Source organism: Sulfitobacter donghicola DSW-25 = KCTC 12864 = JCM 14565, assembly GCF_000622405.1.
Lineage (GTDB): Bacteria > Pseudomonadota > Alphaproteobacteria > Rhodobacterales > Rhodobacteraceae > Sulfitobacter > Sulfitobacter donghicola.
In genome coordinates this window covers 1-92,402 of record NZ_JASF01000003.1, presented here as the reverse complement: position 1 = coordinate 92,402, position 92,402 = coordinate 1, and the positions used below count along the sequence as shown (strand labels likewise).

Annotated in this window: 66 protein-coding genes; 37 read left to right on the top strand and 29 right to left on the bottom strand. The window is 55.8% G+C overall.

The window, feature by feature from the left end; translation table 11 throughout:
• Window positions 1–185 precede the first annotated feature (185 nt).
• The 10 genes from Z948_RS0100795 (at window position 186) to Z948_RS0100750 (ending at window position 11,491) form a co-directional block, all read left to right on the top strand.
• The gene (locus Z948_RS0100795; protein ID WP_025057680.1) at window positions 186–1,214 is read left to right on the top strand and encodes a phosphotransferase family protein; all 1,029 of its coding nucleotides are present in this window, start codon (window positions 186–188) and stop codon (window positions 1,212–1,214) included.
• Between the two features lie 2 nt (window positions 1,215–1,216).
• The gene (locus Z948_RS0100790) at window positions 1,217–2,002 is read left to right on the top strand and encodes an IclR family transcriptional regulator (RefSeq protein WP_037952497.1); all 786 of its coding nucleotides are present in this window, start codon (window positions 1,217–1,219) and stop codon (window positions 2,000–2,002) included.
• Window positions 2,003–2,429: 427 nt separating this feature from the next.
• Entirely contained in the window at window positions 2,430–3,674 is a 1,245-nt protein-coding gene (locus tag Z948_RS0100785; RefSeq protein ID WP_025057678.1) for a branched-chain amino acid ABC transporter substrate-binding protein, read from the top strand.
• Window positions 3,675–3,751: 77 nt separating this feature from the next.
• On the top strand, window positions 3,752–4,708 hold the full coding sequence (locus Z948_RS0100780) for a branched-chain amino acid ABC transporter permease (protein ID WP_025057677.1): 957 nt from the start codon (window positions 3,752–3,754) through the stop codon (window positions 4,706–4,708).
• Entirely contained in the window at window positions 4,705–6,000 is a 1,296-nt protein-coding gene (locus Z948_RS0100775) for a branched-chain amino acid ABC transporter permease (RefSeq protein WP_025057676.1), read from the top strand. Before Z948_RS0100780 ends, Z948_RS0100775 begins: the two co-directional genes overlap by 4 nt.
• The gene (locus tag Z948_RS0100770) at window positions 5,997–6,758 is read left to right on the top strand and encodes an ABC transporter ATP-binding protein (protein WP_025057675.1); all 762 of its coding nucleotides are present in this window, start codon (window positions 5,997–5,999) and stop codon (window positions 6,756–6,758) included. The genes Z948_RS0100775 and Z948_RS0100770 overlap by 4 nt, the downstream gene beginning before the upstream one ends.
• A gap of 14 nt (window positions 6,759–6,772) precedes the next feature.
• A complete protein-coding gene (locus Z948_RS0100765) occupies window positions 6,773–7,456 on the top strand; it encodes an ATP-binding cassette domain-containing protein (protein WP_081784012.1) in 684 nt (227 codons plus the stop codon).
• Window positions 7,456–8,661, top strand: a complete 1,206-nt coding sequence (locus Z948_RS0100760) for a serine hydrolase domain-containing protein (RefSeq protein WP_025057673.1) — start codon at window positions 7,456–7,458, stop codon at window positions 8,659–8,661. Before Z948_RS0100765 ends, Z948_RS0100760 begins: the two co-directional genes overlap by 1 nt.
• Window positions 8,658–10,610, top strand: a complete 1,953-nt coding sequence (locus Z948_RS0100755) for an acetoacetate--CoA ligase (protein ID WP_025057672.1) — start codon at window positions 8,658–8,660, stop codon at window positions 10,608–10,610. Before Z948_RS0100760 ends, Z948_RS0100755 begins: the two co-directional genes overlap by 4 nt.
• 11 nt (window positions 10,611–10,621) lie before the next feature.
• Entirely contained in the window at window positions 10,622–11,491 is an 870-nt protein-coding gene (locus tag Z948_RS0100750) for an acyl-CoA thioesterase (RefSeq protein ID WP_025057671.1), read from the top strand.
• 12 nt (window positions 11,492–11,503) lie between these two features.
• Here the strand turns inward: Z948_RS0100750 and Z948_RS0100745 are convergent, their stop codons facing one another.
• The 10 genes from Z948_RS0100745 to Z948_RS0100700 form a co-directional block, all read right to left on the bottom strand.
• Entirely contained in the window at window positions 11,504–11,875 is a 372-nt protein-coding gene (locus Z948_RS0100745; protein WP_025057670.1) for a VOC family protein, read from the bottom strand.
• Window positions 11,876–11,884: 9 nt separating this feature from the next.
• Complete coding sequence (locus tag Z948_RS0100740; protein WP_025057669.1) at window positions 11,885–12,658, bottom strand: SDR family oxidoreductase; 774 nt, start codon at window positions 12,656–12,658, stop codon at window positions 11,885–11,887.
• 3 nt (window positions 12,659–12,661) lie between these two features.
• Window positions 12,662–13,432: an SDR family NAD(P)-dependent oxidoreductase gene (locus tag Z948_RS0100735; RefSeq protein ID WP_025057668.1), complete on the bottom strand. Its 771-nt coding sequence runs from the start codon at window positions 13,430–13,432 to the stop codon at window positions 12,662–12,664.
• A complete protein-coding gene (locus Z948_RS0100730) occupies window positions 13,429–14,715 on the bottom strand; it encodes an acyl-CoA dehydrogenase family protein (protein WP_037952507.1) in 1,287 nt (428 codons plus the stop codon). Before Z948_RS0100730 ends, Z948_RS0100735 begins: the two co-directional genes overlap by 4 nt.
• Window positions 14,716–14,795: 80 nt before the next feature.
• Entirely contained in the window at window positions 14,796–15,578 is a 783-nt protein-coding gene (locus Z948_RS0100725) for an enoyl-CoA hydratase-related protein (RefSeq protein WP_025057666.1), read from the bottom strand.
• Window positions 15,575–16,864, bottom strand: coding sequence for a 3-hydroxyacyl-CoA dehydrogenase (locus Z948_RS0100720; RefSeq protein WP_025057665.1), 1,290 nt, complete (start codon window positions 16,862–16,864; stop codon window positions 15,575–15,577). Before Z948_RS0100720 ends, Z948_RS0100725 begins: the two co-directional genes overlap by 4 nt.
• The gene (locus Z948_RS0100715; protein WP_037952493.1) at window positions 16,861–18,564 is read right to left on the bottom strand and encodes a class I adenylate-forming enzyme family protein; all 1,704 of its coding nucleotides are present in this window, start codon (window positions 18,562–18,564) and stop codon (window positions 16,861–16,863) included. The genes Z948_RS0100720 and Z948_RS0100715 overlap by 4 nt, the downstream gene beginning before the upstream one ends.
• 267 nt (window positions 18,565–18,831) lie before the next feature.
• Entirely contained in the window at window positions 18,832–19,632 is an 801-nt protein-coding gene (locus tag Z948_RS0100710) for a 3-deoxy-manno-octulosonate cytidylyltransferase (protein WP_025057663.1), read from the bottom strand.
• Window positions 19,632–20,600, bottom strand: a complete 969-nt coding sequence (locus tag Z948_RS0100705) for a KpsF/GutQ family sugar-phosphate isomerase (protein ID WP_025057662.1) — start codon at window positions 20,598–20,600, stop codon at window positions 19,632–19,634. The genes Z948_RS0100710 and Z948_RS0100705 overlap by 1 nt, the downstream gene beginning before the upstream one ends.
• An 87-nt stretch (window positions 20,601–20,687) precedes the next feature.
• Window positions 20,688–21,527: a fumarylacetoacetate hydrolase family protein gene (locus tag Z948_RS0100700; RefSeq protein WP_025057661.1), complete on the bottom strand. Its 840-nt coding sequence runs from the start codon at window positions 21,525–21,527 to the stop codon at window positions 20,688–20,690.
• Between the two features lie 143 nt (window positions 21,528–21,670).
• On the opposite strand from Z948_RS0100700, the gene Z948_RS0100695 reads away from it, so the two are divergent.
• Window positions 21,671–22,681 carry a GDP-mannose 4,6-dehydratase gene (locus Z948_RS0100695; protein ID WP_025057660.1) on the top strand — a complete coding sequence of 337 codons (1,011 nt, stop codon included), beginning with the start codon at window positions 21,671–21,673 and terminating at the stop codon, window positions 22,679–22,681.
• Here Z948_RS0100695 and Z948_RS0100690 read toward each other — a convergent pair.
• From Z948_RS0100690 to Z948_RS0100675, 4 genes are all read right to left on the bottom strand, one after another.
• Window positions 22,678–23,355 (bottom strand): nitroreductase, encoded by a 678-nt coding sequence (locus Z948_RS0100690; RefSeq protein ID WP_025057659.1) that lies wholly within the window; start codon window positions 23,353–23,355, stop codon window positions 22,678–22,680. The two genes, Z948_RS0100695 and Z948_RS0100690, sit on opposite strands and share 4 nt — an antisense overlap.
• Before the next feature lie 15 nt (window positions 23,356–23,370).
• Window positions 23,371–24,132, bottom strand: coding sequence for a MipA/OmpV family protein (locus Z948_RS0100685; protein WP_025057658.1), 762 nt, complete (start codon window positions 24,130–24,132; stop codon window positions 23,371–23,373).
• A 299-nt stretch (window positions 24,133–24,431) separates the two neighbouring features.
• Window positions 24,432–25,469 (bottom strand): alcohol dehydrogenase catalytic domain-containing protein, encoded by a 1,038-nt coding sequence (locus tag Z948_RS0100680; protein ID WP_025057657.1) that lies wholly within the window; start codon window positions 25,467–25,469, stop codon window positions 24,432–24,434.
• A gap of 231 nt (window positions 25,470–25,700) precedes the next feature.
• Window positions 25,701–28,493, bottom strand: coding sequence for a bifunctional aconitate hydratase 2/2-methylisocitrate dehydratase (locus tag Z948_RS0100675; protein ID WP_025057656.1), 2,793 nt, complete (start codon window positions 28,491–28,493; stop codon window positions 25,701–25,703).
• Between the two features lie 359 nt (window positions 28,494–28,852).
• Here Z948_RS0100675 and Z948_RS0100670 point away from each other — a divergent pair, with 359 nt between their 5' ends.
• From Z948_RS0100670 to Z948_RS0100655, 4 genes are read left to right on the top strand one after another with little or no spacing between them, the layout of a single operon-like run.
• Window positions 28,853–30,103, top strand: coding sequence for a sarcosine oxidase subunit beta family protein (locus Z948_RS0100670; RefSeq protein ID WP_025057655.1), 1,251 nt, complete (start codon window positions 28,853–28,855; stop codon window positions 30,101–30,103).
• A gap of 36 nt (window positions 30,104–30,139) precedes the next feature.
• Complete coding sequence (locus Z948_RS0100665; protein WP_025057654.1) at window positions 30,140–30,424, top strand: sarcosine oxidase subunit delta; 285 nt, start codon at window positions 30,140–30,142, stop codon at window positions 30,422–30,424.
• On the top strand, window positions 30,421–33,360 hold the full coding sequence (locus Z948_RS0100660; protein WP_025057653.1) for a sarcosine oxidase subunit alpha family protein: 2,940 nt from the start codon (window positions 30,421–30,423) through the stop codon (window positions 33,358–33,360). Before Z948_RS0100665 ends, Z948_RS0100660 begins: the two co-directional genes overlap by 4 nt.
• Window positions 33,353–33,919 (top strand): sarcosine oxidase subunit gamma, encoded by a 567-nt coding sequence (locus Z948_RS0100655; RefSeq protein WP_025057652.1) that lies wholly within the window; start codon window positions 33,353–33,355, stop codon window positions 33,917–33,919. The genes Z948_RS0100660 and Z948_RS0100655 overlap by 8 nt, the downstream gene beginning before the upstream one ends.
• A gap of 3 nt (window positions 33,920–33,922) precedes the next feature.
• Here Z948_RS0100655 and Z948_RS0100650 read toward each other — a convergent pair whose 3' ends face one another.
• Complete coding sequence (locus Z948_RS0100650; RefSeq protein ID WP_025057651.1) at window positions 33,923–34,921, bottom strand: GlxA family transcriptional regulator; 999 nt, start codon at window positions 34,919–34,921, stop codon at window positions 33,923–33,925.
• A 125-nt stretch (window positions 34,922–35,046) separates the two neighbouring features.
• Here Z948_RS0100650 and Z948_RS0100645 point away from each other — a divergent pair, with 125 nt between their 5' ends.
• The 5 genes from Z948_RS0100645 (at window position 35,047) to glnT (ending at window position 40,327) form a co-directional block, all read left to right on the top strand.
• Entirely contained in the window at window positions 35,047–35,676 is a 630-nt protein-coding gene (locus tag Z948_RS0100645; protein ID WP_025057650.1) for a helix-turn-helix domain-containing protein, read from the top strand.
• 266 nt (window positions 35,677–35,942) lie between these two features.
• Entirely contained in the window at window positions 35,943–36,872 is a 930-nt protein-coding gene (locus Z948_RS0100640; RefSeq protein WP_025057649.1) for a class II glutamine amidotransferase, read from the top strand.
• Window positions 36,872–37,555 carry a GltB/FmdC/FwdC-like GXGXG domain-containing protein gene (locus Z948_RS0100635; protein WP_025057648.1) on the top strand — a complete coding sequence of 228 codons (684 nt, stop codon included), beginning with the start codon at window positions 36,872–36,874 and terminating at the stop codon, window positions 37,553–37,555. Before Z948_RS0100640 ends, Z948_RS0100635 begins: the two co-directional genes overlap by 1 nt.
• A gap of 12 nt (window positions 37,556–37,567) precedes the next feature.
• Window positions 37,568–38,905, top strand: coding sequence for an FMN-binding glutamate synthase family protein (locus Z948_RS0100630; RefSeq protein WP_025057647.1), 1,338 nt, complete (start codon window positions 37,568–37,570; stop codon window positions 38,903–38,905).
• A gap of 93 nt (window positions 38,906–38,998) precedes the next feature.
• Window positions 38,999–40,327 (top strand): type III glutamate--ammonia ligase, encoded by a 1,329-nt coding sequence (gene glnT, locus Z948_RS0100625; RefSeq protein ID WP_025057646.1) that lies wholly within the window; start codon window positions 38,999–39,001, stop codon window positions 40,325–40,327.
• A 66-nt stretch (window positions 40,328–40,393) separates the two neighbouring features.
• On the opposite strand, the gene pcaG is transcribed toward glnT, so the two are convergent.
• From pcaG to pobA, 4 genes are read right to left on the bottom strand one after another with little or no spacing between them, the layout of a single operon-like run.
• Window positions 40,394–41,008: a protocatechuate 3,4-dioxygenase subunit alpha gene (gene pcaG / locus Z948_RS0100620; protein WP_025057645.1), complete on the bottom strand. Its 615-nt coding sequence runs from the start codon at window positions 41,006–41,008 to the stop codon at window positions 40,394–40,396.
• Between the two features lie 3 nt (window positions 41,009–41,011).
• A complete protein-coding gene (pcaH, locus tag Z948_RS0100615; RefSeq protein ID WP_025057644.1) occupies window positions 41,012–41,749 on the bottom strand; it encodes a protocatechuate 3,4-dioxygenase subunit beta in 738 nt (245 codons plus the stop codon).
• Window positions 41,746–42,126: a 4-carboxymuconolactone decarboxylase gene (gene pcaC / locus Z948_RS0100610; RefSeq protein WP_025057643.1), complete on the bottom strand. Its 381-nt coding sequence runs from the start codon at window positions 42,124–42,126 to the stop codon at window positions 41,746–41,748. The genes pcaH and pcaC overlap by 4 nt, the downstream gene beginning before the upstream one ends.
• A gap of 36 nt (window positions 42,127–42,162) precedes the next feature.
• On the bottom strand, window positions 42,163–43,332 hold the full coding sequence (pobA, locus tag Z948_RS0100605; protein WP_025057642.1) for a 4-hydroxybenzoate 3-monooxygenase: 1,170 nt from the start codon (window positions 43,330–43,332) through the stop codon (window positions 42,163–42,165).
• Between the two features lie 84 nt (window positions 43,333–43,416).
• Between pobA and pcaQ the strand changes: the two genes are divergently transcribed.
• A complete protein-coding gene (gene pcaQ, locus Z948_RS0100600; RefSeq protein WP_037952489.1) occupies window positions 43,417–44,337 on the top strand; it encodes a pca operon transcription factor PcaQ in 921 nt (306 codons plus the stop codon).
• Between the two features lie 17 nt (window positions 44,338–44,354).
• On the opposite strand, the gene Z948_RS0100595 is transcribed toward pcaQ, so the two are convergent.
• Both Z948_RS0100595 and Z948_RS18850 read right to left on the bottom strand, forming a co-directional pair.
• Window positions 44,355–47,807 carry a TonB-dependent receptor gene (locus Z948_RS0100595; RefSeq protein WP_052033230.1) on the bottom strand — a complete coding sequence of 1,151 codons (3,453 nt, stop codon included), beginning with the start codon at window positions 47,805–47,807 and terminating at the stop codon, window positions 44,355–44,357.
• Between the two features lie 2 nt (window positions 47,808–47,809).
• Window positions 47,810–67,285, bottom strand: a complete 19,476-nt coding sequence (locus tag Z948_RS18850) for a DUF7507 domain-containing protein (RefSeq protein WP_025057639.1) — start codon at window positions 67,283–67,285, stop codon at window positions 47,810–47,812.
• Between the two features lie 343 nt (window positions 67,286–67,628).
• On the opposite strand from Z948_RS18850, the gene Z948_RS0100585 reads away from it, so the two are divergent.
• Together Z948_RS0100585 and Z948_RS0100580 are read left to right on the top strand one after the other, a co-directional pair.
• Window positions 67,629–69,362 carry a bifunctional helix-turn-helix transcriptional regulator/alpha/beta hydrolase gene (locus tag Z948_RS0100585; protein ID WP_025057638.1) on the top strand — a complete coding sequence of 578 codons (1,734 nt, stop codon included), beginning with the start codon at window positions 67,629–67,631 and terminating at the stop codon, window positions 69,360–69,362.
• 88 nt (window positions 69,363–69,450) lie between these two features.
• The gene (locus tag Z948_RS0100580; protein ID WP_025057637.1) at window positions 69,451–70,110 is read left to right on the top strand and encodes a GntR family transcriptional regulator; all 660 of its coding nucleotides are present in this window, start codon (window positions 69,451–69,453) and stop codon (window positions 70,108–70,110) included.
• 3 nt (window positions 70,111–70,113) lie between these two features.
• Here Z948_RS0100580 and Z948_RS0100575 read toward each other — a convergent pair whose 3' ends face one another.
• Entirely contained in the window at window positions 70,114–71,097 is a 984-nt protein-coding gene (locus Z948_RS0100575; protein WP_025057636.1) for a class 1 fructose-bisphosphatase, read from the bottom strand.
• Window positions 71,098–71,136: 39 nt separating this feature from the next.
• A complete protein-coding gene (hemC, locus tag Z948_RS0100570; protein ID WP_025057635.1) occupies window positions 71,137–72,081 on the bottom strand; it encodes a hydroxymethylbilane synthase in 945 nt (314 codons plus the stop codon).
• A gap of 101 nt (window positions 72,082–72,182) precedes the next feature.
• Between hemC and hemE the strand changes: the two genes are divergently transcribed.
• Window positions 72,183–73,217 (top strand): uroporphyrinogen decarboxylase, encoded by a 1,035-nt coding sequence (gene hemE, locus Z948_RS0100565; RefSeq protein ID WP_025057634.1) that lies wholly within the window; start codon window positions 72,183–72,185, stop codon window positions 73,215–73,217.
• Between the two features lie 50 nt (window positions 73,218–73,267).
• On the opposite strand, the gene Z948_RS0100560 is transcribed toward hemE, so the two are convergent.
• Entirely contained in the window at window positions 73,268–74,272 is a 1,005-nt protein-coding gene (locus Z948_RS0100560; RefSeq protein ID WP_025057633.1) for a replication initiation protein, read from the bottom strand.
• Between the two features lie 614 nt (window positions 74,273–74,886).
• On the opposite strand from Z948_RS0100560, the gene Z948_RS0100555 reads away from it, so the two are divergent.
• A complete protein-coding gene (locus Z948_RS0100555) occupies window positions 74,887–76,089 on the top strand; it encodes an AAA family ATPase (protein ID WP_025057632.1) in 1,203 nt (400 codons plus the stop codon).
• Entirely contained in the window at window positions 76,086–77,084 is a 999-nt protein-coding gene (locus Z948_RS0100550; protein WP_025057631.1) for a ParB/RepB/Spo0J family partition protein, read from the top strand. The genes Z948_RS0100555 and Z948_RS0100550 overlap by 4 nt, the downstream gene beginning before the upstream one ends.
• Before the next feature lie 80 nt (window positions 77,085–77,164).
• On the opposite strand, the gene idi is transcribed toward Z948_RS0100550, so the two are convergent.
• Window positions 77,165–77,686: an isopentenyl-diphosphate Delta-isomerase gene (gene idi / locus Z948_RS17710; RefSeq protein WP_037952486.1), complete on the bottom strand. Its 522-nt coding sequence runs from the start codon at window positions 77,684–77,686 to the stop codon at window positions 77,165–77,167.
• A 301-nt stretch (window positions 77,687–77,987) separates the two neighbouring features.
• Here idi and Z948_RS0100540 point away from each other — a divergent pair, with 301 nt between their 5' ends.
• The 3 genes from Z948_RS0100540 (at window position 77,988) to Z948_RS0100530 (ending at window position 80,295) form a co-directional block, all read left to right on the top strand.
• The gene (locus tag Z948_RS0100540) at window positions 77,988–78,458 is read left to right on the top strand and encodes a c-type cytochrome (RefSeq protein ID WP_025057630.1); all 471 of its coding nucleotides are present in this window, start codon (window positions 77,988–77,990) and stop codon (window positions 78,456–78,458) included.
• 174 nt (window positions 78,459–78,632) lie between these two features.
• Window positions 78,633–79,244, top strand: a complete 612-nt coding sequence (locus tag Z948_RS0100535; RefSeq protein WP_245604534.1) for a 3'-5' exonuclease — start codon at window positions 78,633–78,635, stop codon at window positions 79,242–79,244.
• A gap of 475 nt (window positions 79,245–79,719) precedes the next feature.
• Entirely contained in the window at window positions 79,720–80,295 is a 576-nt protein-coding gene (locus Z948_RS0100530) for a hypothetical protein (RefSeq protein WP_025057628.1), read from the top strand.
• A 6-nt stretch (window positions 80,296–80,301) separates the two neighbouring features.
• On the opposite strand, the gene Z948_RS0100525 is transcribed toward Z948_RS0100530, so the two are convergent.
• The 3 genes from Z948_RS0100525 to Z948_RS0100515 all read right to left on the bottom strand — a co-directional run bounded on the left by Z948_RS0100525 (window position 80,302) and on the right by Z948_RS0100515 (window position 83,605).
• Window positions 80,302–81,489 carry an acetate/propionate family kinase gene (locus Z948_RS0100525; RefSeq protein ID WP_025057627.1) on the bottom strand — a complete coding sequence of 396 codons (1,188 nt, stop codon included), beginning with the start codon at window positions 81,487–81,489 and terminating at the stop codon, window positions 80,302–80,304.
• A complete protein-coding gene (locus Z948_RS0100520) occupies window positions 81,486–82,883 on the bottom strand; it encodes a bifunctional enoyl-CoA hydratase/phosphate acetyltransferase (protein WP_025057626.1) in 1,398 nt (465 codons plus the stop codon). Before Z948_RS0100520 ends, Z948_RS0100525 begins: the two co-directional genes overlap by 4 nt.
• A 251-nt stretch (window positions 82,884–83,134) precedes the next feature.
• Window positions 83,135–83,605 (bottom strand): MaoC family dehydratase, encoded by a 471-nt coding sequence (locus tag Z948_RS0100515; protein ID WP_025057625.1) that lies wholly within the window; start codon window positions 83,603–83,605, stop codon window positions 83,135–83,137.
• A 159-nt stretch (window positions 83,606–83,764) separates the two neighbouring features.
• Here Z948_RS0100515 and Z948_RS17705 point away from each other — a divergent pair, with 159 nt between their 5' ends.
• Window positions 83,765–84,418, top strand: a complete 654-nt coding sequence (locus Z948_RS17705) for a histidine phosphatase family protein (RefSeq protein WP_081784008.1) — start codon at window positions 83,765–83,767, stop codon at window positions 84,416–84,418.
• 42 nt (window positions 84,419–84,460) lie between these two features.
• Here the strand turns inward: Z948_RS17705 and Z948_RS0100500 are convergent, their stop codons facing one another.
• Entirely contained in the window at window positions 84,461–85,459 is a 999-nt protein-coding gene (locus tag Z948_RS0100500) for an NADPH:quinone oxidoreductase family protein (protein ID WP_025057624.1), read from the bottom strand.
• A gap of 138 nt (window positions 85,460–85,597) precedes the next feature.
• Between Z948_RS0100500 and Z948_RS0100495 the strand changes: the two genes are divergently transcribed.
• From Z948_RS0100495 to Z948_RS0100465, 7 genes are all read left to right on the top strand, one after another.
• Window positions 85,598–86,767, top strand: coding sequence for an acyl-CoA dehydrogenase family protein (locus Z948_RS0100495; RefSeq protein WP_025057623.1), 1,170 nt, complete (start codon window positions 85,598–85,600; stop codon window positions 86,765–86,767).
• Window positions 86,764–87,879 carry an acyl-CoA dehydrogenase family protein gene (locus Z948_RS0100490; protein WP_025057622.1) on the top strand — a complete coding sequence of 372 codons (1,116 nt, stop codon included), beginning with the start codon at window positions 86,764–86,766 and terminating at the stop codon, window positions 87,877–87,879. Before Z948_RS0100495 ends, Z948_RS0100490 begins: the two co-directional genes overlap by 4 nt.
• Window positions 87,880–87,881: 2 nt before the next feature.
• Window positions 87,882–88,703 carry an SDR family oxidoreductase gene (locus Z948_RS0100485; RefSeq protein WP_025057621.1) on the top strand — a complete coding sequence of 274 codons (822 nt, stop codon included), beginning with the start codon at window positions 87,882–87,884 and terminating at the stop codon, window positions 88,701–88,703.
• Entirely contained in the window at window positions 88,703–89,629 is a 927-nt protein-coding gene (locus Z948_RS0100480) for an SDR family NAD(P)-dependent oxidoreductase (protein ID WP_025057620.1), read from the top strand. The genes Z948_RS0100485 and Z948_RS0100480 overlap by 1 nt, the downstream gene beginning before the upstream one ends.
• Before the next feature lie 15 nt (window positions 89,630–89,644).
• Window positions 89,645–90,841, top strand: a complete 1,197-nt coding sequence (locus tag Z948_RS0100475) for an acetyl-CoA C-acyltransferase (RefSeq protein ID WP_025057619.1) — start codon at window positions 89,645–89,647, stop codon at window positions 90,839–90,841.
• Window positions 90,842–90,913: 72 nt separating this feature from the next.
• Entirely contained in the window at window positions 90,914–91,906 is a 993-nt protein-coding gene (locus Z948_RS0100470; RefSeq protein WP_025057618.1) for an NAD(P)H-dependent flavin oxidoreductase, read from the top strand.
• 20 nt (window positions 91,907–91,926) lie between these two features.
• Window positions 91,927–92,402, top strand: a 476-nt coding sequence (locus Z948_RS0100465; RefSeq protein ID WP_025057617.1) for a histidine phosphatase family protein, incomplete at its 3' end; no start/stop codon positions are given.

The following is a 92,402-nucleotide window of genomic DNA, read 5'->3' as shown; positions in this document are numbered from 1 at the left end:
TGCTGCCGCTTCGTTGCAGGCGCCTGCCGAACACATGATGAACCTGAATCTGCAAATCAAAAATGCGTCTATGACGCGGTTTGTGTTTTCAGGTAGCCTCTTTTCGTTGAGCGAGTTCAACGCCACGCCACATTATGCAACGCCAGATGGCGCCAAATTGATGAGTTACAGTTAAGGATCACCTCATGGCCGATACACAAACATTAGACGAAGCGGCGGTTCATGCCTATCTGTCAGAAAACCTTGCGGGGTTTGAGGGGCCGATGGAGGTCACCAAGTTTCAGGGGGGGCAATCGAACCCGACGTTTATGCTCAAAACGCCAAAGCATTCCTATGTGCTGCGCCGCAAACCGCCAGGGGTTTTGTTGAAATCGGCCCATGCGGTTGATCGGGAATTCCGCGTTCAAAAGGCGCTGGAGGGTTCTGACGTTCCTGTCTCGAAAATGCATTTGCTGTGTGAGGATGATAGCGTCATTGGGTCGATGTTCTATGTTATGGATCATGTTCCGGGCCGGAACTTTAACGAACCTGCAATGCCGGATGTTTCGAATGGGGACCGTAGCAAGATCATCGATGAGATGAACCGCGTTTTGGCGGCGCTTCATTCCGTTGATATTGATGCGGTTGGCCTGTCTGACTATGGCCCTGAGGGGAATTATTTTGAACGGCAGGTCGGGCGCTGGTCTAAACAATACCACGCGTCAGAGACGACCAAGATTCCTGCGATGGACCAGCTGATGGAAGCGCTGGTTAGCGAGCGCCCTGAGGATGACGGGCAGCGGACCTTGGTGCATGGTGACTATCGCATCGACAATATGATTTTTGATGCGACTGGCACGGATTGCCGTGCCGTGTTGGATTGGGAGCTATCCACCATCGGCCACCCGTTTGCGGATTTGGCGGCTGTTATCATGCAATGGCAACTTCCCGCAGGTCACGAAGGGCGCGGCATGGCAGGGCTGGATCGCGCGGCGCTAGGGCTGCCGAGCGACGCCGAGTTTATCGCCGCTTACTGCCAGCGGCGCGGACTAAAGGGGATTGACCATTTTGGGTATTATCTGGGGTTTAACTTTTTCCGAATGGCGGCGATCATTCAAGGTGTGTTAAAGCGCGCCCTTGATGGCAATGCCTCCAATCCTGAACGTGCGATGAAGGTTGGTGCGTTTGTGCCAGTTTTTGCCCAACATGGGCTTGATGCATTAAAGCGGGGTTGAGTATGGACCAATCGGACAGCGAAAACAAAGACCGTAACTTTGTCACCGCGCTTGCGCGGGGGCTGGAGCTTTTGCGGTGTTTTCGCAAGAACGATCATACGTTGACCAACAGCGACTTTTCCGAACGGACGGGCCTGCCCAAGGCGACGATCTCGCGGTTGACGCATACGTTGTGCGAATTGGATTATCTGGTCGCGGATACGCGGGTGGGAACCTATCGGCTAAGCGCGGGTGTCTTGCGGCTGGGGTTCAGCCGTCTGGCTGCGATGGATATGCGGGACCGTGCCAAACACGAGATGCATGCGTTGCGGGTGAATGGCCCGAACCCGTTTGTGACCGTTGCACTGGGTGAACAACACCGGACCGAGGTGATTTACCTTGCGACGGATGCCTCGACCGAAGAAGTTACGTTGATGGTGCGGGTTGGTACGCGCATGCCCTTGTTTGACTCGGCTATTGGGCGGGCCATTTTGGTATTCACGCCCGAAGAACGCTGTGAACAGATTTTCGGTTTTGCGCGAAGCGAAGGTGAAGACGTGGAAATTGCTGCGCGTGCGGCGTATAAGGAGGCTGTCGCTGAGTATGAGGCGAATGGCTATTGTACCGGAATTGGGACATGGCGATCTGATGTAAATGGCATTGCTGTTCCAGTTCATTCGCTGAGCGACGGTCGCGTCTATGGGTTGAATGTTGGTGGCCCATCTTACAGAGTGAAGCGTAAGCAGCTTGAGAATGTATATGCGCCGCGGTTGATCAAAATCGCAGATGCGCTCAGTCTGAAGCAATAGGATTGTAGCATTCAGATTCGTTAACAAGGGGCATAGCCTTGCGGACTAACGTTCCGCTGTGCGGAACAAATTGCTGCATCTGCATTGTAAATTCTCGGAAAAACCGCAAAATTCCAATGCAACTATGCGTGAATATTTGGCCAAATTACGGAACTTGGGAGAAGACATCTTTGCTAAGCGAGGCGCCGCTCGCAAAGAGTGAGATCGGGTGAAGTCTATTAAAAACAACGTATTAACACGGGTTCTTTAAGGCACAGGAGCTTGCCCTTAAAGAGGGGGTTAAAAATTCCGCAGCGTCACGCCTAAAAAAACCGCGCCTTTGCCACCCCCACAGTGCTTGACTTAATACGGTGGTGTGCAACTCTCTTTTACATAGCCCATTTATAAAGATCGCAAACAGCGGCGGGCTGTCCTAGGGAGGAACAACATGAAGAAATTGACTAAACTTGGTGCGGTCTCTGCACTGTCATTGATTGTCGGCGCAAGCGCGGCTTTTGCCGAAAATATTAAAATTGCATTTATCGATCCACTATCGGGACCTTTTGCAAGCACGGGTACAAACGGCTTGCACCAATTCGAATTTGCAGCCGACCACATGATCAACGCCAATGGCGGGGTTCTTGAGGGGCAGGAATTTGAAATTGTTGCGTTTGATAACAAGATCAGCCCGAAAGAGTCGCTGATCCAGTTGCAGGTCGCGATTGACCAAGGCATCCGCTACATCGCGCAGGGTAACTCATCTGGTGTTGCAAACGCGCTGACCGAAGCAATCGACAAGCACAACCGCCGCAACCCTGACAGCCGTGTGTTGTTTCTGAACTATGCCGCTGTTGATCCGGCGCTGACGAACGACAAATGTAACTTTTGGCACTTCCGTTTTGATGCGAACGCAGACATCAAGATGGACGCATTGACGGATGTGATTGTTGGAAATGAAGACATCAAAAAGGTCTATGTGATCGGTCAGGACTATTCGTTTGGTAAAGCTGTTGCTGCTGCCGCGAACCGGTTCTTGGGTGAAAAGAAGCCGGATCTGGAAATCGTTGGTGACGAGCTGCACCCAATCGGTAAGGTTAAAGACTTTACGCCATATGCGCGCAAAATCGTATCTTCGGGTGCGGATGCGGTGATTACGGGTAACTGGGGCGCAGACATGCTGGGTCTTGGTAAATCGGTTATCGAGAACGGTTTTGAAGGTCCGATTTACACCTATTATGCTGCGGGCTCTGGTATCACGGGCGCCTTTGGTGAAAGCGGTAAAGACCGTATTCGCCTGATCTCTCAGGGGAGCGTTAACCCGATTGCCTCGGATGAGGCGCGCGCGGCCTATGATGGCTATAAGGCGAAATACCCAGACGGTAACATCGACCAAAGCCGTATCTTCAACGTGATTGGTATGTTGGGCGAGGCGATCACTGCTGCTGGTACAGCGGATGATGTTGTTGCCGTTGCTTCCGCCTTGGAAGGGATGGAGTATGACAGCATGTGGGGTGGCAAGATCTTTATGCGCCCACAGGATCACCAAGCGATCCAGGATATGCATGTTGGCGTCCACACCAATGATGGCCTTGACTATGATTACGATAACTCCGGTTACGGCGTTAAAACGGAATCTACGGTTGAGATGGCATCCATGGACAGCCCGACAACTTGTAAGATGAAGCGCCCATAAAAGGCGGTTCTCTGGTTCGCCCGCGATAGCGTGGGCGAACCATTTCGACACAATCTTCATTTTTCCGGAGGGGCCCAATGGACCTCATTCTCGTCAATCTCATCGACGGGCTGGTTACCGGACTGCTGTTATTTATGCTGTCCGCCGGTCTGACACTAATTTTTTCGATGATGGGTGTTCTTAACTTTGCCCACGCTAGTTTTTACATGTTGGGTGCCTATTTCGCCTATCAGATCAGCATCGCGCTGGGGTTTTGGATGGGCCTGCTCATTGCGCCTCTGATCGTTGGGGTCATGGGGGCCGGTGTTGAACGATACGGCCTGCGACGGGTCCACCAATATGGCCACGTCCCCGAGCTGATCTTTACCTTTGGGTTGGCGTTGTTGATTGAAGAGATGGTGCAATTCGTCTGGGGTAAAAACCAGATGCCCTATGACGTGCCAGAGATCCTGAACTTTACCGCCTTTGCGATCTCGGGGAATTCGATCCCTGCCTATAAGATCTTTATGATCTTCACGTCGGTCGCGATTTTTATCGGGTTGCTTTATGTTCTGACAAAGACGCGCGTTGGGATGATTATTCAGGCGGCTCTTAGCTATCCGCGCACGGTTGAGGCCTTGGGCCATAACGTGCCGCTTATCTTTATGGGCGTGTTTGGTGTGGGGACAGCATTGGCTGGTGTGGCTGGTGTGATTGCGGGGCCGGTATTGGGCACCTTCCCTGGTATGGCCTTTGTTCTTGGCTCGATCGTGTTTGTGACGATTGTGATCGGGGGGCTTGGATCGCTTTGGGGGGCGCTTGCCGCCTCGCTGTTGATCGGCTGGATCACGACATTTGCAAAATCCTACAACATCGAAATGGAGAACGTGCTGAACGCTATCGGCATCAGCACGCCAGAGAATTTGGACGACAGCATTTTCCGCGATTTCTGGAGCCTAACCAGCCCGCAGATTGCTGACATCCTTCCATACATCCTGATGGTGTTGATCCTTATCTTCCGCCCTGCAGGCCTCTTCGGAAAGCGCAGCACATGACCGATCAGATTACAACCGACCCGTCAAAACCCGCACAGCGTATGCGTGCCGGTTCGATGACCCTCACGCTGGCGCCGTGGATTATTGCCGCTGTTGCAATGGCGATTCTGCCGATGGTGTTTACGAACAACTCGGCGTTGACGATTATGAACCAGATGTCGATCACGATCATCTTTGCGCTGGCCTATAACATGCTGCTGGGGCAGGGGGGCATGTTGTCCTTTGGTCATGCGGTTTACGGTGGTGTGGGTGGTTTTGCCTGTATGCACATCATGAACATGTCCGATTTCTTTGCCTCTTTCCCATTGGTGATCTTGCCGCTGTTTGGTGGTTTGTTCGGCATGGGGCTGGCGATGATTGTGGGCGCGTTTTCGACCCGCGGTGCTGGCACAGTTTTCGCCATGATCTCGCTGGGGGTTGGTGAGCTGATTGCCGCCTGTTCGGTGATCATCGTTGCCTTTTTCGGGGGCGAGGAAGGCATCAGCGGGGACCGCACCTATGCGCAGCCGTTCTTTGGTGTCGAATTCTTGCAGCAGATCGAGGTCTACTATCTGACAGCCGCATGGGTGATTATCTCGGCCGCGTTGATGTATCTGTGGAGCCGCACACCCGTTGGCCGTATGGCGAATGCCGTGCGCGACAACCCAGAGCGCGCCGAGTTCTTGGGCTATTCCGCGCGCTGGGTCCGGTTCTATAGCTTTGTCGCTTCGGGCTTTTTCGCGGGTGTTTCTGGTGGCTTGTTCGCGATCAACTATGAAATCCTGACCGAAGAAAACCTGAACACGGCGTCTTCTGGTGTGATCTTGTTGGTCACATTCCTTGGTGGCGTTGGTTTCTTCTTTGGGCCGATCATCGGGGCGATTGCATTTACCTTGCTGCAAACCGTGCTAAGCCTATCAACCGAACTGTGGGCGTTTTATGCAGGCGCCTTGTTCTTGGCCACGGTGATGTTCTTTCCGGGTGGTTTGGCAGGTCTGATGATGATGCATGTGCCTGTGTTCAGACTGGGCAAAGCCAAGAGCCTTATCATGCCCTATGTCAAAACCCTGCTTCCCGGAGCGATTGGTATTCTGGGCCTCGCGGCGTTGATTGAAATGACGTTCCACTATCGCCATGCGGCGCAAGGTGACAATGAAATGACCCTTTTCTGGACGACCTTTAACAGCCACGACATCTTGCCGTGGATCATAGCGGGGGCGATCACTTTGGTGGGCCTTGGCATTGCACGGGCCACCGCGCCTGCGCTGAAGGAAGCTTGGAACGAAGCCACCACAGTAGGAGGTGCATCATGAGCACACCCGCCCTAGAACTCTCTGGCTTGAAAAAGAGCTTTGGCAAGGCCGAGATCATTCGCGGCATTGACCTGTCTATCGGCAAGGCCGAGCGGCACGCGATTATTGGCCCTAACGGTGCTGGTAAATCGACGCTGTTCAACCTGATCACCGCGCGGTTTGCGGCGACGGCTGGCACGGTCAAGCTGCATGGTGAAAATCTGGCGGGGCTTGAGCCTTTTCAGATCAACCGCAAAGGCCTTAGCCGCTCGTTCCAGATCACCAATATCTTTCCGGCGATGACGGTATTTGAAAATGTCCGCTGTGCGCTGTTGTGGTCGCAGGGGTACAAATACAGCTTTTGGAACCTCGTGAACCGCAAAAAGGATCTGACCGAAGGCGCCGAGGCGATCCTAGAGCAGATCAACCTGACCGAACGGCGCAACCTGCCTGCGGGCACGCTCAGCTATGCCGAGCAGCGCGCGCTAGAGATCGGGATCACCATTGCAGGGGGCGCGGATGTAATCATGCTGGACGAACCGACAGCGGGGATGTCCAACACCGAAACCGATTACATCACCGATCTGATTATGCGGGTGACCGAAGGCAAAACCCTGATCATGGTTGAACATGACATGGGCGTTGTATTCGGCCTTGCTGATCGTATCAGCGTTTTGGTTTACGGTGAAATCATCGCAACAGGTCGCCCCGAAGACGTACGCGGCGACCCCAGAGTTCAAGAAGCCTATCTAGGCGCAGCATTGGAGGCAGAACATTGATCGAAGTCACCGACATGCACGCCTATTACGGCAAATCCCACATCCTTCAGGGGGTATCCCTGAACGTGCAAGAGGGCGAAATTGTTGCCCTTCTGGGTCGTAATGGCGTTGGCCGTTCCACCACCTGCAAGGCCATTATGGGTGAGGTCGAACCGAAAGGGTCGGTCAAATTCAAGGGCAAAGAGATTGCAGGCAAAAAGGCCTATGAGGTCGCAAACCTTGGCATTGGTTATGTGCCCGAAAACCGCGATATCTTTCCGGGTTTGACGACACGCCAGAACCTTACTTTGGGGTTGAAGCCTGGGCAAAAAGACGGCGCTGGCCGTTGGTCGATGCAAATGATGTTCGACATGTTCGAAAACCTTGATCGGCGCGCGGATGTTGAGGCATCTGTTTTATCTGGTGGTGAGCAGCAGATGCTAACTATGTGCCGCACATTGATGGGTGACCCTGATTTTGTGATGATCGACGAACCGACCGAGGGGCTTTCCCCTCAGATGGTTCAAAAGGTTGCCGAGGTGTTGCAAGAGATTGCAAAGCGGGGGATCTCGACCCTACTGGTTGAGCAAAAGCTATCCATCGCGATGGATATTGCCGACCGCGTCTATGTCATGGGGCATGGGCAGGTTGTGTTTGAGGGCACCCCCGCCGAGCTGAAAGAGCGCGATGATGTGCGCAAGGAGTGGCTAGAGGTCTGATGCCTGGTTTCAACGCAACCCGCCTAGAGCGTATCGGCGGTTGGATGCAATCCTATGTGGATCGCAAGCGGTTTGCGGGGGCGTCTGTTCTGATCGCCCAAGGCGGCAAAGAGGTCTATTACCACGATTGCGGTCTGCGCGATGTCGCGCAGGCGGCGCCATGGCAGCGCGACACGGTGGCGCGCATCTATTCAATGACCAAACCAGTCACCTCGGTTGCGTTAATGATGCTGGCCGAAAAGGGGCTGTTTCATCTGGACGCCCCTGTTTCCGATTTTATCCCCTCGTTTGGCGAGATGACCTGCCTTGTCGAAGGGGCGACAGCATTGGATCAGGTGGTGCCATGTGAAACGCCCACCCTCCATCAGCTTTTGACCCATACCTCTGGCCTAAGCTATGCCTTCAACCCCGGTGTTTTGGGGCAGGCGATGACGGATCAAAAGATCGAATTTCATGGTGATCGCGAAACGCTGGCGCAGGCCTGTGATCGCGCGGCGGCGCTGCCGCTGGCCTTTGCGCCGGGTGCGCGGTGGAATTACTCTATTGGCATTGATGTTATCGGGCGAGTGATCGAGGTTGCCTCGGGCAAGGCATTGGAACAGTTCCTTGTTGACGAAATTTTTGACCCGCTCGGCATGGATGAGACGCGGTTTTCCGTACCCGCCCAAGCGCGGGATCGTTTCGCCGCCTGCTACACGCCGCTGGCTGGGAATGCGTTTTCAACGGGCAAGGTCGAAAAGGCAGAGGACAGTCTGCGCCTGATCGACGGCTCGGACAAATCTCCGTTCCTAAAGACCGAGCTTCATTCAGGTGGAGGGGGATTGGTTGGCACAATCGACGACTACCTCAAATTCACCGAGATGATGCGCACGGGCGGTGCGGGGGTGATTGGGCCCAAGACGCTGGCGTTTATGATGCGCAATCATCTGGGCAGTGATATCGCGTCAATGGGGCCTGACAGCTTTGCCGAACAAGCCATGGAAGGCACTGGTTTTGGCATTGGCGGCGCTGTTTTGCTGGACCCAGCACGCGCGCGCGCCTTGGGGAGTGTGGGAGATTTCAGTTGGGGGGGCATGGCGTCGACCTGTTTCTGGATTGATCCGGTTTTTGATCTATCTGTCATCTTTTTCACCCAGCTGATCCCCAGCAGCTCCTATCCTGCGCGGCCCCAGCTGAGGGCATTGGTGCATGGGGCGATGACATGAGCAAAGAATTATGGTCGCCGAGTAAAGAGCGCGCAGAGGGCTCGACAATGGCGGCGTTTGAACGGTTTCTTGGCGAAACGCGCGGCCTGACATTCGACGATTACAATGCGATGTGGCGCTGGAGCGTTTCCGACCTAGAAGGGTTCTGGGCCGCCATCTGGGATTATTTTGATATCCGCGCCGCGCAGCCTTATTCGCGCATTCTGGCAGATCGCAGCATGCCAGGGGCCAAATGGTGCCCTGATGCAATGTTAAACATGTCGGACAACATCTTGCGCCATGCTGATGGCCGCGAGAATACCCCCGCCATCATCGGCTTTTCCGAGACACTGGGCCGAACGGATCTGTCGTGGGGCAAGCTGCGCGATAAAGTTGCGTCAGTGGCGCAGCATTTGCGGGGCATGGGCGTAGAGCAAGGTGACCGTGTGGTCGCTGTTTTGCCAAATGGAGAAGCCGCGCTTGTCGCCTTTTTGGCGACTGCCAGCCTTGGGGCTGCTTGGTCTCTTTGTGCGCCGGATATGGGGCATGTTGCGATCCTTGACCGCTTTAAGCAGATCGCGCCAAAAGTGTTTATCGCCCAAGACGGCTATGTTTTTGCAGGGGCCACTGTTGATCGTCGCGATGTGCTGAAGCAGATCACTGACGGATTGCCAAGCGTGGCACAGTTTGTGACCCTACCCGTTGTGGGGGATCTGCCCGAGGGGCATGTTTCATGGGATAGTTTGTTGCACGATGAGGCCGAATTTGCGCCGACGCCTGTGCCGTTCGATCAACCCCTTTGGATCGTTTATTCATCGGGAACCACGGGAAACCCAAAGCCGATTGTGCATGGTCATGGCGGTATTATTCTTGAGATGAACAAGCAGACTTTGCACCATGACATCTCCTCAAAGGACCGCTTTTGCTGGCTCACCTCCTCGGGGTGGATCATGTGGAACGCGCAATGGATGGCATTGGGGCAGGGGGCCACAGTTTGTCTTTATGACGGGGCGCCGCAGCATCCGGATATGTTGGCGCTATGGCGCTTTATCGCAGATGAACAAATCACGTTTTTCGGGGCAGGGGCGGCCTTTTTCGCGGGGTGTCTCAAGGCGGGGGTTAAGCCGATTGAGGAAGTCGACCTTTCCGCGCTGCGCTCTCTTGGCTCGACGGGGTCGCCATTGGGCGCGGACGCCTATGATTGGGTATATAGGGACGTAAAGGAAGATATCTGGCTGGCGCCTGTCTCTGGCGGGACCGATCTGGCTGGCGCTTTTGTATTGGGCCATCCGGCGATGGCTGTGCGTGCGGGAGAAATGCAATGTAGATCGCTGGGCAATGCGGTGCGGGCCTATGATCCTAACGGGAATGAATTGATCGGCGAAGTTGGTGAGCTTGTCTGTACCGAGCCGCTCCCCGCGATGCCGCTGTTCTTTTGGGGGGATGACGACGGCAGCCGCCTGTTTGAGAGTTATTACGACACCTACCCGAATGTCTGGCGGCATGGCGATTGGATCAGCATTGATGAAAAAGGTGCGAGCGTCATTTATGGCCGCTCGGACGCGACGATAAACCGAAAAGGGCTGCGCATTGGGTCGTCGGAGATTTATCAGGCGGTTGAAGGGTTGGACGAGGTTCTGGACAGTCTGGTGATTGACCTAGAATTCTTGGGGCGCGACAGCTTTATGCCTTTGTTTGTTGTGCCAGCAAAGGGTGTCGCCTTGGACGAGGCGCTGAAGGCAAAAATCAACACGGCCATTCGCACGGCGGTTTCGCCGCGGTTTATCCCGAACGAGATTGTCGAGCTTGCCGAGGTGCCGCGCACTCTTTCAGGTAAAAAGCTTGAGGTTCCGGTGAAAAAGCTATTGTTGGGGGGTGATCCCGCGCGTGTTGTAAACCGTGACAGCATGGCGAACCCAGATAGTTTTGATTTCTTTATCGCCTATGCAGCCGCACGGGCCAGCACCTAAGAGGCCCAGCCATGAGCAACGTTGCAAAAGAACTGCTAGAGCTTTTGGACATCGAGCAGTTGGAAGTAGACCTGTTCCGAGGTGTTGGATCGGGCGGGGAAACAACGACGCGTATCTTTGGCGGGCATGTGATTGCGCAGGCGCTGATGGCGGCCTATCGCACAGTACCTGACCGGTTGTGCCACAGCTTGCACGCCTATTTCATTCGCCCAGGCGATCCGAGTATTCCTGTGATCTATCAGGTGGACCGCGCCCGTGACGGGGGCAGCTTTACCACCCGCCGCGTTGTTGCGATTCAACACGGGAAGCAGATTTTCAACCTGTCCGCCTCGTTTCACGTGGATGAAGAGGGCTGGAATTTTCAGCATGAAATGCCAAAGGTCGGCGCGCCCGAAGACTGGCCCAGCCGTGATGAACTACGCGAGGCGAATGTTTCAAAAATACCTGAAAAATTCCATGACGATTTCATGCGCAAACGCCCGATCGAAATTCGTGAGGTCGCGCCGCGGGACTTTTTCACGCCTGAAAAGGCCAGTGATGAAAACCATCTGTGGTTTCGGATGGAAGCAGCCAAAGGGCAGGGGCCACAGATGCAGCATTGTTTGCTGGCCTATGCCTCTGACATGAATTTGCTCGGCTCGTCCCTGCGCCCGCATGGGTTGACGTGGTTCCAAGGTAACGTGATGAGCGCCAGTTTGGACCATGCGATGTGGTTTCATGCGCCGATCCAGTTTAACGACTGGCACCTTTATGATCTTGATGCCCCTTGGACGGGAAAAGCCCGCGGGTTTAACCGCGGGGCGATTTATAATGCAGATGGCACATTAGTTGCCAGCGTGGCCCAAGAGGGTCTGGTGCGGCCCCTTAAAAAGATGCCGTAACAGCGGCGTTCTTTAGGCGAACTTAAAGAAGCACAATTTGTTGCCGTCGGGATCATGCACATAGGATCCGTAAAAGCGGTCGGGGATACGTTGACCTGGCTCGCCAGCGCATGTTGCACCCAGCTCGATCGCGCGGGCATAAAGCGCGTCTGAGTCTTTCTTTTCTGGAACAGGAAATGCGACCATTACGCCGTTACCAGGTGTTGGGTCTTCTTTGTTGAAGGGCTCACAAATGGCAAGCATGGGTGCGCCGCGTTCGGTGCCGATAAAGGCGATGCGGCCCATATCCATAACCAGCTTTCCACCTTGTTCGGCGAACAGCTCGGTATAAAATTTCTTGGCGCGTTCCATATCGCTCACGCCGATGGTTGTGTATCCGATCATATCTTTTCCTTAGGTCTCAAAGTCGCCAAAGCGGCGGTTTAGTTTACGCATACCACCGATCCAACGGTCGTAATTATCGGTCTTGTTGCGCATGTAGGTTTCGACCTCTTTATGGGGCAGCACAAGAAACGTTTCATCACGAATAGTTTGAACGCAGGCCTCGGCCACGGGGGCGGGTTCCATCATGCCGTCAATCGCGGCAACGTGGTCTTCGTGCCCTTTGGTCATTTCGGTTTTCACGGCCTGTGGGCAGAGGACAGAAACCTTGATCCCTTGGTCGCCATAACTCATCGCGATCCATTCAGCCAAGCCAACGGCGGCGTGTTTCGTGACTCCATAAGGGGCCGAGCCGATCTGATTCAGCAGCCCAGCAGCCGAGGCCGTGTTGAGCAGATAACCGCCCCCACGTTCGGCCATTTTAGGCACCAAATGCCGCGCCGCCCAAACATGGGACATCACGTTGATTTCCCATATGTTTTGCCATGCGTCATCTTCAACCTCGACACCGCCAGCAACCGAGATACCCGCGTTGGAGCAGAACAGGTCGATAGGCCCAGCATCCGCCTCGACAGCGTCGATCATGCTGGTGATCTGGTCCTTGAGCGAAACATCCACCTGATAGGCTTTGCCACCCATCATTTGCGCGGTTTCCTCGGCGCCAGCCATGTCGCGGTCAACGCAAGCGATGTGCTTGGCGCCTTCCTCGGCAAAGCGCAGACACATGGCGCGCCCGATACCAGACGCGGCCCCTGTGACGACGATGATCTTGTCCTTTAACTCCATGGCTTAGGCCCACATGCTGGAACCACCACAGACGGTAAGCGCCTGTCCGGTCATGTATTTGCTGGCGTCAGAACCAAGGAACACGGCAAGCCCTGCAAAGTCGTCGGGTTCGCCCAAACGTTGCAGTGGAATGGCCTTTGAGTATTTCTCTTCGACGCCGGGTTTATCCCAAAGCTCGCGCGCGAAATCGGTCTTGATCAAACCGGGGCAGATCGCGTTAAAGCGGATGCCCTGTGGCCCGAACTCCATGGCAAGGTTACGCACAAGGCCAATGAGCGCCAGTTTGGACATGCCGTAGGTACCCAGACTATCCGATGCTTTGAACGCGCCAATAGAGGCGGTGAACATCATCGAGCCGCTACCCTTGGCGGCCATGTCAGGGGCAACCATTTTGGCGAGCCACAGGTTGGACTGAACATTGGCATTCATGGTGCGTTCGTAGTCTTTGTTTGAAATGCCCGCGATAGGGCCAAAGTAGGGGTTCACGCCCGCGTTGCCGACGACGATGTCGATGGGCCCAGCGATTTCATGGGTTTTGTCCACCAGCGCCTGAAGGGAATCTTCGTGCACGATGTTGGCGGCCACGCCATGGGCGCGCTCTGCGCCCACGGATTTGTTAATCTCTGCCGCTGCTGCATCCAAATCCTCTTGGGTGCGGGAAGAGATGATGACCGTCGCGCCGTGTTCGGCGAGACCTTTGGCCATTTCAAACCCCATACCTTTGGAGGCACCGGTGAGCAGGGCAACTTTGCCTGTCAGGTCAAACATGCTCATACGCCGCCCCGTGTGCGGCCCGTTGCGATTTCGCTGCGCGCGCGGTCTGTGCGGGAATTGGAGGCCTGATAATCGTTGACCTCGGCGCGGGCGATGACGTGGTGGTGGACCTCATCAGGGCCATCGGCATACCGCAAGGTGCGCTGTGCCGTGTACATACCCGACAGCGGAGACCACTGGGAAATCCCCGTGGCGCCGTGCACCTGCATCGCCTCATCGATGATGTTACAGACCTTTTCAGGCACCATCGCCTTGATCATGCTGACCCAGATACGCGCCTCTTTGTTGCCGAGGGTATCCATCGCTTTGGCGGCTTTCAGAACCATCAGGCGCATGGCTTCGATCTCGATTTTGGCGCGGGAAATGGTTTCCATGTTTTTCCCAAGGTTGATGATCTTTTTGCCGAAGGCTTCGCGCGACAGGCCGCGTTCGATCATCAGATCCAGCGCCTTTTCGGCCGCACCAATCGAGCGCATGCAGTGGTGGATACGGCCAGGTCCAAGGCGAACCTGAGAAATCTCAAACCCGCGGCCTTCGCCCCACAGGATGTTTTCCTCAGGGACGCGGACATTGGTGAATTTGATGTGCATGTGGCCGTGCGGCGCGTCATCATGGCCAAAGACATGCATCGGACCGACGATTTCAACACCAGGGGTGTCGATGGGCACAAGGATTTGCGACTGCTGGCGGAATGCCTCGGCATCGGGTGAGGTTTTCACCATTGTGATCATCACCTTACAACGCGGATCACCCGCGCCAGAGATATAGTATTTCTCGCCGTTGATGACCCATTCGCCGTTTTCCAAAACAGCTGAAGTCGAGATGTTTTTGGCGTCAGAAGACGCCATGTCAGGCTCGGTCATGGCAAAGGCCGAACGGATTTCACCAGCCAGCAGTGGCTTTAGCCATTGTTCTTTCTGGGCGGGGGTGCCGATGCGTTCTAGCACCTCCATGTTGCCCGTATCCGGCGCCGAGCAGTTCAGCGTTTCTGAGGCCAGCGGGCTTTTGCCCAGCTCGGCCGCGATATAGGCATAGTCGAGGTTGCTAAGACCTTCGCCTGTTTCGGCGTTTGGCAAAAAGAAATTCCACAGCCCGTTGTCGCGTGCCTTTTGCTTGGCCGTTTCCAGCAGCTCTAGCTGCCCCGGGGCATAAGACCAACGATCTGCACGGCCCTCGCCAAGGGCGAAAAACTCTTCGGTGATCGGGTCAACGTTTTCGCGGATGTGTTTGATCACCGCCGCGAGCAGCGGTTTGTTCTTCTCGGACATGCCGAGGTTGTTCATTTCCATTGGTGTGTCAGACATCTGAATGTCTCCTTTGTTATTCTGGTGCCCTTGGGCAATATCTGGCAGTTGGTGCTGCGTTATTTGTTGACCCAGTTGGGTTTTCTCTTTTCGACAAAGGCTTGCACGCCTTCTTTGAAATCTTCGGTTTTGCTGAGGTCTGCGATGACCTCGCGCGAATAGTCGATGCTGGCCGCCATGCCGTCGGCTTCGGCCATTTTGTTCAGCACGCGTTTGGTTGCTTTGACGGCAGAGGGCGAGACGGTGCATAGCTCTTCGGCTTTGGCCATGGCGCGTTCCATAAGCTGGTCATGGGCGACAACTTCGTTAACGCAACCCATGGCAAGGGCTTCGTCGGCCATGATCGTGCGGCCTGTGAACATCATTTCCTGAGCGGCCAAGCGGCCGATATAGCGGGACAGGCGCTGCACACCTGAAGCAGCGGCAAAAAAGCCGACCTTGACTTCGGGTAGGGCGAATTTGGCATTTTCCGACGCGATCAGGATGTCACAGCTCAGCGCCGTTTCAAATCCGCCACCCATGGCAAAACCATTCACTGCGGCGATGATGGGCTTTTCTAGGTCAAAGCGTGAAGAGAGGCCTGCAAATCCGCTATCGGGCAGACCTTTTTTGCTGCCGCTACCTGATGCGGTTGCCTTTAGATCGTTGCCTGCGGAAAAGGCTTTGTCGCCCGCGCCTGTTAGCACTGCAACCCAAAGGTCCTGATCTGCGGCGAAGGCGTCCCAGCATTGGGACATCTCGTGGTGCATATCCGCATGGACGGCGTTGTACACGTCTGGGCGGTTCATGGTGACCACTAGGATGTGGCCCTTTTTTTCGGTTGTGATGAATTCGTAGCTCATACTTTAAGCCCTCCGGTGTCGATATCTGTGAATTTGCCGCCAGAAGCGGCGAGGTCGCGCAGGGTTTGCGCAGGCGCAAAGGCGGGATCAGCCGCGCCGAGTTTTTCCATCCGCGCAAGGATCGCCTTGGCGCCGACCATATCGGCGTAATACATTGGGCCGCCTTTGTCGGCGGGCCAGCCATAGCCATTGAGCCAGACCACATCGATATCCGAGGGGCGCTGCGCCTTGTTCTCTTCAAGGATTTTCACGGCCTCGTTGATCATCGGATAGATGCAGATTTCGATGATCTCATCCGCGCTCATGGTTGAGGCATCTGCACCTGTGATGTCACGGATGACGCCTGCTGTGATGTCAGAGGGGACAGGGCGGCGGGTTTCGTCATAGTCGTAAAACCCTGCTTGGGTTTTCTGGCCGCGGCGGTCCATTTCGCACAGGGCGTCGCGGATCGGGTTATCTGTCTTGGCGCCCTTGGACCAACCGATATCTAGGCCCGCGAGGTCGCTCATCTGGAAGGGGCCCATTTTAAAGCCAAAGGCGTTCAGCGCGGCGTCCACGTCCCATGGCATAAGGCCCTGATCCAGCAATTTGTTCGCCTGAATTTGACGGGCAAACAGAATGCGGTTGCCAACAAAGCCGGGGCAGACGCCGACAAGAGCCGCGATTTTGTTGATCTTGGCGGCCAGCGCCATTGATGTCGCTACGACGTCATCGGCGGTATGTTTCGCACGCACAATTTCGAGCAGCTTCATCACGTTTGCAGGTGAGAAAAAGTGCAAGCCGATCACGTCTTCGGGACGGTTTGTCATGCTGGCGATTTCGTTGATGTCCAGCGCAGAAGTGTTCGTAGCCAAAATCGCGCCAGGCTTCATTACGCGATCAAGCTCGGTAAAGATCGTGCGTTTGAGGTCCATGTTTTCGAACACGGCTTCGATCACCAGATCACAATCGGCCAGATCCGCAACGGCAAGGCACCCTTCAAAGCGGCCCATGCGCGCCTCGACTTCTTCTTGCGGGAAGCGCCCTTTGTCGGAGGAACGTTGGTAATTGCCGCGCACCACCTTCAGGCCACGGTCTAGCGCCTCTTGGGTGGTTTCGACAATTTTCACGGCATAGCCAGCGGTGGCAAAGTTCATCGCGATGCCGCCGCCCATGGTCCCCGCACCAATGATGCCAACGGTTTTGATTTCGCGCTGGGGCGTGTTTGCCTCCAGTCCCGGAACTTCCCATGCGGCTTTGCCAGCGGCGGCGATATAGGCGCCGGTTTCTTCGATCGTGGGGGTCATGCTTTTGCCTTTTCGTTGTCGAGACAGACCGTGCGTAAACCACGGCGGTCGATTTTGTCGGTTGCGCCCCGCATCAGCGGGGTTGTTTGCGTCCATAAATGTTCAGGAGTTTTGAATTTTGCGATGTGCCCGTGAAGGGCCTTTGCCATTTGGTCGTGCGTCAGGGTTGCGCCGTCTTTCAACTGCACACAGGCGCCTACAACCTCGCCCAAGCGGTCGTCAGGGACGGAAAAGGCACAGGCCTCGATCACGTCGGGTAGCCGATGCAAGGCACCTTCAACATCCAGACAGGCGATGTTTTCGCCGCCACGGATGATGATGTTTTTCTTGCGGTCCAGAATGGTGACGTACCCCTCGGAATCCATAACCGCCAGATCACCTGTGCGCAGCCATCCGTCTTGCATTGTCTCTTCTGTCGCTTCGGGTTTGTTCAAATAACAACGCATGTTGCTGGGGCTTTTGACCGTGATCTCGCCCAACTCGCCATCGGCAACGTCATTTCCTGCGTCATCCAACAGGCGCAGCTCTTGGACGGGGGGATGTAACCTTCCGGCGCTTTCGGGGCGGTTGAGGTATTCCTCACCGATCATGCCGATGCCGAGGGCGTTTGTTTCTGTCATACCCCAGCCTGTAGCGATTGCGGCATTGGGAAAGGCCTGCGCCAATTCACCCACCTGCGCGCCCGGACGTTTTGCACCGCCAGAGCCTAGGTAATCCATCGTGTCTAGGGTTTCATTGGCGGCATGGGCGGCCTGCATCAGGTCGGCCGATTGCGTTGGAACGCCCAAGAAACGCGTGATGCCTTCGGTTTTAATCAGGCGGACGGCCTCGGCTGCGTCCCATTTTTCCATCAAGGTTATGCGCGCGCCAGCAACAAGGCTGAGCAGGAACAGCGGATGGGTTGCGGTGACATGAAAGAGCGGCGTGACCACCAAGGCAGAAGGGCGCGGTGGCTCTGGCGCATCTGGTTCTGGTGGGTCGATCAATGGGGCCACCACCGCCTGCATGAGCCAGCTGAACACGGCGTTTACAGCGCCACGGTGCGTTTGCACAACGCCCTTTGGGTGGCCAGTTGTGCCTGAAGAATACATCACCGCAAAATCATCATCTGTGTCGATTTGCACGGCTAAAGGCGCATCTGAAGCCGCCGATTGAAGGGGCCCATAGCTGTGATCAACCATGCCTTCGCCGTCGCGAACACCGACAAGGGTTAGCCCTAGTTCATCGCGCAGAGGCAAAAGGCGTTCGATCCTTGGACCATCGGCAAAGACCAGCTTTGCCTCGCTGTCGCGCAGAGCATAGTCCAGCTCTTCGGTTGTCCACCATGCGTTTACAAAAACCACTGTGGCACCCGTGGCTGATATGCCAAGGACAAGCGTCAGCAGTTCGGGATAGTTGCGCATGGCGATGGCGACGCGGTCGCCTTTGGAAATGCCAAAGCTTGAGCCAAGCACATTCGCCACGCGCCGCACCTCGGCGCAAAACGCGCCGTAGGTCCATCGCTCATCCGCGTAGAGAAGATAGTGAGAGTTCCCATCGTCATGCTGCGCGATGCCAGCATCCATAAGAGTGGGCACAGTGGGGGGAATGTTTTGAAACGCGGTATATTCAATCCCGCGAATGGTCGTAGGGGCGACGGCAAATGTTGGGTTGGTTGCCAGAACATGGGCAACGGCGGCTTCAGGTGTCATTGCGGTCATAGGACCTGACCGCACATCATTTCGATGCTTTTCATAGTGACCCTCCCAAGTCTTCGACTTTCGCGCCTTTGTGCTTTTTTGCTAGGCGACTCTCTCTTTTAGGTAGAGACTAGGGGGAAATATCAAAGCTGCCAATACCGCAGTACGGAACTTCGTTTCGCAAAACGGGCATTTTCTGGGTCAAGCCCATTAGATTTGGTGTCGCCAGCCGAAATTACGCTGCGGCACACAGCGTAAAATAAACCTGAAACAGATAGGGGATGGGGCCTATTCAGCGGTTTCTGCGTTGAGAATGGATTCGATCCGCTCAACATCAGCTGGGTTGTTAAGCTCCCAGAACACGCGGCCGCGCCCCTCTACTTCGACACATAGAACGTCTGTGCCATTCTCAAGAAAGCGCAGCTGTTCCAGCCCTTCGTGGCGCTCCAGACGGCCTTCGGACCAGCCTGCATATTGCTTTAATGCTGCGGGGCGATAGGCATAGAGGCCAACGTGGTGAAAGACTTCGCCAGCTGCGTCAGCCGCCTTTGCGGGGTCGATATAGGGTAGGACTTCTTTGCTGAAGTACAGCGCACGGTTGGAGCGGTCAAAAACGGCAGTGGTGCCGCCAACCAAACCGGCAGCACGGTCGGCGCGAAAGTGCGCATAGGTTTCCGCGTCACATTTCACCACAGGGGTTGCAACGGGGGCATCCGGATTTGCCTTCATCGCCGCAATCAGGTCTTCGACAAACCATGCTGGGGTTAGCGGCGCATCGCCTTGCAGGTTCACGACAAGATCGGCGTCGAAACGGCCCGACGTTGCGGCTTCGGCGCAGCGGGCGGTGCCGTTTTCGCAGCTTGTCGAGGTCATGATGACTTCGGCGCCAAAGGCTTCGGCGGCGTCTTTGATGCGATCATCATCGGTGGCGACAAAAACGGCATCCGCGCCGCGCACGGCCATGGCGGCCTCCCAGCTGCGTTGGATCAGTGTTTTTTCGGCGCCGTCGCGATCACGCAGGGTGACCAGCGGCTTGCCCGGATAGCGGGTAGAGGCATAGCGGGCAGGGATGATGATGACAGTTTTCATTATGCGACTCCGGCGCGTAGGCAATCGTGGATGCGCAGCAGGCCGACAGGGGCGCCCGCATCGTCTACGACAACCAAAACGGTGATTTTGTTGTTGTTCATAACGGCCAGCGCTTCGGCGGCCATCATATCTGCGGGAATGGTTTTGGGCGTTGCGGTGGCGACATCACGGGCAAGGTGAGTGCTAAGGTGTTCGCTGTTGCGGCGTAAATCGCCATCCGAGATGACGCCGACCAGTTTGTCGTCCTCAACCACACAAGCAATGCCAAAGCCCTTTTCGCTCATCTTGAGCAGGGTTTCCTGCATGCCAGCATCAGGGGGCACAATGGCCATTGCCTCGGGCCCGTGCATCAGCTGATGCACCAGCGCCAGCTGCGCGCCCAGTTTGCCACCTGGATGATAGGTGCGGAAATGTTCCGAGAGAAAGCCGCGTTGCTCCATCAGTGCCATCGCCAATGCATCCCCAAGGGCGAGGGTCATTGTGGTGGATGTGGTGGGGGCGATCCCGCTGCCTGCTTCGGTCTCGGTTGGCAGGGTCAGGCACAGGTCGGCTGCGCGCATCAGGGTGCTGTCGGGTTTGCTGCTCATCCCGATCATGGGGATGGAAAAGCGGCGGGTGTGGCGGATGAGATCGCCCAATTCTGACGTTTCGCCAGAGTTTGACAACAGAATGCACAGGTCGTCTTGGGTGATCATACCTAGGTCGCCGTGGCTCGCCTCGGCGGGGTGAACAAAATAGGAGGGCGTGCCTGTTGATGCGAGGGTCGAGGCGATCTTGCGGGCGATATGGCCGGATTTACCGATGCCGGACAGGATGATCCGCCCTTTGATTTCTAGAATACGCTCTACCGCGGGCACAAAATCATCGGGCAGGTTTTTGGCCATTCGGACCAAGGCGCTGCCTTCATGTTCCAGCACTTGGGCGGCGGTGGTCAGTATCGCGTCGCGAGAGGTGTTCTGATCAGACATTTCTACGTTTCCAAGTGGCTGGTTGTTAGGCCCCGATGTACGCGTGCCGTGCGGCTGCTGCAAGGAGGGGTGGGGGTTTTGCGCCGTTTAGGCGGGATAGGCCCGTACCTGTTGCCGTTGCACGCCAAGGCCTTCAACCCCCAGTTCAACCACATCCCCATCGCGCAGGTATTGCGGCGGGTTCATCCCCATCCCAACCCCGGGAGGGGTGCCCGTGGAAATGACATCACCGGGCATCAGGGTCACAAAGCGGCTGAGATAGGAAATGATATGCGCGACGCCAAAGACCATGGTTGCGGTGCTGCCGCTTTGGCGTGGCTGGCCGTTGACGTTCAGATACATCGACAGGTTCTGCGGATCGGGGATTTCATCGGCTGTTACCAGCCATGGGCCAACGGGGCCGAAGCTGTCGCAGGATTTGCCTTTGGTCCATTGGCCGCCGCGTTCGATTTGGTAGGCGCGTTCAGAGACGTCATTCACAATGCAATATCCCGCCACATGCGCTAGCGCGTCTTGCTCGCTGACGTGATGCGCGGTGCTGCCGATGACAACGCCCAGCTCGACCTCCCAATCGGTTTTTTCAGATCCTTTGGGCAGGGTGATTGGGTCGTTGGCCCCTGTGGCGGGGCAGGTTTTCATAAATAGAATGGGTTCTTCTGGAATGGGCATGCCTGCCTCTTTGGCGTGGTCGGAGTAGTTGAGACCGATGCAGAACATGCGCCGCACGTCGTCGATGACGGGCGCGTATTCGCCTTTGACCTCGGGGAATGCCTCTGGGTTATGTGTTGCCAGTGCGGTCAGGCCCTCGGGTGAAACACCCGCCGCTGTGATGTCGGGAACCAACGTTGAAATGTCACGCGGCGTGCCGTCGGCATCAATCATCGCGGGGCAGATGCCCTTTTCAGTGCGGATACGGGCAAGTTTCATGGGGCGGCTCCTGTGTATTTGTCGCGGCAGCATACCGCCATTGTGATTGGGGTGAAGCGGGAAATGCGCCTTTGGTGGTTGAGGCACCCGCCCTTGGGGGTGTAAGCGCTGGTACAGCCCAGATTGCTCTTTAGGATAGACTCATGAAAACCGCTCTTGTCACAGGTTCGTCCGGCTTTATCGGATATTTCGTTGCAGACGCGCTGCTGGCTGCTGGGTGGCGGGTGATCGGGATAGATAGCATGAGCGACTATTACGATGTCGCGCTAAAGCAATCCCGCCTCGATATGTTGGAAACCCATAGCAATTTTACCAACATCAAAGGCAAGGTCGAAGAACCCGGCCTGTTGACCGAGCTATTCGCGCAATACGAACCCGAAGTTGTTGTGCATCTCGCTGCGCAAGCTGGCGTGCGCTATTCGCTGGAAAACCCGATGTCCTATTTCCAGACGAATTTGGGCGGGACGTTGCAATTGTTAGAGGCCGCGCGGGCGCATCCGCCAAAACATATGTTGATGGCGTCCAGCTCGTCCGCTTATGGGGCGAATACGCAGATGCCCTATCAGGAAAACATGCAGGCAGATCACCAGATGTCGCTGTATGCGGCAACTAAAAAGTCGTCTGAAAACATCGCCCACAGCTATTCGCATTTGTTTGCCTTGCCGATTTCGATGTTCCGCTTTTTCACGGTCTACGGACCATGGGGGCGCCCTGATATGGCGCCGCATAAATTCACATCCCGCATCCTCGAGGGGCGCCCGATAGACGTTTATAATAACGGGCAAATGCGCCGCGATTTCACCTATATCACCGATCTGGTCGAGGCGATCATTCTGCTGATTGACGCCGTGCCTGATTACCTGACCGAACAGGGCAAATACGAGGGTGACAGCCTGTCACCCGTTGCGCCGTTCCGTGTGGTGAACATTGGCAACTCGGATACCGTGCCATTGCTGGACTTTATCAAGGCAATCGAAAACGCCACGGGCAAAGAGGCTGACATGAACCTGATGCCCATGCAGCCGGGGGATGTGCCAGCGACATGGGCGGATGCAAGCCTGCTAAAATCGCTCACTGGGTTTGTGCCGCGCACAACCGTGCGCGACGGGGTTGCCCAATTCGTTTCGTGGTATCGCGACTATTACAAGATTTAGTCGTCAAACCCGACAAATGTCGCGACTTCATCCACAGCGCGGCGCTCAGAGACCACGGCGTTGGCAGAGAATTCCTCGTCTGGCCAGCCAAGCGCGACACAGGTCATGATGACCTGATCGTCTGGGATATTTGCGTGCTCGCGCACAACAGGGGATTGCATGATGCCCTGACCGTTGATCACACAGCCAAGCCCGCGAGCCCAAGCCGCCAAAGTCAGCCCATAGGTGACCGCACCCAGATCGAAATGCGCAATTGTGCCACCCTCAAGGCTTTTGTCGAAGGTCACAACAATGGAAACGGGCGCGTCAAACTGGCGAAAGCCGCGCATGACCCAATCCTGACGCATCGCCTTGTCGTCGCGGGCAATGCCCATGGCGGCGAACAACTGCTTTGCAATGCCAACCTGACGATCGCGGTGCGGCCCTTCATAGGCGCCATGATCGACGATCTCGCGCACTGGCGGTACGCCGTTCAGCATGCGGGTGGAATTTCCTTCGCGAACACGTTCCAGTGGCTCACCCGTCAAAACATGCAAATGCCATGGCTGGGTGTTCATCGAGGATGGCGCGCGGTTAGCTAGCGCAATCACTTCTTCGATCAATTCACGTGGCACAGGTTTATCTTGAAAGCCGCGGATGCTCCGGCGGCTTTGCATTGCTTCGTCTAGTTGCATGGAAAAGTCCTGTTATTAGAAATTAAGGGTGAACACGCGGCTCAGGCCAAGGCGTAAACGCCACTGGTCTTCAGAGCCGATCTGCGTGATCGGGCTGTCTGCAGCGTCACCCAATAGTTTCTCATAACTTACGGCACCTTCAAGTGCCCATTTGTCATCGATGAAGTATGTGCCGGTCACTTCGAACCCCGCGCCAAGCGCGCCACCCGTTGCATCAAAGGGCGTAAAGCCCGTTGTACCATCGATCGGGGTGCCAAAATACGTTGCGGCAAATTCGTCGTCACCAAAGTTTACGCGCGGCCCTGCGGTGATCAACCAGCGGTCATTCGGGCGAAGAATCATGTCTGCCCCAATGGTACCGGTTACACCGCTATGCCCTGTGACACCCTTGCGGACCTCACCAAAAGCCATCCAGTTTGTTTGCTGGTAAGACAGGCCCAAGCCCAGTTCGAGGGCGGTATCAATATCCGCCAAGCCGGCAAGTTCGGGGCTCTCTTCGGCGGAGCGGTCACCAATAACGCGAAAGGCTCCGCGCAGGGATATGCCGTTATCGGGGATGCCGCGAACGCCGTTACCAATAGAATTGCCACCCCATGAAAGGGATCCAAAAGTAAATCCCAGATCAAGGGCCGCTTCGCTATCGTCCGATCCAGGATATTCGGGTTGGGTCGTAACGCCGGATCGCAGGGCAAAGTTGAACGAACGGTCCTGTGCAACTGCAGGCATTGCAGCAGTAACTGCAATCGCGGATAGGTAAACCAGAGTTAGAACGCGCATAAACTGCTCCCTTGTCCGCAGGGCGTACACGTGCACCTGCAAGATTCCTCTTAGATTTAAGGGATCGTGATATCCATGTATATGGGGAAACGGCGCTATCACTCAGCCGTGACTGGGAAAAAGGTAACATTTTTAGTCTGTTGTGTTACCGGCTGTGATCAGGAGTTATTTAACATAATCATCATTATGGCAATTTATGTAGGCACAGCGCTTACCCAAATTGAATAGCCCAACAAATCTCGCGGCAAAGGCGCAAATTCATTGGGCTAATAGGCTTTTATGAATGGAATGTTGTCAGCTTATGGCGTGATGACCACTTTGCCATCGGTTTTCTTTAATGCGGCTGCCAGCCCGCTCACGACCTCTGCTAGGGGCAAGGTCGCTGCGACATCGGTTTTCCAGCGGCCATCTGCAAAACGCGCCTGCACTTCGCCTACGACTTTGGCTTGTTCGGCTGGAGGGGTTGTCATCATCCAGCGGGTGAGCCAAAAGCCTTCGATCTGTTTGGACATAAAGATAAGCTGCCCCATCTGGGTGAGTTGCGGCAACTCTGAGTTCAATTTCCCATAGCTGACCCAACGCGCGCCTGTGGGCATCGCGACAAACAGCTTCTCGCTAAGTTGGTCTGAAACGGCGTCAAGGAAAACGATTGGTTTTAGTGCTTTGGAGGCGGCCGTGAACTGATCCAGAATATCTGCGTCAGTGGTTACCAAAACCTCGTCTGCGCCCAACGCTTTGAGCGGTTCTACCGCTTCGGCGCGGCGGACCAATGCGATGGATTTCAACCCGCGATCGCGCGCAAGCGAGATCATCAATTTGCCCAGCTGGCTGGTGGCTGCAGAAATCACAACAGCGTCCCCTGCCTGATCCGCAATTTCAATCATGGCCATGGCTGTCATCGGGTTCACGATCTGCGCCGAGGCGTCAACGTCGCTCACATCGGGGCGCAGGGGGATGCACATCTGTGCTTCGGTAAGGGCGTATTCCGCCCATGCGCCACTATGATCAGGGCGCCCTGCAACAAATGAAACCCGTTGCCCCATCAGCGCCTCTGCACCCTCACCTGCCGCAACCACGTCACCACATCCTTCAAAGCCCGCTGGCGTGCCTTTGAACCGTGGCTGGCCATATTCGCCTTTGATGAAATGCAGATCCGACGGGTTTACGGACGCAACGCGCAGCTTGATCAGTACCTGACCCTTTTTGGGTGTCGGCACAGGAATAGTTGCCGTTTCCAGATACTCGGCAGCATCCGCAATTGCAGGTCCTTCGGCCTTGCCAGAGTAGCCGTCACCAGTCTGAAGAATGGCTGTCATTGTTTGTGGTAGATCGCTCATGTTGGGTTCCCTCCCCCTCGTCAGTCATGGTCTTCACCTCATCCTTTGGATCAATCCAAAACAGCAGGCGAAGCCCCTTTGATGTACGAGGCTAGACGGAGTCCCCAGTATAGCGAAAGGGCTAGTTGCATCCGACGCCGCAACGTCATTTGGATGTAACCAGCCCTTTGCCAGTGCTCCCGATAGCACCGCGCACCCCCGTTTGGGAATGCGCGTATCTTTTAGCCGTCTTTAGAAAAATGCCGAACGTGCGCCGGCAGGTTTGTCCAGAGGGGGGGCAAATTTGGTGAGGTTAATGCCCTCAACCGCTTGCTTGTACTCTTCGATGGTTGGCGTACGGCCAAGGATCGCGGCCAGAACAACAACAGGCGTTGAAGCCAGCAGGGATTCACCTTTTTTCTCGGCAGCATCTTCTACAACACGACCTTGGAACAGGCGGGTTGAAGTCGCCAGAACCGTGTCACCCTTTGCCGCTTTTTCCTGGTTACCCATACATAGGTTACAGCCAGGGCGTTCGAGATAAAGAATATTCTCATACTCGGTGCGGGATGTGTTTTTTGGCGCCGCATCGTCGAACTCAAAACCAGAGTACTTTTGCAAGATGCTCCAGTCGCCCTCTTCTTTCAGCTCATCGATGATGTTGTAGGTCGGCGCGGCAACAACCAGCGGCGCTTGGAACTCGACCTTGCCTTGCGCTTCCTCAAGGTTACGCAGCATCTGAGCAACAATTTTCACGTCGCCCTTGTGCACCATACAGGAACCCACAAACCCAAGATCAACCTTCTTGTCGCCACCGTAATAGGAAACAGGGCGGATGGTGTCGTGGGTATACCGTTTGGACACATCAGCGTTGTTCACGTCTGGGTCGGCGATCATCGGCTCGTCGATCACATCAAGGTCAACAACAACCTCGGCGGCGTATTTCGCGTCAGCATCAGGTGTCAACGCAGGCTTTTCGCCTGAACGGATTTCAGCGATACGCTTGTCCGCGATATCGATCAGACCCTGAAGCATGGCAACATCGTTATCCATGCCCTTTTCGATCATGATGCCAATACGGCTTTTTGCGATCTCTAGGGATTCGATCAGCGTTTCGTCTTCGGAAATACAGATCGAGGCCTTCGCCTTCATCTCGGCTGTCCAGTCGGTAAAGGTGAACGCTTGGTCCGCCAACAAGGTGCCGATGTGCACTTCGATAACGCGCCCTTGGAAGACGTTGTCACCAAATTGCTTGAGCATCTGCGACTGGGTCGCATGCACAACGTCACGGAAATCCATGTGGTTTTTCATGGTGCCTTTGAACGTCACTTTTACGGATTCAGGGATTGGCATGGTCGCCTCACCCGTGGCCAAGGCCAGCGCAACAGTGCCCGAGTCAGCGCCAAATGCCACACCTTTGGACATCCGCGTGTGAGAGTCACCGCCGATAATGATCGCCCAGTCATCCACCGTGATATCGTTAAGAACCTTGTGAATAACGTCTGTCATCGCGTGATACACTTCTTTGGGGTCACGCGCGGTGATCAGGCCAAATTTGTGCATGAACTTCATCAGCTTTGGCGTGTTCGCCTGTGCTTTCAAATCCCAAACAGATGCGGTGTGACAACCAGACTGATAGGCCCCATCCACGGTTGGCGACAGAACCGTTGCGGCCATCGCTTCCAGCTCCTGAGAGGTCATCAGACCTGTCGTATCTTGCGAACCAACGATGTTCACCTTCACCCGCGCGTCAGAGCCCGCGTGCAAAGTGACACCAGGTGTCACGCCGACGGCGTTTTTGTTAAAGATCTTTTCAACCGCTGTCAGGCCTTGGCCCTCATGCGATACTTCCTTGGAAGGGGCATAAACCACAGGTTTTTCAACACCCAGCGTTTCCGCCGCAAAGCTTTGTAGCTTTTTACCAAAGACAATGGCGTAGGAACCGCCCGCCTTGATGAACTCGACCTTCTGAGGGGTGAAGGCAGATGCAACGTCTACCAGCTCTTCTTTGCCTGTTTCATCATACAGCTTTTTGGCTTTGGTATCGATGGTCAGAACCGTACCCGTCTCAACCGAGTATGCTTGCTCGAGAATGGGGTTGCCTTCTTCGTTGAGAACAGTGTTCCCATCTGCATCAACTTTCTTAACCCAGTTTTTCAGGTCAAGGCCAATGCCGCCCGTCACGCCAACGGTTGTCAGAAAGATCGGGGAAATACCGTTTGTACCGGCAACGATGGGCGCAAAGTTTACAAAGGGAACATAGGGGCTGGCCTGCTTGCCCGTCCACAATGCCACGTTGTTCACGCCAGACATACGCGACGATCCAACACCCATTGTGCCTTTTTCAGCGATCAGCATCACGCGCTTGTCAGGGTGCTGCTTTTGCAGCTCTTGAATCTCGCCTTGCGCCTTTGGGTTGATCAGGCATTTGCCGTGCAATTCGCGGTCAGAGCGCGAGTGCGCCTGATTGCCCGGAGACAGCAAATCAGTCGAAATGTCACCCTCGGCTGCGATATAGGTAACAACCTTGATGTTTTCTTCGATGTCGGGAAGCTTGGTAAAGAACTCGGCCTTGGCATAGCTGTTCAGAATGTCGGTGGCGACTGCGTTGCCCTTGGCGTGGGCATCGGCCAGACGATCTGTGTCTGCCTCGTACAGGAACACCTGCGTTTTCAAAACTTCCGCGGCCTTCTGGGCCAAACCAGCATCATCACCCAAAGCCAGATCCAGCAGGACATCTACAGATGGTCCGCCCTTCATGTGCGACAGCAATTCAAATGCGAAATCTTGGGTGATTTCCTCAACCGAGGCTTTGCCCTGAATGATCTCTTTCAGGAACTGCGCTTTTTCTCCAGCCGCGCTCGTCGTGCCGGGCAGCGTGTTATAAATGAAAAAGTTTAGGGACTCTGCGCGGTGCTCATTGCCCGTGTCTTTGATCTGCGCAATCAGCTCGGCAACCAATGCACCATCATCGATTGGCTTGGGGTGCAGCCCCTGTTCTTTACGGGTTGCAATCTCGGTTAGGTAGTCTGTGTACAAGCTCATGGCGGTTCCAGCAGTTGATGTTAGAATTAGCTAAAGCGCCAGCACACAGATCCTTCCGCATGCCGCCGCCCAAATTGATTGTATACCAAAGTATACCATACGCTCCTTAGATGCAATAGTCATACCCCATTCATCTGCCAAACCCTAGGCCCTTGATGAATGGTTTTGCGCAAACAAAAAGATCACCTCGCTTTGTTATCTAGCAGCAGGTGAATATTGCATTACCGCCTGAAAGGATCATGTGCCTAATCCCGCTGAAAACTTTTAACAACAGGTCCGATTCCAGAATGGAAATGTCGGATTTCAAAGGGACATACCGCTAAAAACTAAGGACACTCGTGAAAGAGGAGTCTGATTTCATGCGCTATTCCGGTTTTAAGGTGATCAAAGAAGCCCTTACAGGGCACAAGGGCTGGAAACCTGCATGGCGTGATCCAGAACCCAAATCACATTACGACATCGTTATCATCGGTGGCGGAGGCCATGGCCTGGCAACCGCCCATTACCTATCCAAAGTGTTCGGGCAGCAAAATGTCGCAGTCATCGAAAAAGGCTGGATCGGTGGCGGAAATGTAGGCCGCAACACCACGATCATCCGCTCGAACTATTTGCTCGACGGGAACGAACCGTTTTACGAATTTTCGCTCAAGCTGTGGGAGGGGCTGGAACAGGACCTCAATTACAACGCCATGGTCAGCCAGCGCGGCATCATGAACCTGATCCATTCGGACGCGCAGCGCGATGCCTTTATCCGCCGCGGGAACGCAATGCGGTTGAATGGGGCTGACGCCGAGCTGTTGGATGAATCACAGATCAGGGCGGAATATCCGTTTCTGAATTTCAACGATGCACGTTTCCCGATCAAAGGCGGGCTGGCCCAACGGCGCGGCGGCACCGTGCGCCATGACGCGGTTGCATGGGGCTATGCCCGCTCGGCCGATAGCCACGGCGTAGATATCATCCAGAATTGCGAGGTCACGGGGTTTCGTATCGAAAACGGGAAATGCCTAGGCGTGGAAACGTCCAAAGGATTCATCGGCGCAACTAAGGTTGGTTGCGCTGTGGCGGGGTCTTCGGGCCGTTTGATGGCCAAGGCAAACATGCGTCTGCCGATAGAATCCCATGTGCTTCAGGCCTTTGTCTCAGAGGGGCTAAAGCCGGTTTTACCGGGTGTGATTACCTTTGGCGCAGGGCATTTCTATGTCAGCCAATCCGACAAAGGCGGCTTGGTCTTTGGCGGTGACATCGACGGCTATAACTCTTACGCGCAACGCGGAAACCTACCTGTTGTCGAAGACGTCTGTGAAGGCGGCATGGCGATCATGCCGATGATTGGCCGCGCAAGGTTGCTGCGCATGTGGGGCGGGATTATGGATATGTCGATGGACGGCTCGCCCATCATCGACCGCACCCATATCGACGGGCTCTATTTCAACGGCGGCTGGTGTTACGGCGGGTTCAAGGCGACCCCTGCCTCTGGTTATGCCTATGCGCATCTATTGGCCAAGGACGAACCGCACGAGACCGCAACCGCCTATCGTTTCAACCGCTTTGAGACGGGCCATATGATTGATGAAAAAGGGATGGGCAACCAGCCAAACCTGCACTGATCCCCAATCACATTTCAAGATAGCGAGCATCTAACGATGATTATCAACCACCCTCTTTTAGGCCCCCGCGATAGCGCTGAATTTGTCTATCTAGGAGATGCATCCCTGATCGACCGCCCCGATCCCGAAACCGCAGATGCGCAGGAATGGTACACCTACGGTTATCTGCGCAACAACATCGCTGGCGAAATGCGCGAGCTGTGGTTCCACGAAGGGGGCGACCGCTCGGTTCTGGTGGTTACGCGCAATACGTTGACCCATGAAATCAGCGATGTCGCCCTAGCCCGCGATGTGGCCCGTGAACAGGGGCGTTCAAAATGACTCAGAAGAACCGCGTATCTGGTGGCCAGATTGACCGCAACAGCGCCCTAAATTTCACTTTCGACGGCAAGAAATACCAAGGCCACGCTGGCGATACGCTCGCCTCCGCCTTGCTGGCCAATGGCGTACGCCTGATGGGCCGCTCGTTCAAATACCACCGCCCCCGTGGCCCCCTGACCGCAGGATCGGAGGAACCCAACGCGCTGGTCGAACTGCGCAGCAGCGCGCGCCAAGAGCCAAACACACGCGCCACCACAGCCGAGCTGTATGACGGCCTGCAGGCGCGCTCGCAAAACCGGTTTCCCTCGCTCAAATTCGACACGATGGCGATCAATGATCGGTTTTCAAATTTTCTGACCGCAGGGTTCTACTATAAAACATTCATGTGGCCTGCGCCGTTTTGGGAAAAGATATACGAGCCGATTATCCGCAAAGCCGCTGGGTTAGGCTCGCTTTCCATGCAGGAAGACCCTGATGAATACGACAAAGGATTTCGCCACTGTGAGCTGCTGGTCATCGGCGGCGGTCCTGCTGGCCTTATGGCGGCCCTTACCGCTGCGCGCGCAGGCAAGGAAGTCATCCTCGCTGATGAAGACTTTGCTTTGGGCGGCAGACTAAACAGCGAGACCTTTAGCCTTGATGACAGCAATGCGGCAACTTGGGTCGCCGCGACGTTGGCCGAGCTGTCATCTCTCCCCAATGTGCGCCTGATGCCCCGCACCACCGTCATCGGTGCCTTTGATCACGGGATTTACGGCGCTGTTGAACGGGTCAGCGACCACATCGCCCAACCCGAAACAGGCAAACCCCGCCAGATCCTGTGGCGGATTTATAGTCAGCGCGCGATCCTTTGTGCAGGCGCCACCGAACGCCCTATCGGGTTTGAAAATAACGACCGCCCCGGCGTGATGCTGGCAAGCGCTTTGCGAACTTACGTAAACCGCTATGCCGCGACGCCAGCCAAACGTGTTGCGATTTTCACCAACAACGACGACGGGCACCGCACTGCGAGTGATCTGGCAGCCAAAGGCGTTAAGGTCGTGGCCGTCATTGACACCCGCATCGACGCCCCCAGCAACTATGACTACGAAGTCCTAAAGGGCGCGCAGGTAGTTGATACGAAGGGCCGTCTGGGCCTCACCTTTGTCGAGGTGCAACTGGCCGATGGTAGTCATCGCACCCTTGAATGCGGCGCGCTTGGCGTGTCTGGCGGGTGGAACCCAAATGTTCACCTGACCTGCCACCAACGTGGCCGACCAACATGGAACGAAGATTTAGCCGCCTTTGTCCCCGGTGGTGTTTTACCCCCTGGTTTGACAGTCGCAGGCGCGGCAAACGGCATCTTTTCAACCCATGGCGCGCTGACCTCTGGCAGCCAAGCGGCAGCGGAGTTGTTCGACACCAAGCCCCTCACCACACCCCAAGCCGAAGATGCGCCCGTTCGTCAAACCCCGTTCTGGTACGTCGAAGGATGCGCGCGCGCGTGGCTGGACCAGCAAAACGATGTTACCGTCAAGGACGTGAAGTTGTCCCATCAGGAGGGGTTCCGCTCGGTCGAGCACCTCAAACGCTATACAACTTTGGGCATGGCGACGGATCAGGGCAAAACCTCAAACATGGGTGGTTTGGCGATCATGGCCGAACTTGCGGGCAAGGCGATCCCCGAGGTTGGCACAACGATTTTCCGCCCCCCCTACACGCCAACGGCCATTGGCGTATTAGGCGGCCGTATGCGCGGCAAGGAATTCCACCCGACCCGCCTGACCCCATCGCACTATTGGGCCAAGGAACGCGGCGCTGTATTTGTCGAGGTCGGCAACTGGCTGCGCGCGCAGTGGTTCCCGATCGAGGGCGAAACCCATTGGCGCCAATCCGTTGACCGCGAGGTCACAGCCACCCGCGCCTCTGTTGGTGTTTGTGACTGCACAACCTTGGGCAAAATTGATGTGCAGGGTAGTGATGCCGCGGCCTTCCTGAACAAAATCTACTGTAACGGTTTCGCAAAACTTGCTGTTGGTAAAACCCGCTATGGGTTGATGCTGCGCGAGGACGGTATTGCGATGGATGACGGCACCGCAGGGCGACTGGCCGAAGATCATTTCGTTGTCACAACCACCACGGCCAACGCCGCAAAGGTTTTCCAACACATGGAATTTGCCCGCCAATGCCTGTTCCCTGACATGGATGTGCAGCTGATTTCGACAACCGAGGCATGGGCGCAATACGCGGTCGCGGGGCCGAACTCTCGCAAGCTTTTGCAGAAAATCGTGGACCCCGAATTTGACATCACAAACGAGGGCTTTCCGTTTATGGCTTGTGGTAACATCACCGTTTGCGGTGGCTTGCGCGCGCGCCTTTTCCGTATCTCGTTCAGTGGCGAGCTGGCGTTCGAGATCGCTGTGCCGTCTCGCTATGGCGACGCGCTGATGCGCACCCTTATGGATGAGGGAAAAGAATTCGACGTCACCCCATATGGAACCGAGGCCTTGGGCGTTATGCGTATCGAAAAGGGCCACGCAGCGGGCAACGAGCTGAACGGCACAACCACCGCGCTGAACCTTGGCATGGGGCGGATGGTGTCAAAGGTCAAAGACAGCATCGGCTCCAAACTTTCCGAACGGGCGGGCCTGAACGAGGCAGACGCGCTGATGCAGGTTGGGATCAAACCGTTGAACCCTGAGGACAAGGTTACGGCGGGGGGGCATCTGATGCACTCTACCGGTCCGGTGGATGCAGCCCATGACCAAGGATACGTAACATCCGCCGCCTTCTCTCCCACTTTGGGCAGCATGATCGGCTTGGGCTTTCTCAAGGACGGGGGAAACCGCACCGGTGAAAGGATGCGCCTTGTCTCTCCTGTGACTGACCTGACCGTCGATGTCGAAATCGTATCAGCCCATTTTGTTGATCCAGAAGGAGAGCGCGTCCGTGCTTAAGCTGACCCCTATCACCGCCTTGGGCGGCACCGAGCCGCGTGTGGACACCATCAAAGGCGTCACATTGACCGAAAACCCAGGGCTGGCGCTGGCGTCAGTCGCTGCGCGCCTTGGTCACGAAGAAACCTGCCGCAAACACCTGTCGGACCTGTTAGAGGCCCCTGCCCCAACTGCCGGAAAAAGCAAGCTGCACGATCCCGAAGCTGCATTTTGGACGGGGCCCGATCAATGGATGGTAGGCGCGCCCTTTGACACCCACGAAGATCTGGCCACCCAGCTAAAGCAGCGGTTTGGAGACACCGCATCCATCACCGAGCAAACCGATGCTTGGGCCTGTTTCGATCTGCGCGGTGACGGGATCGAAGCCGTGATCGAGCTGTGTTGCAACATCAATATCCGCGCGATGAAGACCGAGGACGCAACGCGGACCTCGATCCACCATTTGGGGTGTTTTATCTTGCGCCGTGATCCTGCGAATTGGGTGCGCATCTTGGGGCCGCGCGCCTCGGCGGGCAGTTTGCATCACGCGCTGCTTACGGCGATGAAATCCGCGCTATAACCGTTAGATCGACGGCAAAGGCATGTTTCCCTGTACGCGGAAATCATTGATCTGTTCGCGGTCTTCTTGGGGGCTTAACCCAAACGCCGTTCGGTAATGCTGAACCAAAGGCGTGGTTGAGGAATAGCCGACCGCCAATGCGATCTCGGGCAGGGTATCTTTTGAATATAGAACCAATTGGCGGGCCGCCTTCATTCGTAAAGAGCGGTAGTAATGGGTAGGGCTTTGGCCTGTCGCCTTTTTAAAACTGCGCTCGATCTGGCGGGGTGTGACCTGCAACGCATCAGCCACCTCGGCGATCGAAATCGGGTCTTCGATCCGTTGTGCAAATAGTGCTGCGGCTTTGCTTACCAATATTGGCAATGCTGGGCCGGTACCATCTAGCATGGGAACCCTTTGACGCACCCCTTTGCCGCGCATCAGCGGGTGCTGGAACCAACAGGCGACCTCATGGGCGACATCCGCTCCGAAGGTGTTATCAATCATGTGCAGGGCCAAATCAAACGCCGCTGCAGCCCCTGATGCCGTGGCGCGCATTTTCTCTGAAACGGTAACATCGTCTGTCACCTCAATATCGGGAAACTCCGCCCGAAAGGCGGCTTCGTAACACCAATGCACTGAACATCTATGGCCCTGCATCAACCCCGCACGCACCAGCGGGAACACGCCACCGCTTACAGCGCCCATAACACGGCCAGCGCGCTCCATTCGGCGCAGTTTCGCGGGGCTGGATTTGGCATTTTCGAAATGGGCCATGGGGCTGCTGAGCAGAATAATAACATCCAACTCTTCGGCATCTGCAAGGCTACAGTTTGGCTCAAATGAAACCTGCGCGCTGGACATGACGCGCTCTCCGGTTTCTGAAACCAATTGCCATGCGAACCTTTCGGCCTGCGCAATTTCATTGGCGGCACGTAGCGGTTCGATCATGGATGTCAGGCAGGCCATCGGGAAACCGGGAAATAGCAAAAAGCCAATGGTCTGAATTTCACTCTTGTTCATAATTATATCCACTCAAGGGATGCTTTGGTTGTAATCTTGTCCATATTCGATCTTATATAATTCACCGCAGGCAGCGCCTATCTCTACAAGGCACGCAGCTTTGAAATGAAAGACCAGATAACGGCATGGCCCCTAACCTAACGCAAGACCCTCATGGTATCGTCGAAAACGAACGTGAGAAAGTTCTAGAAGTTGCAATTGGCCGAGAAGTCCGCGCCTATCGTCGCCAGCAGCAAATCACGGTTGCCGACCTTTCTGCTCTTACGGGTATCTCGATTGGCATGCTGTCAAAGATCGAGAATGGCAATACATCACCGTCTCTGACCACGCTACAAAGCCTCGCGAATGCGCTGAGCGTCCCCCTCACCAGTTTTTTCAGCAGGTTTGAGGAACAACGACAGGCCGTTCACACGCGCGCTGGTGAAGGTGTGGAAATTGACCGTGCAGGCACCCGCGCCAACCATCAATACAATCTGTTAGGCCATATCGGGTCAAACGCATCTGGTGTGATTGTCGAACCCTATCTGATTACCCTTACAGATAAATCCGATATTTTCCCCACCTTCCAGCATGCAGGGATCGAAACAATCTATATGCTGGAAGGCGAAGTTGATTACCGCCACGGCGATAAAGTTTACCCGCTAAAACAGGGTGATACCTTCTATTTTGATGCGGATGCGCCGCATGGGCCAGAAAAGCTGGTCAAACTGCCCGCGCGGTATCTCTCTATCATTAGCTATCCGCAAAAAGCGTAACTTACCCCTCTTAGTCTTAGCGGCGCGTTGCGGTCTAGCACTGGCCAAATCCCGCAGGCGGTTGCGCATAACACGGCGCCAGCGCTGAACAGGCGTGCCCTTTGGTATTTGCTCCCGCCCCTTGCTCCAAACGCCGCCAAACTGCGCCGTGTTGTGAAAAATTATTTCACGCTTATGAAAAAAAGTTTCCCAGACATTGAGCGGCCCCTTGTTTGGTGTTAGCTTTTGAGTCGAATATTTTTGAACTCTGTGGGAGGACCACGGCCATGTGCGGCATCGTAGGACTTTTTCTAAAAGACAAATCTTTGGAGCCGGAACTCGGCAACATGTTAACGGACATGTTGGTCACGATGACCGACCGTGGCCCCGATAGCGCGGGCATTGCCATTTATGGTTCAGAAACAAAGAGTAATGCAAAGCTGACCGTGCAGTCTGACAACCCCGATCAAGACTTTGACAAGCTCGAAAACGAGCTGCGCAAGCTGGTCAAAGGCAAGGTATCGATGCGGGTGAAAGACACCCATGCCGTTCTGGAAATGCAGGCCGACCAGCTTGCCCAAGCGCGCGCCGCGCTGAAAGAAATCCGCCCCTCGGTACGCGTGATGAGCCGCGGCGAGACCTTGGAAATCTACAAGGAGGTCGGTCTGCCCAAAAATGTAGCAGAACGCTTTGATGTACGATCCATGGGCGGCACACACGGGATCGGGCACACCCGAATGGCCACCGAATCTGCGGTAACGACCATGGGCGCGCACCCGTTCAACACAGGGTCTGATCAGTGTCTGGTGCACAACGGATCGCTTTCAAACCATAACTCCCTGCGCCGCACATTGCGCCGCGAAGGCATGCATATCGAAACGGAAAACGACACCGAAGTCGGTGCCGCCTATCTCACGTGGCAGATGCAGAACGGGGCGACTTTGGGTGAAGCTCTGGAAAGCTCGCTGGATGATCTGGACGGGTTCTTTACCTTCCTTGTGGGCACCAAAGACGGGTTCGGCGTTGTCCGCGATCCGATCGCCTGCAAGCCCGCTGTGATGGCCGAGACCGATCAATACGTCGCCTTTGGTTCTGAATACCGCGCGCTGGTGAACCTACCCGGGATCGAGGATGCCCGCGTTTGGGAGCCCGAACCCGCAACCGTTTATTTCTGGTCCCACAACGGGGCGCCCACTGCTCAAGAGAAAGCAGCCTAATGCAAACATTCGATTTAGAAGCGGAAGGGCTGCGCGCCCTGAATGCCACTCTCCATGCTCAGAACGAGGTCACCAACCAAACGGTTTGGGAGGTTGTGAACCCAAAAGGTGCCCATGCGATTGCCTGTGGTCTGGACGCCCCGATTGAGGTGAACGTCAAAGGCTCCACTGGGTATTATTGTGGCGGCATGAACCAGCAGGCCACGATCCATGTGCATGGCTCGGCCGGTCCGGGGACTGGTGAAAACATGATGTCCGGCAAGATCGTGATCGAAGGAGACGCCAGCCAATATCTGGGTGCCACGGCCCATGGCGGTTTGATCGTGGTGAAAGGCAACGCCTCTTCGCGCTGCGGCATTTCGATGAAGGGCGTGAACATCGTCGTTCAGGGCAACATCGGCCATATGGCCGCGTTTATGGGCCAGTCCGGTAACCTTGTCGTCTGCGGTGATGCAGGCGATGCCTTGGGCGATAGCTGCTACGAGGCCCGTTTCTTTGTGCGCGGAACCGTCAAAAGCCTAGGGGCGGATTGCGAGAAAAAGGAAATGCGCCCCGAGCATCTGGAGATCCTAAAAGGTCTGCTGGACGAGGCTGGCATTGACGCTGATCCGTCCGAGTTCACCCGCTATGGCTCGGCCCGTACTCTTTATAATTTCGACGTTGATAACGCTGGCGCGTATTAAGGGATATTCAAAATGACAGATTCAAACATCCCGCACACCACGCCGCGCCAATCCGCGACGTTCAGCCAAGACGTTAACAGCGACATTCGTCGCGCGGCCGCTACAGGCATTTATGACATCCGCGGTGGTGGCGCAAAACGCAAGGTGCCGTCCTTTGACGACCTGCTGTTTATGGGTGCGTCCATCTCGCGTTACCCTCTCGAAGGGTACCGCGAGAAATGCGAAACCAACGTGACGATTGGCGGCCTGAACGCCTCTAACCCGATCGAGCTTGATATCCCGATCACCATCGCTGGCATGTCCTTTGGCGCGTTGTCTGGCCCCGCCAAAGAGGCCTTGGGACGTGGGGCCTCTGCTGCGGGTACTTCGACCACCACAGGTGACGGCGGCATGACGCCCGAAGAGCGCGGCCATTCAGACAAGCTGGTCTATCAATACCTGCCCTCCCGTTATGGCATGAACCCAGATGATCTGCGCAAGGCCGACGCGATTGAAATCGTGGTTGGCCAAGGCGCCAAGCCCGGTGGCGGCGGCATGTTGCTGGGGCAAAAGATCAGCGACCGCGTGGCCCATATGCGCAACCTGCCCATGGGCATCGATCAACGCTCGGCCTGTCGTCACCCTGATTGGACTGGTCCTGATGATCTGGAAATCAAAATCCTAGAGCTGCGTGAAATCACAGGCTGGAAGGTTCCGATCTATGTAAAAGTAGCTGGTGCGCGTCCGTATTTTGACACGACTTTAGCGGTCAAAGCGGGCGCTGACGCGATTGTTCTGGATGGGATGCAAGGCGGCACAGCCGCAACGCAGGATGTGTTTATCGAACACGTGGGCCAGCCGACGCTGGCCATCATCCGCCCCGCGGTTCAGGCGCTGCAAGATTTAGGGATGCACCGCAAGGTTCAGCTGATCCTTTCAGGCGGCATTCGCTCTGGCGCTGATGTGGCCAAGGCGATGGCGCTGGGGGCTGATGCTGTTGCCATCGGCACGGCTGCCCTGATCGCGCTTGGCGATAACGACCCGAAATACGAGGCGGAGTATAACGCGCTTGGCACAACTGCTGGCGCTTATGACGATTGGCACGAAGGGCGCGACCCCGCAGGGATCACCACCCAAGACCCCGAATTGATGAGCCGCTTTGACCCGATTGAGGGCGGCCGCCGTCTGCGCAATTACCTCAAGGTGATGACGCTAGAGGCGCAAACCATCGCAAGGGCCTGCGGTAAAAACCATCTGCACAACCTTGAGCCAGAGGACCTTGTCGCGCTCACGATGGAAGCCGCTGCAATGGCCCGCATCCCTCTTGCTGGTACCGATTGGTACCCAGGCAAACCCGGCACCGGATATTGAAAAACGAAAGAATGCGCGGGGCTAATGGGTCCGCGCATTTTTTCATCGCGAAATTAATGACGTCAAACAGACGCTACGAACAGGGAAAAACGCATGACCACCGACCTCGCTAAATTTGCCGCTGAATACGGCGTTAAGTACTTTATGATCTCTTTCACTGATCTGTTTGGCGGCCAACGTGCCAAACTGGTTCCGGCCCGCGCCATTGCGGATATGCAAGAAGACGGCGCAGGCTTTGCTGGCTTTGCTACGTGGCTCGACCTCACCCCAGCCCACCCTGATATGTTGGCCGTGCCAGACCCCGAGGCGGCAATCATCCTGCCGTGGAACAAAGAAATCGCATGGGTGCCTGCCAATTGTGTGATGGAGGGCAAGGACGTCGCCCAAGCGCCTAGAAATGTGCTGCGCAAACTGATCGCAGAAGCCGCCGAAGAAGGCATGCACGTTAAGACGGGCATCGAAGCCGAGTTCTTTTTGCTGACACCAGAAGGTGATCAGATCAGCGATCCTTTTGATACAGCGGCCAAGCCCTGCTATGACCAACAGGCCTTCATGCGCCGCCTTGATGTGATCCGCGAGATCTCGGACTACATGCTGGAACTGGGTTGGGGCGCTTACCAGAATGACCACGAAGACGCCAATGGCCAGTGGGAAATGAACTGGGATTTTGACGACGCGCTTGCCACTGCGGACAAGCACAGCTTTTTCAAATTTATGGCGAAATGCGTGGCCGAAAAACACGGTTATCGCGCAACCTTTATGCCCAAACCTATCGAAGGTCTGACAGGCAATGGTTGCCATGCGCATATCTCGGTTTGGGACGCGCCCGGTGCGGCGGCGAAAACCAATGTGTTTGCAGGCGAAGGATCGGGCCAAACTGGCGAGGTCGGCCTATCCGAGCGCGGCAAACATTTCTTGGGCGGGATTATGAAGCACGCCTCGGCGCTTGCGGCGATCACCAACCCAACCGTGAACAGCTACAAACGCATCAACGCGCCGCGCACCATGTCTGGTGCAACTTGGGCGCCAAACACGGTCACTTGGACAGGCAACAACCGCACGCATATGGTGCGTGTCCCCGGCCCCGGTCGGTTTGAGCTGCGCCTGCCCGACGGCGCCGTGAACCCCTATCTGTTGCAGGCCGTCATCATCGCCGCTGGCCTATCCGGTATCCGTTCCAAAGCTGACCCCGGAAAACGCCACGACATTGATATGTACGCCGAGGGACACACAATTACCGATGCGCCAAAGCTGCCATTGAACATGCTGGACGCCCTGCGCGCCTATGATGCTGACACAGGCCTAAAGGCCGCAATGGGCGAAGAATTCTCAAGCGCGTATTTGAAAAAGAAAATGGAAGAGTGGAACGATTTCACCTCCTATTTCAGCCGCTGGGAAAAAGAAAACACGCTGGACATCTAATGCGGACGACCCTGCCAATTTGGTGGGGTCGTGATCGTTTCCTTGGCATAGCGGATTGAAAAGCGCCTAAATATCGAAAAAGACCGTCTCTAAGGGGCCCTGAAGGTGGATATCAAACCGATACACCCCTTCCCCTTCGGGTTTCGCCAATAGCGTTGGAATACGGTTTTGATGTTCGATCCGCGTCAGGATCGGATCAATGGCGTTTGCCTCGGCCTCATCTTCAAAATAGATCCGCGTGTGCAGGCCGATGTTGATGCCCCGCGCCACAATCCAAGCGGTGATATGGGGCGCTTGTGGGCGCCCATCGGGAAAGGGAACAGACCCTGGTTTGATCGTTTCAAACGTGAACTCGCCCGTGTTCATGTCCCCCGCCGAGCGGCCCCAGCCCGTGAAATTCGGGTCAGCATCCCCACGGGTTTCATTGGCAGAGGCGAACAACCCGTTGCTATCAGCCTGCCAGATTTCGATCATCGCATCGCGCAGCGGCATGCCCATCCCGTCATAGACTGTCCCTTTGACGGTAATTTCAGTGCCTTTCACAGGCCCTGTTTTCATCGTCGCGCCAAGGTCTCCGCCATAGGCCTCAATCCCCGTAAAGTTAGGCGTGCAACCGATATGCACATAGGGGCCCGCCGTTTGGCTGGGGCTTTCTTTGAGGTATTCGAGTTTCTGAACCATGCTTCAAAGCCCCTCTTTGCGGTTTTCAAAATAGGTCTGGCGCTGGCCGCGCAACACAATGTCGAATTTATACGCGCGGCTATCCATCGGCACCGTGCGGTGCATATCAAGCGGCGCGGTCAGCGCATCAACCGCCTCTTGGCTTTTGAGCACACCAACAATCGGGCACAGCTTGATATGAGGGTCGCCCTCAAAATACATCTGCGTAATCAGACGCTGGGCAAACCCGTGGCCAAAGACGCTAAAATGGATATGCGCGGGGCGCCAATCGTTCATGCCATTGGGCCACGGATAAGGACCGGGTTGAATGGTGCGAAACTCATACGATCCATCCTCAGCCGTGATCGTCCGACCACAACCGCCAAAGTTAGGGTCTAATGCGGCCTGATAGCTTTCCTTTTTGTGGCGATACCGCCCTCCCGCATTGGCCTGCCAAACCTCCAGCAGTGCACCCGGCACGCCACGGCCCATTTCATCCAACACACGACCATGCACAATGATGCGCGGCCCGATCGCGCTTTCACCTGGCTGTGCGTGGTTCAGGATCAGATCGTTATCTAACTCGCCAATCAGGTTGTGACCAAAAACGGGCGATGTCTCTTCGCTCAGCGTTGTTGGGAAAGACAACAGCGCCGCCTGCGGGCTGCGCTTTAGGCTGGTCTTATAGGGAGGGGTCAAGGCATCGGGCTGCCAATCGCGATCACGCGGAACAAAGCCCCCTGTCTGTTTGATCAGGCTCATATCTCTACCCCAAATTCCTTGAATGTCTCTTTGGCCAGTTTGATAGCATGGTTTGCCTTTGGCACACCCGCATAAACGGCAACATGCATGAAGGCCTGCAAAATCTCATCCGGTTCCGCACCCGTGTTGCGACTGGCGCGAATATGCATCGGGATCTCGTCAAAATTACCCATCGCCGCCAGCAAGGCCAAAGTCAGCAAAGAACGATCCCGCCGCGAGATTGTATCATCGGCCCAAAGTGTTCCCCACGCGCCTTCGGTGATCATCGTCTGGAACGGCGCATCAAAATCCGTCTTGGCCGCCTCTGCGCGGTCAACATGGGCATCCCCCAAAACCTCGCGGCGAATGGCCATTCCTTTTGTCAGTCGATCAGACATCTACAGTCTCCTCTTGAGGGCTGGCCCCTCGTATTTTTAGTAAGGCAGGCCTACGTAATTTTCGGCCATCGCCTGTTGGGCCGCTTTGTTTGTGCGAAGAAATTCCAAATCCGCCGTTTGCATTTTCAGGTCAAATTCAGACTGATCGGGATAGCGATGCATCATCGACGAAAACCACCACGAGAACCTCTCAGCTTTCCACACCCGCTTTAATGCCTTTTCCGAATAGCTGTTGATGCCCTCTTCCGAGCCATTTTCGTAAAAATCCCGCAAGCCATTGTACAAATAGTGCACATCCGACGCGGCGGTGTTCAGCCCCTTGGCCCCTGTTGGCGGCACGATGTGGGCCGCGTCTCCGCATAGGAACAACCGCCCCCAGCGCATGGGTTCGGTCACGAACGACCGCAACGGCGCGATGGATTTTTCGATAGAGGGGCCAGTGACCAATTTGTCTGCCTGCTCTTTTGGGATACGGCGTTTTAGCTCAGCCCAAAAGGCATCATCCGTCCAATCCTCTGGATGATCGCTAAGCGAACACTGGATGTAATAGCGGCTAAGGTTTTCATTACGCATCGAACAAAGAGCAAAGCCACGTTCAGAGGTCGCATAGATCAGTTCGTGGTTTACCGGTGGCGTTTCACTAAGGATGCCCAGCCAGCCAAACGGATAGATCTTTTCATACTCGCGGCGCACATCCAGCGGGATCGCCTGTCGGCTCACCCCGTGAAACCCGTCACATCCCGCGACAAAGTCACAATCCAAACGCCGCGCGTCGCCGTCTACTGTATAGGTCAGATAGGGCGCGGCGGTATCAGCATCGTGGATTTTCACCTGATCCACATTAAACTCTATCTTGCCGCCTGCTTTTTCGCGGGCTTCATAGAGGTCGCGGGTCACTTCGGTTTGGCCGTAAACCATCACGGGCGTTCCCGTGAGGGCCGCAAAATCAACACGGAACATTTCATCACCGTAAGAGATCAGCGTCCCGTCATGGGGAAAGCCCTCGGCGTGCATCCGATCAGCACAGCCTGCTTCCTCCATCAACTTCACAAAACCCTGTTCCAGCACCCCCGCCCTGATACGCCCAAGGACATACTCCTTTGTTTTGCGTTCCAGCACGACGCTGTCGATGCCGCGCGTATGCAAAAGCTGGGAAAGCAACAGGCCTGATGGTCCGCCACCAATGATGGCCACTTTGGTTTTCATTTTTGCGCCCCCACGTTGTTTGCATCAGCTTAATGTGCTAAAACTTGCGGGGAAAATGAATTTTTGCGCCTGTTAGTTGCCAATATGGAAATCAACCGCCTTCGCCATATCAAAATGCGCCACCTGTCGGCCTTTGTCGAAACCGTGCGCTGCGGCAGCCTCAAGGCGGCATCGGAAAACATAAACCTAACCCAGCCCGCCATATCCAAAACGCTCAAAGACCTTGAAACCATTCTGGGTCTCACCCTGATGACCCGCGATCGTGGCGGCATTACCCTAACCCGAGAAGGGGCCGTGTTTCGCCAATTTGCCGAACAGAGCCTCGCCGCGCTCAGCCATGGATTGGCCAGCCTTGATGCGCTTTCTTCGGGGGCAAGCACACCAATCCGCGTGGGTGCCTTGCCCAGCGTTGCGGCTGATCTGCTTCCCGATGCGGTGAACATATTCTCAAACCTCGTGCCCAGCACGCCGATTGCTATCCAAGACGGCGGCATCGCTGACATGATAGATAGGCTGCGTTCTGGCGATCTGGATCTCGTGGTGGGGCGAATGGGGCATCCTGAAAACATGGCGGGGTTATCTTTTACCCAGCTTTACACCGAACAAGTGATCATCGCAGCTGCCGCAGACCATCCACTGGCCCATTCCGCCACTTTAAAATCCTTGGCGGATTACAAGGTTCTCTATCCCCCAAAAAGCGCGGCAATCCGTCCCTTGGTCGATCGGTACCTGATCGAAAACGGCTTGGGCAATTTCCCGAACAGTTTAGAGACTGTTTCAGGCGCGTTTGGCCGCTCTATGACTTTGGGCGCGGCTCAGGCGGTCTGGTTTATCAGCAAGGGAGTTGTGGCACGCGACATAGACGCAGGACGTATGATCGCCCTGCCCTTTGATACCAGCTCCATGGCGGGGCCAATCGGGATTATGGCCAGAGCAGAAGAAGACCCAACCCCAACCATGCGCCTATTTCGGCAGGCGCTATTGGATGCCGCCACCAGCCGCTAAAACGCGGCTGGCAGGGGTTAGAATTTCGCGATGAAGTTCACGAACACACCTTCGTCGTCATAGGTAAGATCGGTCAGATCATCCGAGAAACGGCCCGTGTTATAACCGATGCCCAGTTTCACGTTATTGCCGATATGACGATAAGCTGCGCCGAGAACGCCGAACTCTGACAGGCCAGCGTCAGAGGCTTCCAGATAACGCCCTTCCAGCAGCAAATCCCATTTATGGGTGAGGTGATAGCGCGCATTAATGACCGCTAGGTAAGCGTCATTATCAGCCAGTTCGATTGTATCATCAGGCGAAGACTGCCCCCAACGGCCGCCCAGCTTTGCCCCCAATGTCCATTGCGGGTTCAGGTCATAATCTGCATCAATCGACAAGACATGGCTGGTCTGGCGTGGTCCGCGATCTGTTGTTCCATCAATCGTCTGGCCAATGGAATCCTTCAGGAAGCGGTATTTGAACAGCAGATTCAGACGGTCATTATCAACAGGGCGATAGGCATAGCCGATCTGCGCATCAACATATTCACCCGATTGGATCGAAACATCATCCGTGTCCGTGTCGGCATAATCAACCGAGAACAAGAAACGCTGGTTTTCGTTAATCTTGTACCGCGCCGAGCCAACAAACAGGAACGCATCGCTATCGCGGTTTGTGCCCGAGGTTTCACCACGGTCGCGGCGGAATTCGGCACGCGCGCGCCATGACAGGCCCGTCTCACCCTCAAACCGCGCGCCAAGCGATAGCGCCTTGCGATCAAAATCACCGTTAAAGGAATCCCGTATCTGGCCGTATTCATAGCTGCCTGACAGGGTCAGCTGCTCGGTCGTGCGGTATTCAACGCCATAGGTGCTGGTCAGCGCTTTGTGGCGGCCAAACATATCATAGGTGTTTTCACCGTATACATCGACATCTTCACTCAGACGGCGGCGGCCCCCTGCAACATATTGCCCACGGTCACGGCCCACCAGATCGGTGCCCGAAAACTCGCGCCCTGGATCAAGGCGATAGCCAAAGTAGATATTGTCGGTCTCATTACGTTGATAGGTCAGCAACGCCGTCCCCGCCGCGCCAAGGGAGCCATCAGAGAGTTCACCGTCAAACACCCACTTTTCGGCAAAGCGGTAGCGCACCCCTGCCCCAACGCGGTTGTTCTTTTCCAACCCGCCAGAGCGTTCAACCGTGCCTTGACCATAAACATACCATGCCAGATCATCGCTTTCGGCAAAGGTCGCACGCACGGCAACATCTGTGCGGCGGCCATTTTCATCTGCATCACCAGACGGCGTGTTCACCTCCAGATGCTCCGCGCCAAATTCCAGCTTTACCCGTTCAGACAGCAGATAAGCCAACTCGGCCCCGCCTTCGCGTTTGATCCGCCCATCCGCATCTTCAAAGCTGTCGAAATACAAACGGTAAGCCAGCCGCTCGGTTGGCTCTACGTCGACAGAAAAGCCCCAAAGCTCTTCGTCGATGCTGGTTTCATAATCCAACGTCGAAAAGCCCGCATCGCGGGATTCATAATAGGCTGAAAATGTCCCTGGCAACCGTAGGCCAAGATCTTCGAAATCTACGCGGCCGGAAACGGCATAGGCCTGCCCTGTGCCGTCAGCGATGCCTGCGGTTGGGTCGCTTTGAACAATCAACCCACCATCAGCGGAAAAGGTCGAACCAAAGCCCGGCCCTTCGGTTTCCGCATATTCCAGTTCCAGATAGCTGCGTTCGCTCAGCTCCCACAACAGGTCAACGGATTGCGCAGTCTGGTCGGCGATGTCGGTTTGTTCAACGATACCCGTATAGCCAAGGCGAAGATTATCGCCCAGCCATGCTTCGGCGCGGCCACCATAGCTGTAGCCGTCCACGTCACCCGCAACGGGTGTGTATTCATAATTGGCCACCAACAGCACGTCATATTCGCCGCCTGCTTGGCTCACGACTGTGCCAGCGTTTGCGGTTCCGGTCAGCGGTTCGGACAGCAGGATGCTGCCCTGAATATAGTTGATGCGATAATCGGTACCCGGCGAAAGCGTGCGGGTTTCAACCACGCGGCCCGTATCACGGTCGCGGATTTCAATGCTCAGCTGCTCGGAATCTACCGCAACATCCTGACGCTGTAGAAAATAGATCGAGCCACCGGTGCCAAGGAATGTATCACGCCCCGGAAGGTTTTCTGGGCTGGCCGCATAGGCCTCTAGAACCACCTTGGACTGACCGCGTGAAGTGGTTTGGTCACTGCGGTAAACACCTTGGGCACCGTATAAGGTGCGCTCATTGCGCAGGTAATATCCACCTCCAACCGACGCTTTGTAATTTCCCCACATGATGTGGCTGCCGTTCTTTTCAGCCCGTAAGAAGAATTTGCCGTCGGTTGGTGCACCCTCTTCATAGGTACTATCATCACCATAGGTCGGATAAGCGTTTTCACGTTGCAAACGCAGGAGCAAATCCTGTGGGTCTTTTTCATCCAGATTGCGGAAGAGATCGGACAGCTCGTCCTCGCCCGTGTCCACAGATCCAGTCAGAACCCAACCATTCTGGGTTTTGCCTTTTGCGTAACCTGCGATGCGGCCATAGGTAAAGTTGCGATCATATTCTTCGCCGTCTTCATCAAACCCGCCTTCAAAGCGGTGGCCATAGGTCAGGTCTACAATCGCCGTATAGAACCATTCGGATTTGGGGATCAGGAAGTCATATTCAGCATAGGTGTTTTCACCTGCGCCGCTCACCTGAACAGCGACAGATTGATTTCCAGCGGGCAGAATGCGTTGCAGGATGAACGTGCCAGAAGGATCGGGGCGCACTGTTTCGCCTAGGGTGTCAACAACTGCCCCCTGACGCACGTCTGTACCGCTCACCGTGACCGCGCCGCCATAGACAGGAATGCGGCGGATGCCACCTGAATCAACACCCAGTTCTGGCGGAGGCACGTCGATGTCCGTCTCCTCACCCAGTTCTGAAATCCGCAGCGGCATGGGGCGGGTTTCGTCATACCGCCCCTTCGCATCATAAACGCGGTAGGTCATCACTAGGTTTTCACCCTCGGGCAGGCGCACACTTGCCGTGCCGTTCGCCTCGATCGGGGCCGAGGCAACAACACGCGGACCGCCACGCGATGCGGTATCAATCACCCGTACTTCCCCGCGCGTGACATAGGCGGGATAGTTCATTTGGCTTTGCACATGCATCAATTCGCCAGCGCGCGGCGTCGTCGCATTGGTGATCAACGCTGTCAGACGGGGCGTGATGTCCAACCCGTCAAAGACAACGCGCAGTTTTGCCCGTTCCAGCACGCGGGCCTCGCGTGCCTTTTTGGTCGAAAGACGTGGATCACCCGACACGGTCTTACCATCAATCGAGATGTTGAACCCCGATCCAACTTGCGCTTGTGCCGCCACCACCAAGGAAAGCAGGGAAACACCTGTGAGGGCAGCGAAACGAGAGAATTTCATCTTGTTAAACATGGTCATACTCACTTCGTTTTCGTCACAATTTTTTCGATGATAAGCTTGTACTTACCTCGGCCACGCCACTGGCGACGGATCAGTTTTTCCATCTCGCGCAGGCGCGCACGCCCTGTTGCTGGGGGCTCTCCCTTTGCCAGAACATAGGTCAGGTGCAGGGTCGATGGCGTCGTTGCGATTTGATCCACCAACCCGTCAACCGCACCAACAAGTGTTGGCTTGGGTGAGGTTCCACCCGATACAAACGCAGTTGCGGTCAGGTCGATATCCACCACATTCCCCTGACGCGCGCCAAAGTTCATCTTGGCGAACTTACCAGCCGTCAGGCGCACAACCCGTGGGTTTTCTGTGGTGACACGATAGCCCGTTGGCAATGTGCGCGTATCCAGCTTGAGCATAAAGTTACTCCCGATATTGCGGGGCAATGCCGCACATGGCAGCGAATAGCGGCCGTGTTCGTCGGTTGTAATCTTGATGCCATCCGGCGTGACAAGGCGCACACCCGGGATGCCCGGCTCGGACTGGTCTTCGCGCTGAGGCACCCGATCCAGTTTGCCGAATTTCCCACCGCCAACATAGCTGTCGTCGATGATCGGTTCGGGCAAGGTACCCGGCCCGTCCTGATAGCCATTGCCGTTGCGGTCGATAAACACGCGGCCAATGACGTCGGAACAGTCGAACACATGCTCTGGATCGATCCGCACAACGGCCTCGGCCACATTCGACAGGGTCCGACCAAAGCGGTCATCCAGATAGGTGCGGTTTGTCCGCTCGCCGAACTCTCCGGTGCGGGCAACACGGGCCGACATGCGCACAACTGTCGTTGCGCCCGCCGCCAGATCATTGCGCCATTCCAGCGTCCGACCAGAGGATACCGGCTCGGACGCGGTGCCATTCACGCTGCCGGAACCGGGTGTGTACAGCAGCCCAGCTGGCAACACATCGATGATGCGCGCATTCGGGATGTCCACTGTCGTGTTGTTGGTAAACGTCAGCGTATAGTTGATCGTTTCACCAAATACCGCCGTGCTCCGGTCGGCTGTTTTGGTTGCAACAACATCGGTCACCCCTTCACAAGCTTGGATCGGCACGTTGTTACCAATCAGCATTGGATCACCCGCAGCAATCGTAAAGCTGGTGTAGAACGGGTTCGCACCAGCGGTCGAGTCCGTCAGAAGCCCCGTTTCACCTGCTGGCAATGCGCCAATCACACCTGGATTATCAGGCAGGAAGCTACCAGCGCGGATCGTGCCACTGCTAAGGCGCGTGGTCGAGGCTTGGGTACCGTCAGGATAGGTCAGGCCCAGCGTATAGGTGCCCTCAGCTGTCACGAAGAACTGATAGTTCCCATCGTTACCATCGCGAACGATTGTGATCGGCCCGTTTGTGCCCACACCCGTCTGGGTAAAGCCGCCGCCAGATACGCTGATCTGACCACCGGTGAGCAACCTGCCATCGTCTTCGCAATAGAAGGTGCCCGTCGGGTCATAGTCGAACTGGTCAGCAATACCGTCGCCATCACGATCACCTGTTGGCGATTCCAGATAATCTGGGATGCCATCGCCATCTTGGTCAGTGGTTTCGACCTCGGCCAAACCGTCCGTTGGCACGGCCAACTGGTCAGAGGTGACAGAGGCAGTGTTCGGCGACCCCGGCTGGCCCGTCGCAGTGCCGTAAACGGCGACCAGCGTGATCACACCCGTTTCACCCGGCGCAAGCGTTGCATCCCCCGCCAACAGCCCGATATCCGAACTGCCGTTATAGGCCGCGTTAGCAGAGCCGTTTTCAAACCCTGTGATGCTTACCTCTGGTGGGTACACCTCGGCCATCAATGTCGCTGGGGCCAAGAAGGCGACCAGATCGTCATTCACCTGAATGCCTGATTGGCTGATGTTACCCGTGTTGGTCACGGTGATCGTAAAGGTCGCCCGCTCAACAGTTGGGAAAACCAGCGTGTTCTGGCCTGCGACCTTGGTGATATCGAAACTTGGAATCGCTTCGACAGCAACAACCGTCGGGTCATCCAAACCTTCACCATCGTCATCCGACACATCCTGCAAGCGCGCACCCGCTGGCGTATTTGCCGTACCGATGATCGAGTTGATCAGACCACCCACATCGATGTCGCTTTGTTCCAGCTCAACGATAGAGGCATAGGTTGCCGTTTCACCTGGCGCCAATGTGCCCTCGCCCGATGGTGGCGTGCCATCCGCGCTAACAAAGCTAACCGTCGGAGTACGCGTATTGTCTCCCTCGATGTCCGTCATCGTATCACTCAGGGCGATATCGCTCAGCGTCACATTACCAGTGTTACGTACGGTGATTTCATATTCGACCGTTTCACCCGCCAAGGCACCAACAACAGGCGCGGTTTTGATGATTTCAAAACCCGGCTCCAAATCGATCATCAAGATCGTAGGATCGTCCTCGACGTTACCATCGTTATCAATACCGTTATCCGACAATCCCGATACCGGCTGCCCCCCAAGGTCGATCCCCGTCACCAACGCGCTATTGGAAAGACCGCCTGCGTCGATGTCTTCTTGGGTCAAGACGTGGGTCACGCTCCAAGTGGCCGTTTGACCAGGGACAAGGACCGCTGGAACCGATGTTTCAAACACTTCGGCAGGAACAGGTGTGCCGTCAACACGTGTCATGCTGTCGCTTGCGGTTAGACCAGACAAATCCTGATTGCCCGTGTTCAACGCAGCGATCTGGAAAGTTACCGTTTCACCAACTTGGTTCGACGCGCTTACGATCGTCTTTTCAACATCAAGGCTTGGCTCGCCTGCCACGATGAATTCGGTTCCGTCATCCGTTGTGTTACCGTCGCTATCGATACCGTTGTCAGACAGGTCTGTAACAGGCCGGTTTTCCGGATCGCGCGCGTCGACCGTGACTTGGTTCACCATGCCGCCAGCATTCAGGTCCGTCTGGCGCAGGGTGCGTGTGGCTGTGTAAATCCACGTCTCATCCACATCCAGATTACCATCGCCATCCGTGTCGCTGCTGGCCTGCAAGGCAAACGGCGCATCAAGCGTTATGGTCGCGCCGTTCAGATCGGTCATCACATCGGTAACGGACACATCACTCAGGCTGACGTTACCCGTATTCTCTACAAACAAGGTATAGTTTACAGGAACGCCCACTACAGAGGCCGCTGGCGATACGATCTTGGTTGCTTCTAGGCTGCCGTTACGCTGTGGACCCGGTGTTGTGACATCGGTTGTGTCAGAGGCACCCAACCCACCCGGAGCATCCGCCGTAACGCTGGCGGTGTTCAGGATCTCGCCCGCGTCAATGTCGGCCTGTGTCACCACATGGATCATCGAACAGCTATTGTTAATCTCGGACGGTGCCAAAGTGGCAATCGTGCAGGAATAATCCACATCCATCACATCGGTAACCGTCAGATTGCTAAGGGTCACATTGCCCGTGTTTTCAACAGCGAACAAATAGGTCAGCGTGCTACCAACTTCGCCAAATGGCGTAGGTGTCGCCGTTTTGGTCAGCTGCACAGCAGGCGCTGGCGCGGGCATATCGACAACCAGAGTTTCTTCAGCGCCGACACCACCGCCCTGCGGGGTTACACCACTTGCTGTCGCCGTATTGCTCAGGCTGCCCGCATCAACATCCGCTTGGGTCACCAGATAGGTACCCGAACAGACCAGCTCTTCGCCACGCAACAAGACGTCTTGGGCGCAGGTAAAGTTGCTGAGCATCGGATCCCTAACGATGACATTGCGCAGCGTTTGGTTCCCGCTATTCAGAGCCGTCAAAGTATAGGTCAAGGTCTGGCCCGCTGCGGTAACTGGCAATGTCGCCGCTGTTTTCGCCAAGGAAAGCGCAGGCGCGATATTGGCAACAACCGTCACGCTAGCCGGCGGCGACGTGACCTGAGTATCATCTAGACCAAACAGCGTTTGTGCATAGGCTTCGTTCAGGACTGAACCGCGATCCAAATCTTCTTGGGTGATCGAATAGGCCCCACCACACGTGACCGTTTCCCCCGCCGTCAGGTCGGGATCATTCGCTGTCGGGGTAAAGCAAACCAATTCACCGAACAAAGTATCCGTCACCGTCACTTCGGAGGCAAAGGCACGGGTACCCGAGTTTGTTACGTCAAACGTATAGTTCAGAACGTCGCCAACTTCAGAGAATGTCGCGCCATCCTCTGCTGTTTTCACGATGCTCAGCGCAGGAACACCCTGTTCAGGGATCGTTTCCGATGTCAGCGGTGATGTGATCGTACCGTCCGATGCGCTGGCCAAATTGGTCACGCTGCCCAGATCAACATCCGTTGCAGTCACCGTGTAAACCGCCTCACAGGTGTAGGTTGCATTTGGCGCCAAACCACCCGCAGGGAAGGCTTCGCATGTGAATGCATCGGCAGGGATAAGGTTATCCGTTACCGTAATCGGCTGTGTAATCGTCTGGTTACCAACGTTTGTCGTGACATAGTTATATGTAACCACCGCACCGGTAACAAAGTCTTGGGCCGCGACAGTTTCAGCTACTTTATCCAACGCCAACGCAGGATTCTGCTGGGCAAGGATCGTCGCAGTCGCAGGGTCTGACGTCGTACCGTCCGAGCTGGCGGTTGCTGCGTTTTCAATGCTACCCGCATCGATATCTTCCTGCGTTACCGCATAAGTACCGCTACAGCTGAGGCTTTCCATTGGAAGCAAACCACCCGCCGGAACCTCGGCACAGGTGATTTCGCCACCCGCATCTGTAATCAAAGGATCGGCGATGGTGACAGGCCCCGCCATTGACACGTTACCGCTGTTGGTGACGTCAAACACATAGGTCAGAACCTGACCGACCGTATCAAAGGTCACAGGCGTATCGTCAGACAGGCTCTTGACCAAAGTCAGCGCAGGAGAGGCCGGAATATCCAGAACAGTAGGATCGTTGACGGTGTTGCCATCCGCATCATCTGCGTTATCCGTAACATCGCTCAGCGGTGACCCTACCGGAGGTGTACCGACAACACGCGCCGTGTTTTCAATGCCGCCCGCGTCGATGTCTTCCTGTACCAGCGTGTAGAACGCGCGGTATGTCGCGGTTTCATTTGGTTCCAGCGTTCCAACAGAAGACCCAGCAGAAGCCCCCACAAAGACAGGTTGTGTTGTCAGCGCCAGCACGGTGCCATCCGCGCGCGTCAGCGTATCGCTGCCCACACCAACATCAGACAATGTAACGTTACCCGTATTGCGGATTACGATTTCAAACCCGATGGAACTACCCACAACAGGTTCACCAGATGCGATCGTCTTTTCGCCCTCGATACCGGGGTTGCTTTGGATCGGCGTGGTGGTTGGATCATCCGAGCCATTGCTCTCGATACCGTCATCCGAAGCATCCAAAACCAGCGCATTGTCGGGCGCAATGCCGCGCGCGGTTACTTGGTTGCTGATGCCGCCAGCATTGATGTCCTCCTGCGCCAGCGCATACTGAACCGCATAGGTCCATGTTTCGCCTACTTCCATCTCGCCAATTACGCCAGCATCACCAGATTGATACGTCGGCAGTGGCGTCGGCGTCACAACAGTTCCGTCCAAACGGCGCAGCGTGTCGATCAATGAAATGCTGCGCAATGTCTGGTTACCAGAGTTGGTGACCGTGATGGTGTAATCCAGAATGTCACCCGCCACAGGCGACACAGACAGGGCGCTATCATCCACCAGCTTCACGGCTGTGATTTGCGGAGCGTTCTCTTCCGGTGTTACATCCAGCGTATCGGTAAAGGTTGGCGTGCTGCCATCTGGGCTGGATGCCGTAACCGTAGCCGCGTTGCTCAGAACAACCTGACCGTCCACATCTGCCTGTGTCACGGTATAGGTCGCGCTAAAGCTTACAACATCAGACGGGGCAAGAGTGCTCCAGCTGCCGTCATCTGCCACGGCATCCGTGCTATCGCCTGCATCATTCGCGTCCGTGACAAGGGTATCACCCGCAACAGGCAACGCAGATGTGCCGGAGGCCGAGGTATGCGTATCGCTCACCGATGCATTTTCTAGCGTCACGTTACCCGTGTTCGTGACTGTATAGGTATAAGTGATGACCTCACCCACGGCCACATCAGCCGCAACATCAGATGTCTTAACCAGCGTAATCTGCGGGTTCGCAATCGCAGGGATTGTCACGCTGTCGGTTTCATCCGAAGGCGTCGATGGCAATGGCACTTCATCCGAGAAGGCGCGCGCGATGTTGGTGATGCTACCCGCATTCATGTCTGCCAGTGTCACCGTATAAGGTGCCTCACATGTCAGCGTGTCACCTGGTGCCATTCCCGTTGCAGGGATCGGCGCACAGTTTACGTTGGCAATACGGTCATCCGTCACCTGAGGCTGGGCCGTCAGGGTGATGTTGCCGCTGTTTGTCACCAGATAGGTATAGGTGATGATATCACCCGCCGCTGTAACCTGCTCTAGGTCCGCGGATTTTTCGATGTTGAATGTTGGCGCATGGTCTGGACCCCGCACAAACAGATCACCCGTTCCCGTGACCGGAGCCTCATCAGGCGTAGCCGCAACCGCCGTGCCATTCGCAACGTTCAGGAAACCCCCAAAGGCAGAGGCGCCACCGTTGATCGCATCGACGTCTTCTTGCGTTGTCACATAAGACACCACACAGCTGCCGTTTTCTTCTGTCGGCGCTAGCGTGCCAATATCGCAGCTGGCTGGCGTTGTGATGCGTTCATCCGACAAGGAAACCGAATTCAGCGTTACGTTACCTGTATTGCGCGCGGTCAGGCGGAACTGGATCGTCTGGCCCGCTTGGGTAAACGCGGCCACACCTTCGGCTGGTGCGGGAACAAGCGTTTTAACAACCTCCAACAAGGGGGCGGGTTCATCCAAGATCGCAGGAACAGTTGCTGTACCTTCAACGGTTTCGCCCTGCGGCGACTGGCCCGTCACATTGGCCACGTTCACAAGGCTCTGCGCGTTCAGATCATCTAGGGTAACTGTGTAGGGGCCTTCACAGATCAACATCTGATCTGGCGCAAGGGTCACATTCGCCGGCGCGGTTGCGCCATCGACTGTACAACTAAGCACCGGAACCATCGGATCGGAAATCGTCACACCGCTAAGGGTTTGGTTACCACTATTTGTCGCAGTCATGCGGTAGGTCACCACATCACCAACCCCAACCGGACCCGTTGGCGCAGCGATGACCTTGGCCAAGTCCAAAGCAGGCATCGCATCAGCGTCCACAGTTTTCAAAACAGCAGGAGACAGGATCGGCAGTTCGTTAGCCGTACCTGGGGCAAATGTGGTTTGTGCAATCGCTTCGTTCGTCACAAAGCCCGCATCCAGATCGTCCTGAGTGATGAGATAGATAACTTCACAAGTAGCAACAGCACCAACGCTAAACACCCCGTCAACGGATGCATCGTGGCACACAATCGGGTCATCAATATGGTCATCAACAACCAGAATATCTTCGGTTAAACCCGTCGAAGAGTTATTCGTCACCGTATAGGTATAGCTGATCGGATCATTCACAGCCGCAAAGGTGATATCGCTAGGAACGCTTTCTTTTGTGATGCTTAGCGTTGGCTGCGCATCAACAGGATAGATCGCGCTATCGCTCGGCGAGGTAACTGGCTCCCCGTCAAACGTGCCTGTAGCCGAAGCCGTGTTATTCGTCGCGCCAAGCAGCAGGTCAGCCGCAACCAGCGTGTAGCTGCCAGTACAGGTCACTTGGCCCTGCGGGGCCAGTTCACCATTCGGCAATGCAGGACAGGTCGCATTCGCGGCCAATGTGTCATTGATCGTGATAGGCCCGTCGATCGTCACGTTGCCTGTATTCACCACCACGAATTCATAGGCCAGAACCGTACCGACATCGAACAGATCAGGCGTTGCGCTCACCAGCGTTTTGCTCATCTCCAATGTCTTGGTCTGAATGGCTGGCGCGGTTGCCGTCACTGGGTCAGATTCTACAGACGCACCATCAAAGGTCGTTAAAGAGGTCGCGATGTTCACCACTTCGCCGTTATCAATATCGTCCTGTTCTGCGGTCCAAACCTGCGTACAACTCACTGTTGCGCCAGGGGCCAGAGAACCGTTTGCACAGGTCAGATTGTTCCCGATCTGATCATCATTAATCCTAAACGGACCCGCAAGCGTGACGTTACCATCATTGGTCACAGTAAACGCATAGGTGATCTGATCACCCACTTGCGCAAAACTACCCGCCGAGGATGGATCAATCGCCTTGGTTGTTACCAGCGCTGGCTCTTGCGTTGCCGCTGTGGTGACTTCGGATGGGTCCGAAGTGACAGCTGCGGATGTCGGATCACCCGGATTTACAGGGATCAGCGGCTGCGTCACACTTGCCGTTGCCGTATTGGTCAGCTCGCCCGCATCCAGATCGCCCTGCTCAACCCGATAGGTACCGGTACAAATCCGGCTCGCATTCGGCGCAAGATCACCCGCAGGGCAGCTCACACCGCCCAATTGCTGTGCGTCGATGATCGGGTCACTGATGGTGATCGGCGCCGTTAGGGTGATGTTCCCTGTGTTGGTCACCACAAATTCAAACGGGATCAATTGACCAACCGTGTCGAAAGGTACAGGCGCATTTGCGGCCAGACGTTTCTCCATCTCGATGGTCGGCGCACCCTGAAGGTTCACCGCAACCGGATCGTCTTCGGTATTACCATCTGTGTCGTTACCATTGTCGGAACGGTCATCAACATCGCTACCATCTGGCGCAGTTGTTTCTACCAGCGCCGTGTTTTCAACACCGCCAGCGTCGATATCTTCTTGGGTCAGCGCATGTGTGGCCGTATAGGTCCAGACTTCGCCGACTTCCATCTCGCCAGAAACGCCATTGTCGCCACCTGTCAGTGATGGGGTAAGCGACAATGCAGTTCCGTCACGGCGGGTGAAATCATCCGTCAGGACAACATTGGACAGGGTTACGTTGCCCGTGTTGCTGGCCGTAATGGTAAAGGTGATCTGATCCCCAACCTGAACAGGAGATTGCAGCCCCGTCACATCAGCAAGCTTTTCAACATTCAAAGAGGGCGCCGACGGGATTGTCGTCACCGTCGGGTCTTCATTCCCCGCACCTGCCGTATCATCATCAGAGGCATCCGAAACGGTTCCGCCATCCGGTGTGTCACCTGTCGCCAATGCCTCATTACTAATCACGCCTGCGTCAATGTCATCTTGGGTCAGCGCATATGGCGCGGTAAACACCATAGGCGTTGTGCCAACTGGCAGATCCAGCGCCGCACCACCGCCAAGCGCTGCGCCACCTGATTGCAAGGCAGGGACCGGCGCCGTGCCCGTTCCGGTAAAGGTGGTCTCGGTCAACACAGGATCAAGGACGGTAACGTTGCCATCATTCGTCAGCGTGTAGGTATAGGTAATCACATCCCCAACCGTGGCAATGCCGTCACTGCCCAAATCCAACGCCGAGGTCTTTACCAGTCCAATGACGGGCACATTTGGCAGATCCGTTACGGTTGGGTCACTGTCCGCAGGGTTGTCTCTGCTATCATCAGAAACATCGCTAACGGTTTCATTCTCAGGGTCTGTCGCGCTGCCCACGGCCACGTTAGAGACACCGCCCGCGTCAATCGCCTGTTGCGTCAACGCGAATTGCGCCAGATAGAACCACGTCTCGCCCACGTCCAACTCGCCATCGCCATTGGTGTCGCCGCTGTCAAAGGTCGGCCCGCTGGTCATGGTCAAGGCCACCGCATTTGCATCGACCAAGGTGTCAGCAACCGTCGGAGAAGTCAGGGTCACGTTACCAGTGTTTTCCAACGTGATCGTGTAATGGATCACATCACCAACCTGCACAGGTGTGCTCAGTTGCGGGCTGGCCGTTTTTACCGTCTGCAATGACGGCTCGCGGGTGATCGGTGTTTGGGTTGGATCATTGCCGTTCAGATCAGAGGCATCAGACAAATCTTCTATCGCGTTGCCATCAGGATCATTCGCGCTGGCCGTTGCTTGGTTTTCAACGTTGCCCGCATCGATGTCTTCTTGGGTCAGCGTATAGGTCGCCGTAAAGACAACCGTGCCACTGCCAACGGGCAGATCAAAGATCGCAGCATCGCCGCCAATCGCTTGGCCACCGCTTGAATAGGCAGGGGTCGGAGCCGTGCCCGTACCAGCAAAGCCTGTCTCGGTTACCGAAACATCATAGAGCGTCTGGTTGCCTGTGTTGCTCACCGTGTAGGTATAGGTGATCGTATCACCTGCATCCGCACGACCATCTGCGCCCGTGTTCACCACGCCCGTTTTCAGAACATCCAGATCGGGATCCGTGCCGAATTCAGCCATTGTTGGATCATTCGCTGGGTCCGTGTCGGTGTCATCACCGTCAGTAGCACCAGCGTCATCATCCGACACGTCAAACACTTCATTACCGTCTGGGTCTTGGGCCGTTGCTGTAACCGAGTTGCTCAGCCCCCCCGCATCAATCGCCTGTTGGTCCAAAGCAAAGCTGGCCGTGTATTCCCATGTCTCATCAACATCCAACGCGTTGTCGGCATCGGTATCGCTGGTCGCAACCAATGTCGGCGCGCCCGTTAGGGTCAGCGCAACACCATCCGCATCCAGCAACGTATCTGCCAGAACAGGCGCGGTTAGGGTCTGGTTACCCGTATTCTCAACCGTGATGGTAAAGCTAACCACGTCGCCAACCACAGCAGGGTTGTTCAGCGCGCTCACATCCGCGCGTTTTTCCACGATCATCGCGGGGGACATTGTCAAAGGAACGACGGTTGGGTCATTCGCGTTTTCACCGTCTTCATCCGCATCCGTTGCACCCGCGTCATCGTCTGACACGTCGATTACATCGTTACCGTCAGGGTCCGTGGCCGTTGCAGTGACCGTGTTGGAAATACCACCTGCGTCTAGCGCCTGTTGGTCCAGCGAATAGGACGCCAGATAGGTCCATGTTTCACCCACATCAAAGGCACCGTCACCATCATCGTCACCTTCACTAAAGGCGGGCTCGACAGTCAGGACCAAATCCTCGCCATCGGCATCCTGCAAGGTATCGACCAAACTAGGCACGCCAAGGGTCTGGTTCCCTGTGTTGCTCACCTCGATGGTAAAGCTGATCACCTCGCCAGCAACAGGCGGATCGCTAAGGGTGGAAACATCCGCCCGTTTTTCAACGGTCATCTCTGGGGCCGGCGCGATTTCAAACGTGGTTGGATCGTTTGTGTTATCGCCGTCCTCATCCGCGTCCGTTGCACCTGCGTCATCATCCGAAACATCTGTCACGGTATTCCCGTCAGGGTCCGTGGCCGTTACGCTCACCGTGTTGGAAATACCTTCAGCGTCCAGCGCCTGCTGGTCCAGATCAAAGCTGGCAAGGTAAGTCCACGTCTCACCCACATCCAAAGTCGTATCCGCATTGCCATCGCTACTATCAAACGTCGGCCCAGCCGTGAGCGTGAGCGCCCCGCCATCAGCATCGGTCAGCGTATCACTCAGAACTGGCGTGCTCAGGGATTGGTTGCCCGTGTTGGTCACTTCGATCACAAAGTTGACCGTGTCACCCACTGCGGGTGGCGTGGACAAATCGGCCGTGCCGATCCGCTTTTCGACCTGCAATTCACCCGCGCGCGCAAGCGTTGTTACCGTCGGGTCTTGGGCGCCGTCGGCCGTGCTGTCATCATCCGAAACATCGCTGGCCGGAACGCCAGCCGCGCTTGCGCCTGTTGCGGTTGCTTGGTTTTCTACGCTTCCGGCATCTAGGTCATCTTGCGTCAACACATAGGTCGCTGTGAAAGTGATCACACCTGCACCCGTTGGCAAATCCATTACGGCAGCGTCACCACCAAGGTTGCTACCCCCCGTCGCATAAGCAGGAACCGGAGTCGTACCCGCACCCGCAAAACCAGTTTCTGTTACGGCGACATCCAGAACATCCAACAGGCCAGTGTTGGAGATTGTATAGGTGTAGGTGATGGTATCACCTTCGTCTAATACACCGTCGCCACCGTCATTTGTGACCGAGGTTTTCACAACCGCGATCTCGGGCACACCGTTCAAGACGATGTCTGCTGTCTCGGCGTCACCCTCAACCGGTGATCCCTGCGGATCATCTGCTGTCACATCAACTGCGTTGTGAATACCGCCCGCATCAATAGCCGCTTGGGTCAGGTCAAAGCGCGCCTCATAGGTCCACGTCTCACCTACATCCAACAAGTTGTTGTTGTTCACGTCGCCGCTGCCCGTTGCTGGCAACGCAGGCGCAACGGTCAACGCCAAAGGCGTGCCGTCAATATCGGTCAGCGTATCGGTCAAGACCGGAGGATCAAGGCTCTGGTTACCCGTGTTGGCCACCGTAATTGTGAAGGGAACCTGTTGCCCTACCAAAGCTGGCGTTGTGATGTTGCTGGTGTCAGCCGTTTTGGTCACCGCAATTGCAGGCGCTTTTGGCGCCGTTGTCACCGAGGCATTATCCTGCGCGGTCGCCGGATCAGTCCCCGCAGGGCCGTTGCCCGTCACCGAGGCAATGTTTGTCAGCGTTGTCTGCTGGTCGATATCATCTTGGGTAACCGTATAAGTCGCCTCAAAGGTCACAACGTCATCAGGTCCAAGCGTACTCCAGATGCCAGCCGCTGCCGTATCTGTCGAGGTTCCGATTTCGTTTACATCTGTCGTCAACGTATCGTTACCAACGGTCAAAGCCGCTGTGCCGGAAGCCGATGTATGCTGATCACTTAGCGTGACATCTGTCAGCGTCACGTTACCTTCGTTTTTGACGACGTAAGTATACGTAATCACCTCACCAACTGCGACCGCAGCTGCGGGGCTAGGCGTTTTTACAACAGAAATTTCGGGCGTCTGCGTCGCGTCAATGGTCAAGGTTGCCGTGTCATCCGCCGTTGGCGTGACCTGAGAGCTGGTGACCGTCGCAATGTTGGTCACACCCCCATTGTCCAGATCTTCCTGCGTCACATTATAGGTCGCCGTACAGCTATAATCTTCCAAAGGTCCAATCCCGCCAACGGGGAAAGGCGCGCAAGAAAATGTGCCGATCTTATCATCCGTGATCTGGGGAATTTCCGTCAGTGTCACGTTACCAATGTTCGCAACTGTATACGTATAGGTTACGACTTCGTCATAGGTGCTGATGACGGCAACATCAGCCGACTTGGCCAAAACAAAATCCGTCTCCCGCTCAGGGCCCTGAACAAATACATCGTCGCTGCGCTCGATCGGGTCCAGATCGCTGTTCGCCGGTGTCGCTGTGACAGTCGCCGTGTTTACAAATCCACCAACGGTCTGCGTGCCCGATCCTGTTGTGATCTCATTGATCGCATCAAGATCGTCTTGGGTAACTGTATAGACAAATTCACAGGTACTATCCGTATCACCTGGTGCAATTGGCCCAACGGTACAGCTGGTCGGAACCACCAAACGGTCGTCGGTAATGATCGCCGAAGCCAACGTGATGTTGCCCGTGTTCTCGACATCAATAACAAATGTAATCTCCTGACCGACCGCACTGAAATCAGATTCAGGGCCAGCAGGACGAATTGTTGATTTGGTCACAACCATATCAACAACCGGATCTTCGATGATGACCGTGTGATCATCCGTCCCGTCGATTGTTGCACCCTGCGGATCTGTCGAAGTCGCGCTGGCCGTGTTCACCAAAGTTTGCGCATCCACGTCTGTCTGCAAAACAGTATAGGTTCCGGTACAAACCAAAGATTCATCCGGCAGCAAGGTCACATTCGCAGGCGCCACTGCGCCACCCGGATTAACAACGCAGGTCAGGTTTGGGATCAGCGGGTCGGTCAGAACCACACCAAACAATGTCTGGTTACCATCGTTTGTCGCCGTGAGCTGATAGGTCAAAACCTGATCAACAGCTGCGCCATCAGGAATCGCCGTTGTCATCTCTTTCAAGACGTTCAGCGATGGATCTTCGGCAATGGTTACCGTTTCATCCGCATTCGGCGAAACCACCATTGTCGGGGATGGGCTGAGCGGTGCGAAAATGGTTTGGGCGGTTGCGTTATTCGTCACCGATCCCAAATCGATATCTTCTTGCGTCAGCGTATAGGTGAAGTCACAGGTAATGGTGCTGGCTGGCAGCGGGTTCAGCGGATCAGGGCTGCTTGGCAATCCGACACCCGCCGCCTGACAGACAAGCGGACCAGCGATCGTATCATCAACAATTGTGATCTCGCCGTTCAGGCCCACGTTACCGGTGTTCGTCACGGTATAACGGTAGGTCACAACATCCGTTGTGCTGTCATAGGCCGCTGTGCCATCTGCCGGTGTTCCGGAAACAGGCAGCGCCACTTTCTCAAGGCTCAAGGCTGGGCTTGCGTCCACTGGGAAAATCGCATCGTCATTTGGCGACGTAACCGGAGAGCCGTCAAACTGGCCCGTCACCGACACAACGTTGGTTGCCGCGCCAAGGTCCAGATCATTCTGGGTCACATTGTGTTGCGAGGTACAGTTGATCGCCCCATTCGGCGGCAGCTGATAAGTTGTCAAATCCTGATCACAGGTAAAGCCCGCAGGGAACGGCACAAGGCTGTCACTAAAGGTAAACGGCGCACTGATCGTCACGTTACCTTCATTCGTCACAACAACCGAGTATTCCAAAAGCTGGTTCAAGTTGAACGTCGCGCCCGCTGGTCCGGTAAAGGTCTTTTCGATACCCAAAGCGATTGTCTGAACCGCGTTGATTGTCGCGCTATCCGTTGGCGAAGCCACAGGGATTACCGCACCGTCATCATCGGTAAATGTCGTATCGGCATTTGCGATATTCGTGACCGAGCCCTCATCCAGCGCAGTTTGATCCGCAGTATAGGCCTGCTCACAAGTAACAGTACCCCCCGGCGCAATCGGAGGCGTGCCACAGGTCAACGTCCCCGAAATTTTATCATCCGTAATCAGGATCGGTTCCAGCAGGGTGACGTTCCCGCTGTTTGTCACAACATATTCAAAAATCGTCTGGTCGCCGACAGCCGAATAGCTGGCAGGAGACCCCGTCTTAACGCGTTTCACAATGCTCAGGGCTGGCAGCTGGTCTGCTTCGATCAGAACCGTGTCTGGCGCAGATGTCGCGACAACAGATGTCGGGCCGCCCAGAGTTAGCGGGATCACCGATTGCGTGATCGACGCGGTCGCCGTGTTTTCAATGGAACCCGTGTTCAACATATCCAACGTGACGGTGGTCGTCGCGGTACAATCGATGAAATCATCGATGGCCAAACCAGCGGCTGGCAAAGCAGGGCAAGACACCGAAGCGATCTGATCGTCAGCAACAGTAATCGGACCCGTCAGCGTGATGTTACCGCGGTTATAAACGCGGTAGCTATAAGACAGCGTTTGACCAACCGTATCAAACGTCCCGACAAAGCTGGTTGTCTTGTCAATCTCCAACGCTGGAACTTGCGCAGGGCCAACAACCGTAACAGAGGCATCATCGCTAACCGCAGTCCCCAGACCCGCAGAGTCGCCCGTCACACCAACCGTGTTTGTATAGCTGCCCGCATCCACATCCGTTTGGTCAAACGATTTGGTTGCCGTCAGCGCCCCGATACCAGAGGCAACCGAACAAGTCGTCGTCGTGGCACCCGGCAAAAGATCGTCAAGCGGGCAAGTAAATGACAGATCAGGGTCATTCAAAACCAAATTCGTCAGGGTCACGTTACCAGTGTTGGTCACACTAAAGGTATACACCTCGGAATCCGTGGCCGACGTATAGGCCCCGTCAGTGCTGGCCTTGGTTACGGCAATGCTTGGCATTTCGTCAGGGCCTTCAACAACAGCCGTTGAATCCTGATCAGCCGGATCGCCAACCCCCGCAGGAGCGTCAACGGTAATGTCAGCGGTGTTTGTGATCGACCCCGCATCAACGTCATCTTGGGTGGTTGTATATGTCGCGGTACATGTCCGGTCCGTAGCTCCGGGAGCCAAAGTCGGGATGGTACAGCTCACAGGCGCGCCAAAGAACGGATCAGTGATCTGGATATTTGTCAGCGTCACGGTGCCCGTGTTCACAACCGTGAACAAGAAATCAACCGGCACGTTTGCTCCGGTAAATGCTGCCGGAGCGGTCTTTTCAAACGTATAGCTCGCAATACGTGCGGGGCCGTCAACATCGGCGTCACTGGTCACTGTCGGAATTTCAGTCGAGCTGAGCGTGGCCGTGTTCAACACTTCGCCAGCGTCAATATCATCTTGGGTGACAGTATGCTGATAGCTACAGGTGCGATCAATCCCGCCCGGCGCAAGAGATGCAATGGTACAGCTATAAGTCGCATCCAGACTATCGGTCACAGTCAGATTGCTCAGCGTCTGAGTGCCTGTGTTCTCAACTTCGAACACATAGGTGATCTGCTCTCCCACGGCGGCAAAGGTGGTGCGGTCTGGCTGTTTGTCGATTGTTGCGGTCTTTGTGCCCGCGCCAACCGTCAGGGTGGCGGTGCTGGTATCTGTATCGCTTTGCTGGGCGCCCTGTGCGGGTTGCGCGCTAACTGTTGCGGTGTTTGGAATCGTCTCTAGGTCAACGTCATCCTGAGCAACGATATATGTTCCGGTACAGCTATCACTGCCAAGCGGCGCGATATCGGTGAAAGAACAGGAAAGGCCCGGGATCAGCGGATCAGTAACCGTTGCAGTGCGCAGCGTCACATTGCCCGGGTTAGAGACGACAAACGTATAGGTCAGCGTCTGGTTCACCGCGTCAAAGGTCGCTGGCCCCTGTTTGTCCAGCTCGACCATCGGGGTTGCAACAACAGGCACGCTGGCGGTCACCGCATCTGTTGTGATCGTCGTCGTCACACCGTTATTCTCAAACGGGAAGCTGGCGGTCGCGGTGTTATCTACCGATCCCGCGTCCAGTTCGGCCTGCGTGACACCATTACGCGTCCCCGTACAGGTAAAGCTGGCGCCAATGGCCAAAACCGCGGGCTGGTTACATGTCGCCGTACCCGTCAACAGATTATCGCTAATGGTGATCAACTCTTCGGGGTTGCGCAAAACGCGGTCGCCCGTATTGGTGATCGTAAAGGTATAGTCGATGCTATCGGTCAATGCGGTGACCGAAGCTGTCGTCGCGGTTTTGTCCAAAGAAATTTCAGGATTAAAGTTCGGCGCGATTTGCGCGCTCACCTGCGAAGATTCCGTTGTGCCCGCAAATGCAGTGGCCGTGTTTACAACCACACCCGCCGCAATGTCGGTTGGCGTTAAGATATAGTCAGCCGTACAGGTCTGAATCTCTTCGCGGCTCAGCGGTGTTGGGAAACAGGTAAAGCTTCCGATCTTGTCATCCGTAATCGTGATCTCGTCCACGCCAGTTGTACCGCTGGCGATCCGCACATTGCCGGTGTTCTCAACTTGGAACGTATAGGTAACAGTATTCCCAGCCACAAAATCGGCAGCGGAAACCGTTGGCGCGGTTTTTGTCAGCTCGATCGCGGGCGCCTGAATCCCCGGAACCGAAACCGTGTCTGTATTAGAAGTCGTCGTGCCTCCGGCAGGGCCTGCGATGGTCGCGGTTGCCGTTGCTTCGTTTGTTACAACGCCTCTGTTCAGATTGCTTTGCGTGGTGGAATACACGGCTGATTCACATGTCACCGATGCACCCGGCGCAATCACCGTCGCAGAACAGGTCACCGCCACAAGGTCATCCGTTACCGTCGGAGACAGCAATTCCACGTTACCGGTGTTGGTCAGTATATAGTCATACTCTAGCCCGACACCTGTCGCGTCAAACTGACTGGGGGATGCCGCATCAAGTTGCTTGTCCAGAACCAATCCCACGGTCTGCACTGCAGGTACCGTGGCTGTATCTGTATCACTATCAGAAACACCGCCTACGGTAATCGAGGCGGTCGCGGTGTTTTCAAACGCACCGTTGTTAATGTCATCCTGATCCACCGTATAGCTGGCCGTACAGGTCACACTATTCCCCGGTGGCACTGGCCCCGCAGGACAGGTGACCGTGCCCGCGTCAGGATCGGTCACCGCAGGCGCCGCCGGATAAGTGACGTTACCGTTGTTCGTCACCACCAGTTGATAACTCAGAACATCGCCGACAGTATCATAGTCAGCCGTCAAAGCCGTCTTTTCCAGATCAATCGATACATCAATTGTCGGGCCAGGCAGGTCTACCGTATCCGTTTCCGTCAGGCGGCCATCCTGCGGGGTATCCGCCGAAACCGTCAACGTGTTGCTGATTTCATTCGCCGAGTTGGCAGCAAAACTATCTACGTCTGACTGTAAAACAGTATAGCTGCCCGAACACGTATAGCTTTCGGTTGGGGCCAGATCAGGCACGTCACAAACCAGCGAGGGGATCAAACTGTCACTCGTGGTGAAATTGCTCAGCGTCACATCACCGTCGTTGCGGATCAAAAAGCTGTAAGGGATCGTTGTGCCCGCTTCGCCAAAGTTGGAAAGCGTGGTGGTCTTTTCAACGAAAAGTTCAGGATTAGCTGCTGGGCCTGTCACAGTTACAGTGTCAGACAATGTGCCAAGGTTACCAAAGCTGGGAACACCTGTTGCTTGCGCAACGTTCACAACTTCTTGGGCGTCGAAATCTTCCTGCGTGATTTGATAGGTACCTGTACAGGTCGCAAAATCTGCCGTCCCGCCGGGGTTTGTGTCAGAAATCGTCGTCTTGTCACAGGTTACCGAGCTGATCTTGTCATCAACCACGGCCAACTGTTCAATCGGAACGGAACCGATGTTTGTGACAATATATGTATAGGTAACAGTCTCACCAACGGCAGCAAAAGTCGGCGTGCTTGCCGACTTTTCCAGAGTATACCCGGGCGCAACCGTAACAATGTCATTATTAGAAAGAGAATTCCCGCGCGTGAAATCCCAGTAGTTGTCGTTCGGGTCATCATCAAAAACCTGCGTGGTCGTCTGCCCCGTCGTCAAAATATTCGACAGCAACGCAGAGTTCGTCGAGCTGAACCAACCCGTGTTAAAGGTATTATTGCCAAAACCCTGAACCTGACCAAAGCTGGTCGTGCCTGCGTTATTGGTGATGTCCGTTGTAATGTCTGACCAGTTGCCAACATTAAAACCATTCAAACGAAGAGAGATGTCATCTTCGTCAAAACCGTTTACCTGCGTATCCCCGTCATAGGCCGAGAAACGAATGTGAACCTCGGCGATCGCTCCACCAAAATATGTCGAGCAGCTGGAAAAGCCGCAATCCAGCGTGAGCGGGTCATTGATCGTAAACGGGTTCCCGCGAAATGCTGAAGGCCGGCCGTTTTGCTGGAAACCGATAAAGGCACCAGTAGGATTGGAAAACTGATAATATACGTTCCCGTTCACACCAACGAGAACAAAGGCAACACCACCCGCTTCGGGGTATTCGGCAGGAAGCGACAGCGATGTACCGGGCACGGTGGTGGTGAATGTGGTCGCGTCCACAGGGCGCCCAACGATTAAGGACAAAACTGCCGAAATCAGAAAAACTGCTGCTTTTAAGCAATATTGTTTAATCATTTGTCCTCATTGCGCAAAACTCCCCAACCAATTGTCATCCTCAGATGACTTTGAATTGGCGTATCGCACCTCTCCACCGAAAAACCGCCACCTCCCAATTTGTTAAAATTGCGTTAGTGAGAGCAAGGGGAATACCTAAAAAAATACTTCAGAGTAACCCACGAAACGCGCAGTGTTGCGCAAACTCCCCGATAGATAGAATGCGTCTATTTATTGGGCGTTCTTATCCACAAATCGGTAAGGCACGCTTCTCTTTCTTGTAATTCCGAGCGCAATTTTTGTATTTTTCGTTCCTTTCTAAAAATCTGCGCGCATACTGGCTAAAACGGTACAAGCAAATCTTATGAACACGCCAACAGACCCGACTGAACCGCCTTCACCAAACAGAACTGGTGAACTGATCGAGAGCATCTATCGCATTGCTCTTGAGCCCCAAACCTACGACAGTTTTATGGGCCATTGGGATGAGTTCATTCTGGGGCAAATCTCAAAGCTGAACACGCTTCAAGCCGAGGCAGACACATTAGACGCGGCATTTGATAACGCAGAAATCACCAAACATTTTTCCATTGCGATGCAACTTTTGGAACAGGCAGGGCGCCCCGAACCAGAAACCGAAGCCCCCACCGCGCGCAGGAACATTCCTCAACTGGTGTTTGATCGCTCTGGTCTGCTGGTCTGGCACAACAACGCCGCGCGTAGCGTTTTTGATATTAAACCCTCTGCAACACTAGATAATTTTGACCTAAGCGACACACATCGCAAACAGCTCATCTCGCTCTTTGCTGGCAAGATGCTTGCGCGAACCTTGCTTGTTCGGATTTCGCCTTCAGAGGGGGGAAAACCCCTTCCAATGGCCTTTCAGCTATCGGCCAGCTCTCATAACGAACAGCTTTTTACAGGAACACAGGTTCGCCAGACATGGCCTGAAAAAACGGGGAAACTGCTGGAAAACGGTTTTGGGCTTAGCGCTTCGGAAATCGACATTTGCGAGCTGCTGATCCAAGGCCAAAGCCTAGCCGAAATTGCCGAAACACGGGAAAGCGCCTTGGGGACCGTGCGGACCCAAATGAAAAAAATCCTGAGCAAAACAGATAGTTCGGGGCAGGTGGAATTGGTCAACCTGTTGCACAGCACCATGCGGCTGGCCGAACAGGAAGCCACCACAAGCGTTCCTGCCGCAAAGATTCCCGATAGGGTTCTGAACATCCACCTAAAAGACCGCCTCATGCCCGTTGAGACTTTTGGCGATCCAAACGGCACCCCTGTGATCTTTTTCCACGGGATGCTCGACGGCAATATGATGACAAAAGAGCTTCGCACGCTTTTACATGATCGCGGGTTTCATCTGCTTTCCCCCGTTCGCCCTTCTTTTGGCACGGCCCAGCCAGATAACAGCGGCCCCATCGGCAGCGCGCCCGCCCGTTTTGCCCACGATATTGGCACTTTGATGAAAGAGATTGGTGCGAAACGTCCCATTTTTCTGGGCCATATGGCGGGCGCCGTTTATGCCTATGCCGCAGCGGCGGAATTGGGCGATCAGGTGCGGGGGCTTCTTTCGGTTTCCGGCGGTATTCCGATCACTTCAGCCTCACAATTTGCGTCCATGTCTGTGCGCCAACGGGTCGTAGCGTTAACCGCGCGTTATACGCCGCGCATCCTGCCTTTTGTCATTCGGGCGGGGATCAACCAGTTGGACAATGACGGGGAACGCCAATTCCTGAATTCGCTCTATCAAAACAGCCCCTTTGACATGCGCACCCTTGCCGACCTCGAAATCAGAGACATCGTTCTTTCGGGCTACCACTTTACCATTGCCCAAGGGCATCGCGCCTTTGAAATAGACAGCTACCATGTGGTGCGGGATTGGAGCCCCATTCTTTCTGAAAGCCACCACCAGATTGAATTGCTGCACGGGGTGGGTGACCCCGTGGTTAGCATTGCCTCGGTTGAAGCTTTCAAAGATCGCCTGAGCAACCGCGCGCGCCTGACAACATTCGACGACACAGGCCAGCTGGTTCTTTATGAAAAACCCAAAGAGGTCGTCGCAGCATTGGAACGCCTGCGCGAGTTGTAACGCCCCTTTTGGTTGACGCGCAAAACCGATGGCCAATCCGTGCATTCCTTGCAATGATAGGCCAACGCATTCTATCACAGGTCCAAACATGTCCTCCACCGCACCGCTGCCCGATCACGAAGTTACCTATCGCAAAGCCCGTGATCTGATCCTGTTCGGAGAGTTGGCCCCAGGCCAAGCCGTAACAATCCAAGGCATGGTCGATCTATTAGGAACAGGCACCACCCCCGCCCGCGAAGCCATTCGCCGCTTGACCGCCGAAGGCGCGTTGCGCGCCAGTGATAATCGCCGCCTTATGGTTCCCGAACTCACCATCGAACAGCTTCAGGAACTCACCTATGCGCGCACAGGGATCGAGCCCCAGATTGCACGGCTTGCCGCGGTCGCGATGGAACCGCAAGACATTGATAAGCTGGAAGAAATCGACGAAAAAGTGAACACGGCGCTGAAGGACGGCGATATCCGCTCCTACCTGCGGTACAACCACGTCTTCCACTGGACGCTATATGCCCATTCCGAAGCTGAAATTCTGATGGCAACGGCTGCCGCCCATTGGCTGCGCGTTGGGCCATCCCTGCGGGTATTGGTCAAACGGGGGGATAGCAGCCCCCTGCCCGACATGCACGAAGTGGCCATCGCCGCACTGCGTGACGGCGACTACGAAGCCGTCGGCGAAGCGATCCACAGCGATATTTTGCAAGGCCATTCAAACATTGCCCAAGGTCTGAGTGACGAGGCCGAGGACTAAACCCTAGTCTTTGTGATAGCCTTCAATCACGGCAACCTCATCGCGTGACCCAAGGATCACCGATACACGTTGGTGGTGACCTGTGGGGGCAACTTCCATGATACGGCCATAACCTGTTGAAGAGGCTCCACCTGCTTGCTCAACCAACATGCCCATCGGGTTCGCCTCATACATCAGGCGCAGCTTGCCGCCCTGTGCTGCGTTGCCTGTGTCTTTTGGATAAAGGAACACGCCGCCCCGTGTCAGAATGCGGTGAACATCGGCCACCATTGATGCACACCAACGCATGTTAAATTTCTTACCCCGCGGGCCGTCCGCTCCGCGCAGGCAATCATCAATATAGCTGCGCACGGGTGTCTCCCACAGATCATAGCGCGAAGCGTTGATCGCAAATTCCTGTGTCTCAGCGGGAATAGTCATCTCTGGTTGAGTCAACAAAAACTCACCCGATCCTGGGTGGTGGGTAAACCCGTCTACGCCCTGCCCTGTTGTGATCACCAACCCCGTCGAGGGGCCATAAATCGCATAACCCGCTGCGATCTGTTCGGTGCCTTTGATCTGCACCGCTTGCGCCTCTGGCGAAATCGCCTCATCCAGTTTCACGATGGAAAAGATCGTGCCAACCGACAGGTTCACATCCAAGTTCGAGGACCCGTCCAGCGGATCATAATAAACCACAAAATCGCCCGCCTGAGGCGCGGCCTTGCGCCAGTTCACTTCGTCCACTTCCTCGGAAACCAAAGCCGCGACATTAGGGTTAACCCCAACAATTTCCTGAAAAATCTCGTCCGATATCACATCCAGCTCTTTTTGTGTCTCACCCTGAACATTTTCCGTTTCCGCAGCCCCCAAGACACCCGCGAATGCGCCGTGGCGTACGCGGTCTGCAATCATGCGACAGGCGGTTGCGATGTCTTCCATCAAGATCATCAAATCTGTTTCAGTGCTTTGGGCCGTTAGGTGCTGGCGCAAGGTTGTCTGTGTCATGTGATGTCCTGTCTTTTGATAGAAATCGGTCAGCGCGCTTTAGCGCCAGTCAAAAAATTCCGGTCCGGCCTGTGACAGCAGCTTTTGCGCCATCTCTTTGCCTGCCTTTGCGCCGTCCTCAATCGGGCAGCTGATCGCATCGCTCAGGGCTTCGGATCCATCGGGCCGCAACACTTCGCCGCGCAGATGCAGCGTGCCGCCCTCAAGCTCGGCCAAACCCGCAATCGGGGTTTCGCACGACCCATCAAGCTCTAACAAAAACGACCGCTCCGCCGCGAGGCGCTGGCCCGTCTGCCTGTCATGAATGGCTGATAGAATGTCCGCCATGTTGTGGTCATCAACGCGCCGCTCAATCCCGATTGCGCCCTGTGCCACAGCAGGCAACATCACATCGGTTTCAATCGCGGTTTTCGGAACCTCGTCCATGCCCAAACGGTTCAGCCCCGCCATAGCAAGGAAGGTCGCGGCGGCCACGCCATCGTCCAGTTTTTTCAACCGTGTCTGAAGGTTGCCACGGAATTCCACCACCTCGAGGTCGGGACGTTTCAACATCAGCTGCGCACGGCGCCGCAGGCTAGAGGTGCCTACAACAGTCCCCGCCGCCAGCTCTTCCAAACCGCCAGCGGTGGGGGAAATAAACGCGTCGCGCACGTCTTCGCGCGGCAAATAAGTATCAAGGATCAGCCCTTCAGGCTGAAGCGTTGGCATGTCTTTCATCGAATGCACGGCGATGTCGATCTTGCCGTCCAACAAATCCGCCTCGATTTCGCGGGTGAACAAGCCCTTGCCGCCGATCTCTTTCAGCGGACGATCAATGATTTTGTCGCCTGTCGTTTTGATCACAACGATCTCGAACGCCTCATGCGGCAGGTCGAACGCTACCGCCAGACGACCGCGGGTTTCATAGGCCTGCGCCAACGCCAAAGGCGAACCACGGGTACCAATTTTCAAGGGCTGAGCGGGGGTGGGCAAAATCAATGTCATGCCCCTTCCCTAACGCTGTAAGGCAAAGCTGACAACTCTTGTATAACCCCTAGGGTTTATCGCATTATGGCCCGAGCCTAATTCAAAGATCGAGACAGCATATGACATCCCAGAAAACCATCCTGCGCGCCCTTGCGGGGGAAACCCTTCCTACGCCTCCAATCTGGATGATGCGTCAAGCAGGCCGTTACCTGCCAGAATACCGCGCCACCCGCGCCGAGGCCGGTGATTTCCTGAAACTTTGCTATAATCCAGACCTCGCCGCCGAGGTGACATTGCAGCCGATCCGCCGCTATGGGTTTGATGCGGCGATCCTATTTGCTGATATCCTGCTGGTGCCGCAGGCCTTGGGCGCTGACCTGTGGTTTGTCACTGGTGAAGGGCCGCGCCTGTCCACCATCACAACCCAAGCAGAGCTGGACAAACTGGTGCCAGCAGATGCGATCCACGATCACCTAAGCCCTGTCTATGAAACCGTAAAAATCCTATCCAAGGAATTGCCCTCCGAAACAACCCTGATCGGGTTCGCGGGCGCCCCATGGACCGTCGCCACCTATATGGTGGCAGGGCGCGGCACCCCTGATCAGGGACCAGCCCACGCGCTCAAGGCTGAAAACCGCGCGGTTTTCGACAGCCTGATGGACCGCATCACCGAAGCGACGATCCACTATATGTCCAAACAAATCGAAGCAGGCGCCGAAGTGGTTAAAATCTTTGACAGCTGGGCAGGATCGCTGCAAGGCGCTGATTTCATGGATTATTCCATCAAACCGATGGCACGGATCACAGCCGCGCTTAAGGACAAACACCCTAATGTGCCAGTCATCGCCTTCCCGCGCGGCGCGGGTGAGCGCTATACTGGCGCACATGCTGCCATTGGCGCGGATTGTATCGCCGTTGATGATGGGGTGAGCGCCGAATGGGCCGCTGAAACCCTGCAAACGGGCGGCTGTGTGCAAGGGAACCTGAAATCCTCCCACATGGTGACAGGTGGGGATGAGCTGGTCTCGGAAACCCGCCGCATCGTTCAGGCGTTTTCCAAGGGGCCGCATATTTTCAACCTTGGCCATGGCATCACCCCTGACGCCGACCCTGAAAACGTGCAGTTGATGATTGATACCGTGCGCAACGGATAATTCTGGCGGGTCGCGCAGCGTATTGCGCGGCCCCTGCCCTAAATCTGGCCCTAAATCGGGTTTGCCTCGGCGAAGGTTTTAAAAAACGCCAAAAATGCGCGGTCTGGGTCACGCGGGGCATCTTTGCCTTTGGCCCAATCGCGCCACTCCCCCTCAACATGATAAATATCATACCCAGGATAGCGCAGCCGCGCGGTTTCATAGGTGTCAGGGCGCAAGGCCGCGCCACGGGTTTCTAGCCAGACAGGGCGCGGCCTCAGCGCTTGGGCGCGTTCCTCGCTGCGCACTTTGCGACCCACCTTTGAGAAACTTAACTCGCGTTCGGCCTCGGCCTCGGTCTTGGCATCCTTGCGCCACCATCGCAGTTCTACATGGGTGACGCGGCGGCCCGTTTTGATCGGCGCAACCTCCACCACAAAATCGCTCAGCGCGCAGACCTCGGCCACTGCCGGATCAATCGCGCGCAGTTTCAGGTTCGACCATGATGTGAGTTTGCCCTTAGGCACACCCAAAATCCCGCGCAGATCATCAACGCCGAATTTCTCGGAGGATTTCCAACGCAGGTTGCCGCGTTTCTGGATCATCTCATAAAGGGTCAGCGCGTATTTCGAACTCAGCGCAAACATCACCTCACGCTGGAGCCGCGCAAAGACGGTGCTGTCTTTGATGATGCGCCGCAGGCGGGTGGGGATTTCATATTCCAACAACCCGTCACGCCGCGTTGTTTCAATGTTGCCGCCCAGCAGCTGCACCCGTTCAATCGCGTCTTCGCCGTCGCGCTGGACCTTCACCTTGACGATAGACGCCATGAGCCGTTCGATCGACTCCCCTACCCTATCGTTAGAATTATGCGATCCGCGCAGGTCTGCCTTTGCGATGACATGCGTCACAGGTTTTTCAATCGCGTCCCACGCGTTTTCCAACAGCTGGTTGTAAATCCTTCGGTCCGCCAAGGTCAGCGGTGTGACCTCAACAAGGTCCACCAGCTCCCCTGGTTTAACGAGGCTTTCTGCATTCGGGCGTGCCGAAATCGTGCGATAAGGTTTGGTTGCCATTTGTTCGCTTACACGTTTATTCTTACTTTTGTATCTGCTAAGATGTAAGATAGCCTAGAAATTGCCCATGGGCAATCACCCGAAAAGTAAGGATTAAAACGCCCGATTTCCGCTACCCGATTCGCATCCACCTGTATTTTAGTGTCTTTTTGCCCTCCGCCCAGAGGCAATTACCCAACACCCGAAAGGTAAGAGTTAAGCCCCGCCCGATAGGTAAGAGTAGCGATCCCATAAGGTAAGAATAGACATCCCCATCTGTAAGCAAATACGTCCCAATAGGTAAGTTTAGAGCCTGTTTTTCACTTGTTTATAGGGGCTTGGCCCATAGGAACTTAGAAGACTCTGAAGATAGAACCAAAAGGGTTTTCTATTTTTGATATTTTTGATTTCCTGCACCCCTAAATCAGGCCTCATTTCCTAAACTTACTTTTCGGGTGTTTGTTGTGGATAACTGCTAAGATCAGCCAATCCCAAAGAATGAAGCACCACAATTCCGGCTAAATCAGGGTTTCTCTGTCATTTCCCGTTTTTCAGCCCTTTTCGCGGAATATTCACACTTGAGCATTCCCGCTGACCAGTTCATGATTCCCCAACAACAATAACATGAGGATCTCATGGAGCAGCCTGTTCTTCCCCCCGTTACCCTTGCCGAGCTTGACCAACTGTCAAACCGCGCATCCACTGTCATTGGTCGCCTGCGTGATCGTCTCTTTGCACCCGGTAGCGCAAAGACGCTTGATCTGCGTTTCACCGTGCGCAAAGCCGCCGAAATGGTCGGGCGGAGTGACAAGCTCATCCGTGACGCGGAAGCAGACGGGCGCCTTCCGCAGCCAGAGAAAGACCCCACCACAGGGCGGCGCACGGGGTATAGCCTTGCGCAGGTCAATGAGATGCGCCGCGTGTTTGGCACCCTGCCCCACCGCGCGCCCGAAGATCCCGCGATGGTCCTTGCCGTGCAGAACTTTAAGGGCGGCGTGGGGAAATCCACCACCGTGTGCCACCTTGCGCAATATTTGGCTTTGAAAGGATACCGCGTTTGTGTGATCGACTGCGATAGCCAAGCCAGCACAACCAGCGTTTTTGGTCTTAACCCCGACATTGATGTCGATGAGGAAGAAGAAACGCTTTACCCGTTTTTCCGCCATGGCGGCCCAAAGACGCTGCATTACGCCCTGCGCGGCACCTACTGGCCGGGTATTGCGCTGATCCCTGCGAACCTTGGTTTGTATGACGCCGAATATGAATTCGCCGCACGCATGGCGCGGGATCAAAGCTTTGTCCTTGATCGGTTGCGCGAGGGGATCGAAAGCATCAAGGACGAGTTCGATGTCATCCTGATGGACCCGCCGCCCGCCTTGGGGATGCTATCGCTTTCGGTGCTGCGCGCTGCCAACGCGATTGTCATTCCTGCACCACCCAACAACATTGATTTCGGCTCAACCGCGCATTTCCTCAAAATGATGGGCGCAACACTGAACGAGCTGGCACGGGCGGGCGGTGCGCGCGATTATTCTTTTATTAAAATTCTCGCGACAAAAATGAACGACGGTAAATCAGCGCATCAGGCCATCAAACGCATGATGGATGCTGTTTTCCCGCACGACATGCTGAATGCAGTTTTGAAAGACAGCGCCGAGATTGATAACGCCGCGGCGAACCTCGCCACTGTTTACGAGTTGACGGGCGCATCGACCCGCACAGAAACCCACCGCCGCTGCCGCGCCTATCTGGACGCGGTCAACGGCGAGATCGAGCTGCTTATTCGTAAGACATGGCCTAGCCATCACCAAAGCCTGCGCAAGGAGGGGCTGCTATGAGTAAGAAACATGACGCCATTTTTGACGACGTTCTGAGTGATCTGGATACGCCTGCAGCAACGGGCGGTGCGCGCGGCTCTGCGCGTTTCCTGAAACGCTCGACAGCGATTAGTGATCGGATGACCGGAGAGCTGGAAGAGAAAACTCTGCGGTGGGTCGACCCAAAAGACTGCCGCATGTGGGAGCGTCACAACCGCGACTATGGCCTGCTGAACGAAGAAAACTGCCGTGACCTGATCGACGGGATCAAGGCGCAGGGGCGGCAGGAATTTCCGGCGATCGTTCGTCCCATCGATGACCCTGATTACAAATACGAGGTTATCTGCGGTGCACGTCGCCACTTTGCCGTCAGCTGGTTGCGTGGGAACAATTATACCCAATTCAAATACCTGATCGAAGCCCGTGAGATGAACGATGAAGAAGCGTTCCGTCTGGCCGATATTGAAAACCGCGAACGCGAAGACATTAGCGATTATGAACGGGCGATTGATTATGCCGATGCGATTGCGCGCTATTATGGCGGCAAGCAAAAGGCCATGGCGGAACGTCTAGAGGTAAGCCAGCCATGGCTGTCGCGCTACCTCGCTTTGGCCGCTTTGCCAGAGCAGATCGTGAATGCCTTCCCGACCATCCGAGACCTGAAAGAACGCCACGCACGGGATCTAAAACCGTTGCTCGCGCGGCCTGCAACGGCTGAACCTGTCCTTGCCATGGCCGCACGGATCGAAGCGCGCCAGCAAACCGCACGCAATGGGCGCGGCCCGTTTTTGGATGCTTTGGATGTGGTCAAACAATTAAAGATCGCTGGCGAAGAGCCAAAGGTAAAACCCGCACGCAAAACCGATGATGCCACCTATCGCCGTTCTTCGGGCGAGAAAGGGGTCACAGCACGCAAAAAGGGCCGTAAATTCATTCTGGAATTTGAGGACAGCATGTCCGAAGCCAGCTTGCGCGGCGCCTTGGATGCGTTTTTGGCGGATCGGTTCGGGAAATAGCAATTGCCCACGGGCAATTTGTTTGTAACCCTTTGAAAAATAACAATAGTGGCATAATTTGCCGCTATCTTGCCCCCAGATTACCCGCCAAAGATCATTTCGCTGTGTTGGTCTAGGTATATCCTGAGCCACGGGGTGAATTGTTCCGGATTTTGCGCGATTTCAGAGCGTAGATCATCCAACGAAATCCAGCGCGTATCCATGACTTCATCAGGGTTGGCGGCAATGTGAAGGTCATCGGTTTCTTTCACCAAAAAGACCTCGACCAATTCATGCTCGATCAGGCCGCCACCAACATCGGCGCGGTATTCAACCTGACCACGGGGCAGGGGGGTCACATCTGAAATCCCCAGCTCTTCGTTCAAACGGCGATGTGCGCAGTCCAGATCGGCCTCATCCCACGCGGGGTGGGTGCAGCAGGTATTCGCCCATAGACCCGGTGTGTGGTACTTTTCCAAGGCGCGCCGCTGGATCAGCAGGGTGTCCCCATCCATGACAAAAACGGATACCGCTTTGTGGCGCAGTCCGCGCAGGTGAGCCTCCAGTTTTTCCACCGGCTGTAGGGTGCCGTCGACCCAAGCGGGGATCATTATTTCAGTCATAGGGGCTCCGGTTGTCGCAGGCGTTTGAATGCGGCGGGTCTTAACGCCAATGCGCTCCCGCGCCAAGGGGCAGGCGAGGGGCCGTTGTGGCAGCAACTGGCCGATGCGACAGAGGGCCGCAAGAAAACCGCTACAGCAGCAAATGCGGGCATGCTAGCACTGAGGCGTTGCAAGGCAGCAAGAAGTTGAAAGAGAAGCGGGCCCCACGGTTCCCGATGCTCGATCAGGTTATGAATTTGTTTTGGTTTAAGTCACCTATGCACAGGAACCAGACACACAGTGAAGTTCTAGGAGAACCACTATGAAACTATTCTCAGTCACAGCTTTGGGTCTGGCCCTTTTGGCGGCGCCCGCGTTTGCCGACGGTCACGCATCAGGCGATGCCGAGGCGGGCAAAAAAGTATTCAATAAATGCAAGTCGTGCCACACAATCGCGGACGCCGAGGGCAACACGATTGTAAAAGGCGGCCGCACGGGTCCAAACCTTTATGGCATCTTGGGGCGCGCGGCTGGCTCGGCTGATTTCAAATTCGGCAAATCCATCGTCAAAGCGGGCGAAGAGGGTCTGGTTTGGAACGAAGAAACCTTTACCGGATATGTCACCGACCCCAAGAAATTCTTGAAAGAGGTTACCGGTGACGACCGTGCAAAATCCAAGATGTCTTTCAAGCTGAAGAAAGAGGCCGAGATGGCAAACGTCTGGGCGTATCTGGTATCTGTCGGCCCAGAAGTAGCCGCGACCGAAGAAGCGGAAGCCGCATCTGACGGTTAAGCGAACCACAGCGAAGCACAAGATGGCGGCCCCTAACGGAGCCGCCATTTTCTTTTCATCCTACACGTTGGACGAAAACAGGGCTGTGCCGACCGCGGTGTGTGAAACGTCTTGAACATTATGGGCAGGTCTGTTTCGCTTTGCGCAGTCTGGTTTCTAGGGGAGGGGGCTTAGGTGAACGACGTTGCTATGCCCAAAGGGCCGTTCAGGTTTATCGCTCTAGACGTAGAAACCGCCTGCAAAGATATCGCAAGCATTTGCCAGATTGGTATCGCCTGTGTACGGGCCACGGGCGAAATCGAAAGCTGGACAAGCTATGTCGACCCTGAGCAGCGGTTTGACACATTCAACACGCGCCTTCACGGCATTGGGCCTGACACAGTGCGGGGTGCCCCCTCATTTCCGCAGATATGGCCGCTGCTGCACGACCTGCTGAACCCCCACCACCTTGTCCAGCACAGCACCTTTGATAAATCGGCTGTCGCGGCGGCCTGTCGGGCCTATCGTTTGCCAGAGCCCGAATTAAGCTGGAGCGACAGCGTGAAAATCGCGCGGCGGGCGTGGCCTGAATTCAAAGGGAACGGTGGGCACGGATTGGGTCACCTCAAGGTGGCCTTGGGGCTGAAATTCCAACACCACGACGCCGGAGAAGATGCCCGTGCGGCGGCAGAGGTTGTTCTGCATGCAGAGGCGCATTTGGGACAGTCGTTTGAACAATTGGCTCAAACCTCTCAAAAGGCGCAACTGTCACTCCTTTCCTCAGGGGGGAATTTCGGGGGCCGTTAAAGGCCACCGGTTTTGAGGTTAGCAACGCCAGTATTGTATTCCGCAGATTGGTTTCGAAAATAGAGAATCCCCAAGGCAAAAGTTAACAAATTCTAGCGGTGATGGAATTTGTTAATGCTTTGCTAGACCGCGTTTTCAACCTCTAGTTTTCCTAAACCTTCGCAGGGCGATAACCAGTGATTGATGGGCTAAAAATTGTGCGACCTAACGTTTAGTAAAGGGGAAAAAATGTCAAAAATTTTTTCCTAACTGCTGTGGATGGTTAGCCAGAAAATTCCCGAATTTGTATTCATTTTGGCCGTTGGTTTCTTCCCCTAGTTGCTTGCAAAGACTTTGACTTTCATCAACTACCTAAGACGTAGATCAGCTTATGCTCTTGTCGGTTCTAGGGAGCATCAGCTGAAAAACACGATGAGTACGTTGGTTTGGGGGGCTTCCTAGAGGCCCGATTTCCCGGACTTAAGGAGACTATTGAATGGCCAGTAGGCTTGATGATCTATTCGCGCAAATGCGCAAACTTGACCATGAAATCGAGTTGGAGATTAACCGGCAGCGCGCGACGTTTCTATATCAGGTTGTAGACGGGCGCGTGGTTTTTGCCGAGGATGTGAAACGCCAGCACGAGGCCGCAAAAGAGCCGATCCTTTCCTACCTGTCCAATGCTTCTCCGTTGATGATATTGCTCACGCCGATCATCTATTCAGTGCTCATTCCGTTTCTGATTTTGGACCTGTTTGTGACGCTCTATCAGGCGATCTGTTTTCCGCTGTTCGGGATCGAAAAAGCAAGGCGTTCCGATTTTATGGCCTTTGAGCGCAAAGACCTCTCCTACCTGAACGGCATCGAAAAAGTGAATAGCATGTATGGCTCTTACGCCAACGGGTTGCTGGCCTATGCTGCCGATGTTGCTGGCCGCTCCGAAGCCCATTGGTGCCCGATCCGACATGCCCGCCGGATGCAGGGGCAGCATGTTCACTACACAAATTTCATGGCCTATGGTGACGCCGAAGCGTACCAGCGGATGAAAAATAACGAGAATGAAGATCAGTGAGACGGCCTAGCTATTTGTTAAATGGGCACGGCAGGCTCGGGCCACGATGGCCTCTTCATTCGTGGGGATCACCAGTGTCGGAATGGCCGAGTCTGCGGCGCTGATTACGGTTGCGTGTTCGTGATTGGCAGCAGGATCCAGTGACACCCCTAACCATGTGAGGTGGGCGCAAATCTTTGCGCGGATCAGGGCTGAATTTTCACCGATGCCCGCTGTGAACACCAATGCATCCAGCCCGCCAATAGAAGGGATCAGTGCGGCAAGGTTGGTCGCGGCCCGATAGCAAAACAGATCAACCGCTTCTTGGGCGTTTGGATCATCGCTGGTTTCGAGGATTTGCATATCGTTCGTCACCCCAGAAACGCCAAGCAGGCCAGATTTCTTATACAGCAGGGTTTCGATCTCGTCGGGGGTCATCCCCTGTGATTGCATAAGGTAAAGCAAAACGCCGGGGTCAAGATCGCCGCATCGTTGCCCCATCATCAACCCGTCAAGCGCGGTAAACCCCATGGTGCTGGCGCGGGATTTCCGATCGGTCATGGCGCACATGCTGGACCCGTTCCCCAGATGGGCAACGATCACTTTTCCATCAGCTTTATCCCCCAGATGTTTTGGCAAACTGCTGGCGATGAAATCATAGCTGAGCCCGTGAAACCCATAGCGGATAACCCCTTGGTCGCTTAATTCACGGGGCAGGGCAAAGATTTCGTTCAGCCGCGATTGGCTGCGGTGAAAGCTGGTGTCAAAGCAGGCGATCTGGGGGGTGTCGGGATGCCATTTCGCAACGGCACGGATCGCTGCGATATTGTGGGGCTGGTGCAGGGGTGCAAGCGGGGCCAGCTCCTCCAGCCGCTCCATAACGTCATCCGCGACAAGGGTCGGCGCGGTAAAATATTGCCCTCCATGGACAACACGGTGCCCCACTGCGACCACGGGCTGCCCGTCCAGATGGGTCTCTAGCCACGGCAGCAACATTTCGATCACGGCCTCATGGTTGGTGTCTTTGGACAGGGGCGGGAACGGGGTGTTTTGCACAGCACCACCCGAAGAGGCTTTTGCCGAAAAGGCAGGTGCGCTGCCGATCCCAGCCACATTGCCCTGCAACAGGGCCTCGGTTGTTGGCCCATCGCTGGCAAAGACCGCGAATTTGATGCTGGAGGACCCTGCATTGAGGGTCAGGAAAACGCCGCTCATGCTAGGGTCTTTGTCGATTGGTGATGGATGAACAGCTGCGCCATCGCAGTGGATGCCAGTCGCGACATAACGCCATCTGCGCGGCTGGTCAGAACAATGGGCACGCGCGCGCCCAGAACCACCCCTGCGGAATCGGCGCCAGCAAGATAGATCAGTTGCTTGGCGATCATATTGCCTGCCTCAAGGTCGGGAACAATCAGGATGTCTGACTCACCCGCAACGGGCGAAACGATGCCTTTGGTTTTTGCCGCTGCTTTGGACACAGCATTGTCAAAGGCCAGCGGCCCATCCAGCACCCCACCTGTAATCTGCCCCCGATCAGCCATCTTGCACAGCGATGCCGCATCCAAGGTTGAGGGGATGCTATTGGTGACTGTCTCAACGGCGGATAGCAACGCCACCTTTGGCAGTGGGTTGCCCAAAGAGCAGGCCAGATCAATAGCGTTTTGCACAATGTCCTTTTTGGCATTGAGATCGGGAAAGATATTGATCGCCGCATCACTGATCAGCAACGGTTTGGAATAATGAGGAACGTCCAGAACAAACACATGGCTAATTCGGCGTTCGGTACGCAGACCCGTTGTTTTGTCGACCACAGGGTCGAGCAATTCGTCGGTGTGGATTTTGCCTTTCATCAGCATATCCACCTTGCCTGTGCGGGCCATTTCTACGGCTAAATCAGCGGCGGCATGGCTATAAGGCACATCTATGATTTCAACATCGCTCAGGTCTGCGTTGATCTCGGCTGCGGCGGCTTTGATTTTGGCCGTTGGGCCGATGAGGATCGGGACGATTAAACCGCGCTTTTGAGACTCTAACGCGCCCTTTAGGGATAGCGCATCACAGGGGTGAACAACGGCTGTTCGCATGGCCTCTAGCTGAGAGGCGGTTTCGATCAGCTGCTCAAACATCGCGCCGCTGTGATGCAGCTGGACATCGGGCAGCGAGACACGCGGCCGGCGGACTTTTTGCGTTGGCGCGATAACCCGCGCTGCCCCTTCAATGACGGTTTCTCCTTTTTGGTTCAGGCAAATACAATCCAGCGTGACGTGGTGGTTTTCGGTGTCTTTATCCGCGACCGTAACGCGGATGGTAACCGTGTCGCCCACCCCGACAGGGGCTCGAAAGCTGAGGTTTTGATCCAGATATATTGTGCCAGGGCCGGGCAGTTCGGTTCCCAACACAGCCGAGATCAACGCGCCCCCCCACATGCCGTGGGCAATCACTTTGTGAAAGACATCCGAGCTGGCGTATTCCTCATCCACATGGGCGGGGTTCACATCCCCTGACATGACGGCAAACAGCTCGATGTCTTCGGCCTTTAGGGTGCGCGTCAGGTCGGCGGTTTCACCGATTGTGATTTCGTCGAATGTTCTGTTTTCGATAAATTGCATAAAGGAATGCCTTGTTGGTTTGCGGATCGCGGAAAGGTAAATCAGAAATTGATTTGCTAGGTTATGCTTACCTTACGCCAAGATAAAATAACCGCTATCCAGATAAGCAATGTTTCCCGCAACTTTTACAAAACAATCGCTGGCCCTGCGACGGGCCATATTGCAACACCCCGAAAGCCGATCACGGGGTGATCGGGCAGTCAGGGTGGGTTTGTTGCTGGTTTTTATCGCGCGCGTGTTCGGGGCGGGGGCTAGTCTTCAAAGGCGGCAAGGCCCAGCCATTCGGCAATCAGGGCAGGGGTTTCTTCGCCTTCAATCTCAACCGTGAGCAGGTTTTCACGCAGCAGGTTTTTGGGGCCTTTGGAGGTGACCTTTTGCAAGGTAAAGCGCCCGCGAAGACGGCTGCCAGCCACAACAGGTTTCAAGAACCGCAATTTATTCATGCCATAGTTGATGCCCATCACCTGACCTGGCAGCATGTCAAAACAATCATAGGCAAAGCGGCTGGCCAGAGACAGCGTCAGGAACCCGTGTGCGATGCTCCCGCCAAAGGGCGTTTCAGCTGCGGCGCGTTCCGGATCAACGTGAATCCATTGTTCGTCCTGTGTGGTCTTGGCAAATTCATCAATCATCTTTTGATCAACGGTGATCCAATTAGATACGCCAACCTCGGTTCCGATCAGCTTTTCGGACTCGGTTATCGCATTTTGAAGGGCGGACATACGTTCTCTCCTCATGTTGGGTTGGCGGGCGCAAGAACCATGCGCTTGTCCATTGTATCAGGGCCGCGCTGCGCATTGATTTGTAATTTTGGGGCAGTGATCTGGCGGTTTGTCATGTTTTAGTCCTTACTTGGGCGAATAGAGTATATGAGGTCCGAGATGAGCAACGAAGCACGACAGCACAGGTTTTCCCCCGCTGAGGGGGCATGTGACATGCTGCTGATCCGCCACGGTGAAACACAGGCGGCCGTTCGGGGCGAGATGTTTCCCATGGTTGATGGTCAGGGCGACCCCAGCTTGCGCCCCGAAGGCGAGGCGCAGGCCCGCGCGGTGGCGGCGCGTCTGAAGCGCGAGGCGATTGGTGCGATTTACGTGACGACCATGCAGCGCACCCATCAGACGGCGGCGCCGCTGGCCGAGGTGTTGGGGATCGCGCCGCGTATCGAGGCCGATCTGCGCGAGGTGTTCTTGGGCGATTGGGATGGCGGCGAATACCGGTTTCGCGCGGCGGAAAACGATCCCGCCTTTATCCGCGCACGGGATAGGCAAGAATGGGGCGAGATTCCGGGGGCGGAAACCACCGCCCAATTGCACGCCCGCGTTTTGCGTGGGTTGCAGCGGATCGCGGCGGCGCATCCGAACCAGTTGGTCGCGGTGGTTGTGCACGGCGGCGTTGTGGGCGCCGCATTGGCGCAGGCGACCCAATCGCCACCCTTTGCCTTTATGGGCGCGGACAACGGATCGATCAGCCGCCTTGTGATCCATGGCGATCAGATGATCCTGCGCGGTTTTAATGACGTGGCGCATCTGTAGGGCGCGCCACGCTGTATTTTGGGGGATGATGGTCATCGGGGTTTAATCGACGTCCAACACAACTTTGCCCAGCACCTTGCGGTCCATCATCAGGTTCAGCGCATCTGCTGCTTTTTCCAGCGGATAGCGGGCCGAGATGCGCGGCTTGATTTTGCCTTCGCCGTACATGCGGAACAGATCCCCCATGTTTTCGGCGTGGGCGGCTGGTTCGCGCAGGGTGTGGGCCCCCCAGAACACGCCAACGATCTGGCAGCCCTTTAGAAGCGTCAGGTTCAGCGGAATTTTCGGAATGCCAGCGGGAAAGCCCACAACCAAAAAGCGCCCCTTCCACGCCAGCGCGCGAATGGCGGGTTCTGCATAGGCACCGCCTACAGCATCATAGACAACATCAACGCCGTCACCGCCTGCCAGCTTTTTGATCTCGCTTGAAAAGGCCTTTTGGGCGTCGCGGTCATCCATGTCGCGGGTATAGATGATGGTTTCATCCGCGCCCAGCTCACGACAGAACTGCGCCTTTTCTTCCGACGATACGGCAGCGATCACCCGCGCGCCTGCAGCTTTGCCCAGCTCGATCGCGGCGGCACCAACGCCACCCGCCGCGCCAAGGATCAACAGCGATTCGCCAGCTTGGATTTCGGCGCGGTTTTTCAGCGCGTGGTGCGAGGTTCCGTAGGTAAGCACCAAACATGACGCTTCGTCATAAGGCATCGCATCTGGGATTTTCATGACCCGTGCAGCCTCGATACACATATGAGTCGCAAAGCCGCCAAAGCCCGACATGGCGATCACGCGGTCACCAATTTCAAGGCCGCTCACCCCTTCGCCAATCGCCTCGATTTCGCCAGCAATCTCACCGCCCGGCGCAAAGGGGCGCGGGGGCTTCATCTGGTACAAATCCTTAATAATCAGGGTGTCGGGGAAATTTAACCCTGCGGCACGAATGCGGATTCGCACTTGCTTTTTCTTGGGTTCAGGTGCTTCCATCTCGGTGAGTTTCAGCGTCTCGGGGCCGCCTGGTTCAAGGCTTAGCATTGCTTTCATTTCGGGGTCTCCTCCAGAATTATTTGCCTGCAGAGGGCCAGTGCAACTCTTACTTGTCAATCGAATTTCGAAGTGCAATTCTGCTAGGCGGAACGATGGCCCGCAAAAGGGCGCAAAGAAAAAACGGGAGGAGAGCCGATGTCGGATGCTCAATCATTGGATGAATTCCGCGCCGAATTGCGTGCGTGGTTAGAGGCGAATTGCCCTGAAGAAATGCGCGATGGCCAGCTCTCCGAAGAGGGGATCTGCTGGGGTGGCAAAAACTGGGTGTTCCAATCAGAGGCGCAGAAACAGTGGCTCGAGCGGTGCGCAGCAAAAGGGTATACTGTTCCGACATGGCCCAAGGATTGCGGCGGCGCTGCGATGAACCGCGATCAGGAAAAGATTTTCACCGAAGAGATGAGCCGCATCAATGCGCGCTCTCCGTTAGAAAGCTTTGGCATTTGGATGCTGGGGCCTGCGCTGCTGCATTTCGGCACGCAAGAACAAAAGACCCATTACCTGCCGCCGATTGCACGGGGCGAGGTGCGCTGGTGTCAGGGCTATTCCGAACCGGGTGCGGGATCGGATTTGGCGAATGTGCAAACCCATGGCGAGGATAAGGGCGACCATTGGCTGGTGAACGGTCAAAAGATTTGGACCTCTTATGCTGACAAGGCGGATATGATTTTCGCGCTGGTGCGCACGGATCGTGACGCGCCCAAGCACAAGGGCATTTCATTCTTGCTGCTAGACATGGAAGACGCGGGCATCGAGACGCGGCCGATCAAGATGATCTCAGGCGCCTCGCCGTTCTGTGAGACATTCTTCACGGATGTGAAAGTGGCCAAGGGCAATATTGTCGGCACGGAAAACCGTGGCTGGGATGTGGCGAAATACCTGCTGACCCATGAGCGCGAGATGATCTCGGCCGGGGGGGCTGGCCTATCTGGCGGCGGGCGTGCGTTGGGTGCGGTGCTGACCGATACGCTGGAGGTGTTGGATACCACGTTGCGCGCAGATGCGATCCGCTGTGAGATCGACGCGCTGGCGATTGAGCTGACGTTGGAGCGTTACAAAGACCAAGCCGAAGCAGGGCAGGGCGCGGGGGATGCCTCGGCTATGTTGAAATACATGGGCACCGAGCTGAACAAACAACGCCATGAACTGATGATGTCCGCAGGCGGCTCTGCCGCGCTGGAATGGGACGGCGATGTAGGCAACCGCGCGGGCGACTGGCTGCGCACAAAAGCGAATTCAATTGAGGGAGGCACGAGCGAAGTGATGCTGAGCATCGTATCGCGCCGTGTATTGGGGCTGCCAGCATGAGCAAACTTGTATTGACCGAAGAAGAAACAATGCTGGCCGACATGGCCCGTGGTTTTCTGGATGGCGCTGCCCCTGTTGAGGCGTTCCGCAAGCTGCGCGATGCGGGCGAAACCCATGATGCAAAGCTGTGGAAAGAGATGGCGGATATGGGCTGGGCCGGTGTGCTGGTGCCCGAAGGGGCGGGGGGCTCGGATATGGGGTTCTCGGCGGCGAATGTGATTGCGCGCGAGATGGGCAAGACGTTGGTTGTCTCACCGTTTCTAAGCACGGCTGTCATGGCGGCCACGGCTTTGCGGCAGGTGGGCGATGCACGTGCCACTGCGGCTTTGGCCCAGATCGCCAGTGGTGATGTGACCTATGCTTTGGCTGTGGATGAAGGGATCAAACATGATCCCGAGGCCACTACGATGGAAGCGCGCGCTGATGGCAACGGGTTCCGCCTGACAGGGCAGAAGACGTTTGTCGTGGATGGTGCGATGGCGGACCGGTTGTTGGTTTTGGCCAAAACCGCCGATGGTCTGACGCTGTTCGACATTCCCGCCGACCGCGCAGGCATCACGCGCGAAAAATCCAACATGATCGACGCACGCGATGCGGCCAAGATTGATTTTGACGCTGTCGAGGCGACTGGCGAAGATGTCTTGGGGCAGGTGGATGATGCGATGGCCGTTCTGCGTCCGGCGCTTCAGGCGGGCCAAGCAGCGCTGGCCGCTGAGATGACAGGCCTGACTGCGGGCGCCTTGGACATGACCGTAGGCTATCTGAAAGAACGCAAGCAATTCGGCATTGAGATCGGCCGCTTCCAAGCCTTGCAGCACCGCGCCGCCCATCTGTGGTGCGAGACCGAGGTCACGGCCTCGGCTATTTTGAATGCGGGCCGGTTGCTGGATGAAGATCCTGAAAATGCGGCGCTGGCGGTGTCACTGGCCAAGGCCAAAGCGACCTCAACCGCGACACTGGCGGTGCAGGAAGGCGTGCAGATGCATGGCGGCATCGGGATGACCGATGCTTACGACATGGGCTTTTACATGAAACGGGCGCGGGTCAGCGCGGAATGGCTGGGTGACTACGGATATCACGCAGAAAAAATCGCTGTAGCGAGAGGATTTTAAAAATGGATATTCAAACGTTGTTTGGGTTGGACGGTAAGGTTGCATTGGTCACGGGCGGCGCCACGGGCATTGGCCGTATGGCAGCGGAATCGCTGATGCGTGCTGGTGCGACTGTGCTGATTGCCAGCCGCAAGGGCGACGCCTGCGAGGCCGTCGCGAAAGAGCTAAACGCAATGGGGGCCAGCGGTAAAGTCATTGGTTTTGCCGGTGATGTGGGATCGGAAGAAGGTGTTGATGCGCTGGTCGCTGCCGTGAAAGGCCATACAGATACGCTGGATATCTTGATGAACAACGCAGGCATCACATGGGGCGCGCCCTTGGGGCAGTTCCCCTATAGTGCGTGGTCCAAGGTGATGGATGTGAACGTGGCGGGGATGTTTGATCTGACGCAAAAGCTGTTGACGATGTTGACGGCAGGCGCTTCTGTTGATGATCCGGCGCGGGTGATCAATGTGGGGTCTGTTATGGGGCAACGTGAGATGGGCGATGGGGCCTATTCCTATTCGATGTCCAAGGCGGCCGTGCACCATATGACCAAAATTCTGGGCAAAGAGCTGGCGGGCAATGCTGTTACCGTAAACGCTTTGGCGCCTGGCCCGTTTGTCAGCCGCATGACAGCCTTTGCGACCCACGACGAAGACATGCGGTCGCGCGTGGGGGATGACGTGCCAATCGGGCGCGTTGGCCGTGACGAAGACATCGGCGGCTGCATGTTGTTCCTGTGTGGTCGGGGCGGTGCCTATGTGACGGGCGCGGTGATCCCTGTGTCTGGTGGCATCAATGTCATGTCTGGACCCAATATTTTTGAACAGGCGCTTCACTGATGGGCGCGATTGATTTCAAAGGCCGCGTTGCGATTGTGACCGGCGCAGGGGTTGGCCTTGGCCGGTCCCACGCGCTGGGGCTGGCGGCACGGGGTGCCAAGGTTGTGATCAACGATCTGGGCGTGTCGCGCGACGGCACGGGCACTTCATCTGAGGCAGCGCTGAGCGTCGTGGAAGAAATCAAAGCCATGGGCGGCGAAGCCATTGCCCACGGTGCCGATGTGTCCGACGAGGCAGCTGTGAAGGATATGGTTGCCCAAGCGATGGCGGCTTGGGGCCGCATTGATATCTGCGTCAATAACGCGGGCATCTTGATGGATAAGACCTTTTCGAAAATGGAGATGTCGGCCTTTCGCAAGGTGGTAGATGTGCATCTGATCGGCACGGCCAATGTGGCCCATGCCTGCTGGCCGATTATGCGCGAACAGAAATACGGGCGCATTGTGCTGACGTCCTCGGCCTCGGGGCTGTATGGGAATTTCGGGCAGTCCAACTATGGCGCGGCTAAGGCTGCGATGTTGGGACTCATGAATGTGCTGCATATGGAAGGCGCGCGCGACAATATCCGCGTGAATACGCTGGCGCCCACGGCCGCGACCCGCATGACCGCCGATCTGCTGCCGCCAGAGGCTCAAGAGCTGCTGGCACCGGAAACCATCACGCCTGGCCTGCTGTATCTGGTCAGCGAGGACGCCCCCAGCCAGGTCATCCTTGGCGCAGGTGCGGGCAGTTACGCTGAGACGCGGGTCTATGAGACCCAAGGCATTACGCTGATCGGCGATGAAAACACGCCCGAAGCGGTAGCCGCCCAATTCGACCAAATTCGTGACGACAAGACCCAAGAGCAACTGGACGGCGCGTTCGGCCAGACCAAGAAATACGCCCTCAATGCAGCGCAGGCCCAAGGCCTGAAGCTGGACTGGTAATTTAGGAGAAAACCCATGCGTGACGCAGTAATCGTATCCACGGCCCGTACCCCGATTGGCAAAGCCTATCGTGGTGCGTTCAACAACACGACCCCGCAGGCGTTGGCAGCACATGCCATTGAACATGCGGTGAAACGTGCAGGTGTTGATGTGTCTGAAATTCAGGATTGCATTATGGGGGCGGCGCTGCAGCAGGGCCACTCAGGCGGCAACATCGCACGCCAAGCGGCTGTGCGCGCAGGTCTGCCCGTGACGGTTGCGGGCATGTCGCTGGACCGCCAATGTGCATCCGGCATGATGGCAATCGCCACGGCGGCAAAACAGGTCATCACCGACGGTATGGATGTGGTGATTGGCGGCGGTGTTGAGAGCATCTCAATGGTGCAGACACAAGACATGCGCGTAAAGGCAGATGGCTGGCTAAAAGAAAACAAACCAGAGATCTACATGTCGATGCTGGAAACAGCGGAGACAGTGGCCGCACGCTATAACGTTTCGCGTGAGCGTCAGGACGAATACGCCGCGCGCAGCCAAGAGAACACACATCAGGGTCAGGAAGCAGGCAAGTTCGACGACGAAATCGTGCCAATGACCACCACGATGATGGTGCAAAACAAAGAAACCAAAGAGATCACCGAACATGAGGTGACCCTGAGCAAAGACGAAGGCAACCGCCCTGGCACCTCTGCTGAAATGCTGTCGGGTCTGAACCCTGTGTTCAAGGACGGTATGGTCATCAAGGAAGGCAAATTCATCACGGCGGGCAATGCGTCTCAGCTGTCGGATGGTGCATCCGCAACTGTCGTCATGGAAGCGAAAAAGGCCGAGCAGATGGGCCTTGCGCCGCTGGGCCGCTACATGGGTGTGATGGCCGCAGGCTGTGAGCCCGACGAGATGGGCATCGGCCCGATCTATGCCGTACCACCTCTGCTAAAGGCCCACGGCCTGACCATCGATGACATCGGTCTATGGGAGCTGAACGAAGCCTTCGCGGTGCAGGTCATCCAGTCGCGCGATGTGCTGGGCATTCCAGATGAGCTGTTGAATGTGAACGGCGGCGCGATCTCGATCGGGCACCCTTACGGCATGTCCGGCGCGCGTATGGTTGGCCACGCGCTGATCGAGGGCAAACGCCGCGGTGCGAAATATGTTGTCTGCACCATGTGTGTGGGCGGCGGCATGGGCGCAGCGGGCCTGTTTGAGGTTCTGTAAACCTTGCGTTTTGCGAACAAGAGGGGCGGGTTTTCTCGCCCCCTTACTGTTAATATGGATTTAGGAGCTAGCATGCCCCGCAACGACTCTCACTTGCCCAAAGCACTGCAAGGGCTGCGCATTCCGTTGATCGCCTCGCCGTTGTTCATCATCTCGGTTCCAAAGCTGGTGATCGCGCAGTGTAAGGCTGGCATCATCGGTTCGTTCCCTGCGCTGAATGCACGGGAAGGGGAGGGAGAGCATCCGCTGCTGGATACATGGCTGACCGAGATCAAGGAAGAGCTGGATCGCCACAATCAGGCGAACCCAGACAACCCCGCAGCACCCTATGCGGTGAACCAGATTGTCCACCGCTCGAACACACGGCTGGACCGCGACCTAGAGATTTGCGTCAAACACGAAGTGCCTGTTTGGATCACCTCGCTGGGCGCGCGGGTCGAGGTGAACGAGGCGGCGCATAGCTGTGGCGGTATTGTGATGCATGACATTATCAACAACCGCTTTGCCAAGAAGGCGATTGAAAAAGGCGCAGACGGGCTGGTGGCGGTTGCTGCTGGGGCAGGGGGCCATGCGGGCCAACAATCGCCCTTTGCCTTGGTGCGTGAAATTCGCGAGTGGTTTGACGGGCCGCTGGCCTTGTCTGGCTCAATCGCGACGGGGGAAAGCCTGCTGGGCGCGCGCGCGATGGGGGCCGACCTAGGCTATACAGGATCGCCGTTCATTGCCACGGATGAGGCGAACGCGGATCAGGCCTATAAGGATATGATCGTTGAGAGTGGCGCCGAAGACATTGTCTATTCGTCCCTGTTCACGGGTGTTTGGGGCAATTACCTGAAAGGCTCGGTCGAGGCGGCGGGAATGGACCCTGACAATTTGCCCACGGCTGATGCGTCCTCGATGAACTTTGGCGGGGACCGCGAAAAACCCAAAGCTTGGAAAACGATTTGGGGCTCTGGCCAAGGGATCGGCGCGATCAAATCTGTTGGTCCAGCTGGCGCAATTGTTGATCGTATGGCGGCAGAATATCTCATCGCGGGCAAAAAGCTGGCGGCGGAGTTTTCGTGATACTGAAAGTGGATACCTAAATGGCTGAGCTGCTTGTCATCCGCCATGGGCAAGCGTCTTTTGGCGCCGAGAACTACGACGTTTTGTCTGATCTGGGCCGTCAACAGGCGCGCGCGGCGGGGCAATGGCTGCGCGATATGGGTTGGACCCCTGATCGCGTGGTTAGCGGCACGTTAAACCGCCAGATTGATACGGTGGCCGAGATGGGCTTTGCGCCGGATCGCGAAGAGCATGCGGGCCTAAACGAATATGATTTCGGCAGTCTGCTGAGCGCGCGCTATGGCGGTGCCGTCCCCGATCTGGTGCAGGGAGATCGCAAGATGCATTTCCGCACCCTACGGGAAACGGTGTTTGAATGGCAGCGTGACGAGATTGCCGAGCCTTATGAAACGTGGGGCGCATTTGTTGCCCGCGTCGAAGCGGCGCGTGCCTTTGCCACAGACACAGATGCGAAACGTGTTTTGATGGTCAGTTCGGGCGGCGTTATCGGGCAGCT

What these genes read in the sequence shown, in the direction of transcription:
- idi (WP_037952486.1), bottom strand. Translation starts at nt 77,686, where the DNA reads ATGACTGAAATAATGATCCCCGCTTGGGTCGACGGCACCCTACAGCCG.
- Z948_RS0100710 (WP_025057663.1), bottom strand. Translation starts at nt 19,632, where the DNA reads ATGAAAACTGTCATCATCATCCCTGCCCGCTATGCCTCTACCCGCTAT.
- Z948_RS0100770 (WP_025057675.1), top strand. Translation starts at nt 5,997, where the DNA reads ATGAGCACACCCGCCCTAGAACTCTCTGGCTTGAAAAAGAGCTTTGGC.
- Z948_RS0100630 (WP_025057647.1), top strand. Translation starts at nt 37,568, where the DNA reads ATGACAGATTCAAACATCCCGCACACCACGCCGCGCCAATCCGCGACG.
- Z948_RS0100755 (WP_025057672.1), top strand. Translation starts at nt 8,658, where the DNA reads ATGAGCAAAGAATTATGGTCGCCGAGTAAAGAGCGCGCAGAGGGCTCG.
- Z948_RS0100670 (WP_025057655.1), top strand. Translation starts at nt 28,853, where the DNA reads ATGCGCTATTCCGGTTTTAAGGTGATCAAAGAAGCCCTTACAGGGCAC.
- Z948_RS0100490 (WP_025057622.1), top strand. Translation starts at nt 86,764, where the DNA reads ATGAGCAAACTTGTATTGACCGAAGAAGAAACAATGCTGGCCGACATG.
- pcaQ (WP_037952489.1), top strand. Translation starts at nt 43,417, where the DNA reads ATGGAAATCAACCGCCTTCGCCATATCAAAATGCGCCACCTGTCGGCC.
- Z948_RS0100480 (WP_025057620.1), top strand. Translation starts at nt 88,703, where the DNA reads ATGGGCGCGATTGATTTCAAAGGCCGCGTTGCGATTGTGACCGGCGCA.
- Z948_RS0100685 (WP_025057658.1), bottom strand. Translation starts at nt 24,132, where the DNA reads ATGCGCGTTCTAACTCTGGTTTACCTATCCGCGATTGCAGTTACTGCT.
- Z948_RS0100790 (WP_037952497.1), top strand. Translation starts at nt 1,217, where the DNA reads ATGGACCAATCGGACAGCGAAAACAAAGACCGTAACTTTGTCACCGCG.
- Z948_RS0100650 (WP_025057651.1), bottom strand. Translation starts at nt 34,921, where the DNA reads ATGAACAAGAGTGAAATTCAGACCATTGGCTTTTTGCTATTTCCCGGT.
- Z948_RS0100485 (WP_025057621.1), top strand. Translation starts at nt 87,882, where the DNA reads ATGGATATTCAAACGTTGTTTGGGTTGGACGGTAAGGTTGCATTGGTC.
- Z948_RS0100470 (WP_025057618.1), top strand. Translation starts at nt 90,914, where the DNA reads ATGCCCCGCAACGACTCTCACTTGCCCAAAGCACTGCAAGGGCTGCGC.
- hemE (WP_025057634.1), top strand. Translation starts at nt 72,183, where the DNA reads ATGACATCCCAGAAAACCATCCTGCGCGCCCTTGCGGGGGAAACCCTT.
- Z948_RS0100555 (WP_025057632.1), top strand. Translation starts at nt 74,887, where the DNA reads ATGGAGCAGCCTGTTCTTCCCCCCGTTACCCTTGCCGAGCTTGACCAA.
- Z948_RS0100750 (WP_025057671.1), top strand. Translation starts at nt 10,622, where the DNA reads ATGAGCAACGTTGCAAAAGAACTGCTAGAGCTTTTGGACATCGAGCAG.
- Z948_RS18850 (WP_025057639.1), bottom strand. Translation starts at nt 67,285, where the DNA reads ATGATTAAACAATATTGCTTAAAAGCAGCAGTTTTTCTGATTTCGGCA.
- Z948_RS0100765 (WP_081784012.1), top strand. Translation starts at nt 6,773, where the DNA reads ATGCACGCCTATTACGGCAAATCCCACATCCTTCAGGGGGTATCCCTG.
- Z948_RS0100675 (WP_025057656.1), bottom strand. Translation starts at nt 28,493, where the DNA reads ATGAGCTTGTACACAGACTACCTAACCGAGATTGCAACCCGTAAAGAA.
- Z948_RS0100660 (WP_025057653.1), top strand. Translation starts at nt 30,421, where the DNA reads ATGACTCAGAAGAACCGCGTATCTGGTGGCCAGATTGACCGCAACAGC.
- Z948_RS0100595 (WP_052033230.1), bottom strand. Translation starts at nt 47,807, where the DNA reads ATGACCATGTTTAACAAGATGAAATTCTCTCGTTTCGCTGCCCTCACA.
- Z948_RS0100705 (WP_025057662.1), bottom strand. Translation starts at nt 20,600, where the DNA reads ATGTCTGATCAGAACACCTCTCGCGACGCGATACTGACCACCGCCGCC.
- Z948_RS0100740 (WP_025057669.1), bottom strand. Translation starts at nt 12,658, where the DNA reads ATGGAGTTAAAGGACAAGATCATCGTCGTCACAGGGGCCGCGTCTGGT.
- Z948_RS0100530 (WP_025057628.1), top strand. Translation starts at nt 79,720, where the DNA reads ATGGCCAGTAGGCTTGATGATCTATTCGCGCAAATGCGCAAACTTGAC.
- Z948_RS0100525 (WP_025057627.1), bottom strand. Translation starts at nt 81,489, where the DNA reads ATGAGCGGCGTTTTCCTGACCCTCAATGCAGGGTCCTCCAGCATCAAA.
- Z948_RS0100585 (WP_025057638.1), top strand. Translation starts at nt 67,629, where the DNA reads ATGAACACGCCAACAGACCCGACTGAACCGCCTTCACCAAACAGAACT.
- Z948_RS0100785 (WP_025057678.1), top strand. Translation starts at nt 2,430, where the DNA reads ATGAAGAAATTGACTAAACTTGGTGCGGTCTCTGCACTGTCATTGATT.
- Z948_RS0100495 (WP_025057623.1), top strand. Translation starts at nt 85,598, where the DNA reads ATGTCGGATGCTCAATCATTGGATGAATTCCGCGCCGAATTGCGTGCG.
- pcaH (WP_025057644.1), bottom strand. Translation starts at nt 41,749, where the DNA reads ATGAGCCTGATCAAACAGACAGGGGGCTTTGTTCCGCGTGATCGCGAT.
- Z948_RS0100695 (WP_025057660.1), top strand. Translation starts at nt 21,671, where the DNA reads ATGAAAACCGCTCTTGTCACAGGTTCGTCCGGCTTTATCGGATATTTC.
- Z948_RS0100515 (WP_025057625.1), bottom strand. Translation starts at nt 83,605, where the DNA reads ATGTCCGCCCTTCAAAATGCGATAACCGAGTCCGAAAAGCTGATCGGA.
- Z948_RS0100735 (WP_025057668.1), bottom strand. Translation starts at nt 13,432, where the DNA reads ATGAGCATGTTTGACCTGACAGGCAAAGTTGCCCTGCTCACCGGTGCC.
- Z948_RS0100680 (WP_025057657.1), bottom strand. Translation starts at nt 25,469, where the DNA reads ATGAGCGATCTACCACAAACAATGACAGCCATTCTTCAGACTGGTGAC.
- Z948_RS0100700 (WP_025057661.1), bottom strand. Translation starts at nt 21,527, where the DNA reads ATGAAACTTGCCCGTATCCGCACTGAAAAGGGCATCTGCCCCGCGATG.
- Z948_RS0100780 (WP_025057677.1), top strand. Translation starts at nt 3,752, where the DNA reads ATGGACCTCATTCTCGTCAATCTCATCGACGGGCTGGTTACCGGACTG.
- Z948_RS0100635 (WP_025057648.1), top strand. Translation starts at nt 36,872, where the DNA reads ATGCAAACATTCGATTTAGAAGCGGAAGGGCTGCGCGCCCTGAATGCC.
- Z948_RS0100520 (WP_025057626.1), bottom strand. Translation starts at nt 82,883, where the DNA reads ATGCAATTTATCGAAAACAGAACATTCGACGAAATCACAATCGGTGAA.
- Z948_RS0100795 (WP_025057680.1), top strand. Translation starts at nt 186, where the DNA reads ATGGCCGATACACAAACATTAGACGAAGCGGCGGTTCATGCCTATCTG.
- Z948_RS0100690 (WP_025057659.1), bottom strand. Translation starts at nt 23,355, where the DNA reads ATGCAACTAGACGAAGCAATGCAAAGCCGCCGGAGCATCCGCGGCTTT.
- Z948_RS0100715 (WP_037952493.1), bottom strand. Translation starts at nt 18,564, where the DNA reads ATGACCGCAATGACACCTGAAGCCGCCGTTGCCCATGTTCTGGCAACC.
- pcaC (WP_025057643.1), bottom strand. Translation starts at nt 42,126, where the DNA reads ATGTCTGATCGACTGACAAAAGGAATGGCCATTCGCCGCGAGGTTTTG.
- pcaG (WP_025057645.1), bottom strand. Translation starts at nt 41,008, where the DNA reads ATGGTTCAGAAACTCGAATACCTCAAAGAAAGCCCCAGCCAAACGGCG.
- Z948_RS0100720 (WP_025057665.1), bottom strand. Translation starts at nt 16,864, where the DNA reads ATGACCCCCACGATCGAAGAAACCGGCGCCTATATCGCCGCCGCTGGC.
- hemC (WP_025057635.1), bottom strand. Translation starts at nt 72,081, where the DNA reads ATGACATTGATTTTGCCCACCCCCGCTCAGCCCTTGAAAATTGGTACC.
- Z948_RS0100745 (WP_025057670.1), bottom strand. Translation starts at nt 11,875, where the DNA reads ATGATCGGATACACAACCATCGGCGTGAGCGATATGGAACGCGCCAAG.
- Z948_RS0100500 (WP_025057624.1), bottom strand. Translation starts at nt 85,459, where the DNA reads ATGAAAGCAATGCTAAGCCTTGAACCAGGCGGCCCCGAGACGCTGAAA.
- Z948_RS0100645 (WP_025057650.1), top strand. Translation starts at nt 35,047, where the DNA reads ATGGCCCCTAACCTAACGCAAGACCCTCATGGTATCGTCGAAAACGAA.
- Z948_RS0100775 (WP_025057676.1), top strand. Translation starts at nt 4,705, where the DNA reads ATGACCGATCAGATTACAACCGACCCGTCAAAACCCGCACAGCGTATG.
- Z948_RS0100475 (WP_025057619.1), top strand. Translation starts at nt 89,645, where the DNA reads ATGCGTGACGCAGTAATCGTATCCACGGCCCGTACCCCGATTGGCAAA.
- Z948_RS0100640 (WP_025057649.1), top strand. Translation starts at nt 35,943, where the DNA reads ATGTGCGGCATCGTAGGACTTTTTCTAAAAGACAAATCTTTGGAGCCG.
- Z948_RS0100730 (WP_037952507.1), bottom strand. Translation starts at nt 14,715, where the DNA reads ATGAACAACCTCGGCATGTCCGAGAAGAACAAACCGCTGCTCGCGGCG.
- Z948_RS0100550 (WP_025057631.1), top strand. Translation starts at nt 76,086, where the DNA reads ATGAGTAAGAAACATGACGCCATTTTTGACGACGTTCTGAGTGATCTG.
- Z948_RS0100760 (WP_025057673.1), top strand. Translation starts at nt 7,456, where the DNA reads ATGCCTGGTTTCAACGCAACCCGCCTAGAGCGTATCGGCGGTTGGATG.
- Z948_RS0100580 (WP_025057637.1), top strand. Translation starts at nt 69,451, where the DNA reads ATGTCCTCCACCGCACCGCTGCCCGATCACGAAGTTACCTATCGCAAA.
- Z948_RS0100725 (WP_025057666.1), bottom strand. Translation starts at nt 15,578, where the DNA reads ATGAGCTACGAATTCATCACAACCGAAAAAAAGGGCCACATCCTAGTG.
- Z948_RS17705 (WP_081784008.1), top strand. Translation starts at nt 83,765, where the DNA reads ATGAGCAACGAAGCACGACAGCACAGGTTTTCCCCCGCTGAGGGGGCA.
- Z948_RS0100560 (WP_025057633.1), bottom strand. Translation starts at nt 74,272, where the DNA reads ATGGCAACCAAACCTTATCGCACGATTTCGGCACGCCCGAATGCAGAA.
- Z948_RS0100665 (WP_025057654.1), top strand. Translation starts at nt 30,140, where the DNA reads ATGATTATCAACCACCCTCTTTTAGGCCCCCGCGATAGCGCTGAATTT.
- Z948_RS0100575 (WP_025057636.1), bottom strand. Translation starts at nt 71,097, where the DNA reads ATGACACAGACAACCTTGCGCCAGCACCTAACGGCCCAAAGCACTGAA.
- pobA (WP_025057642.1), bottom strand. Translation starts at nt 43,332, where the DNA reads ATGAAAACCAAAGTGGCCATCATTGGTGGCGGACCATCAGGCCTGTTG.
- glnT (WP_025057646.1), top strand. Translation starts at nt 38,999, where the DNA reads ATGACCACCGACCTCGCTAAATTTGCCGCTGAATACGGCGTTAAGTAC.
- Z948_RS0100540 (WP_025057630.1), top strand. Translation starts at nt 77,988, where the DNA reads ATGAAACTATTCTCAGTCACAGCTTTGGGTCTGGCCCTTTTGGCGGCG.